General features: G+C 62.8%; 110 protein-coding genes, 6 tRNA genes, 1 pseudogene and 2 riboswitches (2 of these 119 cut by a window edge). Of the genes and pseudogenes, 72 read left to right on the plus strand and 45 right to left on the minus strand.

Annotated features, from left to right (window positions below; translation table 11 throughout):
• Positions 1-336, plus strand: the 3' portion of a protein-coding gene (locus Q8L25_RS14435; RefSeq protein ID WP_308925472.1) for an ATP-binding protein. It extends 198 nt beyond the left edge of the window; the window shows 336 of its 534 coding nt (coding positions 199-534); the start codon falls outside the window, past its left edge; the stop codon is at positions 334-336.
• Here the strand turns inward: Q8L25_RS14435 and Q8L25_RS14440 are convergent.
• Positions 333-2,516: a TonB-dependent siderophore receptor gene (locus Q8L25_RS14440; RefSeq protein ID WP_308925473.1), complete on the minus strand. Its 2,184-nt coding sequence runs from the start codon at positions 2,514-2,516 to the stop codon at positions 333-335. The two genes, Q8L25_RS14435 and Q8L25_RS14440, sit on opposite strands and share 4 nt — an antisense overlap.
• An 83-nt stretch (positions 2,517-2,599) precedes the next feature.
• A riboswitch (TPP riboswitch) is annotated at positions 2,600-2,697 on the minus strand.
• Positions 2,698-2,866: 169 nt separating this feature from the next.
• On the opposite strand from Q8L25_RS14440, the gene Q8L25_RS14445 reads away from it, so the two are divergent.
• Positions 2,867-3,988: an ISAs1 family transposase gene (locus Q8L25_RS14445; RefSeq protein WP_374694299.1), complete on the plus strand. Its 1,122-nt coding sequence runs from the start codon at positions 2,867-2,869 to the stop codon at positions 3,986-3,988.
• Positions 3,989-4,024: 36 nt separating this feature from the next.
• Here the strand turns inward: Q8L25_RS14445 and Q8L25_RS14450 are convergent, their stop codons facing one another.
• Positions 4,025-5,182, minus strand: coding sequence for an iron-containing alcohol dehydrogenase (locus Q8L25_RS14450; RefSeq protein WP_308925474.1), 1,158 nt, complete (start codon positions 5,180-5,182; stop codon positions 4,025-4,027).
• 143 nt (positions 5,183-5,325) lie between these two features.
• On the opposite strand from Q8L25_RS14450, the gene Q8L25_RS14455 reads away from it, so the two are divergent.
• Together Q8L25_RS14455 and Q8L25_RS14460 are read left to right on the plus strand one after the other, a co-directional pair.
• Entirely contained in the window at positions 5,326-5,631 is a 306-nt protein-coding gene (locus Q8L25_RS14455; protein WP_308925475.1) for a hypothetical protein, read from the plus strand.
• Between the two features lie 89 nt (positions 5,632-5,720).
• Complete coding sequence (locus Q8L25_RS14460) at positions 5,721-6,197, plus strand: Imm26 family immunity protein (protein ID WP_308925476.1); 477 nt, start codon at positions 5,721-5,723, stop codon at positions 6,195-6,197.
• Here the strand turns inward: Q8L25_RS14460 and Q8L25_RS14465 are convergent.
• Both Q8L25_RS14465 and ompR read right to left on the minus strand, forming a co-directional pair.
• A complete protein-coding gene (locus Q8L25_RS14465) occupies positions 6,178-7,533 on the minus strand; it encodes an ATP-binding protein (protein ID WP_308925477.1) in 1,356 nt (451 codons plus the stop codon). The two genes, Q8L25_RS14460 and Q8L25_RS14465, sit on opposite strands and share 20 nt — an antisense overlap.
• Before the next feature lie 16 nt (positions 7,534-7,549).
• On the minus strand, positions 7,550-8,251 hold the full coding sequence (gene ompR / locus Q8L25_RS14470; protein ID WP_232730910.1) for a two-component system response regulator OmpR: 702 nt from the start codon (positions 8,249-8,251) through the stop codon (positions 7,550-7,552).
• Positions 8,252-8,515: 264 nt separating this feature from the next.
• On the opposite strand from ompR, the gene Q8L25_RS14475 reads away from it, so the two are divergent.
• Both Q8L25_RS14475 and Q8L25_RS14480 read left to right on the plus strand, forming a co-directional pair.
• Entirely contained in the window at positions 8,516-8,902 is a 387-nt protein-coding gene (locus tag Q8L25_RS14475) for a hypothetical protein (protein ID WP_308925478.1), read from the plus strand.
• Positions 8,903-9,049: 147 nt separating this feature from the next.
• A complete protein-coding gene (locus Q8L25_RS14480; RefSeq protein ID WP_308925479.1) occupies positions 9,050-10,921 on the plus strand; it encodes a flagellar assembly protein A in 1,872 nt (623 codons plus the stop codon).
• On the opposite strand, the gene arfB is transcribed toward Q8L25_RS14480, so the two are convergent.
• Complete coding sequence (arfB, locus tag Q8L25_RS14485; protein ID WP_308925480.1) at positions 10,918-11,316, minus strand: alternative ribosome rescue aminoacyl-tRNA hydrolase ArfB; 399 nt, start codon at positions 11,314-11,316, stop codon at positions 10,918-10,920. The two genes, Q8L25_RS14480 and arfB, sit on opposite strands and share 4 nt — an antisense overlap.
• 174 nt (positions 11,317-11,490) lie before the next feature.
• Between arfB and Q8L25_RS14490 the strand changes: the two genes are divergently transcribed.
• Complete coding sequence (locus Q8L25_RS14490; protein WP_308925481.1) at positions 11,491-11,964, plus strand: chemotaxis protein CheW; 474 nt, start codon at positions 11,491-11,493, stop codon at positions 11,962-11,964.
• A 37-nt stretch (positions 11,965-12,001) separates the two neighbouring features.
• Here the strand turns inward: Q8L25_RS14490 and Q8L25_RS14495 are convergent, their stop codons facing one another.
• The 7 genes from Q8L25_RS14495 to dapC form a co-directional block, all read right to left on the minus strand.
• The gene (locus Q8L25_RS14495) at positions 12,002-13,993 is read right to left on the minus strand and encodes an ATP-binding cassette domain-containing protein (RefSeq protein ID WP_308925482.1); all 1,992 of its coding nucleotides are present in this window, start codon (positions 13,991-13,993) and stop codon (positions 12,002-12,004) included.
• A 103-nt stretch (positions 13,994-14,096) separates the two neighbouring features.
• A complete protein-coding gene (prmB, locus tag Q8L25_RS14500) occupies positions 14,097-14,987 on the minus strand; it encodes a 50S ribosomal protein L3 N(5)-glutamine methyltransferase (RefSeq protein ID WP_308925483.1) in 891 nt (296 codons plus the stop codon).
• A gap of 54 nt (positions 14,988-15,041) precedes the next feature.
• Positions 15,042-16,178, minus strand: coding sequence for a succinyl-diaminopimelate desuccinylase (dapE, locus tag Q8L25_RS14505; RefSeq protein WP_308925484.1), 1,137 nt, complete (start codon positions 16,176-16,178; stop codon positions 15,042-15,044).
• 3 nt (positions 16,179-16,181) lie between these two features.
• Entirely contained in the window at positions 16,182-16,535 is a 354-nt protein-coding gene (locus Q8L25_RS14510) for an ArsC family reductase (RefSeq protein WP_308925485.1), read from the minus strand.
• A 127-nt stretch (positions 16,536-16,662) separates the two neighbouring features.
• A complete protein-coding gene (locus tag Q8L25_RS14515) occupies positions 16,663-18,219 on the minus strand; it encodes an FAD-dependent monooxygenase (protein WP_308925486.1) in 1,557 nt (518 codons plus the stop codon).
• A 113-nt stretch (positions 18,220-18,332) separates the two neighbouring features.
• Entirely contained in the window at positions 18,333-19,160 is an 828-nt protein-coding gene (dapD, locus tag Q8L25_RS14520) for a 2,3,4,5-tetrahydropyridine-2,6-dicarboxylate N-succinyltransferase (protein ID WP_308925487.1), read from the minus strand.
• A 13-nt stretch (positions 19,161-19,173) separates the two neighbouring features.
• The gene (gene dapC / locus Q8L25_RS14525; protein WP_308925488.1) at positions 19,174-20,403 is read right to left on the minus strand and encodes a succinyldiaminopimelate transaminase; all 1,230 of its coding nucleotides are present in this window, start codon (positions 20,401-20,403) and stop codon (positions 19,174-19,176) included.
• Positions 20,404-20,540: 137 nt separating this feature from the next.
• Here dapC and tsaB point away from each other — a divergent pair, with 137 nt between their 5' ends.
• Genes tsaB through Q8L25_RS14545 form a run of 4 tightly spaced genes read left to right on the plus strand, consistent with a single transcriptional unit; the run spans position 20,541 to position 23,512 of the window.
• On the plus strand, positions 20,541-21,254 hold the full coding sequence (gene tsaB, locus Q8L25_RS14530) for a tRNA (adenosine(37)-N6)-threonylcarbamoyltransferase complex dimerization subunit type 1 TsaB (RefSeq protein ID WP_308925489.1): 714 nt from the start codon (positions 20,541-20,543) through the stop codon (positions 21,252-21,254).
• Positions 21,254-21,727, plus strand: a complete 474-nt coding sequence (gene rimI, locus Q8L25_RS14535; RefSeq protein ID WP_374694307.1) for a ribosomal protein S18-alanine N-acetyltransferase — start codon at positions 21,254-21,256, stop codon at positions 21,725-21,727. Before tsaB ends, rimI begins: the two co-directional genes overlap by 1 nt.
• Positions 21,724-22,593: a uracil-DNA glycosylase gene (locus Q8L25_RS14540; protein ID WP_308925491.1), complete on the plus strand. Its 870-nt coding sequence runs from the start codon at positions 21,724-21,726 to the stop codon at positions 22,591-22,593. The genes rimI and Q8L25_RS14540 overlap by 4 nt, the downstream gene beginning before the upstream one ends.
• Complete coding sequence (locus Q8L25_RS14545; RefSeq protein WP_308925492.1) at positions 22,577-23,512, plus strand: DUF1853 family protein; 936 nt, start codon at positions 22,577-22,579, stop codon at positions 23,510-23,512. Before Q8L25_RS14540 ends, Q8L25_RS14545 begins: the two co-directional genes overlap by 17 nt.
• A gap of 79 nt (positions 23,513-23,591) precedes the next feature.
• On the opposite strand, the gene lplT is transcribed toward Q8L25_RS14545, so the two are convergent.
• The gene (gene lplT, locus Q8L25_RS14550; protein WP_308925493.1) at positions 23,592-24,854 is read right to left on the minus strand and encodes a lysophospholipid transporter LplT; all 1,263 of its coding nucleotides are present in this window, start codon (positions 24,852-24,854) and stop codon (positions 23,592-23,594) included.
• Positions 24,855-25,125: 271 nt separating this feature from the next.
• On the opposite strand from lplT, the gene radA reads away from it, so the two are divergent.
• The 3 genes from radA to fliD all read left to right on the plus strand — a co-directional run bounded on the left by radA (position 25,126) and on the right by fliD (position 28,506).
• A complete protein-coding gene (radA, locus tag Q8L25_RS14555; protein WP_308925494.1) occupies positions 25,126-26,505 on the plus strand; it encodes a DNA repair protein RadA in 1,380 nt (459 codons plus the stop codon).
• Between the two features lie 188 nt (positions 26,506-26,693).
• Positions 26,694-26,954: a PilZ domain-containing protein gene (locus Q8L25_RS14560; protein ID WP_374694274.1), complete on the plus strand. Its 261-nt coding sequence runs from the start codon at positions 26,694-26,696 to the stop codon at positions 26,952-26,954.
• A 175-nt stretch (positions 26,955-27,129) separates the two neighbouring features.
• Complete coding sequence (fliD, locus tag Q8L25_RS14565) at positions 27,130-28,506, plus strand: flagellar filament capping protein FliD (protein ID WP_308925496.1); 1,377 nt, start codon at positions 27,130-27,132, stop codon at positions 28,504-28,506.
• 41 nt (positions 28,507-28,547) lie between these two features.
• Here the strand turns inward: fliD and Q8L25_RS14570 are convergent, their stop codons facing one another.
• Positions 28,548-29,357 (minus strand): helix-turn-helix transcriptional regulator, encoded by an 810-nt coding sequence (locus tag Q8L25_RS14570; RefSeq protein ID WP_308925497.1) that lies wholly within the window; start codon positions 29,355-29,357, stop codon positions 28,548-28,550.
• Between the two features lie 100 nt (positions 29,358-29,457).
• On the opposite strand from Q8L25_RS14570, the gene Q8L25_RS14575 reads away from it, so the two are divergent.
• Both Q8L25_RS14575 and rraA read left to right on the plus strand, forming a co-directional pair.
• Entirely contained in the window at positions 29,458-30,678 is a 1,221-nt protein-coding gene (locus tag Q8L25_RS14575) for an MFS transporter (RefSeq protein ID WP_308925498.1), read from the plus strand.
• Positions 30,679-30,712: 34 nt separating this feature from the next.
• Positions 30,713-31,207 carry a ribonuclease E activity regulator RraA gene (rraA, locus tag Q8L25_RS14580; RefSeq protein ID WP_308925499.1) on the plus strand — a complete coding sequence of 165 codons (495 nt, stop codon included), beginning with the start codon at positions 30,713-30,715 and terminating at the stop codon, positions 31,205-31,207.
• A gap of 4 nt (positions 31,208-31,211) precedes the next feature.
• Here the strand turns inward: rraA and Q8L25_RS14585 are convergent, their stop codons facing one another.
• Complete coding sequence (locus tag Q8L25_RS14585; protein WP_308925500.1) at positions 31,212-31,715, minus strand: DUF4952 domain-containing protein; 504 nt, start codon at positions 31,713-31,715, stop codon at positions 31,212-31,214.
• A gap of 60 nt (positions 31,716-31,775) precedes the next feature.
• The gene (locus tag Q8L25_RS14590) at positions 31,776-32,159 is read right to left on the minus strand and encodes a MerR family transcriptional regulator (protein WP_308925501.1); all 384 of its coding nucleotides are present in this window, start codon (positions 32,157-32,159) and stop codon (positions 31,776-31,778) included.
• Positions 32,160-32,250: 91 nt separating this feature from the next.
• Between Q8L25_RS14590 and Q8L25_RS14595 the strand changes: the two genes are divergently transcribed.
• Entirely contained in the window at positions 32,251-32,661 is a 411-nt protein-coding gene (locus Q8L25_RS14595; protein ID WP_308925502.1) for a hypothetical protein, read from the plus strand.
• 51 nt (positions 32,662-32,712) lie between these two features.
• Positions 32,713-34,536 (plus strand): DUF4153 domain-containing protein, encoded by a 1,824-nt coding sequence (locus Q8L25_RS14600; protein WP_308925503.1) that lies wholly within the window; start codon positions 32,713-32,715, stop codon positions 34,534-34,536.
• A 10-nt stretch (positions 34,537-34,546) separates the two neighbouring features.
• Here the strand turns inward: Q8L25_RS14600 and motA are convergent, their stop codons facing one another.
• From motA to Q8L25_RS14615, 3 genes are all read right to left on the minus strand, one after another.
• Positions 34,547-35,410, minus strand: coding sequence for a flagellar motor stator protein MotA (motA, locus tag Q8L25_RS14605; protein ID WP_308925504.1), 864 nt, complete (start codon positions 35,408-35,410; stop codon positions 34,547-34,549).
• 146 nt (positions 35,411-35,556) lie between these two features.
• Positions 35,557-35,931: a hypothetical protein gene (locus Q8L25_RS14610; RefSeq protein WP_308925505.1), complete on the minus strand. Its 375-nt coding sequence runs from the start codon at positions 35,929-35,931 to the stop codon at positions 35,557-35,559.
• On the minus strand, positions 35,924-36,286 hold the full coding sequence (locus tag Q8L25_RS14615) for a glyoxalase superfamily protein (RefSeq protein WP_308925506.1): 363 nt from the start codon (positions 36,284-36,286) through the stop codon (positions 35,924-35,926). The genes Q8L25_RS14610 and Q8L25_RS14615 overlap by 8 nt, the downstream gene beginning before the upstream one ends.
• A 125-nt stretch (positions 36,287-36,411) precedes the next feature.
• On the opposite strand from Q8L25_RS14615, the gene Q8L25_RS14620 reads away from it, so the two are divergent.
• From Q8L25_RS14620 to Q8L25_RS14630, 3 genes are all read left to right on the plus strand, one after another.
• A complete protein-coding gene (locus tag Q8L25_RS14620; RefSeq protein WP_308925507.1) occupies positions 36,412-37,470 on the plus strand; it encodes a DUF4105 domain-containing protein in 1,059 nt (352 codons plus the stop codon).
• 48 nt (positions 37,471-37,518) lie between these two features.
• The gene (locus Q8L25_RS14625; protein ID WP_308925508.1) at positions 37,519-38,769 is read left to right on the plus strand and encodes a DEAD/DEAH box helicase; all 1,251 of its coding nucleotides are present in this window, start codon (positions 37,519-37,521) and stop codon (positions 38,767-38,769) included.
• Positions 38,770-38,880: 111 nt separating this feature from the next.
• Positions 38,881-39,333, plus strand: coding sequence for a hypothetical protein (locus Q8L25_RS14630; protein WP_308925509.1), 453 nt, complete (start codon positions 38,881-38,883; stop codon positions 39,331-39,333).
• A 1-nt stretch (position 39,334) separates the two neighbouring features.
• On the opposite strand, the gene Q8L25_RS14635 is transcribed toward Q8L25_RS14630, so the two are convergent.
• From Q8L25_RS14635 to Q8L25_RS14650, 4 genes are read right to left on the minus strand one after another with little or no spacing between them, the layout of a single operon-like run.
• On the minus strand, positions 39,335-40,012 hold the full coding sequence (locus Q8L25_RS14635; RefSeq protein WP_308925510.1) for a hypothetical protein: 678 nt from the start codon (positions 40,010-40,012) through the stop codon (positions 39,335-39,337).
• Entirely contained in the window at positions 40,009-41,019 is a 1,011-nt protein-coding gene (locus Q8L25_RS14640; protein ID WP_308925511.1) for an MlaD family protein, read from the minus strand. Before Q8L25_RS14640 ends, Q8L25_RS14635 begins: the two co-directional genes overlap by 4 nt.
• Positions 41,020-41,053: 34 nt before the next feature.
• On the minus strand, positions 41,054-41,866 hold the full coding sequence (locus Q8L25_RS14645) for an ABC transporter permease (RefSeq protein WP_308925512.1): 813 nt from the start codon (positions 41,864-41,866) through the stop codon (positions 41,054-41,056).
• Positions 41,863-42,762: a LysR family transcriptional regulator gene (locus Q8L25_RS14650; RefSeq protein WP_308925513.1), complete on the minus strand. Its 900-nt coding sequence runs from the start codon at positions 42,760-42,762 to the stop codon at positions 41,863-41,865. Before Q8L25_RS14650 ends, Q8L25_RS14645 begins: the two co-directional genes overlap by 4 nt.
• Before the next feature lie 120 nt (positions 42,763-42,882).
• Between Q8L25_RS14650 and Q8L25_RS14655 the strand changes: the two genes are divergently transcribed.
• Positions 42,883-44,259: an MFS transporter gene (locus tag Q8L25_RS14655; protein ID WP_308925514.1), complete on the plus strand. Its 1,377-nt coding sequence runs from the start codon at positions 42,883-42,885 to the stop codon at positions 44,257-44,259.
• Between the two features lies 1 nt (position 44,260).
• Here Q8L25_RS14655 and ribB read toward each other — a convergent pair whose 3' ends face one another.
• Complete coding sequence (ribB, locus tag Q8L25_RS14660; RefSeq protein ID WP_308925515.1) at positions 44,261-44,905, minus strand: 3,4-dihydroxy-2-butanone-4-phosphate synthase; 645 nt, start codon at positions 44,903-44,905, stop codon at positions 44,261-44,263.
• 96 nt (positions 44,906-45,001) lie between these two features.
• A riboswitch (FMN riboswitch) is annotated at positions 45,002-45,152 on the minus strand.
• 162 nt (positions 45,153-45,314) lie between these two features.
• On the opposite strand from ribB, the gene Q8L25_RS14665 reads away from it, so the two are divergent.
• From Q8L25_RS14665 to Q8L25_RS14680, 4 genes are all read left to right on the plus strand, one after another.
• A complete protein-coding gene (locus Q8L25_RS14665; protein WP_308925516.1) occupies positions 45,315-48,158 on the plus strand; it encodes an insulinase family protein in 2,844 nt (947 codons plus the stop codon).
• Positions 48,159-48,240: 82 nt separating this feature from the next.
• Positions 48,241-48,438 (plus strand): hypothetical protein, encoded by a 198-nt coding sequence (locus tag Q8L25_RS14670; RefSeq protein WP_308925517.1) that lies wholly within the window; start codon positions 48,241-48,243, stop codon positions 48,436-48,438.
• A gap of 197 nt (positions 48,439-48,635) precedes the next feature.
• Positions 48,636-49,505, plus strand: a complete 870-nt coding sequence (locus Q8L25_RS14675) for a ThiF family adenylyltransferase (protein WP_308925518.1) — start codon at positions 48,636-48,638, stop codon at positions 49,503-49,505.
• On the plus strand, positions 49,505-50,605 hold the full coding sequence (locus Q8L25_RS14680) for a nitroreductase family protein (RefSeq protein WP_308925519.1): 1,101 nt from the start codon (positions 49,505-49,507) through the stop codon (positions 50,603-50,605). The genes Q8L25_RS14675 and Q8L25_RS14680 overlap by 1 nt, the downstream gene beginning before the upstream one ends.
• Here the strand turns inward: Q8L25_RS14680 and Q8L25_RS14685 are convergent.
• The 3 genes from Q8L25_RS14685 to Q8L25_RS14695 all read right to left on the minus strand — a co-directional run bounded on the left by Q8L25_RS14685 (position 50,602) and on the right by Q8L25_RS14695 (position 54,119).
• On the minus strand, positions 50,602-51,603 hold the full coding sequence (locus tag Q8L25_RS14685) for an EDSAP-1 family PEP-CTERM protein (protein WP_308925520.1): 1,002 nt from the start codon (positions 51,601-51,603) through the stop codon (positions 50,602-50,604). The genes Q8L25_RS14680 and Q8L25_RS14685 overlap by 4 nt on opposite strands.
• A gap of 125 nt (positions 51,604-51,728) precedes the next feature.
• Positions 51,729-52,706, minus strand: coding sequence for an EDSAP-1 family PEP-CTERM protein (locus Q8L25_RS14690; RefSeq protein ID WP_308925521.1), 978 nt, complete (start codon positions 52,704-52,706; stop codon positions 51,729-51,731).
• Positions 52,707-52,907: 201 nt separating this feature from the next.
• Positions 52,908-54,119: a glycosyltransferase gene (locus tag Q8L25_RS14695; RefSeq protein WP_308925522.1), complete on the minus strand. Its 1,212-nt coding sequence runs from the start codon at positions 54,117-54,119 to the stop codon at positions 52,908-52,910.
• Positions 54,120-54,237: 118 nt separating this feature from the next.
• Here Q8L25_RS14695 and Q8L25_RS14700 point away from each other — a divergent pair, with 118 nt between their 5' ends.
• The 4 genes from Q8L25_RS14700 to Q8L25_RS14715 all read left to right on the plus strand — a co-directional run bounded on the left by Q8L25_RS14700 (position 54,238) and on the right by Q8L25_RS14715 (position 55,766).
• A complete protein-coding gene (locus tag Q8L25_RS14700; protein ID WP_308925523.1) occupies positions 54,238-54,411 on the plus strand; it encodes a hypothetical protein in 174 nt (57 codons plus the stop codon).
• A 177-nt stretch (positions 54,412-54,588) separates the two neighbouring features.
• A complete protein-coding gene (locus tag Q8L25_RS14705) occupies positions 54,589-54,726 on the plus strand; it encodes a hypothetical protein (RefSeq protein ID WP_308925524.1) in 138 nt (45 codons plus the stop codon).
• Between the two features lie 129 nt (positions 54,727-54,855).
• Positions 54,856-55,224 carry a hypothetical protein gene (locus tag Q8L25_RS14710; RefSeq protein WP_308925525.1) on the plus strand — a complete coding sequence of 123 codons (369 nt, stop codon included), beginning with the start codon at positions 54,856-54,858 and terminating at the stop codon, positions 55,222-55,224.
• Positions 55,225-55,307: 83 nt separating this feature from the next.
• Positions 55,308-55,766: an acyl-CoA thioesterase gene (locus Q8L25_RS14715; RefSeq protein ID WP_308925526.1), complete on the plus strand. Its 459-nt coding sequence runs from the start codon at positions 55,308-55,310 to the stop codon at positions 55,764-55,766.
• 88 nt (positions 55,767-55,854) lie between these two features.
• Here Q8L25_RS14715 and Q8L25_RS14720 read toward each other — a convergent pair whose 3' ends face one another.
• The 5 genes and pseudogenes from Q8L25_RS14720 to Q8L25_RS14740 all read right to left on the minus strand — a co-directional run bounded on the left by Q8L25_RS14720 (position 55,855) and on the right by Q8L25_RS14740 (position 60,781).
• Positions 55,855-57,261, minus strand: a complete 1,407-nt coding sequence (locus Q8L25_RS14720; protein WP_035820280.1) for a DEAD/DEAH box helicase — start codon at positions 57,259-57,261, stop codon at positions 55,855-55,857.
• Positions 57,262-57,608: 347 nt separating this feature from the next.
• A complete protein-coding gene (locus Q8L25_RS14725; RefSeq protein WP_308925527.1) occupies positions 57,609-58,130 on the minus strand; it encodes a DNA-binding protein in 522 nt (173 codons plus the stop codon).
• A 5-nt stretch (positions 58,131-58,135) separates the two neighbouring features.
• Positions 58,136-58,414, minus strand: a pseudogene (locus Q8L25_RS14730) (hypothetical protein).
• A 73-nt stretch (positions 58,415-58,487) separates the two neighbouring features.
• Positions 58,488-59,276: an enoyl-ACP reductase FabI gene (gene fabI, locus Q8L25_RS14735; protein WP_308925528.1), complete on the minus strand. Its 789-nt coding sequence runs from the start codon at positions 59,274-59,276 to the stop codon at positions 58,488-58,490.
• A 92-nt stretch (positions 59,277-59,368) separates the two neighbouring features.
• The gene (locus tag Q8L25_RS14740; protein WP_308925529.1) at positions 59,369-60,781 is read right to left on the minus strand and encodes a transglycosylase SLT domain-containing protein; all 1,413 of its coding nucleotides are present in this window, start codon (positions 60,779-60,781) and stop codon (positions 59,369-59,371) included.
• Positions 60,782-61,099: 318 nt separating this feature from the next.
• Here Q8L25_RS14740 and Q8L25_RS14745 point away from each other — a divergent pair, with 318 nt between their 5' ends.
• Together Q8L25_RS14745 and Q8L25_RS14750 are read left to right on the plus strand one after the other, a co-directional pair.
• Complete coding sequence (locus Q8L25_RS14745) at positions 61,100-61,684, plus strand: DUF1415 domain-containing protein (protein WP_308925530.1); 585 nt, start codon at positions 61,100-61,102, stop codon at positions 61,682-61,684.
• Positions 61,674-61,886: a DUF1289 domain-containing protein gene (locus tag Q8L25_RS14750; protein WP_308925531.1), complete on the plus strand. Its 213-nt coding sequence runs from the start codon at positions 61,674-61,676 to the stop codon at positions 61,884-61,886. Before Q8L25_RS14745 ends, Q8L25_RS14750 begins: the two co-directional genes overlap by 11 nt.
• Positions 61,887-61,938: 52 nt before the next feature.
• On the opposite strand, the gene Q8L25_RS14755 is transcribed toward Q8L25_RS14750, so the two are convergent.
• Positions 61,939-62,445, minus strand: a complete 507-nt coding sequence (locus Q8L25_RS14755; protein WP_308925532.1) for a DUF1993 domain-containing protein — start codon at positions 62,443-62,445, stop codon at positions 61,939-61,941.
• 248 nt (positions 62,446-62,693) lie between these two features.
• Here Q8L25_RS14755 and Q8L25_RS14760 point away from each other — a divergent pair, with 248 nt between their 5' ends.
• Both Q8L25_RS14760 and Q8L25_RS14765 read left to right on the plus strand, forming a co-directional pair.
• Positions 62,694-65,810 (plus strand): EAL domain-containing protein, encoded by a 3,117-nt coding sequence (locus Q8L25_RS14760; protein WP_308925533.1) that lies wholly within the window; start codon positions 62,694-62,696, stop codon positions 65,808-65,810.
• A 19-nt stretch (positions 65,811-65,829) separates the two neighbouring features.
• Positions 65,830-68,103 carry a xanthine dehydrogenase family protein molybdopterin-binding subunit gene (locus tag Q8L25_RS14765; protein WP_308925534.1) on the plus strand — a complete coding sequence of 758 codons (2,274 nt, stop codon included), beginning with the start codon at positions 65,830-65,832 and terminating at the stop codon, positions 68,101-68,103.
• 4 nt (positions 68,104-68,107) lie between these two features.
• On the opposite strand, the gene Q8L25_RS14770 is transcribed toward Q8L25_RS14765, so the two are convergent.
• The gene (locus tag Q8L25_RS14770) at positions 68,108-68,530 is read right to left on the minus strand and encodes a thioredoxin family protein (RefSeq protein WP_308925535.1); all 423 of its coding nucleotides are present in this window, start codon (positions 68,528-68,530) and stop codon (positions 68,108-68,110) included.
• Between the two features lie 272 nt (positions 68,531-68,802).
• Between Q8L25_RS14770 and Q8L25_RS14775 the strand changes: the two genes are divergently transcribed.
• Together Q8L25_RS14775 and Q8L25_RS14780 are read left to right on the plus strand one after the other, a co-directional pair.
• Positions 68,803-69,720: a 23S rRNA (adenine(2030)-N(6))-methyltransferase RlmJ gene (locus Q8L25_RS14775; RefSeq protein ID WP_308925536.1), complete on the plus strand. Its 918-nt coding sequence runs from the start codon at positions 68,803-68,805 to the stop codon at positions 69,718-69,720.
• 147 nt (positions 69,721-69,867) lie between these two features.
• Positions 69,868-71,136: an EAL domain-containing protein gene (locus Q8L25_RS14780; RefSeq protein ID WP_308925537.1), complete on the plus strand. Its 1,269-nt coding sequence runs from the start codon at positions 69,868-69,870 to the stop codon at positions 71,134-71,136.
• Positions 71,137-71,139: 3 nt separating this feature from the next.
• Here the strand turns inward: Q8L25_RS14780 and Q8L25_RS14785 are convergent, their stop codons facing one another.
• Complete coding sequence (locus tag Q8L25_RS14785; protein WP_308925538.1) at positions 71,140-71,889, minus strand: SAM-dependent methyltransferase; 750 nt, start codon at positions 71,887-71,889, stop codon at positions 71,140-71,142.
• 13 nt (positions 71,890-71,902) lie between these two features.
• A complete protein-coding gene (locus tag Q8L25_RS14790; protein ID WP_308925539.1) occupies positions 71,903-72,511 on the minus strand; it encodes a Maf-like protein in 609 nt (202 codons plus the stop codon).
• Between the two features lie 193 nt (positions 72,512-72,704).
• On the opposite strand from Q8L25_RS14790, the gene Q8L25_RS14795 reads away from it, so the two are divergent.
• From Q8L25_RS14795 to Q8L25_RS14930, 28 genes are all read left to right on the plus strand, one after another.
• A complete protein-coding gene (locus tag Q8L25_RS14795; protein ID WP_308925726.1) occupies positions 72,705-73,202 on the plus strand; it encodes a DUF177 domain-containing protein in 498 nt (165 codons plus the stop codon).
• A gap of 197 nt (positions 73,203-73,399) precedes the next feature.
• Positions 73,400-73,582, plus strand: a complete 183-nt coding sequence (gene rpmF / locus Q8L25_RS14800) for a 50S ribosomal protein L32 (RefSeq protein ID WP_034749653.1) — start codon at positions 73,400-73,402, stop codon at positions 73,580-73,582.
• A 195-nt stretch (positions 73,583-73,777) separates the two neighbouring features.
• Positions 73,778-74,845 (plus strand): phosphate acyltransferase PlsX, encoded by a 1,068-nt coding sequence (gene plsX / locus Q8L25_RS14805; protein WP_308925540.1) that lies wholly within the window; start codon positions 73,778-73,780, stop codon positions 74,843-74,845.
• Between the two features lie 12 nt (positions 74,846-74,857).
• Positions 74,858-75,856 carry a beta-ketoacyl-ACP synthase III gene (locus Q8L25_RS14810; protein WP_308925541.1) on the plus strand — a complete coding sequence of 333 codons (999 nt, stop codon included), beginning with the start codon at positions 74,858-74,860 and terminating at the stop codon, positions 75,854-75,856.
• Positions 75,857-75,896: 40 nt separating this feature from the next.
• Entirely contained in the window at positions 75,897-76,838 is a 942-nt protein-coding gene (gene fabD / locus Q8L25_RS14815; protein WP_308925542.1) for an ACP S-malonyltransferase, read from the plus strand.
• A 45-nt stretch (positions 76,839-76,883) separates the two neighbouring features.
• Complete coding sequence (gene fabG / locus Q8L25_RS14820; protein ID WP_308925543.1) at positions 76,884-77,627, plus strand: 3-oxoacyl-ACP reductase FabG; 744 nt, start codon at positions 76,884-76,886, stop codon at positions 77,625-77,627.
• A gap of 178 nt (positions 77,628-77,805) precedes the next feature.
• The gene (acpP, locus tag Q8L25_RS14825) at positions 77,806-78,045 is read left to right on the plus strand and encodes an acyl carrier protein (protein ID WP_152241902.1); all 240 of its coding nucleotides are present in this window, start codon (positions 77,806-77,808) and stop codon (positions 78,043-78,045) included.
• Between the two features lie 29 nt (positions 78,046-78,074).
• Complete coding sequence (gene fabF / locus Q8L25_RS14830) at positions 78,075-79,325, plus strand: beta-ketoacyl-ACP synthase II (RefSeq protein ID WP_308925544.1); 1,251 nt, start codon at positions 78,075-78,077, stop codon at positions 79,323-79,325.
• A 136-nt stretch (positions 79,326-79,461) separates the two neighbouring features.
• Positions 79,462-79,917 carry a hypothetical protein gene (locus Q8L25_RS14835; protein ID WP_308925545.1) on the plus strand — a complete coding sequence of 152 codons (456 nt, stop codon included), beginning with the start codon at positions 79,462-79,464 and terminating at the stop codon, positions 79,915-79,917.
• 67 nt (positions 79,918-79,984) lie between these two features.
• A complete protein-coding gene (gene rpoE / locus Q8L25_RS14840) occupies positions 79,985-80,608 on the plus strand; it encodes an RNA polymerase sigma factor RpoE (protein ID WP_308925546.1) in 624 nt (207 codons plus the stop codon).
• 53 nt (positions 80,609-80,661) lie between these two features.
• Positions 80,662-80,973 (plus strand): sigma-E factor negative regulatory protein, encoded by a 312-nt coding sequence (locus tag Q8L25_RS14845; RefSeq protein WP_308925547.1) that lies wholly within the window; start codon positions 80,662-80,664, stop codon positions 80,971-80,973.
• 225 nt (positions 80,974-81,198) lie between these two features.
• Positions 81,199-82,692: a DegQ family serine endoprotease gene (locus Q8L25_RS14850; protein WP_374694275.1), complete on the plus strand. Its 1,494-nt coding sequence runs from the start codon at positions 81,199-81,201 to the stop codon at positions 82,690-82,692.
• A gap of 130 nt (positions 82,693-82,822) precedes the next feature.
• Complete coding sequence (locus tag Q8L25_RS14855; RefSeq protein WP_374694276.1) at positions 82,823-83,020, plus strand: glutaredoxin family protein; 198 nt, start codon at positions 82,823-82,825, stop codon at positions 83,018-83,020.
• Between the two features lie 273 nt (positions 83,021-83,293).
• Positions 83,294-85,084 carry a translation elongation factor 4 gene (gene lepA, locus Q8L25_RS14860; RefSeq protein WP_308925549.1) on the plus strand — a complete coding sequence of 597 codons (1,791 nt, stop codon included), beginning with the start codon at positions 83,294-83,296 and terminating at the stop codon, positions 85,082-85,084.
• 3 nt (positions 85,085-85,087) lie between these two features.
• Entirely contained in the window at positions 85,088-86,005 is a 918-nt protein-coding gene (gene lepB, locus Q8L25_RS14865) for a signal peptidase I (protein WP_308925550.1), read from the plus strand.
• Positions 86,006-86,096: 91 nt separating this feature from the next.
• Positions 86,097-86,900 carry a ribonuclease III gene (gene rnc / locus Q8L25_RS14870; RefSeq protein ID WP_308925551.1) on the plus strand — a complete coding sequence of 268 codons (804 nt, stop codon included), beginning with the start codon at positions 86,097-86,099 and terminating at the stop codon, positions 86,898-86,900.
• On the plus strand, positions 86,897-87,799 hold the full coding sequence (gene era, locus Q8L25_RS14875) for a GTPase Era (protein ID WP_065306616.1): 903 nt from the start codon (positions 86,897-86,899) through the stop codon (positions 87,797-87,799). The genes rnc and era overlap by 4 nt, the downstream gene beginning before the upstream one ends.
• Positions 87,800-87,827: 28 nt before the next feature.
• Entirely contained in the window at positions 87,828-88,652 is an 825-nt protein-coding gene (gene recO, locus Q8L25_RS14880; RefSeq protein WP_308925552.1) for a DNA repair protein RecO, read from the plus strand.
• Between the two features lie 34 nt (positions 88,653-88,686).
• Positions 88,687-89,454, plus strand: coding sequence for a pyridoxine 5'-phosphate synthase (gene pdxJ, locus Q8L25_RS14885; protein ID WP_308925553.1), 768 nt, complete (start codon positions 88,687-88,689; stop codon positions 89,452-89,454).
• On the plus strand, positions 89,454-89,852 hold the full coding sequence (gene acpS / locus Q8L25_RS14890) for a holo-ACP synthase (protein ID WP_308925554.1): 399 nt from the start codon (positions 89,454-89,456) through the stop codon (positions 89,850-89,852). The genes pdxJ and acpS overlap by 1 nt, the downstream gene beginning before the upstream one ends.
• A gap of 11 nt (positions 89,853-89,863) precedes the next feature.
• Positions 89,864-91,744: an excinuclease ABC subunit UvrC gene (uvrC, locus tag Q8L25_RS14895; protein ID WP_308925555.1), complete on the plus strand. Its 1,881-nt coding sequence runs from the start codon at positions 89,864-89,866 to the stop codon at positions 91,742-91,744.
• A gap of 119 nt (positions 91,745-91,863) precedes the next feature.
• Positions 91,864-92,448 carry a CDP-diacylglycerol--glycerol-3-phosphate 3-phosphatidyltransferase gene (gene pgsA, locus Q8L25_RS14900; protein ID WP_065306612.1) on the plus strand — a complete coding sequence of 195 codons (585 nt, stop codon included), beginning with the start codon at positions 91,864-91,866 and terminating at the stop codon, positions 92,446-92,448.
• 71 nt (positions 92,449-92,519) lie between these two features.
• A tRNA-Gly gene (locus tag Q8L25_RS14905) sits at positions 92,520-92,595 on the plus strand.
• Positions 92,596-92,686: 91 nt separating this feature from the next.
• Positions 92,687-92,762 (plus strand) — tRNA-Gly (locus Q8L25_RS14910).
• A 57-nt stretch (positions 92,763-92,819) separates the two neighbouring features.
• Positions 92,820-92,895 (plus strand) — tRNA-Gly (locus Q8L25_RS14915).
• A gap of 62 nt (positions 92,896-92,957) precedes the next feature.
• A tRNA-Gly gene (locus Q8L25_RS14920) sits at positions 92,958-93,033 on the plus strand.
• Between the two features lie 80 nt (positions 93,034-93,113).
• Positions 93,114-93,189, plus strand: a tRNA-Gly gene (locus Q8L25_RS14925).
• A gap of 40 nt (positions 93,190-93,229) precedes the next feature.
• A tRNA-Cys gene (locus Q8L25_RS14930) sits at positions 93,230-93,303 on the plus strand.
• A 57-nt stretch (positions 93,304-93,360) separates the two neighbouring features.
• Here Q8L25_RS14930 and Q8L25_RS14935 read toward each other — a convergent pair.
• From Q8L25_RS14935 to Q8L25_RS14945, 3 genes are all read right to left on the minus strand, one after another.
• Positions 93,361-93,765 (minus strand): VOC family protein, encoded by a 405-nt coding sequence (locus Q8L25_RS14935; RefSeq protein ID WP_308925556.1) that lies wholly within the window; start codon positions 93,763-93,765, stop codon positions 93,361-93,363.
• Between the two features lie 96 nt (positions 93,766-93,861).
• The gene (locus Q8L25_RS14940; protein ID WP_308925557.1) at positions 93,862-94,479 is read right to left on the minus strand and encodes an NAD(P)H-binding protein; all 618 of its coding nucleotides are present in this window, start codon (positions 94,477-94,479) and stop codon (positions 93,862-93,864) included.
• On the minus strand, positions 94,476-95,336 hold the full coding sequence (locus Q8L25_RS14945) for an inositol monophosphatase family protein (RefSeq protein WP_308925558.1): 861 nt from the start codon (positions 95,334-95,336) through the stop codon (positions 94,476-94,478). Before Q8L25_RS14945 ends, Q8L25_RS14940 begins: the two co-directional genes overlap by 4 nt.
• Positions 95,337-95,400: 64 nt before the next feature.
• Here Q8L25_RS14945 and Q8L25_RS14950 point away from each other — a divergent pair, with 64 nt between their 5' ends.
• The 3 genes from Q8L25_RS14950 (at position 95,401) to Q8L25_RS14960 (ending at position 97,828) form a co-directional block, all read left to right on the plus strand.
• Positions 95,401-96,069, plus strand: coding sequence for a TetR/AcrR family transcriptional regulator (locus tag Q8L25_RS14950; protein ID WP_308925559.1), 669 nt, complete (start codon positions 95,401-95,403; stop codon positions 96,067-96,069).
• Between the two features lies 1 nt (position 96,070).
• The gene (locus tag Q8L25_RS14955) at positions 96,071-96,919 is read left to right on the plus strand and encodes a PhzF family phenazine biosynthesis protein (RefSeq protein WP_308925560.1); all 849 of its coding nucleotides are present in this window, start codon (positions 96,071-96,073) and stop codon (positions 96,917-96,919) included.
• 228 nt (positions 96,920-97,147) lie between these two features.
• On the plus strand, positions 97,148-97,828 hold the full coding sequence (locus Q8L25_RS14960; RefSeq protein WP_308925728.1) for a type 1 glutamine amidotransferase domain-containing protein: 681 nt from the start codon (positions 97,148-97,150) through the stop codon (positions 97,826-97,828).
• 34 nt (positions 97,829-97,862) lie between these two features.
• Here the strand turns inward: Q8L25_RS14960 and Q8L25_RS14965 are convergent, their stop codons facing one another.
• A complete protein-coding gene (locus Q8L25_RS14965; RefSeq protein WP_308925561.1) occupies positions 97,863-98,558 on the minus strand; it encodes a glutathione binding-like protein in 696 nt (231 codons plus the stop codon).
• A 129-nt stretch (positions 98,559-98,687) separates the two neighbouring features.
• Here Q8L25_RS14965 and Q8L25_RS14970 point away from each other — a divergent pair, with 129 nt between their 5' ends.
• Complete coding sequence (locus Q8L25_RS14970) at positions 98,688-99,575, plus strand: LysR substrate-binding domain-containing protein (RefSeq protein ID WP_308925562.1); 888 nt, start codon at positions 98,688-98,690, stop codon at positions 99,573-99,575.
• A gap of 34 nt (positions 99,576-99,609) precedes the next feature.
• Here Q8L25_RS14970 and Q8L25_RS14975 read toward each other — a convergent pair whose 3' ends face one another.
• Together Q8L25_RS14975 and Q8L25_RS14980 are read right to left on the minus strand one after the other, a co-directional pair.
• Positions 99,610-101,007, minus strand: a complete 1,398-nt coding sequence (locus Q8L25_RS14975; RefSeq protein ID WP_308925563.1) for an NAD-dependent succinate-semialdehyde dehydrogenase — start codon at positions 101,005-101,007, stop codon at positions 99,610-99,612.
• A 95-nt stretch (positions 101,008-101,102) separates the two neighbouring features.
• Positions 101,103-101,927: a helix-turn-helix transcriptional regulator gene (locus Q8L25_RS14980; protein WP_308925564.1), complete on the minus strand. Its 825-nt coding sequence runs from the start codon at positions 101,925-101,927 to the stop codon at positions 101,103-101,105.
• Positions 101,928-102,192: 265 nt separating this feature from the next.
• Here Q8L25_RS14980 and Q8L25_RS14985 point away from each other — a divergent pair, with 265 nt between their 5' ends.
• Together Q8L25_RS14985 and Q8L25_RS14990 are read left to right on the plus strand one after the other, a co-directional pair.
• Positions 102,193-103,680 carry a SulP family inorganic anion transporter gene (locus Q8L25_RS14985; protein WP_308925565.1) on the plus strand — a complete coding sequence of 496 codons (1,488 nt, stop codon included), beginning with the start codon at positions 102,193-102,195 and terminating at the stop codon, positions 103,678-103,680.
• 2 nt (positions 103,681-103,682) lie between these two features.
• On the plus strand, positions 103,683-104,174 hold the full coding sequence (locus Q8L25_RS14990) for a hypothetical protein (RefSeq protein ID WP_308925566.1): 492 nt from the start codon (positions 103,683-103,685) through the stop codon (positions 104,172-104,174).
• Here Q8L25_RS14990 and Q8L25_RS14995 read toward each other — a convergent pair whose 3' ends face one another.
• Both Q8L25_RS14995 and Q8L25_RS15000 read right to left on the minus strand, forming a co-directional pair.
• Positions 104,175-105,404, minus strand: coding sequence for a hypothetical protein (locus Q8L25_RS14995; RefSeq protein WP_308925567.1), 1,230 nt, complete (start codon positions 105,402-105,404; stop codon positions 104,175-104,177).
• Positions 105,405-105,512: 108 nt separating this feature from the next.
• The gene (locus Q8L25_RS15000) at positions 105,513-106,346 is read right to left on the minus strand and encodes a helix-turn-helix transcriptional regulator (protein ID WP_308925568.1); all 834 of its coding nucleotides are present in this window, start codon (positions 106,344-106,346) and stop codon (positions 105,513-105,515) included.
• A gap of 127 nt (positions 106,347-106,473) precedes the next feature.
• Here Q8L25_RS15000 and Q8L25_RS15005 point away from each other — a divergent pair, with 127 nt between their 5' ends.
• Complete coding sequence (locus Q8L25_RS15005) at positions 106,474-107,694, plus strand: FAD-dependent monooxygenase (protein ID WP_308925569.1); 1,221 nt, start codon at positions 106,474-106,476, stop codon at positions 107,692-107,694.
• Between the two features lie 12 nt (positions 107,695-107,706).
• Here Q8L25_RS15005 and Q8L25_RS15010 read toward each other — a convergent pair whose 3' ends face one another.
• Positions 107,707-109,389, minus strand: coding sequence for a methyl-accepting chemotaxis protein (locus tag Q8L25_RS15010; protein ID WP_308925570.1), 1,683 nt, complete (start codon positions 109,387-109,389; stop codon positions 107,707-107,709).
• 379 nt (positions 109,390-109,768) lie between these two features.
• Between Q8L25_RS15010 and Q8L25_RS15015 the strand changes: the two genes are divergently transcribed.
• Positions 109,769-111,517, plus strand: partial view of a TonB-dependent siderophore receptor gene (locus Q8L25_RS15015; RefSeq protein WP_308925571.1) — the 5' portion only. It continues 402 nt past the right edge of the window; the window shows 1,749 of its 2,151 coding nt (coding positions 1-1,749); the start codon lies at positions 109,769-109,771; the stop codon falls past the right edge of the window.

Raw genomic sequence — 111,517 nt, forward strand, 5'->3', positions numbered from 1 at the left:
GAGGCCAGCGCATCGGCACGCGGCGTGCTGATCTGCGATACCACGCCCCTGATGACGGTGCTGTACAGCCGCCATTATTTTGGCGGTGAAGATGCCCAGCTTGCCGCCTTGGCCGCCGGCACGCAGTACGACCTGACCCTGGTGACGGCGCCCGATACGCCATGGGTGGCGGATGGCCTGCAGCGCGAATCGGAAGCCGTGCGCCAGCTGATCTACCGGCAGTTGCTCGATGAGCTGGCAACACGCCGCATTCCCCATCATATCCTGCACGGGCAGCTGGAGCAGCGCATGGAACAAGCCCTGCCGCTGCTCGATCAGCTGCTTTCAAGTGCTTAGAAGTCGAACTGCGCCGATACCTTGACCGTGCGGCTGGCGCCCGGGAACAGATAGCCGTCGGACTCCGGCGTCACGTCGCGCCAGTAGAACTTGTCGAACACATTGTTGACGGTGGCGCGCAGCACGGCCTGCTTGCCGGCCAGGCGCAGCGCATAGGCGGCGCCCAGGCTGGCCACGTGGTACGACGGCACAAAGGTGTTGTTGTTGAATTCAAACGCCTTTTTACCCGAGTATTCCCAGCTGCCGTTGACGGACAGGCCCGCCACCTGCGGCACGCGGTAGTCGAGGTTGACGGCGCTCTTGAACGCCGGCACGTTCGGCACGCGCTTGCCGTCGTATTGCGCATTTCCCGTGCCTGACTGTTTGCTGTTCAGCGCCGTGACAGACACGCCCAGGTTTAGCTCAGGCGACAATTTCCCTTGCGCCGACAGTTCCAGCCCGCGGTGCTGGGCCTGTCCCTGCCGCACGAAGTAAAATTTATCCTCCGAGGTTGTCACTGGCTGGTTGAATTCCAGGCCCTTGCGGATCTGGAACAGGCTGGCGGCCAGCATCAGCTCCGGCGTCACGTCGGCCTTGATGCCGAACTCGATCTGCTTCGAGCGGCTCGGCGACAGTTCTTCATTTGCATTGGCTGCCTTGCGGTCGGCCGTGCCGCCGTGCTCCATGCCCTGCGAATAGGCACCATACACGGCCACGTTGTCGAGCGGGTTGTACACCAGCGCCAGGTTCGGCAATAAAAAGGCGTGCTTGGCGCGCACTTCGGCCACGCTCGGATCGGCCTTCAGCACATACTGAAAACCGTCGACATCGATATGGCGCAGGCCCGCATGCAGCTTCCAGTTCGGCGACAGGCTGATAATGTCCTGCACAAACACGGAATTTTCCTTGTCGTTGCGCGTGACGCGCACAGGACCCGAGGTCAGGCCGGTCGGGCTGACGATGACCGGATGGTAGATGTTGCTGACGTTGCCATCCAGCGTTTCGTAGGTATACAGGCCGGCGCGGTCCTTGCGGCGGAAGGTGGCCACGCCCGCCGTGAATTCATGGCGCAGGCTGCCGGTGGCGAACTTGCCCTGAATCATGGCTTGCGCGCTCAGCGGCTTCTTGGTTTCGCCCAGGCTGCGGTAGTCGTACACGTCGTAATCGCCATTGCCGCAGAAGCCAGGATACAGGCCCTGTGCGCCGCAGCCATACGGAAACGCCGTGTAGTCGTCGCGCTTGAACGAGTGCTGGTTGGCGCTGATGGTGGCATGCCAGTTGTCGTCGAAGGCGTACTGGAAGCGCAGGCCGATGTTGCTGGTGATGGTGTCGACCGGGCGCGTCCATGGCTGCAGGTTGAGCAGGGTGTCGGCACTGACGCCGGTCGGCAGGGTGGTGTTGTTCAGCAGCTGGAAGCCGGGGGCGGTGACCTGCGATTTGTCTTGGTAGTCGGCGTCCAGCTGCAGCAGTGCCTGCGGCGAAATTTGCCAGTCGAACGCGCCCGAGATGAACTTGCGGTTGCCGTCGGCGCCCTTGATGTAGGAACGCAGCCGTTCGGCGGCCACGTTGACGCGGTAGCCGAAACGCGTGTCTTCCAGGCGTCCGCCCAGGTCGACGGCGCCATACACGGTGCCGCGCTCGCGCGCTTCGACGGTGACGGTGCGCAATGGCGCATTGGTGGGGCGCTTGACGATAAAGTCGATCACGCCGCCTGGCGCCGCCATGCCGGCTTGCAGCCCTGCCAGGCCTTTCAGCACTTCGATGCGTTCCTTGTTTTCCAGCGGAATTTGCGTGTCGCCCGGAATCGCGATGCCGTCCTTGCGGTAGCTGGAATTGTTGTCGAGCTTGAAGCCGCGGATCGAGAACTGTTCGGCATAGCCGACCGCGTTGTAGGCGTCGTTGATGCTGGCGTCGAGGCGCACGGCGTCGCTGGTATTGCGGATCTGCAGGTCCTGCATGGTCTGCTGCGAAATGACGGTGACGGCGGCCGGCGTTTGCAGCAGCGGTGCGTCGGCAAAGCCGCCGACGCCGGCGCGTTTCGCGTTGGGTACCTTGCTGGCGGTAACGATCACTTCGGCCATGCTGGACGGGGTATCGACAGCATCGGTGGCATTGGCGGCGTCAAACGCAAAGGCCGGCGTGGCAAATGCTTGCGCGATGGCCAGGGTCAAAATAGAAACAGACAGATTCGGTGTGGACATGATTGCTCGTGGTTCAAGCCGCTTCAAGAAGAGAACGGCAGGCTGCTTGTTCGGCTGGCGCCAACGCAGGAGCTATCAAAGGAGGGAGGTACTTTGCGCTTTCCTTCGCTGGCATTATCCAGATCAGGTACGAAGGGTATATCTCACCCGGATAACAGCTCCAGGACCCCTAGCGAATTGGTAGCTTAACATGAACCGCCGCCCGCTGTCTGCCAGGCTGGCGCTTTTACCAGGGCGATTGCATGAAGCATCAGTGCTTGGTGTGGCCGTAGGTCGAAAATATTGCTTGTAAACGCATTGAGAAAGGCGTTTACTTTCGATATTTGGACGGACAAATGGCAAATGAACCAATCTCGTTGGTGGCGGCATTCGATGACTTGAGCGACCCGCGTGGGCGTCAATGTCCGTATCGACTCGACGAGTTGCTGCTGGCGGCGATCTGCGCAGTCATCAGCGGCGCGGAGAGTTGGACGGCGGTTGTCGAATGGAGCGAAACAAAGCTCGACTGGCTGCGCCAACAGCTGCCCTTTGCCAACGGCATCGCCTCGCACGACACCTTCGGGCGGGTGTTTTCGCTGCTCGATGCGACGCAGTTCGAGGCATGTTTCGTCAGATGGATGGGGACGATGTGCCCGGCGCTGCCGGGGCAGCACATTGCCATCGACGGCAAGTGCGTGCGCGGCTCCCATGATGGCAAACACAGCGCGATTCATCTGGTGTCGGCATGGAGCAGCGCCAGTGGCTTGACGCTGGGGCAAGTGAGGACCGCCGACAAGAGCAACGAGATCACCGCGATCCCTCAATTGCTGGCCACGCTGGACATCAAGGGCGCCGTCATCACGATAGATGCGATGGGGTGCCAGCATGATGTCGCCGCCAAGATTGTCGCTGGCGGCGCCGACTATGTGCTGGGGGTAAAGGATAACCAACCCAGTCTGGCCGAAGCGATACGGTTGTGGTTCGATGCCGCCGAGGCGGGTACCTTGGATCGTCCGTTCTGGGATCACAACCACACTGAAAAGGACCACGGGCGCATTGAAACCCGGCGCTGCCTGGTCACCAACGACGTTGCCTGGCTGGGCCAGCAAAACCAGCACTGGGCCGGCGTCCAAAGCCTGATCATGATTGAATCTAGGCGCGAAATCATCGGCAGAAACAGCAGCGGTGCCGCCAGCGTCGAGCGGCGCTATTACCTCAGCAGCCTAGCAGCCAAAGCGGCTCATCTTGCGCACATCGTCCGGGCCCATTGGGGTATCGAAAACAACATGCACTGGGTTCTCGACGTCGCGTTCCGCGAAGACGATTGCCGTATCAGGGTCGGCGAAGGAGCACAAAACTTCGCCATCCTACGCCGAATCGCCCTGAACTTGCTGAAAAATGAGAAGTCGACCAAGGTAGGCATCGCCACCAAACGCTTAAAAGCCGGCTGGAGTGCTGACTACCTTGCCAAGGTCTTGGGCTTGCCGATCTGATGCTTCATGCAATCGCCCTGGCGCTTTTACAACACTCTACAAGCTCAGTTCCAGCACCTTGCGGCTGACGGCCAGGGTCACTTCACCCTGTTCGCCGAGCGCCGTCATGCCGTGCGTTTCCAGTGCTGCAATCACCGCGTCGACGCTGTCATGGCCGAGGCCATAGTCGGCCAGGCGGGTCTTGACGCCCATATGGCGGAAGAAATATTCGGTGCGTGCGATCGCCGTTTCGATGCGGCCGTCCTCGTCGCCGCCATCGAGTCCCCATACGCGGGCCGCATATTGCAACAGCTTGGTGCGCTTGGCCTGCTTGCGCACGCGCAGCATGCTGGGCAGGATCACGGCCAGGGTTTGCGCGTGGTCGAGTTCGTACAAGGCCGTCAGTTCATGGCCGATCGCGTGGGTCGACCAGTCCTGCGGCACGCCCACGCCGATCAGGCCGTTCAGGGCCAGGGTGGCGCACCACATCACGTTGGCGCGCACGTCGTAGTCGTCCGGGTGCGACAGCGCCTTCGGGCCTTCCTCGATCAGGGTCAGCAGGATGCCTTCGGCGAAGCGGTCCTGCACCGAGGCGTTGACGGAGGCGGTCAGATACTGTTCCATCACATGCGCGAAGGCATCGACCACGCCGTTGCCAACCTGGCGCAGCGGCAAGGTAAACGTTTTGGTCGGATCGAGCACGGAAAATTTCGGATACACCTTGCGGCTCATGAACGAGCGCTTTTCCTGGGTGGCCTTGCGCGTGATGACGGCCGAGCCGTTCATTTCGGAACCGGTGGCGGGCAAGGTCAATACGGTGCCGAAGGGCAGCGCGGCGTCGATGATCTTGCCACCTTTTTCCAGGATGTCCCACGCTTCGCCGTCACGCAGGGCGGCCGCCGCGATGAACTTGGTGCCGTCGACCACCGAGCCGCCGCCCACGCCGAGCAGGAAATCGATGCCTTCGCTTTTCACCAGGGCGACGGCCTGCATCAGGGTTTCATAGCTGGGGTTCGGTTCGATGCCGGCAAATTCGAGCACCGTGTGGCCGGCCAGCGCGGCGCGCACTTCATCGTAGACGCCGTTCTGCTTGATGCTGCCTCCGCCATAGGTCATCAGCACTTTGGCCTGCGGCGGTATCAGCTTGCCGATGGCGGCGATCTGGCCCTGGCCGAACAGGATTTGGGTGGGATTGTAGAAGTCGAAATTGAACATGGCTCTCCTGATACTGATGAGGTTCGAGGCCTGATTATGGACGATGATGGCCGCACGCGTGTTTGCCGCTTGAGATTTTCCGGCGCGCGGTGGAAAATGCAGCGCATATCGAGGCATGTCGCCCGCGCACACAAAGGAAAAGCATGTCCCATCTACCCCTGGAAGAATCCGGCTTGCCGGCCACCGCGCTGGACATGCACCGCGCCATCGGCGCCCTGGTCGCCGCGCTGCAGGCGCTGGACCTCAACAGCCAGCGCTTCGAGGCCTGCACCGATCCCGAGCTGCGCCGCGTGCTGGCGCATGCGGGCGACACCAGCCGGCGCGAAGCGGCCATGCTGTTCGAATGGATGCGCCGGCGCGATGCGCGGCTGGACAAGGAACTGAAGGAGGCGCTGTTCAAGGCGGGACCGATCGTGGCGCAGTTCCATTACGACGAAAAAGTCGAGTAGGCGAGGGCGCGGCACTGGCGTACCATGCGCCGTGGAAGTGAGGGCTCGCGTAGACTGTGTCCCGAATACGATTTTGGGAGTTTACATTGATGAAGTCTTTACCATACCGCGAAGGCAGCTGGTTTGCCGTGCCCTTGCAGGGTGGAGGGCATGCGGTCGGCGTGGTGGCGCGCAGGGCGCCTGCCGGCCGCATCATGCTGGCGTATATGTTCGGCCCGAAACGCGACGCGCTGCCGCCGCTGGCCGAGTTGGAAACCCTGCGCCCCGAGCAGGCCGTGCGCCGCCTGCGCACCGGTGACATGGCCTTGCTGAACGAACGCTGGACCATGCTGGGCGACAGCGAACACTGGGACCGCGACGCCTGGCCCATGCCCTCGTTTATCCGCCGCAACGAATCGCTGCAGCGCGCCTGGCGCGCCACCTATGCCGACGCCGATCCCGCCAAGCTGGACCGCGAAGAATCCGTGCCCTTCGATACGCCGGGCCTGGAAAGCGATTCGCTGTATGGCTATGGCGCGACGGAATTGTTGATGAGCAAGCTGCTGGTCACGCCGCCGGCAAACTGATCTGGAACGCCAGCCCGCCGCCGCTGCGGTTGCGCACCTGCAGTTCGGCGCCATGGCGCAGCAGCACGCGGTCGACGATGGCCAGGCCTAACCCGGCGCCATTCGCCTGGCCGCGCGCCGTGTCGAGGCGTGTAAACGGTTTGAGCATCTGCTCGATCTTTTCCGCCGGCACGCCGGGGCCGTGGTCCTGCACGTCGATGATCACGCGGCGCGAAGCATTGCTGCCCTTGAGCTGGCAGGCGATGTCGATTTCGGTGAACTCGCTGCCCTGCGTCTTGCCGTAGCGGCGCGCATTTTCGATCAGGTTGTTCAGCACGCGCCGCAAGTCGGTCGGATTGCCCATCACGTGGGCGCCGTCGGCGATCGCGGTAGTGAGCTTGACGTCGGGCAGGCGCATCGCTTCGCGCGCCAGGTCGCCCAGCAGGCCGCTCATGTCGACGTCGGTAAAGCTCGACGCTTCGGTCGGCTTGGCGTAGTCGAGGAACTGGCCGATGATGTCGTCCATCTGGCCGATATCGGACTGGATGCCTTCGCGCGCTTCGTCGGACAGGTTGGCCATTTCCACTTCCAGCTGCATGCGTGCCAGCGGCGTGCGCAGGTCGTGCGAGATGCCGGCCAGGATCACCGCGCGGTCCGATTCCACCTGCTGCAAGTCGTCGACCATCTGGTTGAAGCTGCGGTTGGCCTCGATGATTTCGATCGGGCCTTTTTCCGGCAGCGGCGCCGGTTGCTTGCCCTGCGCAATCGCGCGCGCGGCCACCGTCAGGCGCGACAGAGGCAAGTTGATCAGGCTGGAAATAATCGCTGCGCCCAGCAGCGAGAGCAGCGACACCAGGCTGGCCCAGCCCAGCCACTGGAAGCCCGTCAGGCCGCGCAGGCGTTCGCGGTCCAGCATCAGCCAGTATTCGTCGTCGTCGATCTTGAAGCTGACCCAGAAGCCGGCCACGCCGTTGACGCGCGCGGAAAAGCGCGTGTCGTGGCCCAGCTTGGCTTTCACCAGCGCCTCGATGTCGGGCATCAGGTAGTTGTCGGGCGGCGGATCGATGCGGTCGTCTTCCTCCAGCGGGAAGATGCGGATGCCTTCATTGCTGACCAGGTCGAACAGCAGCTCGCGGCGCAGCTCGGGCGCCGAGTGCGTCAGCGCCGCATGCGTGATGGTGACCACGGAAATGACCTGGGCGGAAATCTGCTGCGCCTGCGGTTCGCGCTGGATCACGGAAATCATGCCGATCCAGGAGATCATGCTGACGGTGGTCAAGGTGCCAAGCAGCAAAAACGTGCGCCAGAACAGGCCGCTTTTCAGCCGCGCCAGGCTGATATCGGGAACAAGTTTCATCTAGCCTCGCCAGCGATCAGCGCGGCTGTCCGTCCGGAATGAAAACGTAGCCCAGGCCCCACACGGTCTGGATGAAAAGCGGGCTCGACGGATCGGGTTCGATCAGTTTGCGCAGGCGCGAGATCTGCACGTCCAGGCTGCGGTCGAATACCTCGTATTCGCGCCCGCGGGCCAGTTCCATCAGCTTTTCACGCGACAGCGGCTGGCGTGCATGGCGTGCAAACACTTTCAGTACCGAGAATTCGCCGGTCGTCAGTGGCACGGTTTCGCCGCTCTTTTTCAAGGTGCGGGTGCCCAGGTCCAGCACGAAGTCGCCGAACTCGAAGGTTTGCGGCGTTTCCGATGGGGCGCCCGGAATTTCGTCGGGACCCTTGCGGCGCAATACGGCGCCGATGCGCGCCACCAGTTCGCGTGGATTGAATGGTTTCGGCAAGTAATCATCGGCGCCCATTTCCAGGCCGACGATGCGGTCCACGTCTTCGCCCTTGGCTGTCAGCATGATGATCGGCGTCTGGTCGCCGGCGCCGCGCAGGCGGCGGCAGATCGACAGGCCATCTTCGCCAGGCAGCATCAGGTCGAGCACCAGCAGGTCATAGCGTTCGCGCAGCCACAATTTGTTCATCGCGGTGGCGCTCTCGGCCGTGAAGACATTGAAGCCCTGTTCGGTCAGGTAGCGGCGCAGCAGGTCGCGCAAGCGGACATCGTCATCCACCACCATGATTTTCGCCTGGTGGCCATGGATGTTTTGCGTTGTTGTATTGCTGCCGGAAGTGGAGGTTGTGGTCATTTGGGGTGTCGTGTTATCGTCCATTAGTTGCTATAGTAACGCTTGGCGCAGCATGAGCAAGCGGCTGGCGCGACCCATTACATACTGTTACAAACTTTACCCAATTACTCTTACTGCACCGTGTAAAGCATCATACACTGGGGCCACAGTGGAATTCAGCTTTATGTTTATACGGCATTGCGGAAGAGGAACTCAATGAATATCGTCAGCCAAAAAATTCACACCGCTCGCAGCGCATCTTCGTCCGCACCTGCCGTGCATGTGCTGTCTTCGTTCGTCCTGTGCGCCGTACTGGCCTGTGGCGTGGCCCAGGCACAGTCGCAGCAGCCACCGCGCCGTGACGACCAGCAGCAACTGCAATCGCAGCGCTTCGAACAGCCGCAGCGCAGCAATGATAACCGTAACCGCGAACAACGTGACGCACGCAGTTTCGATACGCGCGTGGAAGAGCAGCGCCGTAGTGGCGACGGCGCCGATGCCGCGCGCCGCACCGGCCGCATGACCCCCGATGAACGCCGCGACCTGCGCCGCCAGATCAACGAAGTCGGCCAGGATATCTATTCCAATCCACCGCGCCGCTAAGCCCGGCGGGCGCTGCCTGCGGCCTGCCGCGGCCACGGATTGCGCCTGAATTTTTTTGTGTTTCCCCGCCTCGCCCGGCACGCACGCCGGGCTTCCCCGTGATATTGTTCCAGTGCAACGTGATCAGTTTCGCTATTGGGGGATGCAGTGAGCAATGAAGAGACACCGGTGCCTGGCGCCAACCAGGCTGGCGGCCTTGCGCCAGGCCTGTTGCAGCGCAAGGAAGGCGTGTTTTTTGACCTGTCGCTGACACCGGAACAGCTGCACTCGGCCGTCAACCAGCTATTCCAGTCCGGCATGCTGCTCGTTGGCATCGACTATCCTCTTTTCCTGATGACCTTGTACCACGCACCGGCGCCGCGCATGGCACCCAAGGGGGAAGCCGTGGTGCGTATCGCCGCCAGCGTGGCGCCATTTTCGCCGCTGCGGCGCGAGCTGTACGAACATATCAAGGTCGGCGCCGAGGTGGCCGATTGCTATTTCGAAGCCGTGCCGTCGAGCGAGGACAGCCGCGTGCCGGTGGTGCGCGACTTCGACGAGATGGTTGCCGCGCTGTGGGCCAAGGGCGTCTACTACGGCATCGACAGCGGCGTCGTGCGCGCCATGATCGCCTCCGGCAAGGCCGAGCGCATCACGGTGGCGCGCGCCTTGCCGCCCCAGCCGGGGCGCGATGCGCAACTGGTGGAGGTATCGCAAGGCATCCACCGTAACGACGCGCCGCGCGAGCGCTCGAACGGCCGGCTCGACCTGCTCAGTTTCAAGAACCGTTTCCCGCAAGTCAAGAAGCATGCGCGCCTGCTGTACAAGCTGCCGTCCTTCCCCGGCCTGCCCGGCCACGCGCTCGATGGCGCAGTCCTGCCGCCGCCGCCACCGCTGGAAGTCGAGCTGGCCACAGTGGCGGGCGAGGGGACCTTGGTCGAACGCTACAGCGACGGCGAATTCCTGGTGGCCGCGATGGAAGGCTATCTGAATATCGATGAGCAGGGCAAGATTTCCATCGGTAACAAGATCGTCAGCCGCGAAGGCGTCAGCAGCCGCACCACGGGCAATTTGAAGCTGCGCGCCGCCTACGAAGAGTATGGCGAAGTGCAGGAGCAGCGCCAGCTCGACGGCAGCGACATCACCATCCACGGCCATGTATATGGCCGCCTGCATTCGCAGGGCGGCACCATCATTCTGCACAGCAACCTGGTCGGCGGCACGGCGGTCAGCGAGCAGGGCGATATCCGCGTCGATGGCGTGGCGTCCGGCGCCGTGATCCAGACGCGCAGCGGCGAAGTGCGGCTGCAGCGCGCCGAAAGCTGCGTCATTTCCGGTACCCGCGTGGTGATCGAGCATGCCAGCAATTGCGACATCATCGCCGATGAGGTTGTCATCGAGATGGCGCTTGGCTGCGCGGTGGCGGCGCGCACCATCCACGTCGGCAGCGCCGGGTCGCGCAAGCAGATCGAAATGCGCGCCTTTCCGCTGGTGCCGGACTTGTCCCTGCTGGAACAGAAAATCGCCGACAGCGTGGCCCGCGCGGCGCAGTATGGCCAAATGCAGCGCAAGCGCCAGCAGGAAATCGACGCCATCGCGCAATTGCCCGAAGTGCGCAGCTACCTGACCCTGGCAGGCCAGTTGCGGCGCGGCGAACTGGTGTTGCAGCCAGCCCAGCAGGCGCCATACGACAAGCTGGCGGCGCGCATCGCGCCTGTGCTCAAGGAAGTGGCGCGGCTGCGGGTGGAAGTGAAACAGTCGGAAATCCTGCAGGCGCAGATGCTGGCGCTGGCCGACGAAGGCCGCTCGCAGCGCGCCGCGACGGCCGGCCAGTCGCGCTGCGTGCTGGGCCTGGTCGACGGCGACACCATCGTGCGTTCGATGGTGGTGCCGCCCGGACAGGCCAGGGTGTACGACCTGGGGCCGAAGGAAATCAAGGCCCTGCTGCACAGCGCCGTGCCCGTCACGCAGATGGTGTTTGCCGACAGCAGCGGCAGCCTGGACTGGACCTACAGTCCGCCAGCACTCGATACGATTTAATCCGTCACCTTGCCGCGCGACTGCTTGAGCGCGCTGTGCGTGCTCTTGCTGTCCAGGCGCCGCCGCTGCGAGCCGCGCGTGGGCTTGGTGGCGCGCCGCACGGCCGGCAGGAAGGTCACGCTGTCGATGATTTCCTGCAGCCGGCGCAAGGCTTCTTCCTTGTTCTGTTCCTGGCTGCGCGATTGCTGCGCCTTCAACACCAGCACGCCGTCCTTGCTGATGCGGCTGTCGCGCAAGGCCAGCAGCCGCTCCTTGTACGCGTCCGGCAGCGACGAGGCGGCGATGGCAAAGCGCAAATGGATGGCGCTCGACACCTTGTTGACGTTTTGCCCGCCCGGCCCCTGGGCGCGGATGGCGGACAATTCGACTTCGTCGGGATTGATAAGGTGTTGCATGGCCAGCCTGCGGTGGAATAAGGCAGTCATTGTAAACCAGGCAGGGCGGCGGCGATGTGCCGGCGCAAACGATGATGATCTTGCTGGAAGTGTCCTACAAGCAATTTGATGTTCCACAACGCCGGCACAGGCAAGCTGGTTAGCATGAGGCTTCCGAACCTCGAAAGGACGCTCATGCAGCCCACGACGACGCCAGCTGCCGCGGAAACGGCGGACTACCTGAGTTTTCGCCTCGGCGGACTCGATTACGGCCTGCCATACAGCCGCGTACGCGAATTGCGCCCGTTCAGGGAGCTGGACCGCTTTTCGTCGGACGGTGCGCTGCTGCACGGCGTGGCCGTCTCGCGCGGCATGATCATCCCCATCGTCGACATGCGCGCCGCCTTCGGCACGGCCAGGCAGGCGCCCGATCCGGCGCTCGAGGTGATCATCTTGCAACTGAGCAGCTGCGTGATGGGCATGCTGGTCGACGCCGTGACCGGTGTCGTCAGCCTGTCCAGGGTTGATATCCATCCGGTGCCGGGCCTCGGTGCGGCGGAAGCGGACTACCTGATCGGCGTGGCCCTGGCGCCGGGTCGGCGTTTGATCCTGATCGATATCGACCGGCTGATGGCGATCCGCACCAGCCAGCCGGTGCGGGTGGCGTAGACGGCTTGCGCCGTCTTTCATGGGATGCTGTTGATGCTTAGCCCGCCAGCTTTTCCAGCTGATCCTGCAGATCGAGCCATTCCGCTTCCAGCTGCGCCAGGTCCTTGGTGAAGAAGGTCTGGTCGGCCAGCAGTTGCTTCAATTTCGCCTTGTTGGCGGCGTCATAGATGGTCGGCTCGCCCAGCTTGGCGTCGGTTTCCGCCTTTTGCGCATTGCGCTTGGCGATCTGCTCTTCCTGGCGCTTGATCTTGTTTTCGATCGGCTTGCGCAGGGCGGCCGTTTTCTGACGGTCTTCCGCTTCCTTGCGCTTGTCGCGTACGGGGGCGGCAGGCGCGGCGGCCGCGACAGGAGAGACCACCGGGAAATCGGTCTTGTTGGCCTTGCCGGCCGCCGGCAGCACGTCGGTGCCCTTGCCCAGCTTGGTCTTGAACAGCCAGTCCTTGTAATCGTCCAGGTCGCCGTCGAACGGCTGCAGCTTGCCGTCGGCAACGATGATAAATTCGTCGGTGGTGGCGCGCAGCAGGTGGCGATCGTGCGATACCACCACCAGCGTGCCTTCGAACTGGGCCAGCGCTTCGGTCAGCGCTTCGCGTGTTTCCAGGTCCAAATGGTTGGTCGGTTCATCGAGCAGCAGCAAATTCGGCCGTTGCCAGACAATCAGCGCCAGCGCCAGGCGGGCTTTTTCGCCGCCCGAGAACGGCGCGATCGAGGCGGTGACCATATTGCCGGGGAAATTGAAGCCACCGAGGAAGTTGCGCAGTTCCTGCTCGCGCGTGGTCGGCGCGATCTTCGACAAATGCCACAGTGGCGATTCGTCATGGCGCAGCATTTCCACCTGGTGCTGGGCGAAGTAGCCGATGTTCAGGCCCTTGCCCATGGTGGCGTCGCCCGTCAACGGCGTCAGCTCGCCGGCGATGGTCTTGATCAGGGTCGATTTGCCGGCGCCGTTCTGGCCCAGCAAGCCGATGCGCTGGCCGATCTGCAGCGAAAACTTGATGCCATTGACGATGGTTTTATGCGTGATGTCGCCGGTCGCTTCATCTTCGATCTTGTAGCCCGCATCGACGTCTTCCATCACCAGCAGCGGATTCGGCGCGGAGAGCGGCTCGCGGAATTCGAACGAGAACTCGGCGGCGGCGCGCAATGGCGCCAGCTCTTCCATCTTGGCCAGCGCCTTCATGCGGCTCTGCGCCTGGCGAGCCTTGGAGGCTTGCGCCTTGAAGCGGTTCACGAACGACTCCAGGTGGGCGCGTTTGCGCTGCTGCTTTTCCAGCGCGCCGGCGGCCAGGATCATTTGCGCCGCGCGCTGGCGCTCGAAGCTCGAATAGTTGCCCGAATAGCGTTTCAGCTTGCGTTCGTCGATATGCACCACCACGTTCACCACTTCGTCGAGGAAGTCGCGATCGTGCGAAATGATCAGCAGGGTGCCGGCATAGCGTTTCAGCCAGTCTTCCAGCCAGATGATGGCGTCCAGATCCAGGTGATTGGTCGGTTCATCGAGCAGCAGCAGGTCGGACGGGCACATCAGCGCTTGCGCCAGGTTCAGGCGCATGCGCCAGCCGCCCGAGAAGCTGGCCACCGGCTGCTGCATCTGGTCCAGGGTAAAGCCCAGGCCCAGCAGCAATTGCTCGCCGCGCGACTGCACCGTGTAGGCGTCGGCGTCGGCCAGCGCGCTGTACATATTGCCGATGGCGATGCCGTTTTCCGTGGTTTCCGGTTGGGATTCCAGGTACGCCAGTTCCGCTTCCAGTTTGCGCAAGGTGGCGTCGCCGTCGATCGCGTAATCGAGCGCGGCGCGGTCCAGCGGCGGGGTTTCCTGCGCTACGTAAGCCACGCGCCATTTGGCCGGGAAATCGATTTCGCCCTGGTCAGGGTGCAGCTCGCCGCGCATCATCGCGAACAGGCTCGATTTGCCCGCGCCATTGGCACCGATCAGGCCGATCTTGTCGCCCGGGTTGAGGGTGACGTCGACTTGTTCGAGCAACGGTTTGATGCCGCGCATCAGGCTTACTTGTAGGAAACGTATCATTTTTTTCTTTGTGATTTAACCCAAGGGCGCACACCTGGGGTCGGACCCTGAGGGTCCGACCCCGGCCTTTGCTGGTGGGTTGAGTAGGTAATGCGTTAGTCAATCAAACCAGTTTCAATTGCTCAGCCGTCAGCAAAAACACCATGTCGTCGCCGGCACTCGTCGTCAGCCAGGTCAGGCCCAGTTCGCCAAAAGCCGCTTCCGCGTATTCGCGCTCATTGCCGATCTCGATCATCAGAATGCCGTCGTCGGTCAGGCGCTCGGCCGCGCCGGCGATAATCTTGCGCACCAGGTCCATGCCGTCGCTGCCGCCATCCAGGGCGATCTGCGGCTCGGCCAGGTATTCCTGCGGCAGGCTGCGCATCGATTGCGAATTGACGTAAGGCGGGTTGCTGACGATCAGGTTGTATTTCTTGGCTGGCACGTTGGCGTACAGGTCGGACTCGATCAGGTTGATGCGCGAGGCCAGTTTGTACGTGTCGACGTTGCGCTTGGCCACCGCCAGCGCGTCGGCCGAAATATCGACCGCATCGACCGTGGCGCTCGGGAAGGCGTCGGCCATCATGATCGACAGGCAACCGGAGCCGGTGCACAGTTCGAGGATGTTTTCCACCGATTCCGGTTCCGGCACCCACGGTGAAAAGTAGTCGGGGATCAGTTCGGCGATAAACGAACGCGGCACGATCACGCGCTCGTCGACGTAGAAGTTATACGTGCCCAGCCACGCTTCGCGCGTGATGTAGGCGGCCGGCACGCGGTCGATGCTGCGGCGGTCGATCACGTTCATCACGGCGGCCACTTCCGATTGCAGCAGCTTGGCGTCCAGGAACGGTTCGAGCTTGTCGAGCGGCAGCTTCAGCGTGTGCAGGATCAGATAGGCCGCCTCGTCGAACGCCTCGGCGCTGCCATGGCCGAAAAACAGCTTGGCGGTATTGAAACGGGTGGTGGCGTAGCGCAGCAGGTCGCGTGGCGTGGTAAACGGATTCGGGGTCATGGCATTCTCGAAAAGACGGTGTTCTGGCCCGCCTTGACGGGCCTCGGTAGTGAGTCAGGCGGGCAGCAAATGCTCCAGCGTGCGCCGGTAAATATTCTTCAGCGGATCGATGTGGCGCAGTTCGATGTGCTCGTCGATCTTGTGGATACTTGCATTGGGCGGCCCGAATTCTATCACTTGGGGGCAGATCTGCGCGATAAACCGGCCATCCGAGGTGCCGCCGGTGGTCGACAGTTCGGTGCTGATGCCGGTTTCTTCGAGGATCGCCTTTGACAAGGCATCGCTCAAGGTGCCGCGCGGCGTGAGGAAGGGCAGGCCACTCAGGGTCCAGTCGATATGGTACTGAAAATCATGCTTGTCGAGGATGGCATGCACGCGCTGCCGCAAACCGTCGGCGGTGCTGGCGGTGGAAAAGCGGAAATTGAAGTCGATCACCATCGCGCCCGGAATCACATTGTTGGCGCCGGTGCCGGCATTGATGTTGGACATCTGCCACGAGGTGGGCAGGTAATACTCGTTGCCGTCGTCCCAGCGTTCGGCCACCAGGTCGGCGATCGCCTGCGCCGCCACGTGGATCGGGTTCTTCGCCAGTTGCGGATAGGCGATATGGCCTTGCACACCCTTGACCGTCAGGCGGCCCGACAGCGAGCCGCGGCGGCCGTTCTTGATCATGTCGCCCAGCTGCGCGCTCGAGGTCGGTTCGCCAACCAGGCAATAATCGATCGTTTCGCCGCGCGCCTTCAATTGTTCGCAGACGATGACGGTGCCGTCCGTGGCCGGCCCTTCCTCGTCACTGGTGATCAAAAAGGCGATCGAGCCGGCATGGTCCGGCGTGGCGGCGATAAATTCCTCGCAGGCGACCACCATGGCCGCGATCGAGGTCTTCATGTCGGCCGCGCCGCGGCCATACAGCTTGCCGTCGCGATGAGTGGGAATGAAGGGCGCCGACGCCCACTGCTCGGCCGGGCCGGTCGGCACCACGTCGGTATGGCCGGCAAACACGAACACCGGCGAGGCCGTGCCGCGCCGCGCCCACAGATTGGTCACCTCGTTCGAGATAATCGTTTCGCACACGAAGCCGAGCGGCGTGAGCAGGTCGATCAGGTGCTGCTGGCAGCCCTTGTCATCGGGCGTGACCGACGACAGGGCGATCAGTTTTTCGGTCAGGGCGAGGGTTGTCGAGGCGGTCATGGCTCAGGCGGCAAAAAGAGTGGTGTACTGGGCATCGGAAAACGCCACGCTGAACTGGCCGTCGCGGTCCAGCACGGGGCGCTTGATGATGGATGGGTTTTCCAGCATCAGGTCAAGCGCACTGGCGGCGTCGACAATGCCCGCCTTGCGCTCGTCGGAAAGAGCGCGCCAGGTCGTGCCCTTCTTGTTGACCAGCACATCCCACGGCAATTGCGTCAGCCACTGCTCGACGGTGGCCCGTTCCAGGCCGTGCTTCTTGAAGTCGTGAAAGGTAAAGGCGTGCTGATGGCTATCGAGCCAGGTACGGGCTTTTTTGACGGTATCGCAGTTGGGGATGCCGTAGAGTGTGATGGTCATAGTGGGTCGGGCCAGGGGATGGACTGCGGATTGCTTGATCGCGATGCTTGCGCATATGCAAGTTCGCGCGGTTGGCCGTCATTATACAGTCGTTGCGCGGCGATGCGGCGCTGCAACACAGCTTCTGTCAAGCTTGTTCGTTGCGCGGTGGCGCCATCCCCGGTTGGCTTGCTGCGCTGAAATCCAGTCCCAGCCGCAAGGCCAAGGCACGCATGGCGCCGCTCTCCTGCAGCTGCAGCGCCAGCGCGATATGGCCGTCCGGACGTACCAGGTAAGCACAGTCGCGGCCCAGGCCGGCCTGCCTGGCGGCCGCATTGAAGGTGTAGCAGTGTACGGGCAGTTTCAGGATGCGCGCTTCGTGCAGCAGCTCGGGCGCCGGCTCGCCGTAGATATGCAGCTGCCAGTCCATGCTGCGCAGGGCGATGAAATTGTCTTGCATGCCGTCAGATAGCCATGGCAGGCGGTCGCCGCCGCGCAGGTGCTCGGCGTGGCCGCCGGACAGGGCGCTGTCTTCATAGCGGACCTGGATTTGCGATACCGTCTTGAACAGCAGGCGGCGCGCGCGCTGGAAGCCGGACAGATAGGGCAGGGCATGCGGCACCAGCCAGCGGCGCAGCAGGCGCCCGGCCGCGCCTTGCGCGACAATGGCGCGGAACGCGCGGTCGGTGGTGGTCACCAGGCTGCGGGCAAAGCCGATGCGCTCGCTTTCGTAAGTATCAAGCAGGGCGTCGCCGGCCTGGCCATGCAGTTTTTTCGCCAGCTTCCAGGCCAGGTTGACGGCGTCGCCGAGGCCGGTATTCATGCCCTGGCCGCCGACCGGACTATGCACGTGGGCCGCATCGCCGAGCAAAAAGCAGCGGCGCCGGCGAAACTGTGCGGCAACGCGGTGGTGCACGCGGTAGGTGGAAAACCAGTTGACGAGGTTCACCCGGATGTTCAGCAAGTTTTCGACCTCGCCGCGCACGTCGTCAAACACCGGCGCGGGCGCGCCGTCCGGGCGGTCGGGCAGGATGCCGATCAGGCGCTGCATGCCGCTGGTGCGCACCGGCAGCATCAGCGCAAAGGCGTTGGCGCCCAGGTGCGCATGCAGGTCGATATTGCCGCCCGCCACCTCGGCGTCGGCCACGTAATAGCGGTGGTCATAGGTGCCGCCGGAAAACGCGATGCCGGCGACGTCACGCACGGTGCTGCGGGCGCCGTCGCAGCCGCACAGGTAGTCGAACACGCCATGCTGGGGTTGTCCGTTTTTGGTGAGCGTCGCCTGCACTTCGCTGTCGACCTGCACCCAGCTGTCGAGCGTGGTATTCCATTCGACTTCGACATGGGCCCGCGCCAGCTTGCCGATCAAAAACAATTCATGTTCATCTTGCGGCAGGCTCAGCACGAACGGGTAGGGGCTGAGCCCCGCGCCGATCTCCCCCAGCGGCAGGCTGGCCAGCTGCCTGCCTTCCTCGTGGATATGCATGGCCCCGATTTTAATGCCCAGTTGCACCAGCTCATCGGCAAAGCCCATCTGCTGGTAAAACTCCAGGGTGCGCGCATGCACGGCCATGGCCCGCGAAGCTTCGCCCGGGCCACTGTTTTTATCGATGATGCGAAACGCCACGCCATGGCGGGCCAGCCGCAAGGCAAGCATGAGGCCGGTCGGGCCGGCGCCGACGATCAGAACCTGGGAGGTGTTCATCCATCCAGTATAGGACAGGTTTGCGACGGCAGAGAGAAAACGCGCCGCAAAATGAAAATGTCCCGCACGGGGCGGGACATTCGGGCCGGCTCAAGCGCCTTGCGGCGCCGTTATCAGATACCGCGCAGCAACTCGTTGATGCCCGTTTTTGCACGGGTTTTGGCATCGACGCGCTTGACGATCACGGCGCAGTACAGCGAGTACTTGCCGTCTTCCGAAGGCAGGTTGCCCGAGACCACGACGGAACCGGCCGGCACGCGGCCGTAGGTGACTTCGCCGGTGGCGCGGTCGTAGATCTTGGTCGACTGGCCGATATACACGCCCATCGAGATGACCGAGTTTTCTTCGACGATCACGCCTTCGACGATTTCCGAACGGGCGCCGATAAAGCAGTTGTCTTCGATGATGGTCGGGTTCGCCTGCATCGGTTCCAGCACGCCGCCGATGCCGACGCCGCCGGACAGGTGGACGTTCTTGCCGATCTGCGCGCAGGAGCCGACGGTGGCCCAGGTGTCGACCATGGCGCCTTCATCGACGTAGGCGCCGATGTTGACGTAGGACGGCATCAGCACCACGTTCCTGGCGATGAAGGAGCCGCGGCGGGCAACAGCCGGTGGCACCACGCGGAAGCCGCCCTTGGCGAAGTCTTCGGCGGTGTAGTTGGCGAACTTGGTCGGGACCTTGTCGTAGAACTGCATGGTGCCATCGGATGGCAGCACGACGTTGTCTTCCAGGCGGAACGACAGCAGCACGGCTTTCTTGACCCACTGGTTGACGACCCAGTCGCCGGTGGTTTTTTCGGCCACGCGGATGCTGCCGTTGTCCAGGCCATTGATGACGTGGCCGACGGCGTCGCGCAGTTCGGCGGCGCCGTTGCGTGGATTGATCTCGGCACGGTTTTCCCAGGCCTGGTCGATGATGTTTTGCAGTTGTTGGCTCATGATGATGTCTTGTCTAGTTGGTTGTTGCGGATGCGGAAAGCTGCTGGCAGAATTTTACTATGCGCCGGGCCGCTTCCAGCCCTTCGGCGGTTTCGGCCACCAGGGCCATGCGAATGCGGTTGCGGCCCGGATTGATGCCGTGCGCGTCGCGCGCGAGGTAACTGCCAGGCAATACCGTCACATTATATTCGGCGTACAGGCGCTGTGCGAACTCGGTGTCGCTCAGGCCGGTACGGCTGACGTCGGCCCACAAATAAAAGCCGGCGTCGGGCAGCTGCACGTCCATCACCGTCTGCAGCAGCGGGGTGATGGCGTCAAACTTGGCGCGGTACTTTGCGCGATTTTCCTCGACATGGGTTTCGTCGTTCCAGGCCGCGATGGAGGCCGCCTGCACGGAAGGGCTCATGGCGCCGCCGTGGTAGGTTCGGTAAAGCAGGAATTTTTTCAGGACTTCAGCGTCGCCGGCGACAAAACCCGAGCGCATGCCGGGCACGTTGGAGCGCTTCGACAGGCTGGAGAACACCACCAGCCGCGCATAGGGGCGCTCCACGGTGGACAGGCCCAGCATGTGCGCCGCCTGCAGCGCGCCCAGCGGCGCCGTGTCGCCATGGTAGATCTCGGAATAGCATTCGTCGGCGGCGATCACGAAGTCGTAGCGCTCGGACAGGGCGAACAGATGTTCCCAGTCGGTCAGGGTGAGCACGGCGCCGGTCGGGTTGCCCGGCGAACACAGGAACAGCAGCTTGACTTTTTCCCAGACGGACGCGGGCACGCTGTCGTAGTCGCAGCCGAAGTTGCGCGCCGGATCTGAATTGACGAAATACGGCTCGGCGCCGGCCAGGTAGGCCGCGCCTTCGTAGATCTGGTAGAACGGGTTCGGGCTGATCACCAGCGAGCCGGCGCTTGGATCGATCACGGTCTGCGCCAGCGCGAACAGCGCTTCGCGCGAGCCGTTGACGGGCAGGATCTGCGTGGCCGGGTTCAGCGCGGGAATGTCGTAGCGGCGCGCAAGCCAGCCGGCAATCGCGCCGCGCAACGCTTCCGAGCCGATGGTGGTCGGGTAGCTGGCCAGGCCCGCGATATTGTCGACCAGCGCCTGCTCGATAAAGCTTGGGGTCGGATGCTTCGGTTCGCCCATGCCCAGGCTGATGGGCGCGTAATCTGGGTTGACAGCAACGCCGGCAAACAGCTGGCGCAGCTTTTCAAAGGGATATGGTTGCAGTTTGGCAAGAAGTGGATTCACGGAGCGGACCAAGACAAGAGTGGGGATAATGTAGACAGCTTGCTCTCTGCAAAAATGACAGCGATCAAGCATTCCATTATAGCCGCCCTGACTGTTCCGCATGCCGGGCGCTGGCGTGGCAGGGTAAAATACGCGCCATGTCTACCATACTTGCCCTTGAAACTTCTTCCGAACTCGCATCGTGCGCCTTGCTGCGCGGCGATGTCATCCTGTCCCGCTCGTCGTCGGGCGTGCGTACCCATTCCCTATCGATCTTGCCGATGGTGCAGGAATTGCTGGCCGAAGCCGGCGTGACCCTGGCCGAGTGCGACGCCATCGCCTACGGTTCCGGTCCCGGCTCGTTTACGGGCGTGCGCACGGCGTGCGGCATTGCCCAGGGCCTCGCTTTCGGCGCCAGCTTGCCGGTGGTGCCCGTCGTTACCCTCGATGCGATGGCGCTGGCCTGCCAGCAAGCGCATGGCGCGCAGCAAGTATTGACCGTGCTCGACGCCCGCATGGGCGAGGTGTATTGGGCGCAATATGACCTGTCCGATGGCGTGAACACGGTGGTGCCGCCAGTCTTGAGCGCGCCAGCCGGCGTGGCGCCGCAAGGCGATGTGAAGGCTTGCGGCAATGGCTTTGGCGCTTATGCCGAGGCGCTGGCCGCCTTGCCTTGCGCCTTGGGCGCCGATGCCGCCATCATGCCGCACGCGGTGCAAATCGCCCAACTGGCGCGCATCGCTTTTGCCGCTGGCAAGGTTGTGACCGCCGCCGAGGCGCAGCCGCTGTATCTGCGCAACAAGATCGCCTATACCAGCGCCGAGCGGCTGGTGATGCAACAAGAGAAAGCGGCCGCGGAGGCGGCGCCATGATGCAGGGCGGCCAGCGCGATCTGTTGCGCCTCGATTACCGGCCGATGCTGGCAAGCGACCTGCCTGAAGTGGCGGCGCTGGAGCAGCGCGTCTACCCGCACCCCTGGACGCATGGAAATTTCGTCGATTCGCTCGACAGCGATTACCCGGCCTGGGTGCTGCGCGACCCTGACGGCGTCTTGCTCGGTTATTTCCTGCTGATGCTGGTGGTCGACGAAGCGCATCTGCTGAACGTGGCCGTCGACGGCGCCATCCAGGGCCAGGGACTGGGCCGCTTCCTGCTGGACCAGGCGTGCCACTGCGCGCGCCAGCACGGCATGGCTTCGATGCTGCTGGAAGTGCGCCCATCGAACACGCGCGCGCTCGATATTTACCAGCGCTATGGTTTTGAACAGATCGGCCGGCGCAAGGGATATTATCCGGCCAGCAATGGACAACGTGAGGACGCCATCGTCATGCGCCATACCTTATGAACCGCAGCGCCGTATTTCTCGATGAAATGGGCGTCGGCCCGCTGTGGCGCTTGCGCCAGGAAGCGGCGCCGGCCGTGGCCGAAGAAATAGTGATGGAAGCCCCGGTGGCGGTTGCAGAGCCGGAACCCGAACCCGAGCCGGTGGCCGCGATGGCGCCGCCAGTGGTGGTCGCCGAACCCGCGCCCGCGCCTGTCGTCGCGCCAGCACCTGTTGCCGTGGCCGAAGATAGCTCCACCGCCTGGTTCGACGATGCGCCGGCGCCGCCGCCCGCCAGACAGGTCACCGATGCCGAGATTGCCGCCATGGACTGGGATGGCCTGAGTGCCGCCGTGGCCAAATGTGCGCGCTGCGACTTGTGCAAGACGCGCAAGGGCGTGGTGATGGGACGCGGTGACCGGCAGGCCGAGTGGCTGATGGTCGCCAGCAGCCCGTCGCGCGGCGAAGAGCGCGAAGGGCGCGCGCTGGGCGGCGAGCAGGGACTATTGCTCGACAATATGCTGAAAGCCATGACGCTCGATGCCAACAACAATGTGTATATCACGCATCTGCTGAAATGCCGTCCGCTCGACGACAGCGGCCAGGAGCGCATGCCGACCGACGCCGAGTCTGCCGCCTGCCGGCCGTATTTCGAGCGCGAGCTGGCGCTGCTGCAGCCGCGCACCATCGTCACGTTGGGACAGATGGCCGCCGCCGGCATCATCGCCGGCGAAAAACCGGTGCGCGGCAAGGTGCGCCAGCTGGGCAACGCCGCCGTGGTGGCCACCTTCCATCCCGACCTGCTGCTGCAGGACGAGACCGGCAAGGCCAAGGCGCGCGCCTGGGCCGACCTGTGCCTGGCCACCGGCACGCATGCCGCACGCGGCTGACAGTTACCAGCAGCGCTTCGAGCGCCGCTGGGGCCACCTGACCCTGCCGCATGTGCGCGCGCTGGCCTGGCTGCTGGAAGCACCCGACCTGCTCGATGCTGGCAGTTCTCACTGGCACGGGCAGATCGCCAGCCTGGACCCGGTCACCAGCGATGTCGCCGCCTGGCTGGACGCGCTGCAAATCGACCCGGCGCCGCTCGATGCCGCGCTGGGCACGAAATTCTATTCCCGCCTGGGCCTGTACGCCGAAAAGCTGCTGGCCTTTTATTTTGAGCAACATGGCCTGCTGCACACCCACGGCTTGCAGGTGCAGGTCAACCGCAACGAGACGGTGGGCGAGTTCGATTTCCTGCTCAAGCGCGATGACAAGCTGGTGCATTGGGAATTTGCCACCAAGTTTTATTTGCTGGAGGGTGCGCCGGACGCCGGCGTGTTCCACCACCTGATCGGCCCCAACCTGGCCGATACGCTGGGCCTGAAAATGCGCAAGATTCTCGACAAGCAACTGGCCTTGTCACGCCATCCCGCCGCCGCAAGTTTGCTGGCGCAGCCGGTGCAGGCGGCGCAGGCGCTGGTCAAGGGCTGGCTGTTTTACCCGCATGGCGAAGTGCGGCAGATGGACGGCATTTCCCCGGATCACAACCGTGGTTTCTGGTGTACGGCAGGAGAAGTTTCAGCGCAGCGTTACGTGATCCTGCCAAAGCTGCAATGGCTGGCACCGTATAAAGGGACAGCAGCGGACGTGATGGATGCGGCCGGCCTGCAGGCCAAGCTGGCCGATGCCTTGCAGCCGGTGCTGGTTGCTGCCGTCGATCATATTGACGGCTGGGAAGTGGAAACGACGCGTGGTTTTGTCGTGCCCGATGACTGGACGCAGCAGGCGGCCGCGCGGCGCATCGAAGGTGTTTTGCCGGCTTGACCTGAACCCCAAATCAATATCCGGGGTCAGACCCTGAGAGGCTCGGCGTCCCCGTCTGACCCCGGCCTTTGCCGTTGGGTCAGTGTTTCTGTTCGCCAATCAGCGACAGATTGTCATGCTCGGCCTGGTTCAGCTTGTGCTTGCGCATGATCATGTACATGGTGCCGGCCACAAACAGGCCGAACACGGTGATGATGATGTTCAACGGCAGGTGCAAACGGATCATGACGGAATACACGGCCAGCATGGTGAGAATCGACAGGTTTTCATTGAAGTTCTGCACCGCGATCGAGTGACCCGCACTCATCAGCACGTGGCCGCGGTGTTGCAGCAGCGCATTCATCGGCACCACGAAAAAGCCCGACAGCGCACCGATCAGCACCAGCAGCGGGTAGGCGATCCAGACGGAATGCACTTGCGTCATCATCATCACGATCACGCCCATGGCGATGCCCAGCGGTATCACGGTCAGTGACTTGCGTAATGGAATAAAGCGCGCCGACAGGATGGCGCCGGCGGCCACGCCGATGGCCACCACGCCCACCAGGCTGGTGGCCTTGTCGAACGGCATGTTCAGCGACTGCTTGGCCCACTCGAGCACGATCAGCTGCAAGGTGGCACCGGCGCCCCAGAACAGGGTGGTCACAGCGAGGGTGATCTGGCCCAGCTTGTCTTTCCACAGGATGGAATAGCAATTGGCAAAATCGCTGATCAGTTTGATAGGATTGCGTTCCTGGTGCGCATACTTGCAGCCGGTGTCCGGGATTTTCAGGTTGGCCAGGGTCGCCAGGATATAGATGCCGACCACCACGCACAGCGCCGCTTCGGTCTTGTTGGAAATGCCCGTGTCGATCAGCGGGAAGTCGAACGACAGCAGCATGTCCGATACATGGCCGCTGACGAGGGCGCCGCCCATCACGGTGCCGAGGATGATGGAGCTGACCGTCAATCCTTCGATCCAGCCATTGGCGGCCACCAGCTTTTCCGGTGGCAATAATTCGGTCAGGATGCCGTACTTGGCCGGCGAATATACTGCCGCGCCAAAACCGACCACGGCGTAGGCCAGCAGCGGGTGCACATGGAAGAAAACGAGGGCGCAGCCAAAGATCTTGACCATGTTGGCGATGAACATGACCTTGCCTTTGGGCAGGGAATCGGCGAAGGCGCCGACAAACGCGGCCAGCAATACATAGAACAGCACGAACGACAGTTTGAGCAGCGGCGTGATCCACGCCGGGGATTTCATGGACACCAATAAATCGACGGCGACAAAAAAGAGGGCGTTATCTGCCAGCGAGGAAAAGAACTGCGCCGCCATGATGGTATAAAAACCACGATTCATTCTGGATTGCCTGAAATCATATCTGGCTTGCTTTATACCACGAAAAAACGGCAACCCCCAAGTTTGGACGGGTCCGTTTTACCGGAATTGCTTAAGTCTCAATTAAATCCTTTGCCATGGCAAAAATGTTTATATTCATGAACATTTTATAAATGGTGGCTGGCTGCAAGAAGTCATCCGGCCGCGCGCGTGGCGCCGAGCATCAGGTGACGCCATCGCCACGATTGTATATACTGTATATATAACCAGTTATTTTAAAGCGGACTCTCCCATGGCCAAAGCCAAGACCAATTACACCTGCAGCGATTGCGGCGCCATCAGCAATAAATGGATGGGGCAGTGCACCTCCTGCAATCAATGGAACACCATGGTGGAAACGGTGGCCGATGCGGCGCCCGGCAATAACCGCTATTCGAATCCGCAGCACATGTCGCTGGCGCAAACGGCGCCGGTGCTGTCGCTCGACGATATCGACGCCATCGACGTGCCCCGTTTCGGCACCGGCATCGAGGAATTCGACCGCGTGCTCGGTGGCGGCATGGTGGCTGGTGGCGTGGTGCTGATCGGCGGCGACCCCGGCATCGGCAAGTCGACCCTGCTGCTGCAGGCGCTGGCCAATATGTCGCACCACAAGCGCGTGCTGTATGTCAGCGGCGAGGAATCGGGCGCGCAGATCGCCTTGCGCGCCAAGCGCCTGGTGATCGACGCCAAGGAACTCAAATTGCAGGCCGAGATCCAGCTGGAAAAAATCCTGTCCACCCTGAACGACCTGAAACCCGAAGTGGTGGTGATTGATTCGATCCAGACCGTGTACTCCGATGCGCTCAGCTCGGCGCCCGGTTCGGTGGCGCAGGTGCGCGAATGCGCGGCCCAACTGACGCGCGCGGCCAAGCAGACCGGCGTGACCATCATCCTGGTCGGCCACGTGACCAAAGAAGGCGCACTGGCCGGCCCCCGCGTGCTGGAGCATATCGTCGACACCGTGCTGTATTTCGAAGGTGATGCCCATTCCAGCTTCCGCCTGGTGCGGGCCATCAAGAACCGTTTCGGCGCCGTCAATGAGCTGGGGGTGTTTGCCATGACGGAGAAAGGCTTGAAGGGCGTGTCGAATCCCTCAGCCCTGTTCCTGTCGCAGCACGACAACCAGGTGCCGGGCTCGTGCGTGATGGTGACGCAGGAGGGCACGCGCCCCTTGCTGGTGGAAATCCAGGCGCTGGTCGATACCAGCCATCTGCCGAACGCGCGCCGCCTGTCGGTCGGGCTGGAACAAAACCGCCTGGCCATGTTGCTGGCCGTGGCGCACCGCCATGCGGGCATCGCCGCGTTTGACCAGGACGTCTTCATCAATGCGGTCGGTGGCGTGAAGATCACGGAACCGGCGGCCGACCTGGCGGTCTTGCTGGCGATCAATTCATCGATGCGCAACAAACCCTTGCCGCGCGGCCTGGTGGTGTTTGGCGAAGTGGGGCTGGCCGGTGAAATCCGCCCGGCGCCACGTGGCCAGGAACGCTTGCGCGAAGCTGCCAAGCTGGGCTTTACCCTGGCCATGATCCCAAAATCGAATTTGCCCAAGCAGGCGATCGAGGGTATCAAGGTGATTGCCGTCGAGCGCATCGACGAGGCGTTCAACAAGCTGCGCGATCACGAATAAAGCGTGGCGTGGCCAAACTGATAATTTTATGCTGGGCTAAACGAAATTTCTATTTGGAACTATAATATTCGCCCTATCGAGACGCGCCATCATGGCCCGTTGAATGAACTTCTTGAAGAGCGTATACAGTGTCAGTAGAACAAAGGCAAAGCGCGCGCAAGATCTTGCGCGCCAAGGCAATGTTAATCATGGATGGCGCCGGCCCGGTGGCGGCGCGCACCATTGATGTTGGGCCGGGCGGCATGTCGGTCGTGGTGGCCGAGCCGGTGCAGGCCGGCAAGCAGGGCAAGGTGCTGTTCGAGCTGTTTTTTGATGGCAAGGCCAACATCATCGAAGCGCAGGTTGCCGTCTCGCACTGCATCTTCAGCAGCGCCGGCTTCAAGGTGGGCCTGAGTTTCATGCGGCTCGACATGGCCGTGACCAGCGCCATCTCCAAGTTCATGCGTTAAAATACGTGCAGTGCGGCAAAAACGGCTCTGTTCGCTGTTTTGATATTCCGTTAATGCTGCATAATGAGCAATCAGAAGACGGGATGCCGCCGCACCTTGCGCGCCGTGCCTGGTCTCTGGCCTGGCGCGCGGTCAGTACCGTGTGTTGTGCATCACATCAGACGGGACGACCACCATGTTTAATTCGACCATTACCAGCAAGGCCTATACCAATACGGCCACCCAGACGGCACCCTCGGCCGAAGTGTATGCCAAGGTCGAGAAGCAGATGCTGTCGCAAAACACGGGCGTCACCAAACTCAATAACAACCTGACGCGCGACCAGACCAAGTTGTCGGCGCTGGGCCAGCTGCAATCGGCGCTGGCCAAGTTCCAGGGCGTGGCGCAGAACATGGCCGGCAGCGGCCTGGCGACCTCGGCCACGTCGAGCACGGCGGGCGTGGTCGGCGCCACCACCAATGACAAGGCGGTCAACGGTACTTATGCCATCGATGTGAAGCAACTGGCGCAGGGCCAGACCCTGGCCACTGCCGCGCAAAAGGCGTCGAACACGGCCATCGGCACGGGCGCCACGGCGCAGATCAAGATCGAACTGGGCAGTGTTGACGGCAAGCAGTTTTCCGCCGGTGACGGCAAGGCCATCACCTTGACCATCGACAGCAGCAACAATACCCTGGAAGGCATCGCCGCCGCGCTGAAAAAAGCCGGCGTCGACGCCAGCGTGATCAAGGGCGAAGACGGTTATACCCTGACCATGAACGGCAAGAGCGGTGCCGACAACAGCATGCGCATCAGCGTGACGGGCGACGCGGCCATCAGCAACTTGCTCACCTACTCGCCCAGCGCCAGCAAGGGCATGCAGCAAACCACGGCCGCGCAGGACGCGCTGGCCACCGTGGCCGGCAAGGAAGTCAAAAGCGCCAGCAATACCCTGGCCACGGCCATCGACGGCGTGACGGTCGAGCTGAAAGCCAAGGGCGAGACCAATCTGGTGGTGGCCAAGGACAGCAGCCAGATCGCCAGCAATGTTGCCAGCTTCGTGAAAGCCTATAACGAACTCAATACCAAGATGCAAAGCCTGCAAGAAGGCGACCTGAAATACGATACGGCGCTGAAACAGGTCAGCACGCAAATGTCGCAGGTGCTGCGCACGGCCAGCAACGGCGTGCCGGTATCGGTGTTGGCCAGCGCCGGCGTGACCTTGGGCAAGAGCGGCGAACTGGTGCTGGACGAAAAGAAACTCAAGTCCGCCATCGACGCCGACCCCGACGCCGTCAGCAAGCTGTTTACCAATAACGGCAAGGGCGTGGCCGACCAGTTTGGCAGCAAGATCGGCGAACTGACGGGTACCAGCAGCCTGATCACCAAGGAAGTGCAAACCGTCGGCAAGGAAATCACCACCTTGAACACCAAGAAGGCCGAGCTGGCCAAGGCCTTGACGGCGCAGGCCGAAGCGCTGGTGAAACTGTATTCGGCGCAGGAGCAGATGGGCATCGGTTCCGTGCTGCCCGGTTATACCGGTAAAAGTTCGCTGTTCGATTTTCTTGCGTAAGGTAGGGAACTCAACGGAGGGCTGGGGTCGGGCGGGGCCGCCTAGCTCCGGCGGGTCCGACCCCGGTCCGCAAAAAACGCCGACGGCGAACTGCCGAAGGTTTTCTTGAACATCGCCGAAAAGGCCGACTGGCTGGCATAGCCCAGTTCTTCTGCCACCTGCGACAGCGGCACGCCGCGCGCGATCAGCGGCGCCGCGTGGGCCAGGCGCACCTGCTGGCGCCACTGGCCAAAACTCAGCCCCAATTCCCGTTCGAACAGCCGCGCCAGGGTCCGCTCCGAGGCGCCCACCACGTGCGCCCAGTGTTCCAAGGTCTGGTTCGATCCTGGCTGGTCGATCAGGCTGGCGCACAGGGTCTTCAAACGCTTGTCGGTCGGCAAGGGCACGCGGATAGGGCGCGTGCTCGAGCGTCGCAATTCATCCAGGATCAGCTCGGCCAACAGCGCTTCGCGCGCCGGTTCCTGGCCCGGATCGAGTTGTTCCAGCGCCATGATCAGCTGGCGCAGCAGGCCGGACACTTCCAGTACTTTGCAGTCGCGGCCTGCAAACGGCGCGCGCTCGGCCAGCACGCACAGCGGGCGCAGCCTGGTTTTCTCGAGCATCGTCACCTCATGTTCCACGTTGGGCGCGATCCAGATGGCGCGCATCGGCGGCAGGATCCAGCTGCTGCCCAGCGCGGTAATGCGCAGCACGCCTTCCAGCGCCAGTGTCACCTGGCCCCACGGGTGGCTGTGCGGCAGCAGGAATTCGTCGGGCTGCAGGTCGCGCGCGATCATGGTCACGGGGATGGCGGCGCTGGGCGCTTCGCGCGGCGGACACATGCGGGTATGGCGAAAAATGGGTACGGCCATCAGCTTGGCAGGAAGTCGATAAAGAATGTCATTCTATCGGAAAACAGGCGATAGTAAATTGCATACACTGCAAGCTGACAAGTATAAATCAGGGGATGACATGACAACAACAAGCACCTTGCGCAGCGACGCGCGCGTGATCGGCCTGGTGGGCCTGGCCCACGGCGTCTCGCACTTTTACCATTTGATCCTGGCGGCATTGTTCGTCTGGCTGAAACCCGCCTTCAACCTCAGCTATGCCGAACTGGGCCTGCTGATGACGGTGTTTTTCATTATCTCGGGCGTGGGCCAGGCGCTGGCCGGCTTCGTGGTCGACCGCTTCGGCGCGCGCGCCGTGCTGTTCACGGGCGTGTTTCTGCTGGGCGTGTCGGCCCTGGCGCTGGCCCAGGCGCACAGCTATACGGCGCTGATGCTGGGCGCCATGCTGGCCGGCACCGGCAACAGCGTGTTCCACCCGGCCGACTACACCATCCTGAACCAGCGCGTCTCGCCGGCGCGCGTGGCCTACGGTTTTTCCATGCACGGCATCAGCGGCAATATCGGCTGGGCGCTGGCACCCGTGTTCATGACGTATGTGGCCACCCACTATGACTGGCGGGTGGCCTTGATGAGCGCCTCGGTATTGCCGTTCGGCGTGCTGCTGGTGCTGTTCCTGAACCGTCACGCGATTCGCCCCGAACCGCTCAAGCCGGTGGCTGCGGTCAAAGGCGCCGCGCCTGCCGAAGGCACGCTGTCGTTCCTGCGCCTGCCGGCCGTCTGGATGTGCTTCGCGTTTTTCTTCATTACCGCCATCGCCCTGGGCGGTATCCAGAGTTTTGCCAGCGTGGCGCTGGTGAAACTGTATGGCATGAGCCTGGCGCTGGCCACCAGCGCCTACACGGCCTATATGCTGGCCTCGGCGGTCGGCATGGCGGCCGGCGGCGTGGTCGGTGCGCGCAGCAGCCACCCGGACCGCAATGTGGCGATCGCTTTTTCGGCGGCGGCCTTGCTGGCGGTATTGCTGGGCATGAATCTGGTGCCGGCATGGGGCGCGGTGGTGCTGATGGGCGCCATCGGCCTGACGTCCGGCGTGGCCGGGCCGTCGCGCGACCTGATGATACGCGCGGCGGCGCCGCCGAACGCCACCGGCCGCGTGTATGGCGTGGTGTATTCGGGCCTGGACAGCGGTCTGGCCGTGGGCCCCTTGCTGTTCGGCGCACTGATGGATGGCGACCAGCCGGCGCTGGTATTCGTGTTCATCGGCGTGTTCCAGGCCCTGGCGATCGCCACGGCGGTCGGGGTCGGCGGGAAAACGCGCGCCGTGGCGCTGCAAAAGGCATAAAATCATGACTATCCGCATTGACTTTGGAGCCGCCATGACTTTTGCCACGACCGACCTGTGCGACGATTATGCCTCCATGCTGGACGACGGCACCCTGGCGGTCCTGCCGCCCGTGTACCGCGCGTTCGGCCAGAAAGCGCGTTTCTGCGGCCCCGCCACCACCTTGAAAGTGCATGAAGACAATGCCCTGGTGCGCAGCACCCTGGAAATGCCGGGGCAGGGCCAGGTGCTGGTGATCGATGGCGGCGGCAGCCTGCGCTGCGCGCTGGTGGGCGGCCAGTTGGGCGCGCTGGCCGAACACAATGGCTGGGCCGGCATCGTGGTCGATGGCTGCATCCGCGACTGCGATGAAATCAATGTCTGCCAGATCGGCGTGCGGGCGCTGGCCACGCATCCGCGCAAAAGCGGCAAGACGGGCGCCGGCCAGCGCGACGTGCGCGTGCATGTCAGCGGCGTGGCCGTGTCGCCGGGCGACTGGATCTATGCCGACGCCGATGGCGTGCTGGTGGCCAGTCACGAACTGGACTGAACGTTTATGGATCGTGCACGTATTCCTTGAGGCTGACTTCGAAGAAGTCGATCTGCCCCCAGTCGGCGCGCGTGCGCACCAGCGTTTCTCCGGATGCCATGACCAGCATGTAAGCGTAGCCTGTGCGGCGGTCGCGCCAGGAATGCAGCGTGCTGTCCCAGGCGCAGCAATAGCGTTTCAGTTCAGGCAAGCCATAGTTGCGGTGCAGATAGCGCTCCGCTTTTTGTGCATTCCTGCCGCTTACCTTGTAGCGCGCGACATGGGGCTGGTCCTGCAGTCCGACCTCCTGTTTGCAGCCTTGATATACCAGGTAATCAGGTTTTTGCCCGAGCCTGGCCAGCAGGTCGCCGCATGCCGGTTCCGCGTTGGCCGTGCCCGCCGCCAGCAGCAACAGCCATGGCAAGAGCTTGGAGCCTATCCCAGTAGTGAGCGTCTTCTGCTTGCAGCTCATCAGGAGCGCGGACAAGGCGTGAGGAGGCCGCATGGCGAGCCATGCAACGACGATCAACGCAGTCCCCGCTTTTGAGGGGCGCCAGCAGGGGGCGTATTCATCTGCTGGGATAGGCTCTTAGCCCGCCGCATGATCGACTCCCTGCAGCGGACAGTCACGCATCGGTGTCCCCAGCCGCCGTGCCAGTTCCGCGCGCAGCTGCGACAGGCCGGCGATGCGCGCATCGATATCCGCCAGCTTATTGGTCAGCGCCGTGCGCAGCAGCGCTGCCGTTTCCGGCGCATCGGCGGCGGCCAGCAGCGGCATGTCGGCCTCGATTTCCGCCAGGGTAAAACCCAGTTGCTGGGCCGTGCGCAGGTAGCGCAGCCAGTCGACCGCTTCAAGCGGGTAGTCGCGGTAGCCGTTGGCGCCGCGCCGCGCATGCAGCAAGCCGCGTTTTTCATAGAAGCGCAGGGTGTCACGGCTCAATCCCGTGGCCTGCGCCATGTCGCCTATCCGCATGGTTTTCCCTTGGTTTTCATTAACTATTGCTTGACTCTGGAGTGTACTCCACGCTTTAGCATGGGCATCTTTATTTCACAGGAGCTTGCCCATGTTTTCCCTGACCGCTTTTCGCCGCCTGGTGCGCGCCAGCGCCATCTATGATGTGTTGATGACGGGGGCGTTCGCCACGCCGTGGACCTTGCTGCTGTTGCGCGAGCAATTGAGCGATATCAATGTAAAACTGGGTGGCGCGCCGCTGCCGGAGTTCGCGCAGTTCCACCTGCTGATCGGCTGCCTGCTCGGCAGCGTGGTGCTGGTCTGGTCGGTGCTGCGCATCGTTGACCCGCAACCGCGCTTCGGCCGCTACGATGCGGCCGCCCGCTATCTGTTTTCGCTGTGGATGGGTTGGGCGCTGCTGGTCACGGGCGAGCCGCTGCTGTGGCTGTTCATCGTGCCGGAACTGGCCTGGGGCGTGGCGCAAAGCCTGCCATTGCGTGCGTCCGGCTTGAGGCAAGGATAACGAAATGCAATAATGCGGGAGCGTTTCAGTATCAACCACCAAGGAATTCCCATGCAGCAAGCCGCCGGCAACACTACTGTTTTACTCGATCCGGTGGTCGCGCCGCAGATTGCCGTCACGCGCTTGCTGACGGGCTTGCTGCAAGGCCTGCTGCTGTACTGGCTGTACAGCTCGGCCCAGGACAAGGCCTGGCCCGCCACCGAACCCTCTCTGCTGGCGCCGCTGATGCTCATCGGCCTGCTGATGCCGGTGCTGCTGGTCTCCAGCCTGGGCCATCTGTCGCTGCGACGCATCGGACTGTGGATGGCTGGCGCGGCGGTGGTGTTGAGCGTGCTGGCATTGCACGACGTGTCGCGCGGCGCCGAGCATTTTATTTGGGGCAACTACAAGCCCGGCGCACCGCTGCGCGTGCTCTCGATCCAGCTGTTCGGCTTTTGCGTGGTCGGCTTCTATATTGCCCACGCGCTGGTGCTGGCCAGCGGGCAAGACCAGCGCCGCCTGGCCAGTTACCCGACGTATTTTGAAATTGCCTGGAAGCTTGGCATCCAGCTGCTGTTTTCCCTGCTGTTCGTGGCGGTGCTGGTGCTGGTGCTGTGGCTGGGTGGGCAATTGTTTTTGCTGATCAAGCTCGATTTTTTAAGGAAGCTGCTGGCCCAGGCCTGGTTCGTGATCCCCGTGCTGTGCTTTGCGTTCTCGTTTGCCATCCATATCACCGATGTGCGCCCGTCCATCGTGCGCGGCATCCGCACCTTGCTGCTGGTGCTGCTGTCGTGGCTGATGCCGATCGCCGCCGTGCTGGTGGCCGGCTTCCTGCTCACCTTGCCGTTTATCGGCTTCGAACGCCTGTGGGCCACGCGCCATGCGGCTTCCGTGCTGCTGGGCATGGCGGGCCTGCTGGTGGTGCTGATCAATGCCGCCTTCCAGAACGGCCAGGCCGGCCTGGGCGTGGCGCGCGGCATCCGCTTCGGCACGCGCCTGTCGTGCCTGCTGTTGCCATGGCTGGTCGGCATCGCCATCTATGCATTGACCTTGCGCGTGATGGCGCATGGCTGGACGGCCGAGCGCATTATTGCCGGCGCCTGCCTGCTGGTCGCCAGCTGTTATGCGGTGGGCTATGCCTGGGCCGCCAGCAAGTATGGCGACTGGCTGAACTGGATCGCCAATGTCAACGTGGGCACGGCCTTTGTCACCCTGCTGGTGCTGCTGGCGCTGTTCACGCCGCTGATGGACCCGGCCCGGCTGTCGGTGGCCAGCCAGATGGCGCGGTTGAACAGCGGCAAGGTCAGCGCCGACAAGTTCGATTTCGAGTACCTGCGTTTCCAGGGCGCGCGCTATGGCCAGGCGGCCTTGCAGGAGCTCAAGGTACGTACCGCAGGGCCGGACGCGGCGGTGATCCGCGCACGCGCCACGGCCATGCTCATGCGTGAAAACCGTTTCGACGAAACGGGCGCGCTCAGCGACGTCGCCATCAACCTGACCGTACGCCCGGCCGGCGTGACATTGCCGCAGAGTTTCCTGCAGCAGGACTGGAGCCAGGCGGGACCAAGCTGGCGCCTGCCGGCCTGTTTGAAGCGGGCAGGGCAGCAGTGCGATGCGTATGCCATGGATTTCGATGGCGATGGCCGCCAGGAAGTGCTGCTGATCAGCAATGATCCGCGCGCCTCCTCGGTTTTGCTGGCGGAAAAGGAAGAGGGCGGCTGGTATGCGCGCGGCCAGATCCCGACCGAGATCCTGCGCTGCCGGCCGCTGCGTGAAAAACTGCAGGCGGGCCAGTTTGTGCTGGTGCCGCCGAAAGTGCAGGAGCTGGAAGTCGACGGACAGCGCGTGCCGATGAGCCTGTATAACGAGCGCGAGGTCAGCTGTCCGGAGCAGTGACCCCGGTAAATCAGTTGCGGGTTTTCACCTGGCGCACGTGGCTTTCCAGTTCGCTGAAGGACGGGCGCTCGGTGGCCGAGATCACCTTGCGACCGAATTCGACGGCCAGGGCCGGCGCGTAGCCGTTCAGGCTGGCCAGCAAGGTCACTTTCACGCACTGGTACATCTTGGCGGTTTCATGGTGCTTGCGGCGCAGCAAGCTGGCCAGCGGCGCGATAAAGCCGTACGCCAGCAAGATGCCGATAAAGGTGCCCACCAGCGCCTGCGCGATCAGCACGCCCAGCTCGGCCGGCGGCAGGCCCACCGACGCCATGGTGTGCACCACGCCCATCACGGCGGCCACGATGCCGAAGGCGGGCATGGCGTCGGCCAGCTGCGAGATGGTCTGGATCGGCATTTCCGCGTCTTCGTGATGGGTTTCCATCTCGTTGTCCATCAGATTCTCGATCTGGTAGGCATCCATATTGCCCGATACCATCAGACGCAGATAGTCGGTAATAAATTCCAGCAAATGCTCGTCGCCGAGGGTGTAGGGGTATTTGGTGAACACCGGGCTGCGGTAGGGATCGTCGACATCGTCCTCGATCGACATCAGGCCTTCCTTGCGGACCTTGCTCAGTATGTCGTACATCAGGCCCATCAGTTCCAGATAGCGCGACTTGGTGTATTGCGCGGTATGAAACAGGGTGGGCAGGGCGGCAAACGTGGCGCGGATCGCCTTGGCGTCATTGCCGACAAAAAAAGTCCCCAGCGCCGCGCCGCCGATCATCAGCAGTTCCAGCGGCTGGAACAGCGCCGCCAGATGCCCGCCCTGCAGGGCAAAGCCTCCAAAGACGGAAAACAGCACGACGATAAATCCGAGTATGACCAGCACCAGGTACTCCCCTATAAATTGCTATAACGCAATATTGTAGTTTAACCTGATTCGCTGGCATTGCGGCTGTCTGGCGCATGCGCGGAATCAGAAAATTGATCAAACTGCGCAGTTTGCCGGCTTGGACGGCGGTGCAGGTCGAGCGTTTATCCGAAACCACACAGATAAAAGAAAGGCTCCAGCCTTTTGCAACCCACGACCTGTGCGGTAAAGCCTGGCTGGCGGTTCATGAACTCTTGCATATTGTCGTATGGGTCGAAAACGACGCCGCTCCAGCCCGCCAACATGCCGTCCCACGGAAAAATCAGGCGTTGCCCGTCAGGCAGGCAAGCGTGCGATGCAAGGCATGCCGGCTGCCGGTTGGCGGCCAGATCTCGCGCCGCGGAGCGATAGGTCGGCGCTTCCCGTTGAAAACGCGCAGCGTCGGCCTTGCTGTCTGTCGGCCGCGCCAGCCATAGCGTACCGGCCGCGATGATGAGCATGAAACCAACCAGCAAAACACGACGGTATTGCCTATTCATGTGTCGACTTCTGCCAGAAACGCAGTTTGTTGCCGAACGGGTCAGCCACTTCCATGATGCGGCCCCAGTCCTCGTCGCGCACGCCGGGGCGCGCATGGGGATAGTCCTTGGCCAGCAATTCGGCCTGCAGGGCGGCGATATCGTCGACCGGGATCAGTAGCGCCGCGCCTGGCGTGGCGTCGCCATGATGTTCGGACAGGTGCAGGACCAGTTCCGCGCGCCGCAGCTGCAGGTACAGCGGGGCGGTGGCGTCGAAGCGGTGCTCCCAGTCCACCTTGAAACCGAGAAAGTCGACATAGAATTCGCGCGCCTTGGTTTCCGAGAAGCTGCGCAGGATGGGGATGGCTGGGTGCATGATCAGTCTTTCTGGACAGGAGCAGATCGCTTATTCTAGTGCTTGTTGCTGCGCCGACCTATAAGACAATGGATCGCGCGACAGTTGAAAGGTCCTGAAAACTTGCTTGCCCCTATAATCCAGGCATGACATTCCTATCACCTCGCGCCCGCTCCGTGCTGGCCACCATCTGCAAACTGACCGCGTCCCTGCTGGTTCTGTTGACCGCCCTGTGGGGCGCGCTGGCGCTGTGGTACCAGCTGGCCGGCGGCGTGGCGGCGCAAACCGTCGGTGCCGTGCTGTGGGCGGCGCTCGGCATCGGCAGCATCGCGCTGTGGTGGGCACGCGGCAGTGCGCGCGCCTTGCTGCCGTATGCGGGCGGCTTTGTGTTGCTGCTGCTGTGGTGGAGTCTGATCGCACCAATGCAGGACCGCAGCTGGGCCGACGATGTGGCGCGCAACGTGACAGGCAGCGTCAAGGGCAGCGTGGCAACCCTCGACAATGTGCGCAATTTCGACTGGCGCAGCGACAACGATTACACGGTGAAATGGGAACAGCGCAGCTACAACCTCGACGAGCTGCGCACGGTCGACACGGCGCTGTCGTACTGGACCGGCCCGCTGATCGCCCATACGCTGGTGTCGTTCGGCTTTGCCGACGGGCGTTTTCTCACCTTTTCGATCGAGATCCGCAAGGAGAAGGGCGAGAGCTTTTCCACCATCGGCGGCTTCTTCAAGCATTTTGAAACCAGCCTGATCGCCGCCGACGAGCGCGATATCGTGCGCGTGCGCACCAATGCGCGCGGCGAAGACATTCATCTGTACCGCGTGATGATGCCGCGCGCCGCCATGCGCTCGCTGTTCCTGGCCTACCTGGACGAAGCTGACGACCTGAAGCGCAAGCCGCAGTTCTACAATACCTTGACGGCCAACTGCACCACCATCGTGTTCGAGATGGCGCGCCGCATCGTGCCGGGCCTGCCGCTGGACTATCGGCTGCTGGCGTCGGGCTACCTGGACCGCTATCTGTTCGATGTGCGCGGCCTGGTGCCGGGCATGACTTTCCAGCAGTTGCGCGACGGCGGCCATATCACGGCGCGGGCGCGGGCCGCCAATGACGATCCCGATTTTTCCCATGCGATCCGGCGCGGCATGCCCGGTTACGATGACGATGGCCGGCCAGTGCGGCAAATGCCGAAACAATAGGCGCTTGCTTTATACTGGCGCCTTTTCAAGCATACAAGAAGGCCCGCCATGCCATTTTCCTCACTGGGTCTGATTCCCTCGCTCGTACGCGCCGTCGACAAGGCCGGCTATGCCGCGCCGACCGCCATCCAAGCGCAAGCCATTCCCGCCATCCTGCGCGGCAGCGATGTATTGGGCGCGGCGCAGACCGGGTCCGGCAAGACGGCCGCCTATGCGCTGCCGCTGCTGCAGGCGCTGATGGCGCCCGCCAGCGGCCCGCGCCAGGTGCGCGCGCTGATCCTGGTGCCGACGCGCGAACTGGCCGCGCAGGTGGGGCAGACGGTCCATGCGCTGGCCAAGCCGCTGCCGGTGAAACTGAAGATTTCCGTGCTGTTCGGTGGCGTCTCGATCAATCCGCAGATGATGGACTTGCGCGGCGGCGCCGATATCGTGGTCGCCACGCCGGGCCGCCTGCTGGATCTGGTCAGGCAAAATGCCGTGAAACTGGGCGGCGTGTCGCTGTTCGTGCTGGACGAAGCTGACCGCCTGCTCGACATGGGTTTTACGGAAGAGATCAACGCCATCCTGGCGCTGCTGCCAGCGCAACGCCAGAACCTGTTTTTCTCGGCCACCTTCCCCGACAGCGTGCAGGCGCTGGCAGCCAGCCTGCTCAAGGAGCCGGTGCGCATTGAAGTCGCGTCCGAGCCGCAGGACAAGCCCGATATCGTGCAGCGCGCGGTGACGGTCGACGTGCCGCGCCGCACGCAGCTGCTGCGCTACCTGATTCTGCAACATCAATGGGAGCGCGTGCTGGTGTTCGTCGCCACCAAATATGCGGCCGAACACGTGGCCGACAAGCTGCAGCGCGCCGGCCTGCACGTGGGTGCGTTTCACGGAGAATTCAGCCAGGGTACGCGCAGCCAGTTGCTGGCCGACTTCAAGGCGGGCCGCCTGCAGGTGCTGGTGGCGACCGACGTGGCCGCGCGCGGCATCGATATCGCCGGCTTGCCGGCCGTCGTCAATTTCGACCTGCCCCGTTCGGCCGTCGACTACACGCACCGCATCGGCCGCACCGGCCGCGCCGGCGAAAGCGGCATGGCGGTCAGCTTCATCACGGCCGATACGGAAGCGCATTTCCGCCTGATCGAAAACCGCAACGACCTGCGCATCGTGCGCGAAGTGGTGGCCGGTTTCGAGCCGACCGAGCTGCCCACGCCGGTCAGCGCCGTGACCGACACGGTCAATGGCGGCGTGAAAGGCGCGCGCAAGAGCAAGAAGGACAAATTGCGCGAAGCGGCAGCGAAAGCGGCGGAAAACTAAATCGTCCTTATGTGCGGTGCCCGCTTGAGTCGCCGGCTGTCCCGGTCTAAGATTGCTGTTTAGCAATATCACCACGGGATACCAATGCACAGCGCAATGCACGGCAAAACGATGACAACGGCAGCGATGCTCTCCTCCCTGGCCTTGCTGGCCGGCTGCACCGGCTTGATGGGGCAGGGCGCTGGCAAGGCGGGACTGCAAATGCCGGGCAAGGCCGCGCCGGACAGCGGCGAAGTGGCCGCCACCTGGTACAACCCGCCCAGCGAATTCCCAGGCATCTGCCTGACCCAGTTCAAGGACGGCCGCCTGCGTTTCGACGGCGGTTTTGCCTTCTTCAATCCGGGCCGCTGGTCGTACGATCCGGCCACTGCCGAATTGCGGCTGGACCTGCAGCCGTGGCCGAATCTGGCCGGCGCGCACGCCAACAAGTCACTGCACAAGAATCTGCTGCGCGTGGAAGCGGACAAGAATGCGCTGGTCTACAGCGTCAAGGCCGATACCAATACCATCGGTATCGGCGGCTTTGTGTTTTACCGCGACATCCCATGCGGCGGTAAAAAATAGCTCAGTTCAGCGGCTTGCCGCTTTTCTCCACGATGTCCATGCGGCGCGCGATGCGCTGCGCTTCCTGTGTATCTCCGGCTTGTTCCGCGCGCATTCGCTGCACGCCCAGCCAGGCCAGCAGCGGCCTGCGCCAGCCCTGGTCTGATGCTGTCGTTACGGCCATCTCCAGCAGTTCCGGCGTGGCGCGGTTGGCGCGCAGCAGCACGCCGGCCGCCACCAGCTTGCCCAATGGTTCCTGGATGGCCGCCGCGGCGCTGGCCGCCTGCGTGTCCGAGCCGGCCGCCGCCACCGCGCGCTGGCTTGCGGGCAGCAGCGCGATATCCTCTGCCTGCGTGGTGCCGGCCAGGTAGCTGGCATAGGCACGGTCGGCCGCGCCGGCGTCCTCTTTCAATGCCTCGAATCCGCTGCACGGCTCGAACGCCAGGCTGGCCACGCGCGTGGCGCAGCGCAGCAGCTCGACCCGGGCGATCAGGTCGAGCTTGCCGGTGCCGCCCACCTGGTCGCGCGCACGCTGGAATTCCGTCTGCTCGACCAGCACATTGCCGTTCAAATAGGCCGCTTCAAAGCGCTCGATCGAGCTTTGCGCATTCATTTTCCAGTCCGGCACGGGCGGGCCGCTGGAGCAGGCCGCCAGCAAGGCGCACAGCGTGGCGGCGGCAAAAGGCAATGACTTTCTCATGGCAGGGTGATCTCCGGATTGCGCTTGAACGGCCATTTGCGGTTGATTTCATTGACCAGTTGCTCGACCTTGCGCAGATTGCTTTCCACGTCGGCGCGCAGCGGGCCCAGGTCGGCTGTGGCGGCTTTCGCGTTGGCGCCCACGGCCTGCGCTTCGACCAGCACGGCGTCGACCTTTTTCAGGCTGTTGCGGGTGTCGGCCAGGAGCGCGTTCAACTGCACGATGGTGGCCTGCGCGTCCGTCATCACGCCCTGTGCGCCGAATACGCGCTGATCGGCATTGCTGACCAGACCATCGGTGCGGCGCGCCAGCTGGTCGGCGGTGATCAACAGGGCGTTGGCGCGCTCGATCAGCAGTCTTGATTGCTGGTCGTCGCCCGTCAGCAGGCCCATGGCGCCACCGGGACCACTGAGCTTGCCGGTCACCGTCTGCACATTGCGCATGGTGGTGTCCAACGCCGAATCGGTGCCGGTCAGGTTGCCCAGGTTGGCCAGTAAATCCTTGGCGGCGGCCAGCAGGCGCGGGATTTCGGCCGCCATGTCGCCCACCAGCAGGTCGCGGGTGGCCTCGTCGGGCAAGGGCGGATCGGTCAGGATGCCGCTGTAGGCGCGCAGCTTGGCGCCGCCGACGATGCCGCGTTCCAGGGTGAAAATGCTGCTGGTGCGCAGCCAGTGCGCATCTTTTTTCGGCACGTCGACGATCACGCGCGCCTTGCCGTCGGGCGCCAGTTCGATGCGCTGCACGCGGCCGATGGGAAAACCTGAAAAGGTGAGATCGGCGCCGACCACCACGCCGTCGGAATCGTCGGTGGCCAGCACCAGCGTCTGCGTCGCCTCGAAGGCGCCGCGCGCATACATCAGGTACAGCACCGAGCCGACGATCAGCACGAACATCGAGACGAGCAAAATGGCCGCCTTCAGTTCGGCATGGCGCACCGGTGGCGGCGCGGGCAGCGCGGCCTCGGGCGCCGTGATGTCGGTCTGGTCTGGACTGGATGGAGTGCTCATGGCGTCGGGCTCGGGGTAAGGTGGTGGTCAGGCATCAGTAGTAATTTCCCATCAGCGAGGCCACTTCGACCAGCAGGATGACGGAAAACAAACGCAGCATTTCGGACAGGCCGTGGGCGGCGAACAGGCGCTGGCGGCGGTGGGGCTCGGGCGGATAGTAGGACGAGGACAACGGAATCAGGGCCACGGCAAAGCTGAAGAACACCACCTTGAGCATCAGGATCAGCACCACGGCCGGATTGAAGATCTGCCCCACCACCCGCGTGTAGCCTTGCAGCGCCCACGGCGTGAAACCGTAGATGGTGAGATAGGCGAGGATCAGCGAACTGACGCAGCTGGCGATGGCCAGCATCCAGACGGCGAAAATGCCCGACATCACGCGTGGAAAATACTCGCCGCGCAGCAGGTCCGTGCCCTGCTGGCGCAGTTTGTCAAGCAGGCCGTTCGAACGCATCTGCGCAAACGCGATGCCGTCGGGCAGGGTCAGGCGCAGCGCCACGAACAGCGCGGCGGTGAGCGGGATCAGTTCGAGCACCAGCACGCGCACCACCATTTCCAGCGCATAGCGCGACAGGCCATAGCTTTGCGCGCTGACCACCACGATGCGGATCAGCACCAGGCTGACCAGCGCGCAGGCGACGCTGAACCACACCAGGTTGGGCGCCGTGTTGATCACCAGGCGGTGCGCGAGGATGGGCCGGTTTTGCCGGTTATAGCTCGACGGCGACAGCGCCAGCGAAAAAATCAGGGTCGAAAATTGCAGCAAGCGCCACCAGCTGATGATCCACGCCGCGGCGACGCGGTTCAGGCGGCGCAAACGGATGATGATGGAAGTGGAAGCTGTCATCGTGGCATCTTATCATTGCCGGCGGCCGGCTTTGCGTTCCCTACGCTGGCGATGATGGCGTCGGCCGCCGCGCGCACGCGTGCCGAGCGCGACAGGTCTTCATGCATCACCAGCCACACGTCATACGGTTCCGCGCGGTCCGGCCAGATGCGCACCAGCTGCGGGTCGATCTCGCCCAGGTGCACCCCCAGTTCGGCGATGCCGATGCCGGCGCGCGCCGCTTCCTGCAGCATCATGGCGCTATTGACTTCCATCGCCACGCGCGCCTTGGCCACCGGCTCGCCGGCGATCTTGTCGGCGTGGCGCGCGGTGATCGACTGATGATAAATCACGATGTCGTGGCCGGCCAGCGCCGTGCCGCGCACCGGTTCGCCGCGCTCGGCCAGGTAGGCGGGCGAGGCATACAGGCCCAGGTGGCGCCGCACCAGATGGCGCGAGATCAGGTCGGGGGCGAGCGGGCGCACGGCGCGCACGGCCAGGTCGGCTTCGCGCCGCGTCAGGCTGGCCAGCTGCGGCGCCACCTGCAGCACGATGCGGATGTCGGGATGCGCCGCATGCAGGCGCTGCATGGCGGCCATCACGAAATGGCTGGCCATGCTGTCGGTGGTGGCCACCCGCACCAGTCCCGACAGCCGGTTGTCGACGCCCTGCATCTCGCGCTGCAGCTGGTCGGCCGCGCGTTCCATCGCTTCGGCCGCCGCCAGCGCCAGTTCGCCCGCCGGCGTGGCCACATAGCCCGACGGCGTGCGCAGGAACAGGCGCGCACCCAGTGACGTTTCCAGCGCGGCCAGGCGCCGCCCGCAGGTGGCCTGGTCGATGCGCAGCAGGGCGGCCGCGCCACGCAGGGTGCCGGCACGGCCGATGGCCAGAAAGATGCGGGCGTTATCCCAATCCAACCTGGTTTCCTCTTTGATTGCTGATGCATTTTTGCATCCGAGTGCCGAGTTTATGCATATTTACCGCATCACGCAACACTTCTACAATCACCGTCCTCATGACAGTTTCAAGGAAAGATCATGTCTTGCTCCTCTCGCCGTTCCGGCAATTTCCTGATCCTGGCCACGCTCGCCTGCGGCTTCGTGATGGCCATGATCGATGTCACCGCCGTCAATGTGGCGCTGTCCGATATCGCGCGCGACCTGGCGATACCCTTGAGCGGCCTGGTGTGGGTGGTCGATGGCTATACCCTGACGTTTGCCGCGCTGCTGCTGGCCGGTGGCGCGCTGGCCGACCGTTACGGTCCGAAAGCCGTGTACCAGGGCGGCCTGGGCGTGTTTATCCTCGGTTCGGTGCTGTGCGGCATGGCGCCCGATGGTGGTTTCCTGACGGCGGCGCGGCTGCTGCAGGGCGCGGGCGCGGCGCTGTTCATGCCCAGTTCCCTGAGCCTGCTGACGCACAGCTTTGACGACGAGCAGGTGCGCACGCGCATGCTGGGCGTGTGGTCGGCATTGGTGGGCGTGGCCGGCGCATCGGGGCCGCTGATCGGTGGCGTGCTGGTGCACCAGTTCGGCTGGCGCAGCGTGTTCTGGGTCAATGTGCCGCTGGGCCTGCTGGCCATCGTGCTGGCGCAGCTGGTCTTGCGCGCGCCGGCTCGGCAGCCGCGCGACTTGTCCCTGTTCAGTCATGCGCTGGGGGTGGCGGCGCTGGCGGGCCTCAGTTTCGTGCTGATCGAAGGACCGGTGCTGGGCTGGCTGTCGCCGCCGGTGGTGACGGCCGGTACGCTGGCCGTGTGTACGTGCACCTTGCTGCTGCGCCGCGAGCGCCAGGGCAGCCATCCGCTGCTGCCGCGTGCGCTGTTTCACAGCAGCAGCTTTGGCGCGGCCAATGGCGTGGGGTTCTTGATCAATTTCTGCGTGTTCGGCCAGCTGTTTTTGTTGAGCCTGTTCTTGCAGCAGGCCGGTGGCGCCGACGCTCTGCGCTCGGGCCTGCTTTTGCTGCCGATGATGGCGGCCTATACGGTGGGTAATTTCCTGGCCGGCTCGATCGCCGCCCGTCATGGCACGCGGCTACCGATGCTGGCCGGCCTGCTGACGGCCAGCGTCATGGCGCTGGTGCTGATGGGTTTGCGGCCAGCCACCCCGTATGCGCTGCTGGCGCTGGGCACCGGCCTGATGAATGTGGCAATCGGCATCGCGATTCCCGCCATGACGGCCACCGTGATGCGGGTGGCCGGCAAGCAGCATGCGAACAGCGCCGCCGCCGCCCTGAACGCCAACCGGCAGATCGGCGCCCTGGTCGGCGTGGCGCTGGTCGGCAGCATCCTGCACATGGCACCGGGTTGGGCGGTGCGCCTGCCGCTGGCCTACGCCATCATGGCGCTGGCGTACGGCCTGGCCGCCTGCCTGGTGTACCGGCATGTGCATCTGCCGCGGCCGCAACCGGCTGCGGCCTGAATTACTGTTGCCGCTGGCGCCAGGCCACCATCTCTTCGATGGTCAAGATCGGCATGCCATGCAGCTCGGCAAAGCGTTCGATATCGTCGCCGCGCATCATGGTGCCGTCCGGATTCATCAATTCGCACAGCACGGCGGCCGGGTTCAAGCCCGCCATGCGAGACAGGTCGACCGAACCTTCCGTGTGGCCACGGCGTTCGAGCACGCCACCGGGCGCGGCGCGCAAGGGGAACACATGGCCGGGGCGCACCAGGTCCGATGGTTTTGCGTCGGGCGCGATGGCGGCGCGGATGGTGGTGACGCGGTCGGCGGCCGACACGCCGGTGGTGACACCTTCGCGCGCCTCGATCGAGACGGTAAACGGCGTGCCGTAGCGGCTGCCGTTGTCTTGCGACATCGGCGGCAATTCCAGCTTGCTTACGGTCTCGGCGGGCAGGCACAGGCAGACGATGCCGCTGCATTCACGGATCAGGAGGGCCATGGTCTCGTTCGTCAGTTTTTCGGCCGAGATAATCAGGTCGGCTTCGTTTTCGTGGTCGAAATCGTCGAGCAGGATGACGGGCACGCCGGCGCGCATGGCGGCCAGGGCGGATTGAATGCGACCTTCAAGGTCATGGGAAAGCACGGTGTAGCTGTTGACTAACATGGTGAAACGCTCCTCGCACAGGCGAAAAACGCTGCAGGGCAAGCGCACAGGCGCAGCAGGCCGTATCGCGCAAGGCGATCGAACAGTGGGTCTGACGCACATCTTCTTTCATCCGGACTATACCGTCGGCTCTGGAATCACACCAGATCTGCTGACCTTTTCAAGCGATGCCTGAAAAGCGCTCGCGGGCTTGACCGTTGCCGGTCTTACCGCCGGTGGGGAATCGCACCCCGCCCCGAAGACGTATTGTTGTGCCGGTCCACATGACCGGCGGCAATACTTTAGCATAGTTCAGGCCTGCGGGCAGGAGCTTGCCGTTTGTATCGCAGTATGTCCTCTAAGCTATTTTTAATCGGTGTTTCGGCGATTCGGTGTAAGGTATGCTTGTTGCATCTACCTATGAGAACACATGAAGCTGAGTAAATTACGCCTGATCTCGGGCGCCGTGCTGCTGGCCTGCGCTTCCCTGGCGCAAGCGGAACTCCGTTTGAGCGATCCCCTGCCGGTGGCGCCGGAAGTAACGGTCGGAAAACTGCCGAACGGGCTGACCTATTACATCAAGAAAAATGCCCGTCCCGCGCAGAAAGTCGAATTGCGCCTGGTGGTGAAAGCCGGCTCCATCCTGGAAGACGACGATCAGCAAGGCCTGGCCCATTTCACCGAACACATGGCCTTCAATGGCTCGACGCATTTCAAGCGCAATGAACTCATTTCGTATCTGCAATCGATCGGCGTGAAATTCGGCGCCGATTTGAACGCTTATACCAGCTTCGATGAAACCGTTTACGTGCTGCCGATTCCCACTAACAAGAAAGGCAACCTGGAAAAAGGTTTTTTGGTGCTGGAAGACTGGGCCCACGGCCTGAAATTCAATCCGGCCGATATCGACAGCGAGCGCGGCATCGTGCTGGAAGAGGCGCGCCTGGGCAAGGGCGCCAGCGACCGCATGAACAAGGTGCTGTATCCGAAGCTGCTGAACGGTTCGCGCTACGCCGAGCGCATGCCGATCGGCAAGGAAGAGGTCCTGAAAACCTTCAAGCCGGACACCATCAAGCGTTTCTACAAGGACTGGTACCGGCCCGACCTGATGGCCGTGATGGTGGTTGGCGACGTCGAGCCGAAACAGGCTGAAAAACTGATCCAGCAGCATTTTGGCAAGCTGAAAAATCCTGTGAAACCGCGCCCGCGCCTGTATGCGGAAGTGCCGCAGCGTTCGCAGACGGAAGCGCTGGTGATCACCGACAAGGAAGCGGCGGACGACACCGTGTTCATCCGTTATCCGATCCGCCCGGCGCAGGAACCGGTGACGATTGCCGATTACCGGCGCCAGATGATCGAGAACCTGTATGGCCAGATGCTTAGCGCGCGCATGCAGGAACTGACGCAGCAGGCCAATCCGCCGTTCATCCAGGGCGGCAGCAGCATGGGCAAGCTGGTGCGCGGCTATGAATCGTTCAGCGCGTATGCCTTGCTGGGCAAGGGCGGCGTGCAGCCGGCCGTCGATGCGCTGGTGCGCGAGGATGAACGGGCGCGCCGCTTCGGCTTCAGCCAGGACGAGCTGGACCGCGCGCGCAAGAACATGCTGCGCAATTACGAGCGCGCCTGGAACGAGCGCGACAAATCCGATTCGGCCGGCTTCGTGGCCGAGTATTCGCGCAACTTCCTGGAACAGGAAGCGATTCCCGGCATCACCAATGAGCTGATGTATGCGCGTGAATTGCTGCCGCAAGTGTCGTTGCAGGAAATTAACGAGACGGTGGCGAAAGTCATTCCCGAGCAGCAAAAGAAACTGGTGGTCTTCATGGGCGCCGAGGCCAAGCCGGGCGGCACGGTGCCGAGCCGGCAGCAGTTGCTCGATGCGGTCGCCAGCGCCGAGCAGCAAAAAGTCGAGCGCCATACGGAAAAAGTGGTGGCCGGCAGCCTGATGGACGGCCCGCCGCCCGGTGGCAGCATCGCCAGCGAGAAGCTCAACAGCGCCATCGGCGTGACGGAGCTGATCTTGGGCAATGGCGTGCGCGTCTTGTTGAAACCCACCGATTTCAAGAACGACCAAGTGCTGATGGGCGCCACCCGCTTCGGCGGCCAGTCGCTGTATGACGACGCCGATATCTATAACGCCCGCTATGCCAGCGCCATTGTCGGCAGCATGGGCCTGAAGGACCTGGCGCCGCTGGACCTGCAGAAAATCGTTGCCGGCAAGACGGTCAACGTGGGCGCCTCGCTGGGCGAACTGAGCGAAGGCTTTGGCGGTTCGTCGAGCAGCGCCGATGTCGAATCGATGCTGCAACTGGTATATCTGTACATGCATGACGTGCGCAAGGATGCCGACCTGTTCCAGTCGTATATCGGCAAGCAGCAGGATCTGGCGAAAAACAGCCTGGCGCAGCCTGATGCCGTGTTTTATGACGCCGTGCAGCACACGATGTTTGGCGACAATCCGCGCGTCGACGGCGTGCCGCGCGTGGCCGATTTCGACAAGGTCAACCTCGACCGTTCGCTGGACATCTTCCGCCAGCGCTTTTCCAGCGCGCGCGACATGACCTTCATCTTCACCGGCAGCTTCGAGCTTGACAAGATCAAGCCGCTGATCGCCAGCTACCTGGGCGCCTTGCCGGTGACCGAGGTGGCGCACGCCTACCGCGACGTGGGCATGCGCCCGGTGCAGGGCGTGGTGAAAAAAGCCGTCTACATGGGCAGCGAGCCGAAAAGCACGATTTCCATCACTTTTACCGGCGACGTGGCGTATTCGGACGAGCAGAAGCTGACCTTGCAGGCGCTCGGCGAAGTGCTGAACCTGAAGGTGATCGAAGTGCTGCGCGAAAAGATGAGCATGATCTATGGCGGCGGTTTCGAGACCTCGATGGGCCAGCATCCGTACGGCCATTATTCGGTGGCGCTGAACCTGCCCACCGGGCCGGAAAACGTCGACAAGGTGATCGCCGCCGCCTTTGCCGAAATCAACAAGATGAAAAAGGAGGGCCCAAGCGCGCTTGATCTGGAAAAGGTCAAGCTGAACTGGATCACGCGCCAGCAGAAGGCCATGCGGGAAAACAACTACTGGATGAGTCAGCTGATGGGCTCGGTAACCCAGGGCCGCGATCCGGCACAGATCCTGCGCTTCGAGCAGCGGGTGCGCGCCATCACGCCGCAAGCGGTAAAACAGGCGGCCCAGCGCTACCTGAACCTGGACAATTATGTGCAGGTGGTGCTGTACCCGGAACAGAAAAAGGTGGCGCTCAACAACGGCAAATAATGGCAGGCGCAGGCGGCGCGGCCGGAAATGGTAAACTGGCGCCTGCCGATGTGATGGCAAACGAACTCTCAGAAAGCGCAAGATGGCCAAGAAAGAAGAACTCGATCCGGAAACCCTGGAATTGATTAACTGGTGTATCGAAGTCGAAGGCTTTTTAGTCGCCGGCGGCGCCACGGTGGAACAGGCGCAGGAGCATATCGAAGAGCAGGTCGAGTGGTTCACCGACCAGTTCTACGATGGCTTGACGCCGGAAGAGGCGGCCAAGGAAGCGTTGGCCTGAAGGCTAAGCCTCCAAGCGAAGCTCTTTAGTCTCAATCATCGCGGGCGGTGCCTGCCGGGTGACGCCGGTCGCGCCGCCCGTTTTGCTTTTTAGATCAGATTGGATACGGCGCAAGTTTTTTTGGTTTCAAGGGAACTTTTTATTTCAGTGTTTGTCTCACTTTCTTGGTCCTTTATCGGACATCAGGAAAGGTGAGCATGACAGACGGTTTTTCTTATCACGCGGCATTTGCCCGCAACCTGGGCTGGGTCACCCGGGCCGAACAGGACAGCCTGCGCGGCAAGCGGGTGGCGATAGCCGGCATGGGCGGCGTCGGTGGCGTGCATTTGCTGACCCTGGCGCGGCTGGGTATCGGCGCGTTTCATATCGCCGATTTCGATACCTTCGATATCGCCAATTTCAACCGCCAGGCCGGCGCCATGGTGTCGACCCTGGGCCAGCCCAAGGTCGACGTGCTGGCGCAGATGGCGCGCGACATCAATCCCGAACTCGACATCAAGCTGTTCCCTGACGGCATCAACGATGCCAACCTGGCCGATTTTTTCGAGGGCGTCGACCTGTACGTGGACGGCCTCGATTTCTTTGCCTTTCCCGCGCGCCAGGCCACGTTTGCCATGTGCGCCAGGCTGGCGATACCGTCGATCACGGCCGCGCCGCTGGGCATGGGCACGGCCGTGCTCAGTTTCCTGCCGGGCCAGATGACGTTCGAGCAGTATTTCGGCTGGGGCGACCTGCCCGAGGAAGAAAAAGCGCTCCGCTTCCTGGTCGGCCTGGCGCCGGCCGGACTGCATGGCCCGTACCTGGTCGACCCGTCGGCCATCAATCTGAAGGAGCGGCGCGGGCCGTCGACCATCATGGGCTGCCAGCTGTGCGCGGGCGCGGCGGCCACCGAGGCGCTGAAGATCCTGCTGGGGCGCGGCAAGGTGATGGCGGCGCCACGCGGCATGCATTTCGATGCCTACCGCAACAAGATGGTGCATACCTGGCGTCCGGGCGGCAACCGCCATCCCCTGCAGCGCCTGGCGATGGCCATCATCAAGCGGCGCCGCGCCGCCAGGGGCGGCTGATGGCGACCACCTTGCCGATCGACGCCGTGCTGGAAGACATCCTCGACCAGGCGCGCTGGGCGCCCAGCGGCGACAATACCCAGCCCTGGCGCTTCGAGGTGCGCGGCGCGCGCCATGTGGTGGTTCATGGCTTCGATACGCGCAGCCACTGCGTGTATGACCTCGATGGCCACCCCAGCCAGCTGTCGCTGGGTGCGCTGCTCGAAAGCCTGGCGCTGGCGGCCAGCCGCCATGGCTTGCGCATGCAAGCCCAGCGGCGCACCGGCATGCCCGAGCACCTGCCCACCTTTGACACCGTCTTCGTTGACGCACCGGGCCTGGCGCCCGATCCGCTGGCGGCGTTCTTGCCGCAGCGTACGGTGCAGCGCCGCAAGCTCAGCACGCGCAGCCTGCGCGTCAGCGAAAAGGCGGCACTGGCGGCCAGCCTGCCGCCCGGTTTCGGCGTGCTGTGGCTGGAAGGCACGCGCACGCGATTTGCCTGCGCGCGGCTGATGTTCAACAATGCCCGCTTGCGCCTGATCATGCCCGAGGCGCACAAGGTGCACTGCGACGTGATCGAATGGAATGCCCGCTACAGCGTCGATCGCATGCCGGACCAGGCGCTCGGTGTCGATGCCATGACGGCGAAATTGATGCGCTGGATCATGCGCAGTTGGCGCCGCGTGGATTTTTTCAATACCTGGCTGGCCGGCACCCTGGCGCCGCGGCTGCAGATGGATTTGCTGCCCGGCTGGTACTGCGCCGCGCATTTCGCGCTGCTGGCCGAGTCGCCACCGCGCCATGTCGACGATTACGTGGCCGCCGGGCGCGCCATGCAGCGTTTCTGGCTGACGGCCACCGAGCTGGGCTTGCAGATGCAGCCGGAACTGACGCCGCTGATCTTCGCCCGCTACGTGCGCGAGCGGCGCATTTTTTCACGCACCGAGGGCTTGCAGGAAGTCGCGCAGGAACTGGCCGTGCAAACGCGCACCCTGCTCGGCAAGGAACACACCGAGCGGGCCGTGTTCCTGGGCCGCATCGGCGCCGGGCCACCGGCCCAGGCCCGTTCGCTGCGCCGTCCGCTCAGCGAACTGATCGTGGCGCCGGTGGCGGGCAGCTAAGCTCTGTCGCCGTCGTCTGGCCCCAGGAGACGCCCCAGCCCGGCCAGTGCCGCCAGGCCGGCCGCCAGCAGCAGCAGGGTGCCGGGCAGCGGCAATTCGGTGGTCACGGGCATGACCGCCAGCTGCGCGCTGTTGATCATATTGAGCACCAGTGTGTAATTGCCGGCGTCCAGACGGTCGCTGATGGCGCTAAATTGTCCGCCGCAACCGGTGCCGGTGCCGGTGCCGGTGGGTGTGCCGCAGCCGGTGGGGTCGTAGCTGAACAGGCTGCCGCTGCTTGGCGGCGTCTGTGCATAGTTGATATTGAGATTGGCGTCATCGGCCTGTTCGGTGCCGCCCAGTATGCCGGAGCCAAGCTCGCCGTCAGGCGCCCAGTTGAAGACGATCTGGCCAGCTTCGTCGACGATGGAAAAAGTGAACGCGGTGCTGGCGTTGGCGAAGGAGCCGGTGGCGGCGCTGGCATCGAGGTAGAGCTGCATGAAGGGCGCGGCCTGGAACTGGAGCGCCAGGGTGGCGCCGTCCTGTCCCACCACCAGGTCGACGGCGAAGGCGGTGGAGGAGCCGTTGCGTCCGGACGCATCGGCGCTGCCGGTGCCAGCCAGCAGTATTTCCGCCACATTCGCCACATGGGTGCTGTCCGAGCCGGGCGGAAACGGCGGAATTTGCGAGCTGATGATTTGCGCGTCGCCGCGCGCATAGGAGGCATTGCCCATGCCTTGCGGCGCGAAGTCGTTCTCGCCCTTGAGTACCTGGCCCAGCGAGGCTTGCAGCGCGTCGATCTCGTTGGCGCCGCCGTGGATCACGTTGCGGCTACCCAGCGTGGCTGTGGTGTGCGAGACATCGATATTGTTGAACACGGTGATGGCACCGGTCGGATTGCTGATGGTGAAGCCAAAGATATTGCTGTATGAGTAGCCATACGCGGCCGCGCCAGCCTGGTTGGCGAGGCACGGCAGGGCCAGCAGTAAAATCGCCATGCGTGCGGAAAAAAATGCCATACGAAGTCCTTTGCCTGGCCTGTTACTTGTGTCCGCCGCTGTCTGCCTGGCTGTAAGGAAAAGCGACAGTGCGGCGGTAAAAAAGGCGAGGAAACTTCCCCGCCTGTCAAAGCCCTGTCCAATAATCAGGCGGTCACCTTGCGGCGGTTGGCATAGCACAGGCCGGCCAGGCCCAGACCCAGCAAGGCCAGGGTGCCCGGTTCAGGCACCGCCTGCTTGACCAGATCCACGCTTTCCACCTGGTTCAGCACCAGCGTGTAGTTGCCGGCAACCAGGGTATTGGTCACGGCGCTGAAGCTGCCGCCGCAAGCCGTGCCCACACCGGTGCCCGTCGGCGTGCCGCAGCCGGTGGGATCAAAGGTCAGCAGGTTTCCGCTCGTCAGGAAGTTGGTGGCCAGGCCGGTATTCAGGTTGGCGGAATCGGCCGCTTCCGTGCCGCCGAAGATGCCGGATCCGAGCAGGCCGTCGGGCGTCCAGTTGAAGACGATGTTGCCGGCTGCATCGGTGATGCTGAAGGTAACCACCAGATTGGCCGTGGCACTGGACTGCAGGCCCACATTCGGTTGCAGGAAGACTTGCATGAACGGCGCCGCCAGGAAATCGAAGCTCAGGGTAGCCGTTGGCGAGCCGACCACGAAATCGACCGAAATGCCGGTGGTCGAGCCATTGCGGCCCGAAGCGTCGGCGGTACCCGCTGTATCGAGGTGGGCCTCGGCCACGTTGACGGCCTGGGTGGAAGTGGAGCCGGCCGGGAAGGGCGGAAATTGCGTGCTGACGATTTGCGCGTCGCCGCGCGAATAGGTGCCGGTCGGGCCTTGTTGCGTGAAGTCGTTCTGGCCCTTGGTGACGGCGCCGACGGTGGCTTGGGGCGCATCGAGGAAGCCCACGCCGCCTTGAATCACGTTGACGCCGTTCAGGGTGGCGGTGCTGCGCGAGATGGTCACGCTGTTCAGGGCGGTGACCGAACCGGTCAGTGGCGTCAGTTGCAGGCCGAAGATGTTGTTGTAGGAATAGCCGTAGGCGCCTGCTTGCGCGCCGCCGGCAGCGCACAGCAGGGCCAGCGCCGCTGCGGCGGGAAGCAGTTTCAGTCGGGAGAGTTTCATTTTCATTACCTCACAGCATGGAGTGGACAAGAGGGAAGTCTGGTTTGAGTCCTGAAGACAGGTGCTCATGGCCATTCCCTAGCGACTTCCATGCCAAGCGTGGTCTTTGCTTGTAAATCAAGCACTTGCGTTATCGCTGTTGATGCCTGGCAGGGTTTGTACGGCGGGCTGTAAAAAATGCCGACGCTCCTGTTGGCGAGCTCAGGCAAGCAGGGTGCGCATGCGTTCCTGCAGGCGAGCCTGCGGCACGCAGGCCTGGAAGGCCGCCGCCAATTGCCGCGCCGCCTGCCGTGCTTGCGGGCTACCGAGCAGGTGCGTGACGGCCTGGCGCAAGGCGTCTTCCTTGAATCGGTCGGCGCGCAGCAGCAGGCCGGCGCCGGCCGCGACGATGCCGTGCATATTGAGAAACTGGTCGAGGTTGCCTGCGATGCCGATCACCGGCACACCGGCTGTCAATGCCTGCTGGCTGGTGGGGCTGCCGCCATTGCAGATCACCAGGCTGGCGCGCCGCGCCGCCGCATCGCCCGGCAGGAAGGGCGCCACATGGGCGTTCGGCGGTACGCTGCCCAGTTCGATGTTGCCGGCCGTGGCGGCCATCACGGTGACCGGCAAGGTCGATAGCGCATGCAGCACGCGTGGCAGCAGCTGCGACTGGCCGGAGCTGCCGAAGGTGACATAAATCAAAGGACGCCCCTCCTCGCCGGGCTCCAGTCCCTGCCACCAGGGCGGCAAGTCCATCGGTGGGGCCCAGATGACGGCGCCCAGGTAGCCGTGATGGGCGGGCATGGCCAGCGGTGGAAACAGCTGCGGGATATCGGCGTACAAGGTCTGGTCGGCATCGGTATAGATGCGGCGCAAATCGCTGCCCAGCGAGGGCAAGCCATGGCGGCGGCGCACGCGGTTCAGGGGTACGGCATGGCTGGCAAAGGCCAGCGGGCGTATCAGGCGAAAAAGGGGATTTGCCAGCCAGACGGGCAGCAGGCGCGTCAGCGGCAGGCTGGGCACCGTGTAATGCGGGCGCACGTATGGACTCCAATAGGCATTGCTGACGGTAATGTAGGGGATGCGGCGCAGCCGGGCGCTGACCGACAGCGACAAGCGGAAGTCGCCGATCACCAGGTCCGGCCGCACCTCATCGAACAGGCGCAGGTCATCTTCCACGTAGGCTTGCAAGGTGGCTTCGTCATACACGGGCTTGCCTTGCGCCAGCGCCTGCAGGAATTGCCGCGATGGGATGCTGCCGATGCGCCAGCGCTGGAAGGGCACGCCCTGGAAGCAGAAATCGTAGCCATCTGCGCAGGCGAAGTGCACCTCGTGGTGTGCATCGTCCAGCCCTTGCGCCAGGGTCAGCGGACGGCCCACATGGGCCAGGGTGACGGCTTCGGCGACAAAGAGAATTTTCTTGCGCTGCATCGTTGCTCCGTTTGTCGGCATGCACCGTTAGAGCAATACGAAACGGATTGGTTCCCGCGACGCTGTGCGCGCCAGGATTTTTGGGCATGCGTTACAGTGCTGGTCAAGGAGGAACGCCATGAATACACTGCACAGCAAACCCGATTTGTACGCCCACAGCACCCCTGAGCCGGACAATGTCCCGCCGCCGGAAGGCGATCCGGTGAGCCCGCCGCCGGAAAAAATGCCCGACGTCGATCCGGTGCCGATCGAAGAGCCCACCCCGCCACAACCGCCTGTCAAGATGCACTGATGGCTGGCCAGGCAGCGCGTGGCGCCGCGGCGTCACGCCACGCCAATAAAACAACAGAGATCGCACAAAGCGCAGGCTGGCGCATACAAAGCTGCGGCGAACTGCCGTGTGTCACGCGGTCGTCACGATTCTGTTCTTATAATGAGACATCACATAATTCATGTACAGGAGACCATCATGGGCAATTCCCTGCATAACAAAATCTACCTGGGCCGCCGCCCTGTGCTGGACAGCAAAAGCTTGCTGGCACTGGCACTGACGGGCGCGGTAGCCGGTTGCGGCCTGGCCTGGCTGCTGTTGCGCACCTTCAAATAAACAGCGGGTTGACGCCATTTCAGCGGGCCGGGCGCAGCGCGCACGGCCACTGAATCACCTTGCCTGTTGCCGATGCGCAGCGGGGCGCGTACCATGAGGGCCGAACACCTGGCCTTTTATGGAAAAGTAATGAAGAACGAGAAATTAACAACCGATGAATATGACGCGCTGGAGCAGGTTGCACGCGGCATCAAGACCGAGCGCCCGAGCGCTTGCGTTGCCCGCAATGCCAAGCGCCTGTCGGGCCTGAAGCTGCTCAGCTATGCCAGGGATGGCCGTTTGTCCATCACCGACAAGGCGCAGCAACTGTTGTTCCTGCGCCGCTGCATCATGGGCTTGCGCGCCGTCGCGGCCGACCCGCTGGCCAAGCTCGACACCGAGGTGGCTTACTTCCTGGGCAAGAAAGCCCATATCGTGGCGCGCGCCGAAGGCGAGGGGCACGACATTTCCGACAAGGGCCGCGAATCGCTGGCCGACATCGATACGCTGGGCCTGTAAGGCCTGCCACCGGCCCTTGAGGCCGGTTTTCAATTCCCCCTCACTTTTATCTTTTCCCTTTGGAGAACACTTTGGACAGCGCGATGAACTGGTCGGCCCACGAACTGACGATGACGGTCCTGATGACGCCCGATATGGCCAACTTTTCAGGCAACGTGCACGGCGGCACCATTTTGAAGTACCTCGACAGCGTCGCCTACGCCTGCGCCAGCCGCTATTCGGGCAGCTATGTGGTGACCCTGTCGGTCGACCAGGTGATGTTCCTGCAGCCGATCCACGTCGGCGAGCTGGTGACCTTCCTGGCGTCGATCAATTACACTGGCACCACCTCGATGGAAGTGGGTATCCGTGTGGTAACGGAAAACATCCAGCAGCGCCTGGTGCGCCATGCCAACAGCTGTTATTTCACCATGGTGGCGGTGGACGCCAATCGCAAGCCGGTGGCCGTGCCGCCCTTGGTGCTGGAGACCGACGAGCAGAAAGTGCGCTTCGAGCAGGCCAAGCTGCGCAAGCTGTCGCGCCAGAAAGTGTCGAAGAAATAAACGCCGCAGGACATAAAAAACGGCCACCAGAAGCGATTCTGGTGGCCGTTTTTATTGCTCGCTACCTAGCCGAGGCGTTCTTCCGTGATTAACGGTCGCCGTAGCTGCGGCGTGCGCCGTCGGTGCTGCGCGGGTTCGAACCCTTGTAGCCGCCGCCGGTGCTCGGGGCGCCGTCCTTGCGTGGTGCGCCAGGTTTGCTGAACGTGCGTTGGCCTGGTTTTGCGCCGCCGCGGTTGTCGCCTGGTTTCCAGCCGCCTGGACGGGCGCTCGAACGTGGCGCCGACGCGGTTTTCTTCGGCTCGAAGCCTTCGATCACATTGACCGGGATCAATTGCTTGGTGAAGCGTTCGATGCGTTTGACGTTCATGCCTTCAGCGTGGTTCACCAGCGAGATCGCCAGGCCATTGCGGCCGGCGCGGCCGGTGCGGCCGATGCGGTGGACGTAGTCTTCCGGGAACTTCGGCAGATCGTAGTTGAACACGTGGGTGATCGTCGGCACGTCGATGCCGCGGGCGGCAACGTCGGTGGCAACCAGCACCTTGACCTGGCCGCGGCGCATGCCGTCCAGGGTGCGGTTACGCGCGCCCTGGTGCATGTCGCCGTGCAAGGCGGCAGCCGAGAAACCGGCGATGTTCAGGCGGTCGGCGATGGTGTCGGCGTCACGCTTGGTGGCGGTAAACACAACGGCCTGGTCCAGCGATTCGTCGCGCAGCAGGTGGTCCAGCAGGCGATTCTTGTGCGACAGATCGTCGACGAAGTGGACGCGCTGGGTGATGTTTTCGTGCTTGTTGCTCGAGCTTGCCACCTGGATGACCAGCGGGTTTTTCGTGATGCGGCGTGCCATGTTGCCGACCACGCCGTCCAGGGTTGCCGAGAACAGCATGGTCTGGCGGCCTTCTGGCGTGGCTTCGACGATTTTTTCGATGTCGTCGATAAAGCCCATGTCCAGCATGCGGTCAGCTTCGTCCAGCACCAGGATTTCCAGTTGCGAGAAGTCGATCTTGCCCGAATCCATATGGTCGATCAGGCGGCCTGGGGTGGCGACCAGGATCTCTGGATTCTTGGCCAACAATTGCATCTGTTTCGGGTAAGGCATGCCGCCCAGGATCGACACAGCCTTGATGCGGCGGATGCCGGTGCTGTACTTGTCGGTATTGGTGGTCACTTGCAGGGCCAGTTCGCGGGTCGGCGTCAGCACCAGCATTTTTGGCTGGGCAGCCTTGAAGCGTGGACGCTCGCCGCGGGCGCGCGACGCTTGCATTTCCTGGTTCGGCGTCTTGCCGGCGGCGCTTTGTTCGGCGCTGGCCAGTTTGTGCAGCGACGGCAGCATGAATGCCGCGGTCTTGCCCGAACCGGTCTGCGACGAGACCAGCAGGTCACGGCCTTCGATCGCGGCAGGAATCGCTTGCGACTGTACCGCGGTTGGCGCGGTGTAGCCCGATTCGGTCAGAGCGGCGATGATGGACGGATGCAGGCCTAAGGATTCAAATGTCATTCTTTTTTCTTTCGTGAAAATCAGCGTTCTTGCAAAAAGCAGAACGCAAAATAGCAACGCCAACCAAAACGAAATGACTCAACTAAAAAGAAATTTCGGCACAAAAGCTTTGCGCCGGGACGGTGTCAGGTGCGACACACAAGGCGGGAGGGCTTTAATAAGCGGCATCCTGAGGATGCGCTAAGGCTTGCGAAGCTGCTAAATTTATCGTGCATCTCACTGCGGAGGGAAACATATTGCAGCGCACAACGACACTATACCGTATTTCCCACGGTTCTGCACGTTCTAAATGAGTTTGCCTGCGCCGGGCGCCAGATTTGTAGCATTTCCGGTAGTAAAAAACCGCATTAGCGCAGCATGGCCACGATGTCGGCTGGCAACGGCGCCGCGATTGCCGCATCCCTGGCGAGATTGACCTGCATGGTCGCCTGCGCCAGTTCGACCAGATTGTCTTGCAGTGCATAACCGCCTTTGGCTTGCAGCCAGGACAGTACTTGCGCCAGACGCCAGATGGTGGTGCTGCCTTCGTGCACGGGCGCCGGAAAACTGTGGCGATACTTGTTCATCAGCTTGTGCATGTTTTGCCGCGTCAGTCCCAGTATTTGGGCGACGTCGCTCAGGCCGACGAAATCGGGCGCCGCCTCGACCAGGGTGGCGCCGGGAATGGCGGCCTTGACGTCGGCCATGGCACTCAGCAGCGCCGTCTGCGCGCTGGCGGCGTCGCGCGTGAATTCCAGCGCCAGCCGGCCCTGCTGGCCCAGGCCCAGCAGGGCGTCGTCGCAGCCGCCGCTGCCGAGCCGTTCGGCCAGCGCATCGAGGTCGCTTCCCTGTTCCGGGAGGCGGTATTTGAGCGTGAAGAGATAGTCCATGGCAGCTACCTTTGCGGTTTCTTGTACATGATGTCAAGAATCACTTTTTGCGCGCTACAGTGATCGACCACCCGGCGCAGCGCCCGCGCATGGTTGGTGGCGTTCTTCGGCGTGCTCCAGATGCAGGCGATGCAAAACTCGCCGCAGCGGCATTGGGCATCGTTCCAGGGGCAGTACATCTTGCCTCAGGCATGGCTGCCACCGATTTCCACGCGCCAGCCCTGGCTTTCCGCGTGACGCAACGCCGCTTCGATGTCTTTTTTGGGGTGCGAAGAGCGAGCCATGGCATGCCTCCCAGAGTAGGGTGAAATATTTCGGTTGTCAAGTGACAACCGCAAGATTCCGGCTGCCAGCGCTTCAGTCTACTTCCGGATGGACCGCCATCACTTGCGAAAAGCCGCCGTCAACATAGGTGATCTCGCCCGTGATGCCCGAGGCCAGGTCCGATAGCAGGAACGCTGCCGTATTGCCGACTTCCTCGATGGTGACATTGCGGCGCAGCGGCGCATGTTCGGCCACGAAACCCAGCAATTTGCCGAAGTCCTTGATGCCCGAGGCGGCCAGGGTCTTGATCGGGCCGGCCGAAATGCCGTTGGCACGGATGCCGCGCGGTCCGAGCGACTCGGCCAGGTAGCGCACGGAGGCTTCCAGCGAGGCCTTGGCCAGGCCCATGGTGTTGTAGTAGGGCACGGCGCGCATGGCACCCAAGTAAGTCAGGGTCAGCAGCGAGGCGCCCGGCTGCAGCAGCGGCAGGGCGGCCTTGGCCATGGCGGGGAAACTGTAGGCGGAAATATCGTGCGCGATGCGAAAATTTTCACGCGAGAGGCCGTCGAGAAAGTCGCCAGCAATCGCTTCGCGCGGCGCAAAGCCGATTGCATGCACCAGCCCATCGAGGTGCTCCCAGTGCCGCGCCAGGTCGCTGAACACGGCGGCGATCTGTTCGTCGCTGCCGACATCGCAGTCGAATACCAGTTCGCTGCCAAACTCCGCCGCGAACTCGGTGATGCGCTCGCGAAAGCGCTCGCCGACATAGGTAAAGGCCAAGGTGGCGCCTTCGCGGCGGCAAGCCTTGGCGATGCCGTAGGCGATGGACCGGTTCGACAACAGGCCGGTAATGAGGATGTGCTTGCCTTGCAAGAAAGCCATGGCGACTCCTGGAAGCTGGGTGGGCAATGTAAAACCGGCCGCGACAGCTAGGCTGTGGCGGCCGGCGGGTTCAGCGCTGTATCAACAGAAGATCAGTGACGCGCCTTGGCACGGTTGTTGCCGCCGCCGCGCTGGATGCGCGGCTTGACCAGGGAAATGGGCGCGGCCTGCACCTTGCCGCCCTTGACGGCGCGGCGGACATTCTTCAATGCGCGTTCCGGACGGTCCGCTTCGAACAGCATGGTGGCGTTGTCGGCGATTTCCTGGGTGATGTTCATGTTCATCGTGGCCGAGGTCTTCGGCACCAGGATGGTCGAACCGGCGCGCAGGCGCATGCGCTGGGGAATATTGTTCGCCTGGCGCAGCACGTCGGCCGTGGTGCCGAATTTCGACGCCAGCGTTTCGATGCGTTCACGCGCATTGGTGATCTTGTGCGTGGTCCAGCTCGACAGGGCATGGCCCCATTGCGCCAGGTTGGTGGTGAACTTGGCCGCGTTTTCCTGTGGCAGCAGGATCTTGGTTTTTTCGCCGCCGATGATGACCGGACGGTTGAATTGCGGGTTCAGCGCCTTGAATTCGTCGGTCGACAGCTCGGCCAGCTGGGCCGCGACGGTAATGTCGATGTCGCTGGTCTTGTCGATCGCGGTAAAGTATGGCTGGTTGTCGACCACCGGCAGGCTCAGGCCATACTGGGCCGGGTTGGCGATAATGTTTTTCACCGCCTGCAGCTTGGGCACGTAGTTGCGCGTTTCGGCCGGCATCAGGTCGGCCAGGCTTTCAAAGTCGGTTGGCTTGCCCAGCGACTGGTTTTTCTTGATGGCGCGCTGCACCGAGCCTTCGCCCCAGTTGTAGGCGGCCAGCGCCAGTTGCCAGTCGCCAAACATGTCATACAGGCGCTGCAGATAGGTCAGCGCCGCATCGGTCGAGGCGATCACGCCGCGGCGGTCGTCCTTGAACATGTTTTGCTTGAGGTTGAAATCGCGTCCGGTGGCCGGCACGAATTGCCACAGGCCCGCCGCGCTGGCGCTGGAGAAGGCCTGCGGGTTGAAGGCCGATTCGATAAACGGCAACAAGGCCAGTTCGGTCGGCATGCCGCGCTTTTCCAGTTCCTGCACCACGTGGAAGATATAGCGCGAGGCGCGCGCCGTGGTGCGGGCCAGATGGTCGGGGCGGGTGGCGTACCAGTTGACGTGGTTGGCAACCAGCTGGTTGTTCAGGTCGGGAATCGCATAGCCGCTGCGGATGCGGCCCCAGACATCGGCTTCGCGCAGCGGATCGGAACTGTCGCTGAGATTCTTCATCAGGCGATCGGTCTTTTGCAGGCGGTTGTCGAGGGTGGGGAGTTTTGCCGTGACCTGGGCGGTCATCGGGATCAAGGCCGGCAGGGTGGCGGCGACTGGTGCGTTATCGCTCTCAACACCGGCTTCGTACGCCTGGCTCAGGGCTGGCGCCAGGGCCAGGACCAATGCCGCCAGCGCGGTCGATTTAAAGGAGTTTTCGTGCATAGTGTTCCATTGTTGTCGTCGAAGAAACATCGGACTGACCCATGATCAAGCAGCGAGTGTACGTATATCCACATGCCGGAGTCAAGAATTATGTCAGCCTGATGACGGCATAAAGGGAAGTTTCCATTCGCAAATAGTGCAATTATTGCCAATAAAATTTGCCCAATACCGTGTTCGGCCGCTGTTATAGCATAGTTGCGCCATGGCCTGGCGCAAGCGTGGCAGCCCTCAAGTATGAGACTGCGCAAAGAGTGCGTACAATTTGGCTTTGGCCGGCCGCTATTTGCCGGTCGCCCTTATCGATAGAGAGTCCTGCTGATGAATACCCCGCCGCGCCACGACGACGACCACGCCGTCATTATCGCCAACACCGTCGACTGGCTGGAAAAAGCCGTGATCGGCCTGAATCTGTGCCCGTTTGCCAAGGCCGTGCATGTCAAGAAACAGATCCGCTACGTGGTCTGCGATTCGGGCAATCCGGAAGACCTGCTGGCGATGCTGATGGACGAGCTGCAAACCCTGGCCGACACCAGCCCCGAGCAGATCGACACCACGTTGCTGATCCACCCATATACCTTGAACGATTTCCTCGACTACAACGAGTTCCTCGACGTGGCCGATGCGGCGGTGGAAGACATGCACCTGGCCGGCGAGCTGCAAGTGGCCAGTTTCCATCCGGATTACCAGTTTGCCGAGACGTTCGAAGATGACATCAGCAACTTTACCAACCGCTCGCCGTATCCGACCCTGCACCTGCTGCGCGAGGACAGCATCGAGCGCGCGGTGGAAGCGTTCCCGGAAGCGTCCGAGATTTTCGACAAGAATATCGCCACCCTGGAAAAGCTGGGCCTGGACGGCTGGCAAAAGCTCGGCATCGCGAAGGCGGGTTCAGATGGGCGATGATTCGGCGCAGTTGCAAGATCCTTTGCCCGAGCGCCCCGACACGCCCTGCGTGGCCGTCTGTTCCACCACGTTTGATGAAATCTGCCGCGGCTGTGGCCGCAGCGTGGTGGAAGTGGCGCACTGGGTGTCGATGACGCCGGAACAAAAAGAGCTCGTCTGGGTGCGGATATTGGCGCAGGGCTACCCGCGCCGGAATACTTGAAACCCAGATGCAACTGCCGGGGTCGGACCCGAAGGATCCTACCCCTTGCTATTTAATAACTGCCGATAAAATCTTTCTTGCCGACTTCCACGCCGTTGTGGCGCAGGATGTCATACGCGGTGGTGGCGTGGAAGAAGAAATGCGGCAGCGCGTAGTGGAACAGATAGGTCTGGCCCGTGAAGTGCTTGGTCTTTTCGACGCTGCCGGTAGTGATGGCGCGCGTTTCGCTGCCTTCGATGTCCGCTGCCGGCAGGCTTTCCAGGAAGGCGATGGTTTTCACGATGCGCGCCTTCAGTTCGGCAAAGCTCTGTTCCGTATCTTCATACGGTGGCACGGCCACGCCGGCCAGGCGCGCGCCGCAGCCCTTGGCGAAGTCGGTGGCGATCTGGATCTGGCGCACGAACGGCAGCATGTCCGGGAACAAACGGAACTGCAGCAGCGCGTTCGGATCGATTTTCTTGTCTTGCGCATGCGTTTCGGCCTTGTCCAGGATGGCGGCCAGGCTGCCCAGGATTTGCTTGAAGACGGGAATCGATGCGGAATGGATGGAGAAGGTCATGGTGGTTCCTCTAGGTAAAGTGGCGCGATGATAGCAAGGCGCGGCCTTTTCTGCTGGCCAGGCGGGGAAACGCCTGCGGGGCGTGTGGTTTCTGGTACATATTCCTGCCGCTTGTGGCGCCAGATGTGACTTTGTGCGCTTTTTCCATGCATAATTGCCTTTGGAAAATTCCTCCCGCCGTTCGCTTCCCGTAACCTCCCGCTACCATCCGATGACCGCTCGCATGACTTACCCTGGCCCGTGCCTGCATGGCTAATTCCCCCCATCGCCGCTGGCTGGCCAGCCTACGCACCCTGTATGGTTCCTCGATCTATGGCGCCTTGCTGCTGGTGGTGCTGGGCGGGCTGGTGATACCGGCCCTGATCGGCAGCTATCTGCTGGTCGGCGTGCACGAGCGCCAGTCGGCGCGCACCAGCCTGAATGAAGCGCTGCAGCGCAATGCCGACATCCTGGCGTTGGGCATGCAGGAGTCCTTGTGGAACATGAATGCCGAATCGGCCCAGTCGCTGGTCGAATCGGTGATGCGCGACCGCGCCGTACTGCTGGTGCAGGTGGTGGGCCAGGCCGACACCGAATTCATGCGCCTGCAGGCGCCGCAGCGCCCGGTCGGCAATGTCTACCGCGCCGAACGCGATATCGCCGTGCGCGGCGAACGCATCGGCCATGTGGTGGTGGAAATGGACGATGCGCGCAGCCAGCAGGAATTGCGCGAAAAGCAGATCGCCTATGTGTTCGTGCTGGGCGCGCAGCTGGCCATCTCGATGGCGCTGATCGTGCTGTTCATGAACCGCCGCCTGCTGCGGCCGCTGCGCCGCTTGATGCGCTTTTCCGACCGCCTGTCGCATGGCGATTTCGATACGCGCCTGGAAGCGGGCGGCAATGACGAGCTGGGCCGGCTGGCCACGCAGCTGGAACAGATGCGCGCCGCCATCCGCCAGCTGTTCGAAGACGTCGGCCAGCGCGAAGAGCGCTTCCGCACCATCGTCACGCAAGTGCCGGGCGCCGTGTTCCGCTACCGGCCCGACGGCCCCATCGATTTCATCAGCGACGCCATCGAAGACATCGTCGGCTATACGGCCGCGCAGCTGATGCGCGGCACCACCCACGCCTGGGTCGACCTGATCTGCCCGGAAGACCGCCGCACGCACCGCCGCGCCGTCAAGCAGGCGGTCGGCGAGATGCGCCCGTATGCACTCGAATACCGCATCGTCGACGCCACCGGCACCGAGCGCTGGGTGGCGGAAAACGGCCAGCCGCAGGCCGGCAGCGCGGGCATGGTCTGGGTCGACGGCATCATCGCCGACATCAGCCAGCGCAAGCACCATGAAATGCGCATCGAAGCGCTGCTGACCGAGCAGAGCGCGATTCTCGACAATGTGATGTTCGGCGTGATGTTCGTGCGCCACCGCCGCATCGTGTCCGTCAACCGCCGCTGCGAAGAACTGTTCGGCTATGACCATGGCGCCATGACGGGCAGCTCGACCGCCATCGTGTTCCCCACCCAGTACGATTTTGAAGAGGCCGGCGAGCGCCAGTATCCGGCGCTGGGGGCCGGCGGCGACTTCAGCGAAGAGCGCCATTACCGGCGCCGCGACGGCAGCCTGTTCTGGGCGCTGGTGAGCGGCTGCGCGCTCGATCCGCTGCGCCCCGCCGAAGGCAGCATCTGGGTGTATGCCGACATCACCGCGCGCAAGGAAGCCGAAGAAAAGCTGCGCCTGTCGGCCACCGTGCTGGAACATATCGCCGACGCCGTGATGGTGGTCGATATCGAGGGCGTGATCGTCGCCGTCAATCCCGCCTTCACGCAGATCACCGGCTATACCGAGGCCGAGGCGGTCGGACGGCATTCCTCGCTGACGCGCTCCGAACGCCACGACGAGGTGTTTTACCAGACCATGTGGGATGAGCTGATCGCCTCCGGTTTCTGGCGCGGCGAGATCTGGCGCCGGCGCAGGAACGGCGAGCTCTACCTGGAATGGCTGACCATCAGCGCCGTGCGCGACACGCATGCGCTGACCACCCATTACGTGGGCGTGTGCAGCGATATCACCCAGGTCAAGCAGGCGCAGGAAAAGCTCGACCACCTGGCCCATCACGATCCGCTCACCGCGCTGCCGAACCGCCTGCTGTTCCACGACCGCTTGCAGCACGCTTTGCTGCGCGCCGCGCGCGACGGCGAGCAACTGGCCATCCTGTTCATCGACCTGGACCGCTTCAAGAATGTGAACGACACCCTGGGCCACCATATCGGCGACGAACTGCTGCAGCAGGTGGCGGCGCAACTGGCGGTGCGCCTGCGCGAAGGCGATACCCTGGCGCGCCTGGGCGGCGATGAGTTCATCGTGCTGCTGGAAAATGTCGACGGCCAGTACGGCGCAACCCAGGTGGCGGAAAAACTGGTGGCCATGTTCGAGCAGCCGTTCCTGGTGGCCGGCCACGAATTGTTCGTCACCTGCAGCGTGGGCGTGAGCCTGTTCCCGGATGACGCGCAGGACCTGAACATGTTGATCCGCAATGCCGACGTGGCCATGTACCAGGCCAAGGCGCGCGGGCGCAATGGCTACCGTTTCTATGCGCCGTCGATGACGGGCGAAGGCATCGAGCGGCTGCGCCTGGAAACATTCCTGCGCCGCTCGATCGAAAAGAACGAGATCTTCCTCAATTACCAGCCGCAGGTGGAAATCGACACGGGCCGCCTGATCGGCGTCGAGGCCCTGGTGCGCTGGAACCACCCGGAACTGGGCCTGATTCCGCCGGCCCGCTTCATTCCGCTGGCCGAGGACAGCGGCTATATCAACCAGCTGGGCAAATGGGTGCTCGACGAAGCGTGCCGCCAGATGATGCGCTGGCAGGCGCAGGGCCTGCATGTGCCGAAGATGGCCGTCAACCTGTCGGTCAAGCAGTTCGAGCGCGGCAGCATGGCCGGTGTGGTGGCCGACATCCTGCGTGAAACGGGGCTGGCGCCGCAGCGGCTGCAGCTGGAGGTGACGGAATCGGTGATCATGAACACGGGCGACGCGCTCGGCTATATCAACGACCTGCATGCGATCGGCGTGGGCCTGGCCATCGACGACTTCGGCACCGGTTATTCCTCGCTGGCGTACCTGAAGCAATTGCCGGTGCAGACCTTGAAAATCGACCGCTCCTTCATCAAGGACATCTCGAGCGACGCCAACGACGAAGCCATTGCGATCGCCATTATCCAGCTGGGCAAGAGCATGCAGCTGTCGGTGATCGCCGAAGGCGTCGAGACGCAGGAGCAGGCCGCCTTTTTGCTGCGCCATGGCTGCCGGCTGGCGCAAGGCTATTTTTATAGCCGGCCGGTGCTGGCGCAGGATATAGTCGAGCGCTGGCGCGACAATTGAATCTGACTGGATGAATCCCATGGCTGCAACCCTCCCGACTTCCCGCCGGCGCTTCCTGTTGAAAGGCCTGGGGCTGGGCGTGGCCGGCGTCGGCGCGCTGGTCGTGGGCTGGGGCGTGCTGCCGCCGCGCCAGCGCCTGCACGGCAGCGTGCCCCTGCCGGTCAAGGATGGCGCCGTGGCGCTGAACGGCTGGCTGGCGGTCCGGCTTGACGGCACGGTACTGCTGGCCATGCCGCGCAGTGAAATGGGGCAGGGCGTGCATACCGCGCTGGCCATGCTGGTGGCCGAGGAACTCGACGTGCCTTTGGCGTCCATCAGCCTGATGCAGGCGCCGGTCGACAAGATCTTCGGCAATCTCGCCATGCTGGTCGACGGCCTGCCGTTTCATCCCGATGACGAGGGGCGGCTGAAACAGCTGGCGCAGTGGACGGTGGCCAAGGCCGCGCGCGAACTGGGCGTGGTTGTCACCGGTGGTTCTTCCAGCGTCAAGGATGGCTGGCAGCCGATGCGCGAGGCCGGCGCCTGCGCGCGCGCCATGCTGGTGGCGGCCGCCGCGGCGCAGTGGCAAACGCCAGCGTCGCAATGCCGCACCGAGAACGGCGAAGTCGTGCACGCCGATGGCCGGCGCGCCGGCTACGCCAGCCTGGCGCAACGCGCCAGCGCGCTGGACCCGGGCGCGCCGGCGCTGAAATCCCCGGCCGATTTCAAGCTGATCGGCAAGGCCATTGCGCGCACGGACACGCCGTCGAAGGTCAATGGCAGCGCCGTGTTCGGCATCGATGCGCGGCGGCCCGGCATGCTGTACGCGGCCCTGCATCTGCCGCGCCGCCTGGGCGATATCTTGTCGTCGTTCGATGCGCCGGTGGCGCTGGCGATGCCGGGCGTGAAAAAAGTGCTGGACCTGACGCCGGCCCTGGGTCAGCAAAGGGTGTCGTGCGCGGCGGTTGTCGCCGATACATGGTGGCGCGCCAAGCAGGCGGCGGCCACCCTGCCGACGCAGTGGCAGGCGGGCGTGCAGTCGAATTTGTCCAGTGCCGACGTGTATGCCGATTTTGCGCGCCTGCTCGACAGCGAAGCCGGCCACACCTACCACGCCAGCGGCAAGGTCGACGGCAAGCAGGTGCAGGCGATGCGGCACGTCACCGCCGAGTACCGCGCGCCGTTCCTGGCCCACGCGGCGATGGAGCCGGTCAACTGCACCGCGCAGGTCAAGGATGGCAAGGTGCATCTGTGGGTCTCGACCCAGGCGCCGGGCATCGCCGTCGACGTGGCGGCCAAGGTGGCCGGCGTGGCCAGCAGCGACGTGTCCATCGAGGTGCTGCTGCTCGGTGGCGGTTTCGGCCGCCGGCTGGAGGTGGACATGGTGGCGCAGGCGGTCGCCATCGCGCTGCAGTGCGAGGGTGCTCCGGTGCAGCTGATCTGGACCCGCGAACAGGATACAAAGCACGATATGTACCGGCCGGCCGCGCTGGCGCGTTTCAGCGCCCGGCTCGATGCGCAGGGCCGCATCGCCGCCTGGAGCAACAAATCGGCCAGCGCCTCGATCACGCACCAGTACCTGCAGCGCAATTTCGGCTTGCCCGGCATGGGACCCGACAAGACCACCGCCGAAGGCGAATTCGACATGCCGTACGAGATCGCCAACCAGCGCATCGCCCATGTGATTGCGGACAGCCTGGTTCCGGTCGGCTACTGGCGTTCGGTGGGCCACTCGCACAATGCGTTTTTCAAGGAAAGTTTTATCGACGAGCTGGCGCATGCGGCCGGGCAGGACAGTGTCGCCTTCCGGCGCGCCATGCTGGTCAAGCATCCGCGCCACCTGGCCGTGCTGGACGCCGCCGTGGCGAAGGCCGGCAGCGCGCCGCCCGGCCATGCGCACGGCGTGGCGCTGCACCAGTCGTTCGGCAGCATCGTCGCGCAAGTGGCGCAGGTGTCCGTGGAGAGCGGCGAGATCCGCGTGCACAGGGTGGTGTGCGCCATCGATTGCGGCCTGGCCGTCAATCCCAATATCATCGCCCAGCAGATGGAGTCAAGCGTGCTGTTCGGCCTGTCGGCGGCGCTGGGCGGCGAGATCACCTTCAAGGAGGGCAGGGTGGAGCAGGGCAATTTCCACGACTACCCGGTGCTGCGCATGGGGCAGGCGCCCCACGTCGAGACCATCATCATCGCCAGCGCCGCGCACCCGGAAGGCGTGGGCGAGCCGGGCACGCCGCCAATCGCGCCGGCGGTGGCCAATGCGCTGTTTATCCTGACCGGAAAACGGCTGCGCAGCCTGCCTCTGCGGCTGGGGTGAAGCCTCAGGCCGCCGCCAGCATGGTGCGCAGATTGCAGTCACGCTGCCAGCCGCGCCGCTCGCTGGTGCTGGTCGACAAGGCCGCCAATTCGGCCGCAGTGAGCGCCTGCTGTGCCTGCACCATGCGGTGCGCCAGGCCGCCATCGGGCAGCACGGTGCCGAAAAACGCCACGTTGTCGTCCTGCTGGATCAGCAGGGTCGGGAAGTTCTCGATATCGAGTTCGCCCACCACCTCGGACTGGTCTTCGATATCGACCCAGACGAACACGGCGTCAGGATGGCGCGCGGCCAGCTCCTCGAACGTATTGCGGTAGGTGGCGCAGGTGCCGCACCATTGCGCGCACAGGCAGGCGACGATCCAGCGCGGGCCGGCCAGGGCGGCGGCGATGTCGGCGCGGTTCTCGGTAGTCAGGGTCAGGCTATGCATGTCTTTGTGGCATTCAGTGCAGATGGCGCTCGCGCCGATGCGCGTATTCTACCGCGCCCGGCCGGGTCAGGCTGGGCAACTGTCGAGCTGGTTTGAGCGGTTTTTTGATGCCGAGGCGGTTTCTAGTGGATAATGCGGGGATATTGCGCGCTGATTACGCTGGTCCATGCTGTTTCCTGGTCCGGCAGCCTGACCCTCCCAGTCTGTTCCCATGCTCTGCCCGGTGTAAGCGCAGCCCCCACCTTTACTTTATTTTATGGAATTGCCAGCTTATGTTGAGTTACCGCCACGCCTTTCATGCGGGTAATCACGCCGATGTGTTGAAGCATTATGTGCAGATTCAGTTGTTGCAGTACCTGAATCAAAAAGATACCGCCTACAGTTATATCGATACCCACTCGGGTGCCGGCGTGTATGCGCTCGACGGCGGCTATGCGTCGAAGAACGCCGAGTACGAAACCGGCATCGCCCCGCTGTGGGACCGTACCGACCTGCCGGCCTCGCTGGCCGAATACTTGAAACTGATCAAGGAAATGAATCCGAGCGGCAAGATGCGCTACTACCCGGGTTCGCCGTACTGCGCCGACCAGGTCAGCCGCGAGCAGGACCGTTTGCGCCTGTTCGAACTGCATCCGGCCGATGCGAAGATTCTTGCCGATAATTTCCGCAAGGTCGAGGCGCATGCGTTGGCCCAGGGCGAGCGTCCTGCCGTGCGCGGCAAGCGCGTCATCATCACCAAGGCCGACGGCTTCCAGAGCCTGAAAGCGCTGCTGCCGCCGCCATCGCGCCGCGCGCTGGTGCTGATCGACCCGCCCTATGAAGACAAGATGGACTACCGCAAGGTCAAGGACACCCTGGCCGACGCGCTCGTGCGTTTTCCGTCCGGCATCTACGCTGTCTGGTACCCGGTGCTGCAGCGCATGGAATCGCGCCAGTTCGCCGACAAGCTCAAGCAGCTGCCGGCGACCGAATGGCTGCACGTGACGTTGACGGTGAACACGCCGTCGCCGGATGGCTTCGGCCTGCACAGCAGCGGCATGTTCATCCTGAACCCGCCGTACACGCTGGAGCCGATGCTGCGCGAAGTGATGCCCTACCTGGTCAAGGTGCTGGGCCGCGACGACGGCGCCAAGTTCGTGCTGGAAACAGGCAAGGGCGGCGTCAGGAACACGGGCACGCGCCGCGTCTGAGCGTGGTTTGCGCGCACAGCGTGTGCTGTAGCACATAGTTGTACAGCAGGCTGGGGCTATACTGGGTGCGGGTCGGCAAGCGCCGGCCCAGGCCCTGCCGCAGCCTGAACGCGGCCCTTCTTCGCGGGCTGTTCCATGACTATTTCCTTGCAATCTGACAACCCTGCGCTGCAGGATTTCTTTCTCGCCCGCCAGCCCATCCTGAACCGCGACCAGCGCCTGGTGGCCTACGAATTGCTGTTTCGCAGCACCGCCGAAAACCAGGCCATGATCACCGGCGACGCCGTGGCGGCCACCGCCACCGTCATCGCCCATGCGTCCGACCTGGGCATGGAGCAGGTGGTGGGCTTGCAGCTGGCCTTTATCAATGTCGATGCGGTGGCGCTGATGAGCGACTTCATCGGATTCCTGCCGCATCACCGCGTGGTGCTGGAAATCCTCGAGACCGTGCGCCCGACGCCGGCCCTGCTGGCCCGCATCAGCGAGCTGCGCCATGCCGGTTTCCGTTTTGCGCTCGACGACGTGGTGCTCGACACGCCCGACGTGCAGCAATTGCTGCCGCTGGTCGACGTGATCAAGGTCGATATCGCCCAGCTGGCGCCCGACGAATTGCCGCGCCTGGCGCAGGTGCTGGCCGTGTCGCGAAAGAAATTACTGGCGGAAAAAGTGGAAACCATGGCCCAGTTCGAGCAATGCCTGGCGCTGGGCTTTGATTTTTTCCAGGGTTATTATTTTGCGCGACCCGTGATTCTCAGCGGCAAGCGCATGTCGGCCTCGGAGCTGGCCATCCTGCATCTGCTGGAACTGATACAAAGCAATGCCGACAACCGCGAGCTGGAGCGCTGCATCAAGCACGACGCGATGATCGGCCTGAACCTGCTGCGCCTGGTCAATACGCCGGCCGTCAGCGCCGGCGTGCGGGTCGACACCCTGGGCCAGGCCTTGCTGCTGCTTGGCCGCCGCCAGCTGCAGCGCTGGCTGCAGATTTTATTGTATGTGCGGCCGGGAACGTCGGCGCAATTCACCTCGCCCTTGCTGCAACTGGCCACCACGCGCGGCAAGCTGCTGGAACTGATGACGGAAAAACTGCGCCCGGGCCAGCACCAATATGCCGATATCGGCTTTACGGTGGGCATCATGTCGTTGATGGACACCCTGTTTTCCATGCAGATGAGCGAAGTGGTCAGCAGCGTGCGCGTGAACAGCAAGGTCAGCGATGCGCTGCTGTTCCGCCACGGCGAGCTGGGCAACATGCTGGCGCTGGTCGAGCAGGTCGAACAAGCCGACGGCGGCCCGGCCACGGCCGCCATGCTGGAGCAATTGCAGCTGTCTGAAAACGAGCTGACGGCGATCCAGGTGGCTGCCTATGCCTGGGTCAACGATTATGTGCACGGCATCTCGCGCACTGTGCATTGAACCTTATTGGCCCAGCAGCAGGAATACAGTCGGCTTCTTGTGGAAGTCCGGCGCCTTGCCGGCCGCCAGCTGTTTCTTCCATTGTCCGCCATTCAGGGTCTGGATCGCCTCCGTATCCAGGCTGAGGTCGGTTGCCACGCAGATCAGCGTCGATGGTGCGCATTGCGCCACCAGCGCTTCGAGCATGGCGGCGTTGCGGTAGGGCGTTTCGATAAACAGCTGGGTCTGCTTTTCGCTGCGCGAACGGCTTTCCAGTTCCTTGATGCGCTTGGCGCGCAGCGCCGCGTCGGTCGGTAAATAGCCGTTGAAGGCAAAGCTCTGGCCGTTCAGGCCGCTTGCCATGACCGCCAGCAGGATCGACGAGGGTCCTACCAGCGGGCGCACTTTCACGCCATGCTGATGCGCCAGGCGCACCAGGTCGGCGCCGGGATCGGCCACGGCCGGCACGCCCGCCTCCGACACCAGGCCCGCGTCGCGCCCTGCCAGCAGCGGTGCCAGCAGGCTGGCCAGCGCCTGCGCCGGGGTATTCACGTTCAGCTCGGAAATGGTGATTTCCTGCAACGGTTTCGCCAGCGGATGCTTCGTATTGATCAGTTTCAAGAAGGCGCGCGCCGTCTTGGCATTTTCTGCGACGAAATAATCGAGCTGCGAGGTGATCAGGCGCACCTGCTCGGGAATGATATGGTCCAGCGCATCGTCCGGGCCGTCGGACAGGCCAAGGTGGTTGGGGATCAGATAAAGGGTGCCGGTCATGGGTTACTCTGGTTTAAATGGTGAAAAACGCCACGCCCGCGCGGCGCAGCATGCCCGTCAGGGCGATCAGCGGCAGGCCGGTGAGGGCGGTCGGATCGGTCGTGTTGATGCTGTCAAGGATGGCGATGCCCAGCCCCTCGTTCTTGGCGCTGCCGGCGCAGTCATATGGCTGTTCGATGCGCAAATAGGCGTCCAGTTCGGCGTCCGGCAGGTCGCGCACGGTGACCAGGGTCCGGATATCCTCGACTTCGGCGGTGGCGACCGCCTGGCGGCCATCGAGCAGGCACAGCGCGGTATGGAAGATCACTTCGCGCCCGCGCATGGTTTGCAGCTGGCGCAGGGCGTTGGCATGGTTACCCGGCTTGCCGATCTGCGCGCCGTCCAAAGTGGCGACCTGGTCGGAGCCGATCACCAGGCTGCCGGGAAAGCGGTCGAGCACGGCCTGCGCCTTGGCCTGCGCCAGGCGCAGTGCGGTGGCGCTGGGGCTTTCACCAGGCAGGGGATGCTCGTCGAGGTCGGGCACGGCCACCTCGAACGGCAGGCGCAGACGCGACAGCAGCTCCTTGCGGTAGGCGGAACTCGATGCAAGTATCAAGCGCGATGGGTTGGAAGTTGGTATCATTCGGGTCTGTAAAGCGGCTGGCAAGGCCGCCAGTGTAGTCTGCCGCAGCGTTGCCGGGCAAATCCTGCTTGCGGTTGTCCCCACCATACAGCGCATTCCTGGCCTGCTTGATATCAAAAAAATGCAAGCAGGCTTTGACTCCGGCTTGAAAACCCTGCTATCATCGCTGGTTTTCCGGGGAAATTTTCTACCAATGAATGCTTTTGTGATCGACGCCTTTGATTTTTGTCGTATCAGCGGGAGCCGCGAGGGTGTCACTCCTGTCGCTGAAATGACCCGGTTGACCAAGGATTGCGCAGATACTTCCGGTGAGCTCGCCTGGAAAATCGTCGGCGGCACCAGCAAGCTGGGCTACCCGCAACTTACCTTGTCGGTCAACGGCACGGTTCAGCTGGTATGCCAGCGTTGCCTGGCCCCGTTTGCTTACGATATCGATTCTTCGACAGTACTGATGCTCGGCAAGGATGACGAGCATGCGGACGAGATCGAAGAAATCATCGACGATGAGTCGATCGACGTGATCGTCGGCAGCCGCAGCATGGATGCCGCGGCCCTGATCGAAGATGAAGCCTTGCTGGCCTTGCCGCAGGTACCCAAACATGACGTCTGCCCCGATACGGCGCAGCTCGATGCTCTCAAGACTGAAAAGAAGTCGCCGTTTGCGGCACTGAAAGACTTGAAGCCAGAATAAGTAGTGGTAGTAGTACTTAGAGAACGTGTCAAACGCGTGTAGTAATCGAGTATGGCAGTGTGTAGTGAAACGTAGCATGAAATAAACGATGTGGTACGGCCTGTTTTCGGATAGTCTTTGCCGCTGGGATACTCGATTCGCATGAATTTGCTGATCGATTGTGCTAAAATTTTAGAACTTATGTATTAGGAGTCATCATGGCAGTTCAACAGAACAAGAAAACCCCTTCCAAGCGCGGCATGCACCGTTCGCACGACTTCCTGGTCGCGCCGCAATTGAGCGTCGAGCCAGTTACCGGCGAAACACACATGCGTCACCATATCAGCCCTAACGGCTTCTATCGTGGCCGTAAAGTGTTGAAGACCAAAAACGACGAGTAATCGACGTTTTGTTGGGTAAGATGAAAGCGGTGTTGCGTTGGTTTTTCGGCGTGGCGCCGCTTCTTCTTTTTTATCGGCTGCAATTCATCTTGCGCACCGTCATTTTGAATCACGCTGACCAGGCCTGTGCATCCCTGCAGCGACAGTCCGATTCACATCTTGCCGCAAGCCCGCAGCGGTACTGAATCACACCAAATGACAATCAAAATTTCTATCGACTGCATGGGCGGAGATCACGGTCCCTCAGTCACTATCCCCGCAGCAATTTCCTTTATTGAACACGAGCCTGACGCCGAACTGATCCTGGTAGGATTGGAAGACGTGATCCGTGCCGAGCTGAAAAAGCACAAGGCAGAGACGCATCCGCGCCTGTCGATATTGCATGCTTCCGAACAAGTTACCATGGACGATACACTCGAAGTGGCCCTGCGCCGCAAGAAGGATTCGTCGATGCGCGTGGCCATCGAACAGGTCAAGGGCGGCGCGGCGCAAGCCTGCGTGTCCGCCGGCAACACCGGCGCCCTGATGGCCGTCTCGCGCTATGTATTGAAAACCATGTCGGGCGTCGACCGCCCGGCCATCTGCAGCATCCTCCCGAATCAGAAGAACGGCCCGACCTACATGCTGGACCTGGGTGCGAACGTCGATTGCGAGCCGCATCACTTGCACCAGTTCGCCATCATGGGCTCGGTCCTGGTTGCCGCCATGGAAAATATCGAACGGCCGACCATCGGCCTGTTGAACGTGGGCACGGAAGACATCAAGGGCAATGAAGTGGTGAAGCTGACCGCCAAGCTCTTGCAAGCCGACCACGAGCGCGGCGCGCTGAACTTCTACGGCAACGTGGAAGGCAATGACATCTTCAAGGGCACCACCGATATCGTCGTCTGCGACGGCTTTGTCGGCAACGTCACCCTGAAAGCCATCGAAGGCCTGGCGCGTTTCGTAAAAGACGTGCTGACCTCGGAATTCAAGCGCAATCCGATTACCATGTTGGGTGCCCTGATCGCGCGCGGCGCGTTGAAGGCCATCACCAATCGCCTGAATCCCTCGCGTTATAACGGCGCCAGCCTGCTGGGCCTGCGTGGCCTGGTCATCAAGAGCCATGGCGGCGCCGACGCCTATTCGTTCGAATGGGCCTTGCGCCGCGCCTATGAGGCGGCAAAGAATGATGTGCAGGCCCACCTGGCCAGCATGATCGCCGAGCTGATGCCGCGCACGCCAGTGGCGGAAGAACCTACATCAACAAGCTCCAGCATTTAGTGGATGGTAAGCATGACTATCGTACGTAAAATCTACAGCAAAATCATCGGTACCGGCAGCTACCTGCCGGAGAAGCGCGTGACCAACCAGGATCTGACGGAACAGCTCGCCGCCAAGGGCATCGAGACCTCGGATGAATGGATCGTCTCGCGCAGCGGCATCTCGGCGCGCCATTACGCGGCGCCATCGCAAAATTCCTCGGACCTCGGTGTCGAAGCGGCCAAAAAGGCGCTGGAGATGGCCGGTCTCGACGGCAATGACCTGGATCTGATCATCGTCGCCAGCTCGACCCCCGACTTCTTCGGCAGCTTCCCCAGCACCGCCTGCATCGTGCAGAACAAGCTGGGCATCACCAACAATTGCGCGGCGGTCGACGTGCAGGCCGTCTGCAGCGGCTTCGTGTATGCGGTCGCCACCGCCGACAGTTTCATCCAGTCGGGCATGCATAAAAACGTGCTGGTGATCGGCGCCGAAGTGTTTTCGCGCATCCTCAATTTCGACGACCGCGGCACCTGCGTGCTGTTCGGCGACGGCGCCGGCGCCATCGTCCTGACGGCCTCGGAAGAGCCGGGCATCCTGGCCACCAAGCTGCATGCCGACGGCCGTCATTCGAATATCCTCAGCGTGCCGGGCAATGTGGCCGGCGGCGCACTGGCCGGCAGCGCCTTTTTGTACATGGATGGCCCGGCCGTCTTCAAGCTGGCCGTCTCGGTACTGGAAAAAGTCGCGCATGAAGCCCTGGAACACGCCAACATGACGCAGGACCAGATCGACTGGCTGATCCCGCACCAGGCCAATATCCGCATCATGAACAGCACCGCCAAGAAACTCGGCTTGCCACTGGAAAAGATGGTTGTCACCGTCGACCAGCACGGCAATACCTCGGCCGCCTCGATTCCGCTGGCGCTCGACATCGCCGTGCGCGATGGCCGCGTCAAAAAGGGCGACAATGTGATGATGGAAGGCGTGGGCGGCGGCTTTACCTGGGGCGCCGTGCTGGCGCGCATGTAAGCTGCACACAAGCTGCAACAATATTAAAAACGGAGTCCCCATGACACAATTTGCATTTGTTTTCCCAGGCCAGGGTTCGCAAGCGATCGCGATGCTCGACGGTTTCGCCGGCAACCCGGTGGTGGCACAGACCGTGGCCGAAGCGTCCGAGGCGCTGCAGTTCGACCTGGGCAAGCTGATCGCCGAAGGTCCGAAGGAAGAGCTGGACCTGACCACCAATACCCAGCCCGTGATGCTGACGGCGGCCGTGGCGTTTTACCGCGCCTGGCTGGCGGCCGGCGGCCCGCTGCCAACCGTGGTGGCCGGTCACAGCCTTGGTGAATACTCGGCGCTGGTCGCCGCCGGCGTGATCGCCTTCAAGGACGCGGTGCCGCTGGTGCGTTTCCGCGCGCAGGCGATGCAGGAAGCCGTGCCGGTCGGGCAGGGCACCATGGCCGTCGTGCTGGGCCTGTCGGATGACGACGTGCGCGCCGCCTGTGCGGAGGCGGCCGCCGAAAACCCGGCCCTGGTGGTCGAGCCTGTCAATTTCAATGCGCCGGCGCAAGTGGTGATTGCCGGCCATACGGCCGCGGTCGAGCGCGCCTGCGAACTGGCCAAGGCCAAGGGCGCCAAGCGCGCCATGAAGCTGCCGGTATCGGCACCATTCCATTCCTCGCTGCTGAAACCCGCATCGGACCGTTTGCGCGACTACATGGCCGACCTGCCATTCAATATGCCGCAGATCGCCCTGATCAACAACGTCGATGTTGCCATCGTCAATGACGTGGCGGGCATCAAGGATGCGCTGGTGCGCCAGGCGGCCAGCCCCGTGCGCTGGGTGGAAACCATGCAGAAGGTGGCGGCCGACGGCATCACCCAGGTGATCGAATGCGGTCCGGGCAAGGTCCTGATGGGCCTGGCCAAGCGCATCGACCCGGTGCTGGTGGGTGACGCCATCGTCGACCAGGCCTCGCTCGACCGTATTTTGACGCAGCTCAAGTAACAGCTACCGGCAGCCATGCTGCCGCCAGCCATATTAAGGATACTCATGAATTTAACGAATCAAGTCGTGCTGGTCACGGGCGCTTCGCGCGGCATCGGCCGCGCCATCGCCACCGAACTGGGCAAACAGGGCGCCACCGTGGTTGGCACCGCTACCTCGGACGCCGGCGCGCAGGCGATCACCGATTACCTGGCCGCCGAAGGCGTGACCGGCAAGGGCCTGGTGCTGAATGTGACCGATGCGGCGCGCTGTGCGGCCGTGGTCGACGAAGTGCAGAAAACCTATGGCAGCTTGTCGATCCTGGTCAACAATGCGGGCATCACGCAGGACCAGCTGGCCATGCGCATGAAGGATGAAGAGTGGGACAATGTGATCACCACCAATCTGTCGGCCGTCGGCCGCTTGTCGCGCGCCGTCTTGCGCGGCATGATGAAGGCCAAGGCCGGGCGTATCATCAACATCACCTCGGTGGTGGCCTCGTCAGGCAATCCGGGCCAGATGAATTACGCGGCGGCCAAGGCCGGCGTGGAAGGCATGAGCCGCGCGCTGGCGCGTGAAATCGGCAGCCGCAACATTACTGTCAATTGCATCGCCCCCGGCTTTATCGATACCGACATGACCAAGGCCTTGAGCGAAGAACAGCACGCGGCCTTGCTGACGCAGATTCCGCTGTCGCGCCTGGGCAAGCCGGAAGACGTGGCCGCCGCCGTGGCTTTCCTGGCGTCGCCGCAAGCGGCATATATCACGGGCACGACCTTGCACGTGAATGGCGGCATGTATATGAATTGATGTGAAAGATGGATGAAACACCAGTTTGTGGCATGATGTGCAACTGGTTTTTGACTATAATCGCATCTTTTAGCAGCAGCTTCGGTTGAATTAGCAGCAGACACCGAAATTAGTATTCGGACGCGCAAACCTGATAAAATGCGCGCACTTTCCGTAACACACACTTTGGAGCCATAACATGTCGGATATCGAACAACGCGTTAAGAAAATCGTCGCTGAGCAACTGGGCGTTGCAGAAGCAGACATCAAAATCGAATCCTCTTTCGTCGACGACCTGGGCGCCGATTCGCTGGACACCGTGGAACTGGTGATGGCCCTGGAAGACGAATTCGAAATGGAAATCCCTGACGAACAAGCTGAAAAAATCACCACGGTGAAACAGGCGATCGACTACGCCACCGCCAACGTCAAGGCCTAAGCCTGTCTGACCGACTTCAGGAGAATCGCTTGAGCCGTTCTAAAAACCGTCGTGTTGTTGTCACCGGCCTGGGCTGCGTTTCACCTGTCGGCAATACTATTGCCGAGGCGTGGAGCGCAATCATCGAAGGGAAGTCGGGCATTGCCACGATTACCAAGTTCGATGCGCAGCCATTCACCACGCATTTTGCCGGTGAAGTCAAAGGTTTCAATATCGAAGAGTATATCTCCGGTAAGGAAGCCCGCCATATGGATACCTTCATCCATTACGGCATGGCTGCCGGTATCCAGGCGATGCAGGACTGTGGCCTGGAGGTCACCGAAGAGAACGCCGAGCGTATCGGCGTGATCATCGGCTCCGGCATCGGTGGCTTGCCGCTGATCGAAGAAACCAAGTCCGAGTACGAAAAACGTGGCCCGCGCCGCATCTCGCCCTTTTTCGTGCCTGCCTCGATCATTAACATGATCTCTGGCAACCTTTCGATCAAATATGGTCTGAAAGGCCCGAACCTGGCCATCGTCACGGCATGCACCACCGGTTTGCACAGCATCGGCGCAGCCGCGCGCATGATCGAGTACGGCGATGCCGACGTCATGATTGCCGGCGGTGCCGAATCGACCGTCTCGCCGCTGGGCCTGGGCGGTTTCGCCTCGGCGCGCGCCTTGTCGACCCGCAACGATGACCCGGCAACGGCGTCGCGTCCGTGGGATACCGACCGCGACGGTTTTGTGCTGGGCGAAGGCGCCGGCGTGATGGTGCTGGAAGAGTACGAGCACGCGGTGGCCCGCGGTGCCAAGATCTATGCCGAAGTGCATGGTTTCGGGATGAGCGCAGATGCTTATCACATGACCTCGCCGCTGGAAGATGGTAGCGGCGGCAGCAAATCGGTGATCGCGGCACTCAACAACGCAGGCTTGAACCCGGACCAGATTCAATACCTGAACGCGCATGGCACGTCGACCCCGCAAGGCGACGTGGCCGAAGTGATGGGCATCAAGCGCACCTTCGGCGACCATGCGAAAAACCTGGTAGTGAATTCGACCAAATCGATGACGGGCCATTTGCTGGGCGGCGCGGGCGGTCTGGAAGCGGTGTTTACGGTCCTGGCGATCCACCATCAGGTGTCGCCGCCGACCATCAACATCTTCAACCAGGATCCGGCTTGCGATCTCGATTTCTGTGCCAATACGGCGCGTGACATGAAGATCGATTATGCAGTGAAAAATTCCTTCGGCTTCGGCGGAACGAATGGCACGCTGATTTTCGGCAAAGCGAAATAAGCTGTAACAGCTTGAACTTTCTGGCGCTCGCTGCGGTCAAACCGTAGTGAGCGCTGATTCGGCGCCAACGTTCGTTGGCGCCTGAATTTGCCCGGCATGGTGCCGGCGCGCCTGATATTTTCCCCATTGAGAGTGTATGTCGATTGCCATATCGGCTGTCCTGCGCACGCCTGTCGGTTTGCGTCTGCTGCAAGCGTGCCTGGGCGTCGCTGCCTTGCTGGCGGCCTGGCCGCTGGCAACGGGCGCTTACGCCCTGGGCTGGCCTGCCGCGCTGATCAGTGCCGCTGGCGGCGTGTTGTTGCTCGCTGCGCCGTGTTCTCACGGAAAGCCGCATACGCTTGATATTTCACCGGTCGGCCAGTTTCGGCTGACGGAACATGACGCATATGACGGTGTGCCGGTGTCGGCCACGCCGCCGCTGTGGCTGCTGCCCGGTTCGACCCTGTGGCCGGCGCTGCTGGTGCTGCGCCTGGGCGACGAGCAGAGGCGCATCGTCACGCTGGTGGTGCAGCGCGCTCTGCCGGCAACAAAGGCGTTCCGCGAACTGGCCGTGGCATGCCGCGCCATCGCGGCGCGGGGGAGGGTGTCATAAAAAGTGCGGCGAATACTGAACTTCTTGCAGCGGGCCAACTCTATAACCATACAGGCGCCCGCGCTGCATGCTACCAGGGATACAGGGTGTGAGGACAGAACGCGAAGGTGATCAATTATTGGTCGAGCGGGTCCAGGCTGGCGACAGGCGGGCATTCGACGTGCTGGTATCGAAATACCAGCGGCGCCTGATGCGGCTGGTATCGCGGCTGGTGCATGACCCGGCGGAGGCCGAAGATGTGGTGCAAGAAACCTTTATCAAGGCCTATCGGGCGCTGCGGCATTTCCGCGGCGACGCGGCTTTTTATACCTGGCTTTATCGCATCGGCATCAATACGGCGAAAAACTACCTGGTCACGCAGAGCCGGCGCACGCCCACGTCCAGCGAGACGGATGCGGAGCAGGCCGAGTCTTTCGATGACGGCAACAAGCTGCGTGACAACAACACGCCGGAATCCGTGCTTGCCAGCAAGCAGATCGCCGCCACGGTCAACGCCGCCATGGATGTGCTGCCGATCGAATTGCGCACCGCCATCGTGCTGCGTGAAATCGAGGGATTGAGCTATGAAGAAATTTCGGAAATCATGGCTTGCCCGATCGGCACCGTGCGCAGCCGTATCTTTCGGGCGCGCGAGGTGATTGCGGAAAAACTCAAACCCTTGCTGGACATGCCGATTGACAAGCGCTGGTAATACATTGACCATGAGAAAGCCGCACCACTCCTTTTGAACTGGCAGGACCCACGATGGACACATATCCAGGATTGCACGAGCATATTTCGGCCTTGGCCGATGGCGAACTGGCGGCCAGCGAACTCGAACTGGCGTTTGCGGCGCTCGACACCGATGCGGGGCGCCAGGCCTGGCAGGCCTACCGCCTGATCGGCGAAGCGCTGCGCGCAGGGCAGGATGCGAGCGTGCTGAGCGCCGGTTTCGGCGCGGCCCTGGCCGGCCGCCTGGCTGCCGAAGCCGCTCCCACGTCCGCACCGGCAGCCGTCCTGGCCGCTGTCGCGCCGGCTGCCGAACCGCTCAACACAGGCATTGTTCCCCAGCGCTAGCCTGCTTACGCCAGCCTTAATGCGGGCGACTCCCTCTTGACACCGGCCTTCTGCACGATTGACACTAGCCGCTGGCGATATCTTGCTTATGCGATATATTGTTGTACGGTTTGCCATGCGCGGTCTGTGCCTGACCGCCACTCCTGCCTCTGGCGCGCCCCTGGACGCAGCGTGGGGCAGGCGGGCGGCAGCCAGATTCGACTTACCATTCGAAAAGACTACTCCATGAAAAAAAATATTTGTGCACCCAGCAAAACGTTTTCAGCGAAGACGCTTTCCGCCTTGTGTCTGGGGACCGCCGGCGTCTTCTTTGCGCCGGCCATGCTGGGCATGGCGCCGCCGGCCCGTGCCGCCGTGCCGTCTGTCAAACTGCCTGATTTTGCCGACCTGGTCGACGCGGTCGGCCCGGCCGTCGTCAATATCCGCACCACCGAACGGCTGAAAATGGGCGGCGCCGCCGCCGGCAGCAGCGACGAGCAGGAAATGCAGGAATTCCTGCGCCGCTTCTTCGGTGGCGCCATGCCGACGCCGCGCCAGCAGGACCCGCGCAGCCGCCGCGCGCCGCAGGAACAGGAAGTGCAGCGCGGCGTTGGCTCCGGCTTCATCATTTCCGCCGATGGCTACGTACTGAGCAATGCGCATGTGGTCGACGGCGCCGATGAAGTCTATGTGACGCTGACCGACAAGCGCGAATTCAAGGCCAAGGTGATCGGCGCCGATGCGCGCACTGACGTGGCCCTGCTGAAAATCGAAGGCGCCAACCTGCCGCGCGTGACCATCGGCGACTCGGAGAAAATCCGTGTCGGCGAATGGGTGATCGCCATCGGTTCGCCGTTCAACCTGGAAAACACGGTCACGGCCGGCATTATCTCGGCCAAGTCGCGCGATACCGGCGACTATCTGCCGCTGATCCAGAGCGACGTGGCCGTCAATCCCGGCAATTCGGGCGGCCCCCTGATCAACCTGCGTGGCGAAGTGATCGGCATCAACTCGCAGATCGCCACCCTGTCCGGCGCCTACAACGGCATTTCGTTTGCCGTGCCCATCGACGAAGCCATGCGTGTCGGCGAGCAACTGAAAAAAACCGGCAAGGTGGTGCGCGGCCGCATCGGCGTGCAGATCGGCGAAGTGAGCAAGGAAGTGGCCGAATCGCTGGGCTTGCCGAACGCCAAGGGTGCGCAGGTCTCGATGGTCGAACCCGGTGGCCCGGCCGACAAGGCCGGTGTCAAGCCTGGTGACATCATCCTGAAATTCAATGGCACCCAGATCGAGCGCTCGTCCGACCTGCCGCGCCTGGTGGGCGGCTCCGCCGTCAATGGCAAGGCCAGCATCACAGTCTGGCGCAAGGGCGCGCAGCAGGAACTGCCGGTGACGGTGGCCGAGCTGGAAGGCGAGAAAACCGCCGGCAAGGCCGCAGCCAAGCAGCCCGAAGCACAGACCAGCAATGCATTGGGACTGAAGGTCAGCGACGTGCCTGCCGCCAAAAAGCAGGAACTGAAGATCGATGCCGGCGTGCTGGTCGATGACGCCGATGGCGTGGCGGCCCTGGCCGGCCTGCAGCCCGGCGACGTGATCCTGCAATTGAACAACGTTGCCGTGCGCGACGCCAAGCAGTTCAATGCGCTGGTGGCCAAGCTCGATCCGAAGAAAACCTCGGCCGTGCTGGTGCGCCGTGGCGAAACGGCGCAGTTTGTTTCCTTGCGTCCGTTTGCAAAATAACTTTCAACCCGCGCCCCGCGACAGCCGGGGTCGGACCCTTAGGGACCGACCCCAGTCTTTGCTTGGGGTTATTCAAGTTCCCATGCACTTCACCCTCTACTCCCGCAGTTATTGCCATCTATGCCAGGACATGTTCGACGCCCTGCAACGGTTGCAAACCCCCGCCAAGCCCTTCACGGTCGAGGTGATCGATATCGACACTTCGCCCGACCCCTCGCTGCTGGCGCGTTTCGACGAGCTGGTGCCGGTGCTGTTCGGCGACCTGGATCAACCCGAGCTCTGCCATTATTTCCTTGATGAAGCCGCCGTGCGCCGCCATCTGGCATGAACTGAATGGCTGATTTACATCGCTGCCCGGGAGGCAGCCGCTGAAAGACGGGCTTTCTACTCTGAAATCCGGTAAAATGGGGAGGTCGAAAAAGCTCCTGTCCGCAGCAGCAGCTTATGTCGCTTCAAAAGCGCTCGCCTGGACATGCAGATGTCCTGCCCGGAGCGCTTTTTTCATCATGAGTGGGGTGCCCGGTTTTGGCCCGGTTTGACCCGGGCATGATCCCCTTGAATCCTGTTAAAGCAGTGTTGTCACTCGCACATATATTAGTTAATGAATAACATACGCAATTTCTCCATCATCGCCCATATTGACCACGGTAAATCGACCCTGGCTGACCGCATCATTCAATTGTGCGGCGGCTTGTCCGACCGCGAGATGGAGGCGCAGGTGCTCGATTCGATGGATCTGGAGCGCGAACGCGGCATTACCATCAAGGCGCAAACGGCGGCCCTGCACTACAAGGCGCGCGACGGCCAGATCTACAACCTGAACCTGATCGATACACCGGGCCACGTCGACTTCAGTTATGAAGTGTCGCGCTCGCTGTCCGCCTGCGAAGGCGCGCTGCTGGTGGTCGACGCGTCGCAAGGCGTGGAAGCGCAGACCGTCGCCAACTGCTACACGGCGCTGGACCTGGGCGTGGAAGTGGTGCCGGTCCTGAATAAAATCGACTTGCCGAACGCCGATCCTCCGAACGCGATTGCCGAAATCGAAGACGTGATCGGCATCGACGCCGGCGACGCGGTCCACTGCTCGGCCAAGACCGGCTTTGGCGTGCTCGACGTGCTGGAGCAACTGATCGTCAAGGTGCCGCCACCGAAGGGTGATCCGGACGCGCCGTTGCAGGCGCTGATCGTCGACTCCTGGTACGACGCCTATGTGGGCGTGGTGATGCTGGTGCGCGTGGTCAACGGCACCCTGAAACCGAAAGACAAGATCCGCCTGATGGCCACCGATTCGGTGCAGCTGGTGGAAGATATCGGCGTGTTTTCGCCGCGCTCGCAATCGTTGCCGCAACTGTCCGCAGGGCAGGTGGGCTTCGTCATCGCCGGCATCAAGGAACTGAAAGCGGCCAAGGTGGGCGATACCGTCACCCTGGCCAGCCGTCCCGCCAGCGAGCCATTGCCAGGCTTCAAGGAAGTGCAGCCGCAGGTGTTTGCCGGCCTGTTCCCGGTCGAAGCGAACCAGTACGATGCGCTGCGCGACTCGCTGGAAAAACTGAAACTGAACGACGCCGCCCTGATGTACGAGCCGGAAGTATCGCAGGCGCTAGGCTTCGGCTTCCGCTGCGGCTTCCTGGGCCTGCTGCACATGGAAATCGTGCAGGAGCGCCTCGAGCGCGAATTCGACATGGACCTGATCACCACCGCGCCGACCGTGGTGTACGAAGTGATCCAGCGTGACGGTACCCTGATCAACGTCGACAATCCGTCGAAGATGCCGGACCCTTCGCGCATCGAGGAAGTGCGCGAGCCTATCGTCACGGTCAACCTGTATATGCCGCAGGAATATGTCGGCTCGGTGATCACCCTGTGTATCGCCAAGCGCGGCATCCAGATGGACATGAGCTACCACGGCCGCCAGGTCAAGCTGATCTATGAAATGCCGATGGCCGAGATCGTGCTGGACTTCTTCGACCGCCTGAAATCGACCTCGCGCGGCTATGCCTCGATGGATTACGAGTTCAAGGAATACCGCGCCGCCGACGTGGTCAAGGTCGACATGCTGATCAACAGCGAAAAAGTCGATGCGCTGGCCATTATCGTGCACCGTTCGAACAGCCAGTACCGTGGCCGCCAGGTGGCTGCCAAAATGCGCGAACTGATCCCGCGCCAGATGTTCGACGTGGCCATTCAAGCCACCATCGGCGCCAACATCATTTCGCGTGAAAACGTGAAAGCGCTGCGCAAGAACGTGCTGGCCAAGTGCTATGGCGGCGATATCAGCCGCAAGAAAAAATTGCTGGAAAAACAAAAGGCGGGCAAGAAGCGCATGAAACAAGTGGGTTCCGTGGAGATTCCACAAGAAGCCTTCCTGGCAATCTTACAAGTGGACGGCTAACACATGAACCTGCAAGTGATTTTAGGAAATTTCGCGCTGATTTTGTTCGTCCTGATGGTCATCACGGGTTTTGTCTGGTGCCTGGACGTATTTTATTTGTCGAAACAGCGCCGCCTGGCGGCCGACCGCGCGCTGGCGGATTTCGACGCGCGCCAGTCCAAGCTGGCCGCCGAAGGCATCAAGTCCGAGCATGGCGGCAGCCGCGCCACGATCGAAGCGGCGCTGCTGCGCCAGCCGACCTGGGTCGAGTATTCGGGCAGCTTCTTTCCGGTGATTGCGATGGTCTTCTGCCTGCGCTCGTTCCTGTACGAGCCGTTCAAGATCCCGTCGAGCTCGATGGTGCCGACCTTGCTGGTGGGTGACCTGATCCTGGTAAACAAGTTTACTTATGGCATTCGTTTGCCGATCGTCAACAAACGCATCATCGAAGTCAATGATCCGCAGCGTGGCGACGTGATGGTGTTCAAGTATCCGAAGGACATGTCGCAAGACTACATCAAGCGCGTGATCGGTGTGCCTGGTGATAAAATCACCTATGACAACAAGCGCCTGACCGTGAATGGGAAGCCGGTCAGCTACACGCCGCTCGATGACTACCTCGACGACGAGAGCACCGTGTACCACAAGCAGCTGGAAGAAAACCTGACGGGCGTCAGCCACCGCATCCTCAACGACGATCCGGCGCCGACCCTGAACCTGGGGCAGGTCACCGACTTTCCGCACAAGGATGCCTGCGACTACAACGAAGACGGCTTTACTTGCGTCGTGCCAGCAGGAAATTATTTCATGATGGGCGACAACCGCGACAACAGTGCGGACAGCCGCTACTGGGGTTTCGTGCCGAACGAGAATATCGTCGGCAAGGCTTTCCTGGTGTGGATGAATTTCAGCAATCCGAAACGCGTGGGCGGCATCCACTAAGCCGCTTGGGTCCTTCGGGACCCACCCCGCATGCCGTGCGCCCGATACCCGCGCCGGCATGCCGAATCAATCAGATGACACAGAACCAACAATGAATCTTCAGCTATTGCAAACCCGTCTAGGCTATACGTTCCAGGATGCTGGCCTGTTGCAGCAAGCCTTGACGCATCGTAGCCACAGCAGTTTGCATAATGAGCGGCTGGAATTCCTCGGCGACTCGATACTCAACTGCGTGGTCGCGTCCATCCTGTACGAGCGCTTCAAGGCCATCGACGAGGGCGATCTGTCGCGCCTGCGCGCCAACCTCGTCAAGCAGCAGTCGCTGTATGAAATCGCGCAAAAGCTGGAATTGTCGCAGTTCCTGCGCCTCGGCGAAGGCGAACTGAAATCGGGCGGTTTCCGCCGTCCGTCGATCCTGGCCGATACCCTGGAAGCGTTGCTGGGGGCCATTTTCCTCGACACCGGTTTCGATGCCGCCAGCACCGTGATCCGCGCCTTTTATATTCCCATCCTCGACTCGGTCGATCCGCAGACCTTGGGCAAGGATGCCAAGACCCTGCTGCAGGAGTTTTTGCAGAGTAAAAAAATCTCGCTGCCACAATACAATGTGGTGGCCACCCACGGCGCCGCCCACAGCCAGGAATTCGAGATCGAATGCCTGGTGCCGAAATTGAATATCCAGGTCTACGGTCGTGGCGGAAGCCGCCGCGCCGGTGAGCAAGCCGCCGCCAAACTGGCGCTGGAGGTGGCCGAGCAGGCACTGCTGAAGTCGCCCGCCGCCAACCGCAAGCCCAAACCGCGCGCCGCCCAGCTCAAGCTGGCCGGCATTGCCACCATCCAGAGCGACGACGCCGCAGTCGCCGCTCACACTCAACAGAAATCGACACTCGCATGACAGCCACCAAAATGCCCGACAACTTCCGCTGTGGCTATATCGCCATCGTGGGCCGCCCGAACGTGGGCAAATCGACCCTGATGAACGTGCTGATCGGCGCGAAGGTCAGCATCACGTCGCGCAAGGCGCAGACCACGCGCCACCGCATCACCGGCATCCAGACCGTGCCCGACGCGCAGTTCATCTACGTCGACACGCCCGGCTTCCAGACGCGCCACTCGAACGCGCTGAACAAGACGCTGAACAAGACCGTCACCAATACCCTGATCTCGTCGGACGTGATCCTGTACGTGATCGAGGCGGGCACGTTCGGCCCGGCCGACCAGCAGGTGATGGACTTGCTGCCGAAAGAGGTGCCGTGCATCCTGGTGATCAACAAGTCGGACCGCGTGAAAGACAAGGCGGTGCTGCTGCCGTTCGCGCAGAAAGTCGCCGCCATGCGCGACTTCGCCGCCATCGTGCCGGTCTCGGCCAAGCTGCATTTCCAGCTGGAAGGCTTGCAGAACGAGATCAAGCGCTTCCTGCCGGAAAACCAGCCCATCTTCGGGCCGGACGACATCACCGACCGCAGCGAAAAATTCCTCGCCTCGGAAATCGTGCGTGAAAAACTGTTCCGCTTTGTCGGCGACGAACTGCCGTACACCAGCACGGTATTGATCGAGAAATTCGAGCAGGAAGGCGACCTGCGCCGCGTGTTTGCGGCCATCCTGGTCGAGCGTGATACGCATAAATCGATGATCATCGGTAACAAGGGCGCGCGCCTGAAGGACGTCTCGACCCAGGCCCGCCTGGACATGGAAAAGCTGTTCGGCGGCCCGGTCTACCTGGAAATCTGGGTCAAGGTCAAATCGGGCTGGGCCGACAACGAAGCGGGCCTGCGCGCCTACGGCTACGAGTAAGTCCACCCCAGGGGATGACGCCACACGCATGAGCACCACCACGCCAGCGCTGCCAGGCGCCGTCCCGGCAGTCCCGCTGCAGAGCGCCGCTGTGCCATCCCCGCCAGCGCCCCGGCGCACGGCCAGCCGCCCGCCCGGGCGCGATGGCCGCATCACGGGCCAGCCCGCCTTCGTGCTGCACAGCTACCCGCATAAAGAAACCAGCCTGATCATCGATGTGCTGACGCGCGACCATGGCCGCATCGCGCTGGTCGCCAAGGGCGCCAAGCGTCCCCATTCGCAACTGCGCGGCGTGCTGCAGACCTTCCAGCCGCTGCAGGCGGGCTGGACCGGCAAGTCCGAGCTGCGCATCCTGACGGGCGCCGAATGGGTGGGCGGCATGCTGCCGCTGGAAAAGACCGCCTTGCTGTGCGGCTTCTACCTGAACGAATTGCTGGTCAAACTGCTGGCGCGCGACGATCCGCACCCGGTCCTGTTCGACCACTACGTTGCCACCTTGAATCAACTGGCGCACAATGAACCGGCGCCCATCGTGCTGCGCAAGTTCGAGCGCGCGCTGTTGAAGGAAACCGGCGTGGCGGCCGACCTGGTGCGCTGCACCGGCACGCGCCAGCCGGTGCAGGCGGGGCAGATCTATGTGGTCGACCCAGAGCGCGGCCCGCGTCCGGCGCAGGCCGGCGACGCCTGGCCGCGCATTACCGGCAAGACCCTGCTTGACATGGAGTGCGAAGATTATGCCGATGCCGCCACGCAGGCGCAAAGCAAGACCTTGATGCGCTTTTTGCTGGCCCATCAGCTCGGTGGCGCGACCCTGAACACGCGCCAGATGCTGATCGATTTGATGCAGTTGTAATGTTCAACCTACACAGTTATTACGGAAAATTACCATGAGCTTTTTGCAGCCAGCCGGCCCCGTCATCGACCTGGGCGTCAATATCGACCACGTGGCCACCTTGCGCAATGCGCGCGGCACGCAGTATCCGGACCCGATCCGCGCGGCCCTGCTGGCCGAACAGGCCGGCGCCGATTGCATCACCTTGCATTTGCGCGAAGACCGCCGCCATATCAAGGACGCCGACGTGATCGCCATCGCGCCGCAACTGCTGACGCGCATGAACCTGGAAGCGGCCGTCACCGCCGAGATGGTCGATTTTGCCTGCCGCATCAAGCCGGCGGACGTCTGCCTGGTGCCGGAAAAACGCACCGAAGTGACCACCGAAGGCGGCCTGGACGTGGTGCGCTATTACAAGGAAGTGTCGGCGGCCGTCAAGCAACTGCAAGGCGAGGGCATCCGCGTCAGCCTGTTTATCGATGCCGATGAGGCGCAGATCGCTGCCGCAGCCGAGATGGGCGCGCCCGTGATCGAGCTGCATACGGGCCGCTATGCGGATGCCGAAGGTGAAGCGCAACTGGCGGAACTCGAACGCATCAAGGCCGGCGTGCTGTTTGGCGCCACCCGTGGCTTGAAGGTCAATGCGGGCCACGGTTTGCATTACACCAATGTGCAGGCGATCGCCGCGATTCCCGATATCGCCGAACTCAATATCGGCCACGCCATCGTGGCCCATGCCGTGTTTGTCGGCTGGGAAAACGCCGTGCGTGAAATGAAGGCCATCATGGTTGCGACACGCGTCGGTCATCGGGCGGGCAAATAATGATTTACGGCATAGGCACCGATATCTGCAAGATACCGCGCATCGAAGCGGCGCTCGCGCGCCATGGCGAGCGCTTTGCCAAGAAGATACTGGGGCCGCAGGAACTGGAAAAATTCCGCGCCCGCAGCGCGAGGAGCGCCGTGCGCGGCGTGCGCTTCCTGGCCACGCGCTTTGCCGCCAAGGAAGCTTTTTCCAAGGCGATCGGCCTGGGCCTGCGCATGCCGATGACCTGGCCCGCCGCGCAGATGCTCAATCACCCGAGCGGCAAGCCGATGATCGTCTGCAGCGGCGTGCTGGCGGACTTTATGGCACAGCACCGTTTGAGCGCGCAAGTGACGATCAGCGACGAGGAAGAGTACGCCGTCGCTTTCGTGATTGTGGAACAATCGCCAGAATAACCGAGCCAGCAATGACCGAAGCAATACCCGATCTGAACGCCGTCGTCCCCGTACCCGACGCACGCGCGCAAGTGCTGGCCACCGTCGCCAGGCTGCCGAACCTGCCTGGCGTATATCGCTACTTCGATGCCGGCGACAAGGTGCTGTACGTGGGCAAGGCGCGCGACCTGAAAAAGCGCGTGTCGAGCTACTTCCAGAAAAACCTGGCCAGCCCCCGTATCGCCATGATGGTCGAGCGCATCGTGCGCCTGGAAACCACCGTTACGCACAGCGAGGCGGAAGCCCTGATCCTGGAAAACAACCTGATCAAGGCGCTGCAGCCGCGCTACAACATCCTGTTTCGCGACGACAAGTCCTATCCGTATCTGAAAATCACCGGCGGCGAGGCGCCGCGCATGGTGTATTACCGCGGTTCGGTGGACAAGAAGAACCAGTATTTCGGGCCGTTTCCCAGTTCCTGGGCGGTCAAGGAATCGATGCAGATCTTGCAGAAAGTATTCCTGATCCGCACCTGCGAAGACAGCGTGTATGCCAACCGCACGCGGCCGTGCTTGCTGCACCAGATCGGCCGCTGCAGTGCGCCGTGCGTCGACCTGATCAGCAAGGAAGACTATAAAAACGACGTGGAAAACGCGGCGCGTTTCCTGCGCGGCCGGCAAAGCGAAGTGATGGCCGACCTGGAAAAGAAAATGCACGCCTATGCGGCCGAGCTGAAATTCGAGCAGGCGGTGGTGGTGCGCAACCAGATCAATTCGCTGTCGCGCGTGCTGCACCAGCAGAGCATGGAAACCACCGGCGACGCCGATGTCGACATCATTGCCGTGCTGGTGCAGGGCGGGCGCGCCTGCGTCAACCTGGCGATGGTGCGCGGCGGACGCCACCTGGGCGACCGCGCTTACTTTCCGAGCCAGCTCAGCGATGCCGCGGCGATTGCCGAGGAGCCGATCGAAGTCGAAGTGCTGGCCGCATTCCTGGCCCAGCACTACACGGAAAAATTCATTCCCGGCACCCTGATCCTGAATATCGAATTCGACCAGCCGGCGCTGATGGTGGCGCTGATGGAGCAGTGCGGCCACCGCATCAACCTGATCTTCCAGCCGCAGGGCCAGCGCCGCCAGTGGCTGGAACTGGCGCAAAAAGGGGCCGAGATTTCGCTGGCGCGGCTGTTGTCCGAGCAGGGTTCGCAGCAGTCGCGCACGCGCGCGCTGGCCGACGCCCTGCGTCTGGAAGCGGAAGACCTCGACACCATCCGCGTGGAATGCTTCGACATCAGCCACACCCAGGGCGAAGCGACGCAGGCCTCGTGCGTGGTGTTCCACCATCATGCGATGCAGAACGGTGAATACCGGCGCTACAACATCAATGATATTACCCCCGGCGACGATTATGCGGCGATGCGGCAAGTGCTGATGCGCCGTTATGAAAAGGTGGCCAATGGCGACGGCGTGATGCCGGACGTGGTGCTGATCGACGGCGGCAAGGGGCAGATCGAAATGGCGCGCCAGGTGTTTGCCGAACTGGGCCTGGACATCAGTCTGATCGTCGGCGTGGCGAAAGGCGAGGGCAGGCGAGTCGGCCTGGAAACCTTGCTGTTTGTCGACGGCCGCGCGGCGCAGGAGCTGGGCAAGGAATCGGCGGCGCTGATGCTGATCGCGCAGATCCGCGACGAGGCCCACCGTTTTGCAATTACCGGCATGCGCGCCAAGCGCGCCAAGACGCGCCAGACCTCGCGCCTGGAAGAGATAGAAGGCATCGGCGCCAAGCGCAGGCAAAAGCTGCTGTCACGCTTTGGCGGCCTGCGCGGCGTGGTCGACGCCAGCGTGGAAGACCTGATGTCGGTGGAGGGGATTTCGACCCAGCTGGCGGAGGAAATCTACAAGCAGCTGCACTAGTAATTTCGGCCTGGTCCGGCTACGCCGCAACCGGACTAGGCTAATACCCGCGTGCCATGTAGACTAGTGGCGCTTTGTTGGTGCTTTATTCAATTTACCCGTCGGCCGATTGCTTTCCTATGCCTTTTAATATTCCCATCCTCCTGACCTGGCTGCGCGTGGCCCTGATCCCGCTGGTCGTCGGCGTGTTTTATCTGCCGCCGTCGATGCTGCTGCATGGCGACCAGAACCTGGTCGCCACCCTGGTCTTTATTGTTGCCGCCGTGACCGACTGGTTCGACGGCTTCCTGGCCCGCCGCTGGAACCAGACCTCGGCCTTTGGCGCTTTCCTCGACCCGGTCGCCGACAAGCTGATGGTGGCCGGCGCCTTGCTGGTGCTGGTGCAGCTGGACCGCGTCAATGCCGTGCTGGCGTTTATCATCATCGGCCGCGAAATCACGATTTCGGCCCTGCGCGAATGGATGGCCCAGATCGGCGCCTCGAAATCGGTGGCGGTTAGTTCGATCGGCAAGATCAAGACGGCCGCGCAGATGACGGCGATTCCCTTGCTGCTGTACCACGAGGTGATCTTCGGCGCCATCGACACCCATGTGTGGGGAGAAAAGCTGATGTGGATCGCCTGCGTGCTGACGGTGTGGTCGATGTTTTATTATCTGCGGCTGGCATGGCCGCTGATCAAGGAAAAGGCCGGCAATCTGCATTGATGAGGCAGGGGCAAAAAATCCCGTTGACAGCCTCTGTAATACATCTATAATGCTGGCCTGTTGTTGATGACGCGGGAGTAGCTCAGTTGGTAGAGCGCAACCTTGCCAAGGTTGAGGTCGAGAGTTCGAGACTCTTCTCCCGCTCCAGTTTTCTGGATCGTGTCATAGGTAAAACAGCAGTTGCAGCAAAAAGTAGTACTGGCGATGTAGTAGAGCTTCTGATACAATGTTGTCCACTGCGGGAGTAGCTCAGTTGGTAGAGCGCAACCTTGCCAAGGTTGAGGTCGAGAGTTCGAGACTCTTCTCCCGCTCCAGTGAAAACTGGCAGCAGTTGTAAACGGTAGCAAAAAGCAGTAGAATGTTGACTCCAAGCGGGAGTAGCTCAGTTGGTAGAGCGCAACCTTGCCAAGGTTGAGGTCGAGAGTTCGAGACTCTTCTCCCGCTCCAGTGGCAACTGGATGCAGCAAACATAGTAATACGGCGTAGTAAGCAGAAAATAGAAGCTCCATGCGGGAGTAGCTCAGTTGGTAGAGCGCAACCTTGCCAAGGTTGAGGTCGAGAGTTCGAGACTCTTCTCCCGCTCCAGAATTCTAAAGGGAAGCGCAGATGGCTTCCTTTTTTTATCCGCCGCCTTCGATGGCGCAGCGTGAATAGTAAAGCTCCATGCGGGAGTAGCTCAGTTGGTAGAGCGCAACCTTGCCAAGGTTGAGGTCGAGAGTTCGAGACTCTTCTCCCGCTCCAGTTTCAGATGTGCCACAAAGCACATTGCAGCAGTTCCTCAGGCGAGGTAGCAAAGAGGTTATGCAGCGGCCTGCAAAGCCGTTTAGACGGGTTCGATTCCCGTCCTCGCCTCCAGTAATATGCAGTAAAGAAAAAACCCGCAGCGATGCGGGTTTTTTTTCGTCCATCGATTCACTGCGCTGGCGTGCCGCCTATATGCGTGAACTGCCAGGCATGGCCATCGAGGTCCGTGAAGCCGTGGCCGTACATGAAACCGTGGTCGTCCGGCTCGCCCGTGGCGGTGGCACCAAGGGCGACGGCTTTGGCCACCAGGCGGTCCACCTCTTCGCGGCTGTCGCAGCTCAGGCAGAGCCACATTTCCACCGCTTCCTGCGTATTGGCAATTTTCCTGGTGTGGAAAGAGCTGAAAAACGGCGCCGTCATCAGCATGGCGTTGATGCTGCCTTCGCTGATCACCATCAGGGCGGCATCTTCATTGGAAAACATCGGCTCGAACGCATAGCCGAGCGCGCTGAAAAAGGCCCTGGACTTGTCGAGATCCCTGACCGCCATGGTGACAATGATCTGTTTGTGCATGATGCTTCCTTTCAGGTGAATGCCGCTGGCGCCGGATCGCCGATTTCCGTCACATTATTAAAGCGTAAAATCGCGGCGCATGGCGCGCTGCAAGCTCTATAGGGAAACGACCGGCGCCTGGCCGATAAAAGCGCCGCTCTCGGCGGTGCGCAGGATAAACGCCGCCAGGTCGGCGCGAGATAGCCGTCCCGTGATGCCTGGCGTTAAGCCAATGCCGCTGCGATAGCGTCCGCTCGCCTCGCCGTTGGTCAGCGCGGGCGGGCGCACCAGGGTCCAGCCGGTGCCGCTGCTGCGCACCAGCGCTTCCATGGCGTCCTTGTCACGCATCTTGTCTGCGATCACCCATCTCACGAAGCGGATGAACCACGACGCGTGGCGGGTTTCCGATGCGCCATAGGCACTGAGGGCAATCAGCCGCTGGCTGTTTGTCGCCTGCATCGCCGGCACAATGCTGCGCATGGCGTCGCTGCAGATGGTCTGCGCGCCACCTTTGCGCGCGCCCAGCACGCTGATGACCGCATCGGCGCCTTGCACCACCGACTCCACCATGGCGGGTTGATCGAACCGGCCGACGATGGCCGTCAGGGCAGGGTGCTGGATGGATACACTGTCGGCGCTGCGCAGCAATACCGTTACCGTATGACCGGCGTCCAGCGCCAGTCGCAGCAGATGGCGGCCGGTGGCGCCGGAAGCGCCAAAAATGGCGAGTCTCATGGATGTTCCTTCAAAGAATGAGTCTCGGCGACGCCGGACAGCACCTGAATGGCCGGCGCCAGCAGCGCCGGGGCGCTGGCCAGGAAGCCGCTGCTGTCCAGCCGCCACGGCTGACCGTCCAGGTCGGTGACCTCGCCGCCCGCTTCGGTGACCAGCAGCGCGCCGGCCAGCAAACCCGAGCGCACGTTGCTGACTTGCCAGAACAGATCCTGGCTGCCTGCCGCCACCTGCACCAGCTGCAAGGTCGACGGTACCGACACGCGCACCACCAGCGCCGCCGCCAGCATGGCGGTGACCGAGTTGCCGATGCGCTCGCAGATGGCGCTGCCTTCATCGGGCACGGCCTGGCCGGTGCCGGCCATGGCGGCGTTCAGTGCGGTTTTCAGCGAGACCTGCAGCCGCTTGCCATTCAGCCAGGCGCCGCCGCCGCGCAGGGCGGTATAGGTTTCCGCGGACATCGGCAAGTGCACCACGGTCAGCACCGGCAGGTTGTCGCGCACCAGGGTTGCCGTCACGCCCCAGTCCGGCAGGCCGTGGATATGATTGATGGCGCCTTCGACCGGATCGACGACCCACCATTCGCCGGCTGGCAGCAATCCACCGCCGCCTTCATCGCCGGCCCATTGCGCAGCGGGGCGCGCGCCGGACAGGGCGGGGCGCAACACGGCCAGCGAGACGGCGTCATTGGCGGCGATCATGGCGCCGATATCGTGCCGGCTGCCAGGGCGGGTGTCGGTATGGAAGCGGGCGCGCACGGCCAGGCCGGCCGACTGGACGGCGGCCACGGCCAGCGTCAGCAGACTGGCGTCATCGGCGCTGGCATTGAGAGAATTGAAGGTGTTCATGGGATCTTTCATGTCGGTTCATCAGCGGGAAAATTCCGCTTGACGTGGAAGGAAAATAATATGAGCATTAGCTCACATGAACAACTCGCAATCCAAAGCGGCCGGTGCGCGGCGCCTGAACCCGCGCAAAGCCCCGTCCCAGCCGCGTTCGGCGCATACCGTCGAGGCCATACTCGAAGGGGCGGCTCACATTCTGGAACAGCATGGACTGGACGGCTACACCACCAATGCGATCGCGGCACGGGCCGGCGTCAGTATCGGTTCGCTGTATCAATACTTTCCGACCAAGGATGCGGTGACGGTGGCGCTGATCGAACGCGAGCGTACCGAGCTGGTGCGTGACGCGATGCAGGCGCTGGCGCAAGCGGACCGGCGTGCGGCCTTGCACCAGCTGATCGCGGTCGCCGTGCGCCACCAGTTGCGCCGGCCCGCCTTGGCGGCGCTGCTCGATTTCGAACAGCATCGTTTGTCGGCGCTGATGCCGGCCTCCGGCAATGGCGCCGCCATGCATGCGGCGCTGGCCGGTTTCGTGCGTGTAGGCTTTCCCAACGCCATGCTGGCGCCGGAATCGGCCGCCTCCGACCTGATGGCGCTCATCAGCGCGCTGACGGACGCCGCCGGCCGCCGTGGCCATGTCGATCCGCTACCGCTGGCCGCGCGGATCGAGGCCGTGGTGCTGGCTTATCTCGCTACGCTTTCATCTCAAGCAGGCGGCAGCGATGCCCGCATGCAGAACAAGGAATGACATGACCCGCCGCTTCAAACAGATCGATGTGTTTACCGCCGTGCCGCTCAAAGGCAATCCGCTGGCCGTGATCCTCGACGCCGACGGACTCACGGACGCGCAGATGCAAGCGATCGCCCGCTGGACCAACCTGTCGGAAACCACCTTCGTGCTGCCGGCCACCGACCCTGCCGCCGATTACCGCGTGCGCATTTTCACGACCCAGGAGGAATTTCCGTTTGCCGGCCATCCCACCCTGGGCACGGCCCATGCGCTGCTGGAAGCGGGGCTGCGGCCGAAAACGCCCGGCGTGCTGGTGCAGCAGTGCGGCATCGGCCTGGTGCCGGTAAGGATGGGCGCCAATGGTGCGCTGGGATTTGGCGCGCCGCCGGCGCAGCTCGACCCTATGGATAATGAACTATTGCCGCTGCTGCACGCCACCCTCGGACTCGATCGCTTGCCGGCGCGGCATCCTCCGGTGGTGGCCAACATGGGCATCTGCTGGCTGGTGGTGCGCCTCGCCTCGGCGGCGGACTGCCTGGCTGTGGTGCCGAATGCCGTGGCGCTGGCCGAACTGATGCGGCGCAGCGCCAGCAATGGCGTGGCGATCTACGGCGCCCATGCCGCGGGCGGCCCGGCCGATATGGAAGTGCGCGCTTTCACGGTGGAGAATGGCGTGCTGCTGGAAGACCCGGTCACCGGCAGCGCCAACGCCTGCATCGCCCGCTTGATGCCGGGCCACGATTATCGCGTGCGGCAGGGCACGGCAATCGGCCGCGATGGCCGCGTCACCGTGGTCCATGATGCCGATGGGCCGTGGATTTGTGGACGGTCGGTGACCATCATCGACGGCATGCTGAGGACGAAATAAATAAAATGAGAATACTCTAGACGACCGGTCTAATCGTTGCTATAGTGGTGTCCATGCACAGTGCCTGGCCGTCAAGATGAGGACGACGGCGCGCCAACTGCGGCATCTTTCCCGGCGTCAGGGAGTGCAGTCCGGGCATGTCATTTGATCCGCTTTTTTTACATTATTTGTAGACGACCAGTCTAATATTTTTTAATTTTTAACTTTCTTTGGAGTAAAGACATGAGCATGAAAAAAGTACTGATGGTCCTGACCTCGCATGACACGCTGGGCAACACCGGCCGCAAGACCGGCTTCTGGCTGGAAGAGCTGGCCGCGCCGTATTACGTGTTCAAGGATGCCGGCATGGACATCGTGCTGGCCTCGCCGGCCGGCGGCCAGCCGCCACTGGACCCGAAAAGCAATGAACCGTCGTTCCAGACCGAAATGACGCACCGCTTCGAGGCCGACGCGGCAGCGACGGCGCAGCTGGCCTCCACCGTGCGCCTCGATACCGTCGACCAGGCCGACTTCGACACCGTGTTTTACCCGGGCGGCCACGGCCCGCTGTGGGACCTGGCCGAAGACCGGCATTCGATCGCGCTGATCGAAGCCTTTGTCGCCGCCAACAAGCCGGTGGCGCTGGTCTGCCACGCACCGGGCGTGCTGCGCCACGTCAAGGCGGCAGATGGCCGGCCGCTGGTCGAAGGCAAGAAGGTGTCGGGCTTTACCAATACCGAAGAGGAAGGCGTGGGTTTGACCGACGTGGTGCCGTTCCTGGTCGAAGACGAACTCAGGAAACTGGGCGGCGATTATTCGAAGGGACCGGACTGGGCTTCCTACGTGGTGCGCGACGGCTTGCTGATCACGGGCCAGAACCCGGGTTCGTCGGCCGCCGCCGCCGCGCTGCTGCTCCAGCAAATCGCCTGACCGGCCTTGCGGGCCAGCTTGCCATGGTCCGGTCTCACGGGGTAGCAATCCCCTTGATCACCGCCGGGCGCTCCACGAAGCGCGCCAGCGCCCGCTGCACATTCGGATAGTGTTCGGTGCCCAGCAACTCGGCCGCTTCGTAATAGCCGCCGAGGATGCGTACCCAGGGAAAAATCGCGATATCGGCGATCGTGTATTGCTCGCCCATGATCCAGTCGCGGCCCGTCAGGCGCTGTTCCAGCACGGCCAGCAGCCGCTTCGCTTCCGTCACATAGCGCTGCAAGGGACGCTTGTCCTCATACTCTTTGCCGGCAAAGCGGTGAAAGAATCCCACCTGGCCGAACATCGGCCCCACGCCACCCATCTGGAACATCAGCCACTGGATGGTTTCATAGCGCAGCGCCGGGTCCGCAGGCAGGAATTGTCCGGTTTTTTCCGCCAGGTACAGCAGGATCGCGCCCGACTCGAACAGCGCCAGCGGCTTTCCGTTGGGGCCTGCCGGGTCTATGATGGCGGGAATCTTGTTGTTGGGATTGAGTGACAGGAAGGATGGCGACAGCACGCCGTCCTGGTCCAGGGTAATGCGGTGCGCCTCGTAAGGCAGCCCGGTTTCTTCCAGCATGATGGAGACCTTGACGCCGTTCGGCGTGGCCAGCGAATACAGCTGGATGCGCTCAGGATGGGCTGCTGGCCATTTTTCGGTAATGGGGAAGTGGGAGAGGGCGTGCATGGTTGCCTTGATATCGGAAGGAATGGATGAGGTGTTTCCATTCTCGCCGATGCCGGCCGCAGCGTGAAGTACTGTTCCTGACAAAGTGTTTGAACCCAAGGTAAAGAATCATGACGGCACCGGCAGGCAATGGATAAACTGAAATGCATGGAAGCGCTGGTGAATGTCGTCGAGGCGGGCAACTTCACACTGGCGGGCAAGAAACTGGGCATCACCACCGTGATGGTCGGCCGGCAGATACGCCAGCTGGAAGAGCTGCTGGGCACGCGTCTGCTCAAGCGCAATACCCGCAAGCAAAGCCTGACCGACGCCGGCCTGCTATTTTATCGCCGCGCCACGGAAATCCTCGACCAGGTGGCCCGCGCCCAGGAAGCGGTGCAGGATGTGGATGCGGAACCGAGCGGCAAATTGCGTGTCGCGGCGCCCGTATCGATGGGCGGCACGCTGATTGCGCCGCTGATCGTTGCCTACCAGCAGCGCTATCCGCAAGTGGAGATCGAACTGGTGCTGGCGCATGCCATGGTCGACCTGATCGAGGAGGGCGTCGACCTGGCGGTGCGCGTGGGCACCTTGCCCGATTCCGGCCTCGTGGCGCGGCCCTTGCGCCCGTACCAGAACCTTGTCTGCGCCTCGCCCGCCTATCTGGCGCGCCATGGCACGCCGCGCGAGTGGCGCGATTTGAAAGACCACCGCTGCCTGGTGCATCAGTCCTGGCAGCCCGAATGGATGGCGGCGGATGGCAGCGTGCTGACGTGGCCCAGCCAGCAGGCGTTCTCGGCCAACGACGGCCAGGCCCTGCGCGCCGCCGCGCTGGCTGGCGCCGGGCTGATACTGCAACCCGAGGTGATGCTGGCCGAGGACATCCGCAGCGGCAAGCTGGTGGTGGTGCTGGAACACTGCGCGCCGCCGCCGCTGCCGGTGCACCTGCTGTATTTGCAGGACCCGTATCCGCGCCGCCGGCTGGCCAGCCTGGTCGGTTTCCTGGTGGCGCAGCTGGGTGCCGCAGCAGCGGCGTGATGACTGTTGGCGGCCGCAATCGGCTTGCCGCCAATCAGCCGACCGTCTTGGCCCACACCGTCTGCGCATTGGTAAATTCACGCAAGCCGAAGTGCGACAGTTCGCGCCCGTAGCCGCTCTTCTTGACGCCGCCGACGGGAATGCGGGCGTTGGTGGCCGGGTAGCCGTTGATAAAGACGCCACCGGTTTCCAGGCGCCGCGCGATGCGCTGGGCACGTTGGACATTGCTGGTCCACAGGCTGCCGCCCAGGCCGTAGTCGCTGGTATTGGCCAGCTCGATGGCGTGCTCGGCGTTGTCGGCCACCGTAATGGCGGCCACCGGCCCGAAGGTTTCCTCGTCGAAGGCGGCCATGCCGGGCAGCACGCCGGTCAGCACGGTCGGCGCATAGTAGTTGCCCGGCCCGTTGACCTTGTGACCACCGAGCGCGAGGGTGGCGCCGGCCGCCAGCGTGCGTTCGACCTGGCCATGTAACTCATCGCGCAGGTCGCCGCGCGCCATCGGGCCGATGGCGGTGGCGGGATCGAACGGATCGCCGGCCCTCACTTGTTGCGCGGCGGCGATGAATTTGCGCGTGAATTCCTCGGCGATCGGCTGTTCCAGGATAAAACGCTTGGCCGCCAGGCAGACCTGGCCGGCGTTCTGGAAGCGCGCTTCGATGCCGGCTTTGACCGCCAGGTCGAGATTGGCGTCGGCCAGCACGATAAAGGCGTCGGCGCCACCCAGTTCCAGCAGGCTTTTCTTGAGCGCCTTGCCGGCCGTGGCGGCCACGGCGGAACCGGCGCGCATGCTGCCCGTCAAGGTCACGGCCGCGATGCGCGGGTCTTCAATCACGCGCGCCACCGTGTCGTTATCGGCCACCAGGTTGGCAAACAGGCCGGGCGGAAAGCCGGCCGCTTCATAAGCTTGCTGCAGCGCATAGGCCGAGCCCATCACATTCGGTGCGTGTTTCAGCAGAAAGCCATTGCCGGACAACATGATCGGACCCGAGGCGCGCACCACCTGCCACAGCGGGAAATTCCACGGCATCACGCCCAGCACGGTGCCGACCGGCAGATACGACACGTAAATCTGGTCGCCGCCGTCGGCCGCCACCGCTTCGTCGGCCAGGATGGCCGGGCCGTTGTCGGCAAGCCAGTCGAGGGTGGCGGCGCATTTCTCGACCTCGCCGCGTGCCGCCGCAATCGTCTTGCCCATTTCAGTGGTGATCAGCGCGGCCAGCGTTTCCGAACGCTCGCGCAGGATGGCGGACAGGCGGCGATACGCGGCCACGCGCTCGTGCATCGGCGTGGCGCGCCACAGGCGGAAGGCGGCGGCGTTGGCGTCGAGCAGCAGCTCGATCTGGGCCGGCGTCTGGCTGGCATAGGTGGCGATCAGCTCGCCGGTGGCGGGGTTGCGTGAAGTGGCGCCGGCAGCGGTGGTCGAAACGGACATAGCAGTACCTCCATGATGGTTGGGCGGCGCACCGGGCGCCGCGATGAGCATCAGTGTAGGCAGGCCGGGCGGGGCGAAGAAGGCGTGTTGTTATCCTATGACCGTGAGTCCCTGGCAGCGGGCCGCGGAATATACGTGACCAGCGACAGGTCCGGCCGCCCCTGGGGTGTGAGGGAGACATAGGTGAATTCCAGGGTCTGGCCATTCGCGTCGCGCAGGCGCTTGCGGCCTTCATCGAAGCCCTTGACGTCGCTGCCTTGCCACCAGTCGCGAAATTCCGGGCTCTGCCCGGACAGCTCTTCGACCAGGCTGTCGAAGGGCGCGGCCTGGTCCTGCCCTTGCGCCTGCGCCTGGGCGCGGTTGGCGCGGAAGGTGCAAAGCATGCCGCGTGCCATTTGATCCCAGTCGAGGATGCGGCTGCGGTAGGGCTGGTGCAGGAACAGCAGGCGCAAGGTGTTGCGCTCGTGCGGCGCCAGCATGCCGTAATCGATGAACAGCGCGGCAACCGCGTCGTTCCAGGCCAGGATGTCGAGGCGGCTGTTGCGCACATAGGCCGGGATCGGATCGATGGCGCGTACCAGCAGTTCGAGGCCGGCGCTGACGGCGCCGCCGGCGGCGATGGCGGGCGGTTCGAGCGAACTCAGGGCGAACAGGTGGGCCGCCTCCACCCGGTTCAGTTTGAAGACCTTGGCGATGCGTTGCAAGGCCTCGGGCGAGGGCTGGATATCGCGCCCCTGTTCCAGCCAGGTGTACCAGCTGACGCTGACGCCGGCCAGCACGGCCACCTCTTCCCGGCGCAGGCCGGGAGTGCGGCGGGGTCCTTCGGGCAAGCCGAATTGCTGTGGTTGCAGGCGGGCACGACGGCTGGAGAGAAAGGCGCCAAATTCGCGCCGCTGTTCGGAGGTGGGCCGGCTTGCCATCGATTTTTCTCTCTTCTAATTAAATGTTTGCCGCTATTGTCGGATATTTTTGACGATGCTGGCTGGGCCGGGCAATCTTGTATAATCCGAAGCTGGCCCAGCAGCGCCGCCCGGCGCGCGGTTTATCGTCCCATTCCGCCATACCGATGTAGTCATTGACCTTCCAACTGATGCCCACACGCCGGTTTCCCCTGCGAAACTGATGCCTGCTTGCGCCCGGATGCGCCGCACCAGGCCGCTCTCAATGTTTTAACTGGATGGTTCAATGATCAACGCACCGTTTCGGGCCGAATGGTTCCCGAATATACAAAAGAATTTTCTTGCCGGCCTGACTACCTCGTTCGCGCTGGTGCCCGAGTGCATCGCGTTTGCCCTGGTGGCCCAGCTCAATCCGCTGATGGGCCTGTATGGCGCCTTTATCATCTGCGCCATGACGGCCGTGTTTGGCGGCCGGCCCGGCATGATCTCGGGCGCGGCCGGCTCGATGGCGGTGGTGATCGTGGCGCTGGTGGCCCAGCATGGCGTGCAATACCTGCTGGCGACCGTGGTGCTGAGCGGCATCATCATGGCGCTGTTCGGTATATTGCGTTTGGGGAAACTCATTCGCATGGTGCCGCATCCGGTGATGCTGGGCTTTGTGAACGGCCTGGCGATCGTGATCGCCATGGCGCAGCTGGAACACTTTCGCCAGAATACGCCGCAAGGCCATGGCTGGCTGCAGGGCACGCCGCTGGCCGTGATGTGCGCGCTGGTGGCGCTGACCATGGCCATCGTCTACCTGCTGCCGCGTTTGACAAAGGCCGTGCCGCCGGCGCTGGTGGCGATACTCGGCGTGGGCGTGCTCAGCTATGCACTGCAACTGCCGACGCGTACCCTGGGCGACCTGGCGCATATCGCCGGCGGCCTGCCGGCCCTGCATTGGCCCACGGTGCCGTTCAATGGCGAGACCTTGCGCATCATTTTCCCGTATGCGGCGCTGATGGCGATGGTGGGCTTGCTGGAAACCTTGCTGACGTTTAACCTGACCGACGAAATGACGGAAACGCGCGGCCAGCCGAATCGCGAATGCGTGGCGCTCGGTGCGTCGAACGTGGTGTCGGGCCTGTTCGGCGGCATGGGCGGTTGCGCCATGATCGGCCAGACCATGATCAACCTGAGTTCGGGTGGCCGCTCGCGCCTGTCGGGCCTGACCAGCGGCGTGATGATTTTATTGTTTATCCTGTTCCTGTCGCCGCTGATCGAGCGCATTCCGCTGGCCGCGCTGGTGGGCGTGATGTTCGTGGTGGCGCAGGAAACGTTTGCCTGGGGGTCGCTGCGCGTGCTGGGCAAGGTGCCGAAACAGGATGCGCTGGTGATCGTCGCTGTCACCATCATCACCGTATTGACCGACCTGGCAATGGCGGTGGTGTGCGGCATCATTATCGCGGCGCTGAACTTTGCCTGGCAACATGCGCGCGAGATGCGCGCCGATATCGATGACAGTACGGCCGGCGAGCGTGTGTACCTGCCGCACGGCACCCTGTTTTTTGCCTCGACCGCGCATTTCCAGGAACTGTTCCAGCCGGCCACCGACCCGGCGCGCGTGGTACTCGATTGCAAGCATCTGCATATGGCCGACCATTCGGCGATCGCCGCGCTGGAAAGCCTGTATGAACGCTACGACCGGGCCGGCAAGCATCTGCAAGTGCGGCATCTGTCCAAGCGCAATGAAGCGCTGCTGGCGCGCGCCGGCGTCGATGTAGGCATGGCCTGAACATGATTAATGTGATTGAAGAAGAGGTGGCGATGCTGTCGCGTGAACAGGAAGAACAATTGCAACGCAGCCTGGCGGCGTTCGATATCTATTACGACGAGCTGGGCGGTGCGTTGGTCGGCTTTGTCGAGCGCCTGGGCATGCAGCCGGCGCATGAAGTGCTGGGCAATGCGGCCGAATACCTGCCGTATATCGATGCGGCCATGCGCACGATTGCCATACGCGATGAAAGCTGGCAATGGGTGAAGACCATGCTTGGCTACTTTATCGGCGAATATTTCGTGCAGACCCATGCCGGTTGCTGGTACGTGGAAACGCGGCCCCAGTCGCCACATTTCTGCCGCACCATGGTGGGCGGCTTTGAGACGGGCCTGCCGCTCGACGCCGCCATCGAGCCCGAGGCGCTGGCGCTGGCCTTCCTGGCCCAGCCTTTGCCGCGCGAACTGGCCAGCCTGGTCAGCGACACCGAAGCGAGCCTGGCCGCTCAACACTGATTATTTGTTCATGACTTTGGTGCCCCATATCTCGTCGTAATCGGCATTGTGCGCCCGGGTAAAACCTGCTGCGTCGCTGCGGCCTTCGTCGACCTGCTTGCCGTCGCGCGAGATGAGGTAATGGCGGTTGCCCGCATCCTGCTTGCCCTGGTAAGTGAGCTGCACACGGTATACCGCCTTGCTTTCTTCGGCTACCGGTGCCGGCCTGGCCTGCGTGGCGGCGGTGCGCACGGACTGTATTTGCAACAGCGGCGTACCCTGCTGCGGCCGCGATGCCAGCCACTGCGTGAAAGCGGCGTCCTGCTCGGTAGTCAAGGTATCGGATTCGGGCCAGACGTACAGGAACGTCACCGGCGTAGCAGGTGATACGCTGCTGGCCGGCAAGCGCCATTCCACGATGCGCTTGCTGCTGCCTGCCAGCGTGCGCAGGGTCAGCAGGCTGGCGTTCGGATGCAATGCCTGCTCCGTCAGCGGGCTGCCCGGCGTGCCGCCGGCCAGTTCCGCCAGCACCAGCCGTTGGTTGTCCGCTTCCAGTGCGTTCAGCGACAGCGCGCGCAGGTAGCGTGTGCGCAGGCTGAAGCGATAAGGAGCTCCTTGCAGCATGAACTTGCCTTCCGTGCGCGTGGCCTCGTGCCAGCCGGGCAGGGGGTACAGCTTGACCATGCCGTGCATGACGCAAAAGCCATCCTGTGCCTGCCGTGCCGGAGGGAACGGTGTGCTGCCGACATCGCTGGCCGCCAGGATTTCCCTGGCGCGTTGTTCCGTCACGTCCTGCAAACGGCTGACAGCGCTCTTCCTGAAGCGCATGGTGGTGCCGTCGCGATGGATAAAGCCGGTGACCTGCACCACGTTCGGATCGAAGGGCTGCTGGTCTTCTTCGCGCGCGACGATCAATACGCCTTCGTGATGCGGCAATGTTTCCACCGGTTTCAGCAGTTGCCGCACGCGCGCGCCGTCGACGCTCGCCTGCGCAGCGAGCACGCGCAGGCGATAGCTGGCTGCGTCTTCGCGCCAGGTGTCGATATCGCCCCAGTAAAATTGCGTGGTGCCACCGAGGAACTGCAAGGGCTCTTGTGAGGTAACGGCCAGGCGGCCGATGCAGTAGCCAGGGCCGGTCGACGCAGTTGACGTGGCGTTGCTTTGCTGGCGCGGCGAGGTGCCGCAACCTTGCAGGATGGCGGCGCCCAGCAGCATCAGTGGCAGGGCCAGGCGGTTGACGGACAGGTGCACGGCGCTTCCTTCAAAAAGATCGAAGCGCGATTGTAGCGGCGACGCTGCCTTTCCCGCTGTTACCCGGATATCGTGGCTTGCGTTGGACAGTGGTCGTGCGCTGGCGCATCATCCGTTCGATTGCAAGTAGCGCCCCGGCGTTTCGCCCAGAATTTTACGGAACATGAGCACAAAATTACTCGCGTTCTCGTAGCCCAGGCCGTCTGCGACATCCTGTACCGTCGCGCCCCTGGCCAGCCATTGCAGGGCGAGCAGGATATGAATTTGCCTGCGCCAGCGTCCGAAACTCATGCCGGTTTCTCTGGAGACCAGGCGCGAGAGAGTGCGCGCACTGATGTCCATCCGGTGTGCCCAGGAGTCGATGCTTCCCGGAGCGGAGGGATTCGCCATGATCCACTCGACCAGTTTGCGCAGCCGCTTGTCTGTCGGCATGGGCAAATGAATTTGCCCGGGCTGCGCCAACGCCATTTCGTCGAGAAGCAAGGTCATCATGCGTGACGCCATGCCGCCTTCCTCATAGCGCATCGGCAATGCCGCTGAACGGATGACCAGCTCGCGCAGCAGCGGCGTGGTCGGCAAGGTGCAGCAATATCGCGGCATCGCGTCGCCCACGGAAGGATCGACATAGACCACGTAACACTCGACCGTGCCGGCCGTCTCCATGCGATGGAGCACGCCGCCAGGTACCCAGATGGCGCTTCCCGGCGGCACCAGCCAGAAGCCGCCGGCGACCTCGCAGGTAAGCACCCCACGCAGCCACAGCAGGAACTGACCTTTGCGATGGTGGTGGAAGTGCGCTTCCTTGCCGCTGTCGATCAGGGGCCGGCCGTCGGGGCCCGTGGCCGCCATGTCCAGGCCGGCGGCGCCGACGGTCATCACGGGCCGCGGCACGGTATCCGGGTCTTCCCAGTCGATGGAGATGGCGTCGCTGAAAACAGGCATCGGGAACTTTCAAACAGGTCGGATAGGTGTGGCAAGAATTCAATATAACATGGCAAGTCTGCTCCTTGTGGCCAAGACAGTGCCCACCTAACATGGATGCTCAATTACAAGCATGAGAGCTGACACGATGGACGCAACGAAGAAAATCCTGATCTGCGGTGGCGGTATCGCCGGCCCGGCATGTGCATGGTGGCTGGTCCAGTACGGCTACTCGGTGGTCATTGTCGAAAAGGCCAGTGCCTTCAGGGATGGCGGGCAGAACGTCGATGTGAAGGGCGCCGGGCAACAGGTCATCAAGTTGATGGGGTTGACGGAACAGATCGCAGCACGTGACACGCTGGAGTGCGGACAGAAGTGGCTGGACGCGGCCGGCAAGGTGGTGGCCGTTTTTCCCAAGGGGAGCATCGGTGGCCTGACCAGCGATTTCGAAATCCTGCGCGGCGATTTCGCCCGTGTCTTGTTCGATGCGACGCGCGACAGGTGCGAATACCGTTTTGGCACGTCCGTTGATGCCATTGAAGAAATCGAGGATGGCGTGCGCGCAACCTTTGCCGACGGCAGGGCAGAGGAATTCGCGTTCGTGATCTGCGCCGATGGTCTGGGCTCGTCAACCAGGGACCTGGCGCTGGCGGATGAAACGCGCATGCGCTACCTCGGCGCTTACATGGCGTTTTTCAAGATTCCCCGGCGTCCGGAAGACGACTTCTGGGCCTGTTCCGTCAACGGCATCGGCGGAACGATGATCAACCTCAGGCCTGGTGGCCCCACGGAGACGACCGTCCTGATGACCTTTCCGGCCAGTGAGCCCGACCCGCAGAGACCGCCGCAGCAGTCACGGCGCGACATGCTGCGTGCCGCGTTGGAGGGGCGCGGCACGGTGGCCGATCGAATCATCGCCGAACTCGGCGCGGTACAGGACTTCTACTTCGGACCGATGAGCCAGGTGCAGGCATCCGCCTGGTCGAAAGGCAGGCTGGTGTTGCTGGGCGACGCGGCACATTGCCCCACGCCGTTCACGGGCAAGGGCACGGCCCTGGCGCTGGTGGGCGCCTATGTCCTGGCGGGAGAGATCAAGCAATGCGCGACCCACACCCAGGCTTTCCAGGCGTATGAGCGCCTCCTGCGGCCGTATGCCGAGCGTTCACAGCGGGAGCTGAGTCCCCGGCTGATTCGGCTCATGCACGTCAAGACGCGCTTCGGGATCTCCGTCGCGCGCATCCTGCAACGGTTCTTCGGCAGCTCACGCATCCAGGCGCTGTTGAAACCAGGCGCCGCGGCCAAGGTTCGCAAGATCGACGAGGACTTCGCGCTGCCGCGCTATGACCTGGACCGGCGGCTGGTGGACTGAAGATGTAACTTGTCAGAACTCTTCCCACTCGCCTTCGCTGCTGCTGGCCTTCGGCTTGCTGCGCTGTGCCGGCAAGCTCAAGGCAGGGGCAGGGGCTTTCTTCGCTGGCGCTGCGGAAACGGCTGGCCGGCTGGCGCGTGCCGGCGCCGCTGCACCGGTGTCGAGACGAAATACGCTGACCACCTGCGCCAGTTCGCTGGCCTGTTCCTGCATCGCTTCGGCGGCGGCCGAGGCTTCTTCCACCAGCGCGGCGTTCTGCTGGGTAACCTGGTCCATTTCGGAAATGGCTTGATTCACCTGCTCGATGCCCGCGCTTTGCTCTTCGCTGGCGTTGCTGATTTCGCTCATGATGGAGGTGACAAAGCCGATGCTTTGCACGATTTCTTCCATCGTGCGGCCGGCCTTGTCGACCAGGCGCGTACCGGCGTCGACTTTTTGCACCGAGTCGTCGATCAGGCCCTTGATCTCCTTGGCGGCTGCGCTGGAACGTTGCGCCAGGTTGCGCACTTCGGTGGCCACCACGGCAAAGCCGCGGCCCTGCTCGCCGGCGCGCGCCGCTTCCACGGCCGCGTTCAAGGCCAGGATATTGGTCTGGAAGGCGATGCCGTCGATGACGGAAATGATGTCGACGATTTTCTTCGACGAGGCATTGATGTCGCCCATGGTCAACACCACATCGGCCACCACGGCGCCGCCGCGGCTGGCGATATCGGCCGCGTCGCCGGCCAGCTTGTTGGCCTGGCGTGCGTTATCGGTATTCTGCTTGACGGTCGAGGTCAGCTCTTCCATCGATGAGGCCGTCTCTTCCAGCGAGCTGGCCTGCTGCTCCGTACGCGAGGACAGGTCCATATTGCCGGCGGCGATCTCGGACGATGCCGTGGCGATGGTGTCGGTGCCGCTGCGTACTTGGCCGACGATGGCCACCAGGCTGTCGTTCATGGTTTTCAGGGCATGCATCAGCTGGCCCGTTTCGTCGCGGCTGGCTACCAGGATAGTGCTGGTCAGGTCGCCGGCGGCCACGGTTTCGGCCACCTTGACGGCGGCGCGGATCGGATGCGTGATCGAACGCGTGATGCGCCAGGCAAACACAACGCCCACCACGATGGCCAGCAGGCCCAGTTCGATCAGCAGGGTGCGCGTGCTGGTGTAGGTGTCCATGATGCTGTTGGCGACGCCATCTGCGGCGGCGATCTGCATCTCGGAAAAGCGTTTCACTTCCGCCAGGTAGGCGGTGGTGATCGGCGTGACGTCCTTCTCGAACATCCGCTTGGCGCCGTCGAAATCGCCATCGGCTTTCAGCTGGAAGGCACGGCCGCGCACGGTGACATAGTCGATGCGCACCTTGCGCACCACCTGGAACTGTTCCTTGACGGCGGGGTTGCGCAGCGATGCGGCGATCTGGTCCTGCAGCTGGCTGGAGCGCTCGGCGTGGACTTTCAGCTCCTGTTCCATCTTGGCGCGCGCCACCGGATCGCTCATCTCGAACGTGGCGACGCCGCGTACGCTGTTGATCTCGATGATCTTGGCCCATTCGGCCACCATGCGCTGGTTCTTGATGCTGGTATGGATCAGGCGATAAGTCAGGTCGCTGGCCGTTTGCATGCGCACGATGGCGGTCACGGTCAAGGCGGTCAGCAACAGCAATACAATGGCAAAGCCGACGCCGAGGCGCCCGCCGATGTTCAGGTTTTTCATGGTGGTCCTAACAGTTCAGTAATCATGATCGCCGCCGCCAGCAAGGGCGGACAGGCGCCGCAAGGCGCAGGGGATCGGGGTCTTCGGGTGCCGCGTGGTTCGTTGCGGCAAGCCACATCATGCGTGGCGATGGAGGTGTAGCCAAGGGAGCGGCGATCTGATAAATCGTCTCCCGACAAGCGGCGAGTATAGCATTGATGTAGAGAAATAGTTTTTCAAAGCAATTTAAATGGTATTTTGATACTGGTTTGCTGTCGTTTATTTACCTCAAGTGGCCTGTCTATAAGTACTGTTACTTACATTTTCCTTACTTTGCAGAACGGCTGCTGTTAATATTGTCTTGAGAATGCTTCTCATTCAAATAAATAACAGGAAATCTATGCAACCGCGCAACAAACCCGTTCTTGCACGCATGACCATCGCCTTGTTGGGCGCATTTGCTGGCGCGGCATTACCACCACTTAGCTTGGCCCAGGACAGCTTGCCGGCCGTCACGGTCACGGCCGCGAAGGATGGCGCCGGCTACGTTGCGCCCACCTCGGGCAGCGCCACCAAGACGGAAATGGCCTTGCGCGACGTGCCGCAGACCATCAATGTGGTGCCGGCCGCCGTGATCCGCGACCAGCACGCGCTGTCGATCCAGGACATCATGAAGAATATTCCGGGCGTCGGGCTGTCCACCGGCGATGGCCAGCGTGACCAGGTCTTCATCCGCGGCTTCACGGCCATCGGCGACCAGTTCGTCGATGGTTTCCGCGACGATGCGCTGTATTTCCGCGACCTGTCGAATGTGGAGCGGCTCGAGGTGATCAAGGGACCGGCGGCCGTGCTGTATGGCCGTGGCTCGTCGGGCGGCCTGGTCAACCGCGTCAGCAAGAAGCCGGGCATTGACGTGAGCGACGTGGCGCTGAGCCTGACCAATACGGCGGGGCGCCGGGGCGAGATCGATGTGGGCCGCGCCGGTGAAGACGTATCGTGGCGAGTGACGGGTGCGCGTGAACTGGCCGACAGCTACCGCGAGCAGCAGTTCCTGGATCGCACGGCGCTGGCGCCATCGGTGGCGATCCGCCTGTCCGCCGCCACGCAACTGCTGCTGCAGGGCGACTACCTGGAAGACCGCCGCCTGACCGATTTCGGCATTCCTTCCTACCAGGGCCGTCCGGTCAGCGTCGATGCCCGCACCTATTATGGCGCGGCCAATGCGCGCGATGCCGATTTCAGCCAGTCTCGCGTGGTATCGACTTCCGCCACCCTGACGCACAAGTTCAGCGACACGCTGTCGCTGCGCAATGGCTTCCGTTACTACGATTACCACCTCGACCGCAACAACACGAATATCTCGGGCAACGTCAATGAGGTGCGCGCCACCATGAACCTCGGGCATGCCAAGCTCAACCGAGACGAAAGCGGCTGGTTCAACCAGACCGAGCTGACGCAAAAGCTGGTCACGGGCAGTGTCCGCCATGAAGTGCTGTACGGCGCGGAATTCGGTACGCAGGGCAAGGATGCCAACAGCTGGGCATCGACCGTGGTGGCGACCAATGTGGCTATTGTCCACCCCGTGCTGCCGCGCGTCGATCGCACCAAACTGGGCGTGCGCAGCGACACCTTCGGTACCTATGACACGGCCGCCGCCTATGTGCAGGATGCGCTGACCTTCAGCGAAGAATGGAAGGCGCTGGCCGGCCTGCGCTACGACCGCTACGGGCAGAAGTCGCGCCTGGTCAATGCGGCCGGCGCCACCACAGCGAATTTGCAGCGCACCGATGCCGACTTCAGTCCGCGCGCCGGCCTGGTCTGGCAGCCGGGCGCCACGCAATCCTATTACGCCTCGTGGAGCCGCTCGTTCCAGCCCAGCGGCGAAAATTTCGCGCTGGCCGCCAACAATGCCGACCTGGCGCCCGAGTCGACGCGCAACACGGAAGTGGGCGCCAAATATGACTTGCTGGGCGGCCGCGCCAGCGCCACGGTGTCCTTGTTCCGTCTCGAGCGCGACAATATCAAGACCAGCGATCCCATCACCAATCGCATCGTGCCGGTCGGCACGCAGCGCACGGATGGCCTGGAACTGAGCTTCAATGCCGACCTGCGCGGTGGTTGGCGCATGACGGCCGGCTATGCCTGGTTG

It is taken from the genome of Janthinobacterium sp. J1-1 (assembly GCF_030944405.1).
Classification (GTDB): Bacteria; Pseudomonadota; Gammaproteobacteria; order Burkholderiales; family Burkholderiaceae_D; genus Janthinobacterium.

Coding starts and splice junctions, on each gene's coding strand:
- Q8L25_RS14440 (WP_308925473.1), bottom strand. CDS start 2,516: ATGTCCACACCGAATCTGTCTGTTTCTATTTTGACCCTGGCCATCGCG.
- Q8L25_RS14450 (WP_308925474.1), bottom strand. CDS start 5,182: ATGTTCAATTTCGACTTCTACAATCCCACCCAAATCCTGTTCGGCCAG.
- Q8L25_RS14455 (WP_308925475.1), top strand. CDS start 5,326: ATGTCCCATCTACCCCTGGAAGAATCCGGCTTGCCGGCCACCGCGCTG.
- Q8L25_RS14460 (WP_308925476.1), top strand. CDS start 5,721: ATGAAGTCTTTACCATACCGCGAAGGCAGCTGGTTTGCCGTGCCCTTG.
- Q8L25_RS14465 (WP_308925477.1), bottom strand. CDS start 7,533: ATGAAACTTGTTCCCGATATCAGCCTGGCGCGGCTGAAAAGCGGCCTG.
- ompR (WP_232730910.1), bottom strand. CDS start 8,251: ATGGTGGTGGATGACGATGTCCGCTTGCGCGACCTGCTGCGCCGCTAC.
- Q8L25_RS14475 (WP_308925478.1), top strand. CDS start 8,516: ATGAATATCGTCAGCCAAAAAATTCACACCGCTCGCAGCGCATCTTCG.
- arfB (WP_308925480.1), bottom strand. CDS start 11,316: ATGCAACACCTTATCAATCCCGACGAAGTCGAATTGTCCGCCATCCGC.
- Q8L25_RS14490 (WP_308925481.1), top strand. CDS start 11,491: ATGCAGCCCACGACGACGCCAGCTGCCGCGGAAACGGCGGACTACCTG.
- Q8L25_RS14495 (WP_308925482.1), bottom strand. CDS start 13,993: ATGATACGTTTCCTACAAGTAAGCCTGATGCGCGGCATCAAACCGTTG.
- prmB (WP_308925483.1), bottom strand. CDS start 14,987: ATGACCCCGAATCCGTTTACCACGCCACGCGACCTGCTGCGCTACGCC.
- dapE (WP_308925484.1), bottom strand. CDS start 16,178: ATGACCGCCTCGACAACCCTCGCCCTGACCGAAAAACTGATCGCCCTG.
- Q8L25_RS14510 (WP_308925485.1), bottom strand. CDS start 16,535: ATGACCATCACACTCTACGGCATCCCCAACTGCGATACCGTCAAAAAA.
- Q8L25_RS14515 (WP_308925486.1), bottom strand. CDS start 18,219: ATGAACACCTCCCAGGTTCTGATCGTCGGCGCCGGCCCGACCGGCCTC.
- dapD (WP_308925487.1), bottom strand. CDS start 19,160: ATGAGCCAACAACTGCAAAACATCATCGACCAGGCCTGGGAAAACCGT.
- tsaB (WP_308925489.1), top strand. CDS start 20,541: ATGTCTACCATACTTGCCCTTGAAACTTCTTCCGAACTCGCATCGTGC.
- rimI (WP_374694307.1), top strand. CDS start 21,254: ATGCAGGGCGGCCAGCGCGATCTGTTGCGCCTCGATTACCGGCCGATG.
- Q8L25_RS14540 (WP_308925491.1), top strand. CDS start 21,724: ATGAACCGCAGCGCCGTATTTCTCGATGAAATGGGCGTCGGCCCGCTG.
- Q8L25_RS14545 (WP_308925492.1), top strand. CDS start 22,577: ATGCCGCACGCGGCTGACAGTTACCAGCAGCGCTTCGAGCGCCGCTGG.
- lplT (WP_308925493.1), bottom strand. CDS start 24,854: ATGAATCGTGGTTTTTATACCATCATGGCGGCGCAGTTCTTTTCCTCG.
- radA (WP_308925494.1), top strand. CDS start 25,126: ATGGCCAAAGCCAAGACCAATTACACCTGCAGCGATTGCGGCGCCATC.
- Q8L25_RS14560 (WP_374694274.1), top strand. CDS start 26,694: ATGGATGGCGCCGGCCCGGTGGCGGCGCGCACCATTGATGTTGGGCCG.
- fliD (WP_308925496.1), top strand. CDS start 27,130: ATGTTTAATTCGACCATTACCAGCAAGGCCTATACCAATACGGCCACC.
- Q8L25_RS14570 (WP_308925497.1), bottom strand. CDS start 29,357: ATGGCCGTACCCATTTTTCGCCATACCCGCATGTGTCCGCCGCGCGAA.
- Q8L25_RS14575 (WP_308925498.1), top strand. CDS start 29,458: ATGACAACAACAAGCACCTTGCGCAGCGACGCGCGCGTGATCGGCCTG.
- rraA (WP_308925499.1), top strand. CDS start 30,713: ATGACTTTTGCCACGACCGACCTGTGCGACGATTATGCCTCCATGCTG.
- Q8L25_RS14590 (WP_308925501.1), bottom strand. CDS start 32,159: ATGCGGATAGGCGACATGGCGCAGGCCACGGGATTGAGCCGTGACACC.
- Q8L25_RS14595 (WP_308925502.1), top strand. CDS start 32,251: ATGTTTTCCCTGACCGCTTTTCGCCGCCTGGTGCGCGCCAGCGCCATC.
- Q8L25_RS14600 (WP_308925503.1), top strand. CDS start 32,713: ATGCAGCAAGCCGCCGGCAACACTACTGTTTTACTCGATCCGGTGGTC.
- Q8L25_RS14610 (WP_308925505.1), bottom strand. CDS start 35,931: ATGAATAGGCAATACCGTCGTGTTTTGCTGGTTGGTTTCATGCTCATC.
- Q8L25_RS14615 (WP_308925506.1), bottom strand. CDS start 36,286: ATGCACCCAGCCATCCCCATCCTGCGCAGCTTCTCGGAAACCAAGGCG.
- Q8L25_RS14620 (WP_308925507.1), top strand. CDS start 36,412: ATGACATTCCTATCACCTCGCGCCCGCTCCGTGCTGGCCACCATCTGC.
- Q8L25_RS14625 (WP_308925508.1), top strand. CDS start 37,519: ATGCCATTTTCCTCACTGGGTCTGATTCCCTCGCTCGTACGCGCCGTC.
- Q8L25_RS14630 (WP_308925509.1), top strand. CDS start 38,881: ATGACAACGGCAGCGATGCTCTCCTCCCTGGCCTTGCTGGCCGGCTGC.
- Q8L25_RS14635 (WP_308925510.1), bottom strand. CDS start 40,012: ATGAGAAAGTCATTGCCTTTTGCCGCCGCCACGCTGTGCGCCTTGCTG.
- Q8L25_RS14640 (WP_308925511.1), bottom strand. CDS start 41,019: ATGAGCACTCCATCCAGTCCAGACCAGACCGACATCACGGCGCCCGAG.
- Q8L25_RS14645 (WP_308925512.1), bottom strand. CDS start 41,866: ATGACAGCTTCCACTTCCATCATCATCCGTTTGCGCCGCCTGAACCGC.
- Q8L25_RS14655 (WP_308925514.1), top strand. CDS start 42,883: ATGTCTTGCTCCTCTCGCCGTTCCGGCAATTTCCTGATCCTGGCCACG.
- ribB (WP_308925515.1), bottom strand. CDS start 44,905: ATGTTAGTCAACAGCTACACCGTGCTTTCCCATGACCTTGAAGGTCGC.
- Q8L25_RS14665 (WP_308925516.1), top strand. CDS start 45,315: ATGAAGCTGAGTAAATTACGCCTGATCTCGGGCGCCGTGCTGCTGGCC.
- Q8L25_RS14670 (WP_308925517.1), top strand. CDS start 48,241: ATGGCCAAGAAAGAAGAACTCGATCCGGAAACCCTGGAATTGATTAAC.
- Q8L25_RS14675 (WP_308925518.1), top strand. CDS start 48,636: ATGACAGACGGTTTTTCTTATCACGCGGCATTTGCCCGCAACCTGGGC.
- Q8L25_RS14680 (WP_308925519.1), top strand. CDS start 49,505: ATGGCGACCACCTTGCCGATCGACGCCGTGCTGGAAGACATCCTCGAC.
- Q8L25_RS14685 (WP_308925520.1), bottom strand. CDS start 51,603: ATGGCATTTTTTTCCGCACGCATGGCGATTTTACTGCTGGCCCTGCCG.
- Q8L25_RS14690 (WP_308925521.1), bottom strand. CDS start 52,706: ATGAAACTCTCCCGACTGAAACTGCTTCCCGCCGCAGCGGCGCTGGCC.
- Q8L25_RS14695 (WP_308925522.1), bottom strand. CDS start 54,119: ATGCAGCGCAAGAAAATTCTCTTTGTCGCCGAAGCCGTCACCCTGGCC.
- Q8L25_RS14700 (WP_308925523.1), top strand. CDS start 54,238: ATGAATACACTGCACAGCAAACCCGATTTGTACGCCCACAGCACCCCT.
- Q8L25_RS14705 (WP_308925524.1), top strand. CDS start 54,589: ATGGGCAATTCCCTGCATAACAAAATCTACCTGGGCCGCCGCCCTGTG.
- Q8L25_RS14710 (WP_308925525.1), top strand. CDS start 54,856: ATGAAGAACGAGAAATTAACAACCGATGAATATGACGCGCTGGAGCAG.
- Q8L25_RS14715 (WP_308925526.1), top strand. CDS start 55,308: ATGAACTGGTCGGCCCACGAACTGACGATGACGGTCCTGATGACGCCC.
- Q8L25_RS14720 (WP_035820280.1), bottom strand. CDS start 57,261: ATGACATTTGAATCCTTAGGCCTGCATCCGTCCATCATCGCCGCTCTG.
- Q8L25_RS14725 (WP_308925527.1), bottom strand. CDS start 58,130: ATGGACTATCTCTTCACGCTCAAATACCGCCTCCCGGAACAGGGAAGC.
- fabI (WP_308925528.1), bottom strand. CDS start 59,276: ATGGCTTTCTTGCAAGGCAAGCACATCCTCATTACCGGCCTGTTGTCG.
- Q8L25_RS14740 (WP_308925529.1), bottom strand. CDS start 60,781: ATGCACGAAAACTCCTTTAAATCGACCGCGCTGGCGGCATTGGTCCTG.
- Q8L25_RS14745 (WP_308925530.1), top strand. CDS start 61,100: ATGAATACCCCGCCGCGCCACGACGACGACCACGCCGTCATTATCGCC.
- Q8L25_RS14750 (WP_308925531.1), top strand. CDS start 61,674: ATGGGCGATGATTCGGCGCAGTTGCAAGATCCTTTGCCCGAGCGCCCC.
- Q8L25_RS14755 (WP_308925532.1), bottom strand. CDS start 62,445: ATGACCTTCTCCATCCATTCCGCATCGATTCCCGTCTTCAAGCAAATC.
- Q8L25_RS14760 (WP_308925533.1), top strand. CDS start 62,694: ATGGCTAATTCCCCCCATCGCCGCTGGCTGGCCAGCCTACGCACCCTG.
- Q8L25_RS14765 (WP_308925534.1), top strand. CDS start 65,830: ATGGCTGCAACCCTCCCGACTTCCCGCCGGCGCTTCCTGTTGAAAGGC.
- Q8L25_RS14770 (WP_308925535.1), bottom strand. CDS start 68,530: ATGCATAGCCTGACCCTGACTACCGAGAACCGCGCCGACATCGCCGCC.
- Q8L25_RS14775 (WP_308925536.1), top strand. CDS start 68,803: ATGTTGAGTTACCGCCACGCCTTTCATGCGGGTAATCACGCCGATGTG.
- Q8L25_RS14785 (WP_308925538.1), bottom strand. CDS start 71,889: ATGACCGGCACCCTTTATCTGATCCCCAACCACCTTGGCCTGTCCGAC.
- Q8L25_RS14790 (WP_308925539.1), bottom strand. CDS start 72,511: ATGATACCAACTTCCAACCCATCGCGCTTGATACTTGCATCGAGTTCC.
- Q8L25_RS14795 (WP_308925726.1), top strand. CDS start 72,705: ATGAATGCTTTTGTGATCGACGCCTTTGATTTTTGTCGTATCAGCGGG.
- rpmF (WP_034749653.1), top strand. CDS start 73,400: ATGGCAGTTCAACAGAACAAGAAAACCCCTTCCAAGCGCGGCATGCAC.
- plsX (WP_308925540.1), top strand. CDS start 73,778: ATGACAATCAAAATTTCTATCGACTGCATGGGCGGAGATCACGGTCCC.
- Q8L25_RS14810 (WP_308925541.1), top strand. CDS start 74,858: ATGACTATCGTACGTAAAATCTACAGCAAAATCATCGGTACCGGCAGC.
- fabD (WP_308925542.1), top strand. CDS start 75,897: ATGACACAATTTGCATTTGTTTTCCCAGGCCAGGGTTCGCAAGCGATC.
- fabG (WP_308925543.1), top strand. CDS start 76,884: ATGAATTTAACGAATCAAGTCGTGCTGGTCACGGGCGCTTCGCGCGGC.
- acpP (WP_152241902.1), top strand. CDS start 77,806: ATGTCGGATATCGAACAACGCGTTAAGAAAATCGTCGCTGAGCAACTG.
- Q8L25_RS14835 (WP_308925545.1), top strand. CDS start 79,462: ATGTCGATTGCCATATCGGCTGTCCTGCGCACGCCTGTCGGTTTGCGT.
- rpoE (WP_308925546.1), top strand. CDS start 79,985: ATGCTACCAGGGATACAGGGTGTGAGGACAGAACGCGAAGGTGATCAA.
- Q8L25_RS14845 (WP_308925547.1), top strand. CDS start 80,662: ATGGACACATATCCAGGATTGCACGAGCATATTTCGGCCTTGGCCGAT.
- Q8L25_RS14850 (WP_374694275.1), top strand. CDS start 81,199: ATGAAAAAAAATATTTGTGCACCCAGCAAAACGTTTTCAGCGAAGACG.
- Q8L25_RS14855 (WP_374694276.1), top strand. CDS start 82,823: ATGTTCGACGCCCTGCAACGGTTGCAAACCCCCGCCAAGCCCTTCACG.
- lepA (WP_308925549.1), top strand. CDS start 83,294: ATGAATAACATACGCAATTTCTCCATCATCGCCCATATTGACCACGGT.
- lepB (WP_308925550.1), top strand. CDS start 85,088: ATGAACCTGCAAGTGATTTTAGGAAATTTCGCGCTGATTTTGTTCGTC.
- rnc (WP_308925551.1), top strand. CDS start 86,097: ATGAATCTTCAGCTATTGCAAACCCGTCTAGGCTATACGTTCCAGGAT.
- era (WP_065306616.1), top strand. CDS start 86,897: ATGACAGCCACCAAAATGCCCGACAACTTCCGCTGTGGCTATATCGCC.
- recO (WP_308925552.1), top strand. CDS start 87,828: ATGAGCACCACCACGCCAGCGCTGCCAGGCGCCGTCCCGGCAGTCCCG.
- pdxJ (WP_308925553.1), top strand. CDS start 88,687: ATGAGCTTTTTGCAGCCAGCCGGCCCCGTCATCGACCTGGGCGTCAAT.
- acpS (WP_308925554.1), top strand. CDS start 89,454: ATGATTTACGGCATAGGCACCGATATCTGCAAGATACCGCGCATCGAA.
- uvrC (WP_308925555.1), top strand. CDS start 89,864: ATGACCGAAGCAATACCCGATCTGAACGCCGTCGTCCCCGTACCCGAC.
- pgsA (WP_065306612.1), top strand. CDS start 91,864: ATGCCTTTTAATATTCCCATCCTCCTGACCTGGCTGCGCGTGGCCCTG.
- Q8L25_RS14935 (WP_308925556.1), bottom strand. CDS start 93,765: ATGCACAAACAGATCATTGTCACCATGGCGGTCAGGGATCTCGACAAG.
- Q8L25_RS14940 (WP_308925557.1), bottom strand. CDS start 94,479: ATGAGACTCGCCATTTTTGGCGCTTCCGGCGCCACCGGCCGCCATCTG.
- Q8L25_RS14945 (WP_308925558.1), bottom strand. CDS start 95,336: ATGAAAGATCCCATGAACACCTTCAATTCTCTCAATGCCAGCGCCGAT.
- Q8L25_RS14950 (WP_308925559.1), top strand. CDS start 95,401: ATGAACAACTCGCAATCCAAAGCGGCCGGTGCGCGGCGCCTGAACCCG.
- Q8L25_RS14955 (WP_308925560.1), top strand. CDS start 96,071: ATGACCCGCCGCTTCAAACAGATCGATGTGTTTACCGCCGTGCCGCTC.
- Q8L25_RS14960 (WP_308925728.1), top strand. CDS start 97,148: ATGAAAAAAGTACTGATGGTCCTGACCTCGCATGACACGCTGGGCAAC.
- Q8L25_RS14965 (WP_308925561.1), bottom strand. CDS start 98,558: ATGCACGCCCTCTCCCACTTCCCCATTACCGAAAAATGGCCAGCAGCC.
- Q8L25_RS14970 (WP_308925562.1), top strand. CDS start 98,688: ATGGATAAACTGAAATGCATGGAAGCGCTGGTGAATGTCGTCGAGGCG.
- Q8L25_RS14975 (WP_308925563.1), bottom strand. CDS start 101,007: ATGTCCGTTTCGACCACCGCTGCCGGCGCCACTTCACGCAACCCCGCC.
- Q8L25_RS14980 (WP_308925564.1), bottom strand. CDS start 101,927: ATGGCAAGCCGGCCCACCTCCGAACAGCGGCGCGAATTTGGCGCCTTT.
- Q8L25_RS14985 (WP_308925565.1), top strand. CDS start 102,193: ATGATCAACGCACCGTTTCGGGCCGAATGGTTCCCGAATATACAAAAG.
- Q8L25_RS14990 (WP_308925566.1), top strand. CDS start 103,683: ATGATTAATGTGATTGAAGAAGAGGTGGCGATGCTGTCGCGTGAACAG.
- Q8L25_RS15000 (WP_308925568.1), bottom strand. CDS start 106,346: ATGCCTGTTTTCAGCGACGCCATCTCCATCGACTGGGAAGACCCGGAT.
- Q8L25_RS15005 (WP_308925569.1), top strand. CDS start 106,474: ATGGACGCAACGAAGAAAATCCTGATCTGCGGTGGCGGTATCGCCGGC.
- Q8L25_RS15010 (WP_308925570.1), bottom strand. CDS start 109,389: ATGAAAAACCTGAACATCGGCGGGCGCCTCGGCGTCGGCTTTGCCATT.